This window comes from Mycobacteriales bacterium (assembly GCA_035533475.1).
GTDB lineage: Bacteria > Actinomycetota > Actinomycetes > DATLTS01 > DATLTS01 > DATLTS01.
The window spans coordinates 112784-220927 of the sequence record DATLTS010000048.1 but is presented as its reverse complement, the minus strand read 5'-3'; the positions used below and the strand labels follow the sequence as shown (position 1 = coordinate 220927).

General features: G+C 71.0%; 92 protein-coding genes and 1 pseudogene (1 of these 93 running past the window's edge). 30 read left to right on the top strand and 63 right to left on the bottom strand.

Annotated elements, in window-relative coordinates; all coding sequences use genetic code 11:
- The 6 genes from VNG13_12640 to VNG13_12615 all read left to right on the top strand — a co-directional run.
- On the top strand, positions 1–270 hold a 270-nt coding region (locus VNG13_12640), incomplete at its 5' end, for a hypothetical protein (GenBank protein HVA61364.1).
- A gap of 27 nt (positions 271–297) precedes the next feature.
- The gene (locus VNG13_12635) at positions 298–489 is read left to right on the top strand and encodes a hypothetical protein (GenBank protein HVA61363.1); all 192 of its coding nucleotides are present in this window, start codon (positions 298–300) and stop codon (positions 487–489) included.
- 14 nt (positions 490–503) lie between these two features.
- Complete coding sequence (locus tag VNG13_12630; protein HVA61362.1) at positions 504–962, top strand: TadE/TadG family type IV pilus assembly protein; 459 nt, start codon at positions 504–506, stop codon at positions 960–962.
- Positions 959–1387 carry a TadE/TadG family type IV pilus assembly protein gene (locus VNG13_12625; protein HVA61361.1) on the top strand — a complete coding sequence of 143 codons (429 nt, stop codon included), beginning with the start codon at positions 959–961 and terminating at the stop codon, positions 1385–1387. The genes VNG13_12630 and VNG13_12625 overlap by 4 nt, the downstream gene beginning before the upstream one ends.
- 1 nt (position 1388) lies before the next feature.
- Positions 1389–1826, top strand: a complete 438-nt coding sequence (locus tag VNG13_12620) for a pilus assembly protein TadG-related protein (GenBank protein ID HVA61360.1) — start codon at positions 1389–1391, stop codon at positions 1824–1826.
- 4 nt (positions 1827–1830) lie between these two features.
- Positions 1831–4644, top strand: a complete 2814-nt coding sequence (locus tag VNG13_12615) for a BTAD domain-containing putative transcriptional regulator (protein HVA61359.1) — start codon at positions 1831–1833, stop codon at positions 4642–4644.
- On the opposite strand, the gene VNG13_12610 is transcribed toward VNG13_12615, so the two are convergent.
- The 9 genes from VNG13_12610 to VNG13_12570 form a co-directional block, all read right to left on the bottom strand.
- Complete coding sequence (locus VNG13_12610; protein ID HVA61358.1) at positions 4641–5186, bottom strand: lytic transglycosylase domain-containing protein; 546 nt, start codon at positions 5184–5186, stop codon at positions 4641–4643. The two genes, VNG13_12615 and VNG13_12610, sit on opposite strands and share 4 nt — an antisense overlap.
- The gene (locus tag VNG13_12605) at positions 5183–6019 is read right to left on the bottom strand and encodes a replication-relaxation family protein (GenBank protein HVA61357.1); all 837 of its coding nucleotides are present in this window, start codon (positions 6017–6019) and stop codon (positions 5183–5185) included. Before VNG13_12605 ends, VNG13_12610 begins: the two co-directional genes overlap by 4 nt.
- Positions 6020–8587 (bottom strand): TraM recognition domain-containing protein, encoded by a 2568-nt coding sequence (locus VNG13_12600; GenBank protein HVA61356.1) that lies wholly within the window; start codon positions 8585–8587, stop codon positions 6020–6022.
- The gene (locus tag VNG13_12595; protein ID HVA61355.1) at positions 8584–10272 is read right to left on the bottom strand and encodes a DUF87 domain-containing protein; all 1689 of its coding nucleotides are present in this window, start codon (positions 10270–10272) and stop codon (positions 8584–8586) included. The genes VNG13_12600 and VNG13_12595 overlap by 4 nt, the downstream gene beginning before the upstream one ends.
- Positions 10273–10325: 53 nt before the next feature.
- Positions 10326–11249 carry a PrgI family protein gene (locus tag VNG13_12590; GenBank protein HVA61354.1) on the bottom strand — a complete coding sequence of 308 codons (924 nt, stop codon included), beginning with the start codon at positions 11247–11249 and terminating at the stop codon, positions 10326–10328.
- Positions 11246–12136 carry a hypothetical protein gene (locus tag VNG13_12585; protein HVA61353.1) on the bottom strand — a complete coding sequence of 297 codons (891 nt, stop codon included), beginning with the start codon at positions 12134–12136 and terminating at the stop codon, positions 11246–11248. The genes VNG13_12590 and VNG13_12585 overlap by 4 nt, the downstream gene beginning before the upstream one ends.
- 299 nt (positions 12137–12435) lie before the next feature.
- Positions 12436–12780 carry a pilin gene (locus tag VNG13_12580; protein ID HVA61352.1) on the bottom strand — a complete coding sequence of 115 codons (345 nt, stop codon included), beginning with the start codon at positions 12778–12780 and terminating at the stop codon, positions 12436–12438.
- A gap of 3 nt (positions 12781–12783) precedes the next feature.
- Complete coding sequence (locus tag VNG13_12575) at positions 12784–13746, bottom strand: hypothetical protein (protein HVA61351.1); 963 nt, start codon at positions 13744–13746, stop codon at positions 12784–12786.
- A 254-nt stretch (positions 13747–14000) separates the two neighbouring features.
- Entirely contained in the window at positions 14001–14510 is a 510-nt protein-coding gene (locus VNG13_12570; protein ID HVA61350.1) for a MarR family transcriptional regulator, read from the bottom strand.
- 174 nt (positions 14511–14684) lie between these two features.
- On the opposite strand from VNG13_12570, the gene VNG13_12565 reads away from it, so the two are divergent.
- The 4 genes from VNG13_12565 (at position 14685) to VNG13_12550 (ending at position 19984) form a co-directional block, all read left to right on the top strand.
- Positions 14685–15578 carry a DNA methyltransferase gene (locus tag VNG13_12565; GenBank protein ID HVA61349.1) on the top strand — a complete coding sequence of 298 codons (894 nt, stop codon included), beginning with the start codon at positions 14685–14687 and terminating at the stop codon, positions 15576–15578.
- On the top strand, positions 15575–16717 hold the full coding sequence (locus tag VNG13_12560) for a DNA methyltransferase (GenBank protein ID HVA61348.1): 1143 nt from the start codon (positions 15575–15577) through the stop codon (positions 16715–16717). The genes VNG13_12565 and VNG13_12560 overlap by 4 nt, the downstream gene beginning before the upstream one ends.
- A 482-nt stretch (positions 16718–17199) precedes the next feature.
- Positions 17200–18996 (top strand): recombinase family protein, encoded by a 1797-nt coding sequence (locus VNG13_12555; GenBank protein ID HVA61347.1) that lies wholly within the window; start codon positions 17200–17202, stop codon positions 18994–18996.
- A complete protein-coding gene (locus VNG13_12550; GenBank protein ID HVA61346.1) occupies positions 18962–19984 on the top strand; it encodes a hypothetical protein in 1023 nt (340 codons plus the stop codon). The genes VNG13_12555 and VNG13_12550 overlap by 35 nt, the downstream gene beginning before the upstream one ends.
- Here VNG13_12550 and VNG13_12545 read toward each other — a convergent pair.
- Both VNG13_12545 and VNG13_12540 read right to left on the bottom strand, forming a co-directional pair.
- Positions 19981–21555 (bottom strand): GGDEF domain-containing protein, encoded by a 1575-nt coding sequence (locus VNG13_12545; protein HVA61345.1) that lies wholly within the window; start codon positions 21553–21555, stop codon positions 19981–19983. The genes VNG13_12550 and VNG13_12545 overlap by 4 nt on opposite strands.
- Complete coding sequence (locus tag VNG13_12540; protein ID HVA61344.1) at positions 21552–30221, bottom strand: Ig-like domain-containing protein; 8670 nt, start codon at positions 30219–30221, stop codon at positions 21552–21554. The genes VNG13_12545 and VNG13_12540 overlap by 4 nt, the downstream gene beginning before the upstream one ends.
- 173 nt (positions 30222–30394) lie before the next feature.
- Between VNG13_12540 and VNG13_12535 the strand changes: the two genes are divergently transcribed.
- On the top strand, positions 30395–30748 hold the full coding sequence (locus tag VNG13_12535) for a hypothetical protein (GenBank protein ID HVA61343.1): 354 nt from the start codon (positions 30395–30397) through the stop codon (positions 30746–30748).
- A 12-nt stretch (positions 30749–30760) separates the two neighbouring features.
- On the opposite strand, the gene pruA is transcribed toward VNG13_12535, so the two are convergent.
- From pruA to VNG13_12510, 5 genes are read right to left on the bottom strand one after another with little or no spacing between them, the layout of a single operon-like run.
- On the bottom strand, positions 30761–32386 hold the full coding sequence (gene pruA / locus VNG13_12530; GenBank protein ID HVA61342.1) for an L-glutamate gamma-semialdehyde dehydrogenase: 1626 nt from the start codon (positions 32384–32386) through the stop codon (positions 30761–30763).
- Positions 32374–32877 (bottom strand): hypothetical protein, encoded by a 504-nt coding sequence (locus VNG13_12525; protein HVA61341.1) that lies wholly within the window; start codon positions 32875–32877, stop codon positions 32374–32376. Before VNG13_12525 ends, pruA begins: the two co-directional genes overlap by 13 nt.
- A gap of 17 nt (positions 32878–32894) precedes the next feature.
- Complete coding sequence (locus tag VNG13_12520; GenBank protein ID HVA61340.1) at positions 32895–33881, bottom strand: patatin-like phospholipase family protein; 987 nt, start codon at positions 33879–33881, stop codon at positions 32895–32897.
- Positions 33878–35269 (bottom strand): wax ester/triacylglycerol synthase family O-acyltransferase, encoded by a 1392-nt coding sequence (locus VNG13_12515; GenBank protein HVA61339.1) that lies wholly within the window; start codon positions 35267–35269, stop codon positions 33878–33880. The genes VNG13_12520 and VNG13_12515 overlap by 4 nt, the downstream gene beginning before the upstream one ends.
- 10 nt (positions 35270–35279) lie before the next feature.
- Entirely contained in the window at positions 35280–35999 is a 720-nt protein-coding gene (locus VNG13_12510; GenBank protein ID HVA61338.1) for an HAD family phosphatase, read from the bottom strand.
- A 71-nt stretch (positions 36000–36070) separates the two neighbouring features.
- On the opposite strand from VNG13_12510, the gene VNG13_12505 reads away from it, so the two are divergent.
- Positions 36071–37276: an acyl-CoA dehydrogenase family protein gene (locus tag VNG13_12505; GenBank protein ID HVA61337.1), complete on the top strand. Its 1206-nt coding sequence runs from the start codon at positions 36071–36073 to the stop codon at positions 37274–37276.
- Here VNG13_12505 and VNG13_12500 read toward each other — a convergent pair.
- The 3 genes from VNG13_12500 to VNG13_12490 form a co-directional block, all read right to left on the bottom strand.
- Entirely contained in the window at positions 37261–38580 is a 1320-nt protein-coding gene (locus VNG13_12500; GenBank protein ID HVA61336.1) for a hypothetical protein, read from the bottom strand. The genes VNG13_12505 and VNG13_12500 overlap by 16 nt on opposite strands.
- Positions 38577–39254, bottom strand: coding sequence for an SAF domain-containing protein (locus VNG13_12495; GenBank protein ID HVA61335.1), 678 nt, complete (start codon positions 39252–39254; stop codon positions 38577–38579). The genes VNG13_12500 and VNG13_12495 overlap by 4 nt, the downstream gene beginning before the upstream one ends.
- 89 nt (positions 39255–39343) lie before the next feature.
- Positions 39344–39898, bottom strand: a complete 555-nt coding sequence (locus VNG13_12490) for a hypothetical protein (GenBank protein ID HVA61334.1) — start codon at positions 39896–39898, stop codon at positions 39344–39346.
- Between the two features lie 100 nt (positions 39899–39998).
- Here VNG13_12490 and VNG13_12485 point away from each other — a divergent pair, with 100 nt between their 5' ends.
- Positions 39999–40880, top strand: a complete 882-nt coding sequence (locus tag VNG13_12485) for a LysM peptidoglycan-binding domain-containing protein (protein ID HVA61333.1) — start codon at positions 39999–40001, stop codon at positions 40878–40880.
- A gap of 18 nt (positions 40881–40898) precedes the next feature.
- A complete protein-coding gene (locus VNG13_12480; protein ID HVA61332.1) occupies positions 40899–41444 on the top strand; it encodes an Rv3235 family protein in 546 nt (181 codons plus the stop codon).
- A gap of 3 nt (positions 41445–41447) precedes the next feature.
- Here VNG13_12480 and VNG13_12475 read toward each other — a convergent pair whose 3' ends face one another.
- The 9 genes and pseudogenes from VNG13_12475 to mtnA all read right to left on the bottom strand — a co-directional run bounded on the left by VNG13_12475 (position 41448) and on the right by mtnA (position 52874).
- Positions 41448–41930 carry an SEC-C metal-binding domain-containing protein gene (locus VNG13_12475; protein ID HVA61331.1) on the bottom strand — a complete coding sequence of 161 codons (483 nt, stop codon included), beginning with the start codon at positions 41928–41930 and terminating at the stop codon, positions 41448–41450.
- Between the two features lie 117 nt (positions 41931–42047).
- Positions 42048–44528, bottom strand: a pseudogene (gene secA, locus VNG13_12470) (preprotein translocase subunit SecA).
- Between the two features lie 337 nt (positions 44529–44865).
- A complete protein-coding gene (locus tag VNG13_12465) occupies positions 44866–45900 on the bottom strand; it encodes a sodium:proton exchanger (protein ID HVA61330.1) in 1035 nt (344 codons plus the stop codon).
- A gap of 94 nt (positions 45901–45994) precedes the next feature.
- On the bottom strand, positions 45995–46708 hold the full coding sequence (locus VNG13_12460; protein ID HVA61329.1) for a response regulator transcription factor: 714 nt from the start codon (positions 46706–46708) through the stop codon (positions 45995–45997).
- 97 nt (positions 46709–46805) lie between these two features.
- Complete coding sequence (gene raiA / locus VNG13_12455) at positions 46806–47390, bottom strand: ribosome-associated translation inhibitor RaiA (protein ID HVA61328.1); 585 nt, start codon at positions 47388–47390, stop codon at positions 46806–46808.
- 347 nt (positions 47391–47737) lie between these two features.
- Positions 47738–49429: an LpqB family beta-propeller domain-containing protein gene (locus VNG13_12450; GenBank protein HVA61327.1), complete on the bottom strand. Its 1692-nt coding sequence runs from the start codon at positions 49427–49429 to the stop codon at positions 47738–47740.
- Positions 49422–51125, bottom strand: coding sequence for an MtrAB system histidine kinase MtrB (mtrB, locus tag VNG13_12445; GenBank protein HVA61326.1), 1704 nt, complete (start codon positions 51123–51125; stop codon positions 49422–49424). Before mtrB ends, VNG13_12450 begins: the two co-directional genes overlap by 8 nt.
- Positions 51122–51799 (bottom strand): MtrAB system response regulator MtrA, encoded by a 678-nt coding sequence (mtrA, locus tag VNG13_12440; GenBank protein ID HVA61325.1) that lies wholly within the window; start codon positions 51797–51799, stop codon positions 51122–51124. The genes mtrB and mtrA overlap by 4 nt, the downstream gene beginning before the upstream one ends.
- A 49-nt stretch (positions 51800–51848) precedes the next feature.
- Positions 51849–52874, bottom strand: a complete 1026-nt coding sequence (mtnA, locus tag VNG13_12435; GenBank protein HVA61324.1) for an S-methyl-5-thioribose-1-phosphate isomerase — start codon at positions 52872–52874, stop codon at positions 51849–51851.
- A 64-nt stretch (positions 52875–52938) separates the two neighbouring features.
- Here mtnA and VNG13_12430 point away from each other — a divergent pair, with 64 nt between their 5' ends.
- Positions 52939–53811 (top strand): hypothetical protein, encoded by an 873-nt coding sequence (locus VNG13_12430; GenBank protein HVA61323.1) that lies wholly within the window; start codon positions 52939–52941, stop codon positions 53809–53811.
- On the opposite strand, the gene ahcY is transcribed toward VNG13_12430, so the two are convergent.
- Entirely contained in the window at positions 53786–55057 is a 1272-nt protein-coding gene (gene ahcY / locus VNG13_12425; GenBank protein ID HVA61322.1) for an adenosylhomocysteinase, read from the bottom strand. The two genes, VNG13_12430 and ahcY, sit on opposite strands and share 26 nt — an antisense overlap.
- A 112-nt stretch (positions 55058–55169) precedes the next feature.
- Between ahcY and VNG13_12420 the strand changes: the two genes are divergently transcribed.
- Entirely contained in the window at positions 55170–55520 is a 351-nt protein-coding gene (locus VNG13_12420; protein HVA61321.1) for a MerR family transcriptional regulator, read from the top strand.
- On the opposite strand, the gene VNG13_12415 is transcribed toward VNG13_12420, so the two are convergent.
- The 5 genes from VNG13_12415 to VNG13_12395 all read right to left on the bottom strand — a co-directional run bounded on the left by VNG13_12415 (position 55510) and on the right by VNG13_12395 (position 58910).
- Positions 55510–56655 (bottom strand): SIS domain-containing protein, encoded by a 1146-nt coding sequence (locus tag VNG13_12415; protein HVA61320.1) that lies wholly within the window; start codon positions 56653–56655, stop codon positions 55510–55512. The genes VNG13_12420 and VNG13_12415 overlap by 11 nt on opposite strands.
- Positions 56652–56831, bottom strand: a complete 180-nt coding sequence (locus VNG13_12410) for a Trm112 family protein (GenBank protein ID HVA61319.1) — start codon at positions 56829–56831, stop codon at positions 56652–56654. Before VNG13_12410 ends, VNG13_12415 begins: the two co-directional genes overlap by 4 nt.
- Positions 56832–56853: 22 nt before the next feature.
- Positions 56854–58200, bottom strand: coding sequence for a phosphomannomutase/phosphoglucomutase (locus VNG13_12405; protein ID HVA61318.1), 1347 nt, complete (start codon positions 58198–58200; stop codon positions 56854–56856).
- A gap of 39 nt (positions 58201–58239) precedes the next feature.
- Positions 58240–58461: a hypothetical protein gene (locus VNG13_12400; GenBank protein HVA61317.1), complete on the bottom strand. Its 222-nt coding sequence runs from the start codon at positions 58459–58461 to the stop codon at positions 58240–58242.
- A 95-nt stretch (positions 58462–58556) separates the two neighbouring features.
- Positions 58557–58910, bottom strand: a complete 354-nt coding sequence (locus tag VNG13_12395; protein ID HVA61316.1) for a DUF3499 domain-containing protein — start codon at positions 58908–58910, stop codon at positions 58557–58559.
- 96 nt (positions 58911–59006) lie between these two features.
- On the opposite strand from VNG13_12395, the gene VNG13_12390 reads away from it, so the two are divergent.
- On the top strand, positions 59007–59447 hold the full coding sequence (locus VNG13_12390; protein ID HVA61315.1) for a metallopeptidase family protein: 441 nt from the start codon (positions 59007–59009) through the stop codon (positions 59445–59447).
- A 9-nt stretch (positions 59448–59456) separates the two neighbouring features.
- Here VNG13_12390 and VNG13_12385 read toward each other — a convergent pair whose 3' ends face one another.
- The 4 genes from VNG13_12385 to VNG13_12370 form a co-directional block, all read right to left on the bottom strand.
- Positions 59457–60896 carry a DUF5719 family protein gene (locus tag VNG13_12385; GenBank protein HVA61314.1) on the bottom strand — a complete coding sequence of 480 codons (1440 nt, stop codon included), beginning with the start codon at positions 60894–60896 and terminating at the stop codon, positions 59457–59459.
- The gene (locus tag VNG13_12380; protein HVA61313.1) at positions 60893–64066 is read right to left on the bottom strand and encodes a glycosyltransferase family 2 protein; all 3174 of its coding nucleotides are present in this window, start codon (positions 64064–64066) and stop codon (positions 60893–60895) included. The genes VNG13_12385 and VNG13_12380 overlap by 4 nt, the downstream gene beginning before the upstream one ends.
- Positions 64067–64213: 147 nt before the next feature.
- The gene (locus VNG13_12375) at positions 64214–64489 is read right to left on the bottom strand and encodes a WhiB family transcriptional regulator (GenBank protein ID HVA61312.1); all 276 of its coding nucleotides are present in this window, start codon (positions 64487–64489) and stop codon (positions 64214–64216) included.
- 188 nt (positions 64490–64677) lie between these two features.
- Positions 64678–66714, bottom strand: a complete 2037-nt coding sequence (locus VNG13_12370; GenBank protein HVA61311.1) for a hypothetical protein — start codon at positions 66712–66714, stop codon at positions 64678–64680.
- Between the two features lie 157 nt (positions 66715–66871).
- Between VNG13_12370 and cofD the strand changes: the two genes are divergently transcribed.
- Positions 66872–67843, top strand: coding sequence for a 2-phospho-L-lactate transferase (gene cofD / locus VNG13_12365; GenBank protein ID HVA61310.1), 972 nt, complete (start codon positions 66872–66874; stop codon positions 67841–67843).
- Positions 67840–69138 carry a coenzyme F420-0:L-glutamate ligase gene (locus VNG13_12360; GenBank protein ID HVA61309.1) on the top strand — a complete coding sequence of 433 codons (1299 nt, stop codon included), beginning with the start codon at positions 67840–67842 and terminating at the stop codon, positions 69136–69138. Before cofD ends, VNG13_12360 begins: the two co-directional genes overlap by 4 nt.
- Here VNG13_12360 and VNG13_12355 read toward each other — a convergent pair.
- The 11 genes from VNG13_12355 to VNG13_12305 form a co-directional block, all read right to left on the bottom strand.
- Positions 69072–69326 (bottom strand): hypothetical protein, encoded by a 255-nt coding sequence (locus VNG13_12355; protein ID HVA61308.1) that lies wholly within the window; start codon positions 69324–69326, stop codon positions 69072–69074. The two genes, VNG13_12360 and VNG13_12355, sit on opposite strands and share 67 nt — an antisense overlap.
- Positions 69327–69373: 47 nt before the next feature.
- Positions 69374–70276, bottom strand: a complete 903-nt coding sequence (locus tag VNG13_12350; GenBank protein HVA61307.1) for a DNA-3-methyladenine glycosylase 2 family protein — start codon at positions 70274–70276, stop codon at positions 69374–69376.
- Positions 70273–71349: an NDP-sugar synthase gene (locus VNG13_12345; GenBank protein HVA61306.1), complete on the bottom strand. Its 1077-nt coding sequence runs from the start codon at positions 71347–71349 to the stop codon at positions 70273–70275. The genes VNG13_12350 and VNG13_12345 overlap by 4 nt, the downstream gene beginning before the upstream one ends.
- Positions 71346–72242, bottom strand: coding sequence for a glycosyltransferase family 2 protein (locus tag VNG13_12340; GenBank protein ID HVA61305.1), 897 nt, complete (start codon positions 72240–72242; stop codon positions 71346–71348). Before VNG13_12340 ends, VNG13_12345 begins: the two co-directional genes overlap by 4 nt.
- Positions 72239–73363: a glycosyltransferase family 1 protein gene (locus VNG13_12335; protein HVA61304.1), complete on the bottom strand. Its 1125-nt coding sequence runs from the start codon at positions 73361–73363 to the stop codon at positions 72239–72241. The genes VNG13_12340 and VNG13_12335 overlap by 4 nt, the downstream gene beginning before the upstream one ends.
- A gap of 98 nt (positions 73364–73461) precedes the next feature.
- Positions 73462–74604 carry a glycosyltransferase family 1 protein gene (locus tag VNG13_12330; GenBank protein ID HVA61303.1) on the bottom strand — a complete coding sequence of 381 codons (1143 nt, stop codon included), beginning with the start codon at positions 74602–74604 and terminating at the stop codon, positions 73462–73464.
- Entirely contained in the window at positions 74580–76730 is a 2151-nt protein-coding gene (locus VNG13_12325; protein ID HVA61302.1) for a SpoIID/LytB domain-containing protein, read from the bottom strand. Before VNG13_12325 ends, VNG13_12330 begins: the two co-directional genes overlap by 25 nt.
- A gap of 8 nt (positions 76731–76738) precedes the next feature.
- Positions 76739–77695 carry a lysylphosphatidylglycerol synthase domain-containing protein gene (locus tag VNG13_12320; GenBank protein HVA61301.1) on the bottom strand — a complete coding sequence of 319 codons (957 nt, stop codon included), beginning with the start codon at positions 77693–77695 and terminating at the stop codon, positions 76739–76741.
- On the bottom strand, positions 77692–78201 hold the full coding sequence (locus tag VNG13_12315) for an HAD-IIIA family hydrolase (protein ID HVA61300.1): 510 nt from the start codon (positions 78199–78201) through the stop codon (positions 77692–77694). Before VNG13_12315 ends, VNG13_12320 begins: the two co-directional genes overlap by 4 nt.
- A gap of 26 nt (positions 78202–78227) precedes the next feature.
- Entirely contained in the window at positions 78228–78803 is a 576-nt protein-coding gene (locus VNG13_12310) for an SIS domain-containing protein (protein HVA61299.1), read from the bottom strand.
- Entirely contained in the window at positions 78800–79807 is a 1008-nt protein-coding gene (locus tag VNG13_12305) for a GHMP kinase (GenBank protein ID HVA61298.1), read from the bottom strand. The genes VNG13_12310 and VNG13_12305 overlap by 4 nt, the downstream gene beginning before the upstream one ends.
- A gap of 102 nt (positions 79808–79909) precedes the next feature.
- Between VNG13_12305 and VNG13_12300 the strand changes: the two genes are divergently transcribed.
- Positions 79910–80620 carry a class I SAM-dependent methyltransferase gene (locus tag VNG13_12300; protein ID HVA61297.1) on the top strand — a complete coding sequence of 237 codons (711 nt, stop codon included), beginning with the start codon at positions 79910–79912 and terminating at the stop codon, positions 80618–80620.
- Here VNG13_12300 and VNG13_12295 read toward each other — a convergent pair.
- The 3 genes from VNG13_12295 to VNG13_12285 all read right to left on the bottom strand — a co-directional run bounded on the left by VNG13_12295 (position 80617) and on the right by VNG13_12285 (position 84959).
- Entirely contained in the window at positions 80617–81714 is a 1098-nt protein-coding gene (locus VNG13_12295; protein HVA61296.1) for a glycosyltransferase family 4 protein, read from the bottom strand. The two genes, VNG13_12300 and VNG13_12295, sit on opposite strands and share 4 nt — an antisense overlap.
- A 12-nt stretch (positions 81715–81726) precedes the next feature.
- Positions 81727–82692, bottom strand: a complete 966-nt coding sequence (locus VNG13_12290; protein ID HVA61295.1) for a glycosyltransferase family 2 protein — start codon at positions 82690–82692, stop codon at positions 81727–81729.
- A 179-nt stretch (positions 82693–82871) separates the two neighbouring features.
- Positions 82872–84959 (bottom strand): hypothetical protein, encoded by a 2088-nt coding sequence (locus VNG13_12285; GenBank protein HVA61294.1) that lies wholly within the window; start codon positions 84957–84959, stop codon positions 82872–82874.
- A gap of 93 nt (positions 84960–85052) precedes the next feature.
- Here VNG13_12285 and VNG13_12280 point away from each other — a divergent pair, with 93 nt between their 5' ends.
- Genes VNG13_12280 through VNG13_12260 form a run of 5 tightly spaced genes read left to right on the top strand, consistent with a single transcriptional unit; the run spans position 85053 to position 91085 of the window.
- On the top strand, positions 85053–85943 hold the full coding sequence (locus VNG13_12280; GenBank protein ID HVA61293.1) for an ABC transporter permease: 891 nt from the start codon (positions 85053–85055) through the stop codon (positions 85941–85943).
- Positions 85944–87131, top strand: coding sequence for an ABC transporter ATP-binding protein (locus VNG13_12275; GenBank protein ID HVA61292.1), 1188 nt, complete (start codon positions 85944–85946; stop codon positions 87129–87131). It abuts the gene before it with no gap.
- Positions 87128–88462, top strand: coding sequence for a glycosyltransferase family 2 protein (locus VNG13_12270; protein HVA61291.1), 1335 nt, complete (start codon positions 87128–87130; stop codon positions 88460–88462). The genes VNG13_12275 and VNG13_12270 overlap by 4 nt, the downstream gene beginning before the upstream one ends.
- Entirely contained in the window at positions 88459–90000 is a 1542-nt protein-coding gene (locus VNG13_12265; protein HVA61290.1) for a glycosyltransferase, read from the top strand. The genes VNG13_12270 and VNG13_12265 overlap by 4 nt, the downstream gene beginning before the upstream one ends.
- Positions 89997–91085, top strand: coding sequence for a glycosyltransferase family 1 protein (locus tag VNG13_12260; protein HVA61289.1), 1089 nt, complete (start codon positions 89997–89999; stop codon positions 91083–91085). Before VNG13_12265 ends, VNG13_12260 begins: the two co-directional genes overlap by 4 nt.
- A 22-nt stretch (positions 91086–91107) precedes the next feature.
- Here VNG13_12260 and rfbD read toward each other — a convergent pair whose 3' ends face one another.
- The 3 genes from rfbD to VNG13_12245 all read right to left on the bottom strand — a co-directional run bounded on the left by rfbD (position 91108) and on the right by VNG13_12245 (position 94966).
- On the bottom strand, positions 91108–91977 hold the full coding sequence (gene rfbD / locus VNG13_12255) for a dTDP-4-dehydrorhamnose reductase (GenBank protein ID HVA61288.1): 870 nt from the start codon (positions 91975–91977) through the stop codon (positions 91108–91110).
- Complete coding sequence (rfbB, locus tag VNG13_12250; GenBank protein HVA61287.1) at positions 91974–92960, bottom strand: dTDP-glucose 4,6-dehydratase; 987 nt, start codon at positions 92958–92960, stop codon at positions 91974–91976. Before rfbB ends, rfbD begins: the two co-directional genes overlap by 4 nt.
- Positions 92961–93025: 65 nt before the next feature.
- Positions 93026–94966: a hypothetical protein gene (locus VNG13_12245; protein HVA61286.1), complete on the bottom strand. Its 1941-nt coding sequence runs from the start codon at positions 94964–94966 to the stop codon at positions 93026–93028.
- Between the two features lie 332 nt (positions 94967–95298).
- Here VNG13_12245 and VNG13_12240 point away from each other — a divergent pair, with 332 nt between their 5' ends.
- From VNG13_12240 to VNG13_12230, 3 genes are all read left to right on the top strand, one after another.
- The gene (locus VNG13_12240; GenBank protein ID HVA61285.1) at positions 95299–96282 is read left to right on the top strand and encodes a class I SAM-dependent methyltransferase; all 984 of its coding nucleotides are present in this window, start codon (positions 95299–95301) and stop codon (positions 96280–96282) included.
- Positions 96283–96430: 148 nt separating this feature from the next.
- Positions 96431–97933 (top strand): LCP family protein, encoded by a 1503-nt coding sequence (locus tag VNG13_12235; GenBank protein HVA61284.1) that lies wholly within the window; start codon positions 96431–96433, stop codon positions 97931–97933.
- Complete coding sequence (locus tag VNG13_12230; GenBank protein HVA61283.1) at positions 97930–98700, top strand: TIGR03089 family protein; 771 nt, start codon at positions 97930–97932, stop codon at positions 98698–98700. Before VNG13_12235 ends, VNG13_12230 begins: the two co-directional genes overlap by 4 nt.
- Positions 98701–98702: 2 nt before the next feature.
- Here the strand turns inward: VNG13_12230 and VNG13_12225 are convergent, their stop codons facing one another.
- A complete protein-coding gene (locus VNG13_12225) occupies positions 98703–99791 on the bottom strand; it encodes a hypothetical protein (protein ID HVA61282.1) in 1089 nt (362 codons plus the stop codon).
- Between the two features lie 111 nt (positions 99792–99902).
- Between VNG13_12225 and VNG13_12220 the strand changes: the two genes are divergently transcribed.
- On the top strand, positions 99903–101231 hold the full coding sequence (locus VNG13_12220) for a UDP-glucose/GDP-mannose dehydrogenase family protein (protein HVA61281.1): 1329 nt from the start codon (positions 99903–99905) through the stop codon (positions 101229–101231).
- Between the two features lie 14 nt (positions 101232–101245).
- Here the strand turns inward: VNG13_12220 and purE are convergent, their stop codons facing one another.
- From purE to VNG13_12205, 3 genes are read right to left on the bottom strand one after another with little or no spacing between them, the layout of a single operon-like run.
- Entirely contained in the window at positions 101246–101743 is a 498-nt protein-coding gene (gene purE / locus VNG13_12215; protein HVA61280.1) for a 5-(carboxyamino)imidazole ribonucleotide mutase, read from the bottom strand.
- Positions 101740–102876, bottom strand: a complete 1137-nt coding sequence (locus VNG13_12210) for a 5-(carboxyamino)imidazole ribonucleotide synthase (GenBank protein ID HVA61279.1) — start codon at positions 102874–102876, stop codon at positions 101740–101742. The genes purE and VNG13_12210 overlap by 4 nt, the downstream gene beginning before the upstream one ends.
- A 13-nt stretch (positions 102877–102889) precedes the next feature.
- The gene (locus tag VNG13_12205) at positions 102890–104038 is read right to left on the bottom strand and encodes an acyl-CoA dehydrogenase family protein (protein HVA61278.1); all 1149 of its coding nucleotides are present in this window, start codon (positions 104036–104038) and stop codon (positions 102890–102892) included.
- 74 nt (positions 104039–104112) lie between these two features.
- On the opposite strand from VNG13_12205, the gene VNG13_12200 reads away from it, so the two are divergent.
- The gene (locus VNG13_12200) at positions 104113–104598 is read left to right on the top strand and encodes a GtrA family protein (protein ID HVA61277.1); all 486 of its coding nucleotides are present in this window, start codon (positions 104113–104115) and stop codon (positions 104596–104598) included.
- Here the strand turns inward: VNG13_12200 and VNG13_12195 are convergent.
- The 4 genes in view from VNG13_12195 to VNG13_12180 are tightly spaced (at most 15 nt apart) and all read right to left on the bottom strand, a layout consistent with a single transcriptional unit that may run on beyond the window.
- Positions 104592–105263 carry a CoA transferase subunit B gene (locus VNG13_12195; GenBank protein HVA61276.1) on the bottom strand — a complete coding sequence of 224 codons (672 nt, stop codon included), beginning with the start codon at positions 105261–105263 and terminating at the stop codon, positions 104592–104594. The genes VNG13_12200 and VNG13_12195 overlap by 7 nt on opposite strands.
- Entirely contained in the window at positions 105260–106024 is a 765-nt protein-coding gene (locus VNG13_12190) for a CoA transferase subunit A (protein HVA61275.1), read from the bottom strand. Before VNG13_12190 ends, VNG13_12195 begins: the two co-directional genes overlap by 4 nt.
- Positions 106025–106039: 15 nt before the next feature.
- Positions 106040–107602 (bottom strand): acyl-CoA carboxylase subunit beta, encoded by a 1563-nt coding sequence (locus VNG13_12185; GenBank protein ID HVA61274.1) that lies wholly within the window; start codon positions 107600–107602, stop codon positions 106040–106042.
- Positions 107599–108144: the 3' portion of a hydroxymethylglutaryl-CoA lyase gene (locus tag VNG13_12180; GenBank protein HVA61273.1), read on the bottom strand. The gene runs 387 nt beyond the window's last position; the window shows 546 of its 933 coding nt (coding positions 388–933); the start codon falls outside the window, past its right edge; it ends in the stop codon at positions 107599–107601. The genes VNG13_12185 and VNG13_12180 overlap by 4 nt, the downstream gene beginning before the upstream one ends.

Sequence of the window (108144 nt, the reverse complement as noted above, 5' to 3'; positions counted from 1 at the left end):
TGGGTCGCCTTGGCTCAACTCGCCGATGAGCTGGGGGTCAGCGAACTCACCGATCTCGCCGACGTTGTCACCCTGGCCGGTAACGACGGTGCGGCCATCTACGACACCTTGCTGGCCAAGGCCCGATCGATCCGCGCCGCCAGCCTTTCCGCGACCGAGGCGCAAGCCAACGCGCGGTCAGAAACCATGACCCTTCCCGCTGCCCTGCTCGGGATCGGTTTCGTAATCCTCGTCGGCTACCCGGCGCTGGCCCGCATCCTCACCAGTTGATCAAACACCTATCGGAAGGAGCCTCGGATGATCCCGTTGTCCCTCATCATCGCCCTGGCCAGTGTGTTACGCGGTCGGATGCGCGAGCTGCGCGCCGATGACCGCGGCAGCTTCACCCTCGAACAGGCCGTCATCGCCGCCGCGCTGCTGGCACTTGCCATCGGCCTGAGCGTCGTGCTCATCAGCGCGGTCACCAGCCACGAAAACTCCATCAAGTAGACCAGGGCAGCACCATGCGCGCCAGAGGCCGGGCCCGCCGCCGCGAAGGTGAGCGGGGCAGCTTCACCCTGGAACTCGCCGTCCTGTTCCCCGCGTTCCTGCTGCTCGTGCTGGTCATCGTGCAAGCCGCGCTGTACTTCTTCGCCCGCTCCATCGCGCTGTCCGCCGCCCAGCAAGGCGCCGACACGGCCCGGCTTCAAGGGCACAGCCCCGCCGACGGCCTGGACGCGGCAACCACGTTCGCCACTCAGCAAGGCAACGGTGTCCTGACCGGTCTGAGCGTGTCGACGGCGGGTAGCACGCCTACCCAGGTCAGCGTCACCGTCACCGGCAACGCGCTCACGATCGTCCCGGGTCTCGGGTTCACCATCCGGCAGGTCGCCAGTGCCCCCCGCGAGACCTACACCACCGCCACCGGCACCCTCACGTCCGGCACCCTCGCGTCCCCGGCACCGGCAGGGGGAACCCGGTGAGCACCGGCCACGGTGATGAGGTCGGCAGCTTCACTCTCGAACTGGCCGTGCTCGCCCCCGCCCTGCTCCTGCTCCTCGCGTTTGTTGTCGCGGCCGGCCGGGTCGAACTCGCCGGCGGCGCGATCGATGCGGCCGCCCGTGACAGCGCCCGCGCGGCGTCCCTCGCCCGCACTGCCCCGGCTGCGCAAGCCGCCGCGCTCGCCACCGCCCAAGACTCCCTCGCGAGCCAACACTTCGACTGCCGCAGCTTGGCGGTCACCGTCGACACCGGCGGGTTCAGCGCGCCACTGGGCACCCCGGCCGCAGTCCACGTTCACCTCAGTTGCGACGTTCCGCTGACTGACGTCGCCCTACCCGGACTGCCCGGCAGCAAGACTTTGCAGGCCACGTTCAGCTCCCCACTTGACCCCTACCGGAGCCGCTGAGATGACCCGCGCAACCCGGCCGCCGGGCAGGTCCCACCCGGAGGAGTCCGAACGCGGTTCGTTGACCGTTTTCACCGCGGTGCTCGCGTTGGCCCTGCTCGTGATGGCCGGCCTCGTCATCGACGGCACCGGCAAACTCCGCGCCGCCCAACAGGCCGACGGTATCGCCGAGGAAGCAGCCCGCGCCGGAGCCGACACCCTTAACGCCGCCGGGCTGCGCGCCGGTCAACCGGTCGCGGTCGACCCGGCGGCCGCGATCACCGCCGCCCAGGCCTACCTGGCCTCGGCGGGTGTCCGCGGCACGGTCACGGCGCCCGCACCAGCCGAGATCGCGGTCTCGGTCACGATCAGCCAGCCCACCGCGGTCCTGGATCTGATCGGGATCGACTCCTGGACCGTCGTCGGGCACGCCACCGCCAGCCTCGAGTCAGGCAGGTGAGGTGATGCGCCACGCTGCTGCGCACCGCCCCCGCCGAACCGCCCGGGAGATCGCCGCCGGGCTGGCCGCCGCGGCAGCCCTCGTCGCTGCCGTCGTCGGTCTTCCCGTCCTGCTCTACCTCGTCGCCGGCATCCCCATCCCGCATCACCTTCCCTCACCGGGACAGATCACCCACGCCCTTACCAGCCGCGACAACGGGCAACTGTTCCTGGCCGCCCTGCTCCTGCTGGCCTGGGCCAGCTGGGCGGTGTTCACCGCCAGCGTCGCGGTGGAGGCCGCCGCCCAGCTACGCCGCCAGGCTGCGGTCAGGCTCCCCGGCTGCGCAATGTCGCAACAACTAGCCGGTGCCCTAGTAGCTGCTGTCGCGGTGCTCCTCATCACCGCCCCGCCACAACTTGCTCGTCCGGCACCCACCGGCCCGTCGGCGCTACTGGGCAGGCTCGGCAACTCCGCGGTGGCCACCGCGATGATGGCCGCTACGTCTGCGCCACTTGGTGATGGCAACGGTGTCGCAACGGGGATCGGTACACCGTTGCAGAGCGGACCTGCCGACCACCTGCCCAGCTATGACGTCCGCCGCGGCGACACCCTGTGGGGCATCGCCGAACGCCACCTAGGCGACCCCGAACGATGGCAAGAGATCGCCCGACTCAACTACCACCACCGCCAGCCCGACGGGCGCACATTGACCGACAGCCACTGGATCTACCCCGGATGGATCCTGCTCCTACCAGCGGGCGCGACCCACCTGCCCGTGACCCACCCCACGGCGCCGCACCCCACGGCGCAGCACCGGGCGGGGACCGCCCCTGCCATCCGCCCAGATGTATCGCTGGGCGCTGAAGCGCCCGTCACGGTGACCGGCACGCCAGCACCACCATCGCCTCTACCGTCGCCGCCACCCAGGGCGGGGCCCGCGGATCCGGCGAGCGCCGGGCCCGCGACGCCACGGCTCATGGTTACCCTGCCCGACGGCGGGCTGGTCGCCGCCGGTTTCGCGGCTGGCATCAGCGCCGCACTGGCCGCCGCCCGGCTGCACGCACGCCGCCGCCGAACCCCCGCCGACCCGGCGCCCGCAACGGGCCGCGGCGACCCGCTGCTCACCCCCACCATCAGCCAGCTGCACCGCGCCCACACTTATTGGGCGCACCGGGAGCAGCAAGATCGGGACGCCACACCGGCCGACCAGGCGCCGCCGCCGCTGATCGCAGCCGGGCCCCGGTCCCCGTTGCGGGTCGTGCTGGCCGTTGACGCCGAGGGCCGGGAACAAGACATCGATCTGAGCCAATACGGCGGCCTCGGGCTGATCGGTCCGGGGGCACCCGACACGCTGCGCGCGCTGACCGTTGCCGTGCTCGCGGCAACACCAGCGGGGGTGCGGCTGATCGTCACCGAAGCGATCGCGGCCCTGCTACCCGGCATCACCGAATTGTCCAACGTCACAACCCTGCCCGACCCCGGGCAACTGGCCCGCTCGCTGCACCGCACGGTGCTCGCCCGCGCCCGGCTGCTGGAGGCCTACCAGGAACCGACGCTGTCTCAACTGCTCGCCGACCATCCCGACGAGTGCGAGCCCTACCTCCTCGCCCTCAGCGAAGCCACCATCGGCCCCGAGCAGCAGCAGCCCTGGATGGCACTGCTCGACCACGCCGAACAGCGGGGGGTGGCTGCCATCACCCTCGGCGCCATGCCAGCCGGACCGACGATCACCGTCGATGGCGCCGGACGCGCGATCAAGACCGCCGGGGAGGGTGCCGAAGCGTTCGCGGGTGCCCGGCTGATCCGGATCAGCGAGCACAGCGCCGCCGAGACGCTGACCCTCCTCGCCGCCGCCCAAGGCAAGCACTCCGCTGCTGCTATCGACGATGCAGCCGCACCCATCGAGGTGCCCGCCCCGCCGCTGCCCGGTGGTAGCGACGACGACCGTGGCGCGCCGGTCAGCGTTGAGTTGTTCGGGCCGCTTCGGATCCTTATCGGTAGCCGCGAACTCGACAGCGGGTTGCGCAGCAAGGCCCGGGAACTGCTCGCCTACCTGGCGTTGCACCCGGCCGGTGTCACCGACGAGCAGGCCATCGAAGACCTGTGGCCCGAGGTTGACTTCGACCGGGCCCGTGCCCAGTTCCGCACCGCCCTGGGTAACCTTCGTGCCGCGTTGCGCACCGCCACCGGCCGTGGTGACGCCAAAGTCGTCTTCCATCCTGCTGATCGCTACCAGCTCGACCCGACGATGTTCAACGTCGACGTGTGGACATTCCAGCGTGCCCTGGCCCGAGTTAGGGCAGCAGCCACCTCCCCGGAGGCCCGCGCCGCGCTTGTCGACGCCGCCCGCACCTACACCGGCGAGCTGCTCGGTGGCGCCCCCTATGGGTGGGCCGAACCACTCCGCGAGGAGCTCAGGCGTCCCGCCGTGGACACCCTTGTCCGCCTCGCCGAACTGGCCACCACCGAAAGCAACATCGATCAAGCCCTGGCCTGGTATTCCCAGGCGATCACAGCCGACCCCTACCAGGAGGAGCTGTATCGACGGATCATGCGCGCCCAGGCCCGGCTCGAACACCCCGACGCCGTCCGGCGCACCTACCAGCTACTGGAGACCCGACTCGGCGAGCTGGACGTAGACCCCGACCCCGACACCCAGGCGCTACTCGGTGACCTGCTGCGCACCGGACCACCCCCGCCGCCGGTGCGCAAGCCAGCCAGCCCAGCCAACCGCAGCCCGGCCGACGCCGCTCAGCAGGTGGCACATCCCCACCGGATCGCCGCGGAGACCCCGCGGCCGGCTCGGACCGCCGCTCCAACGCCGAAGCCGGCCCGCTAGCCGGCTGCCGCGTAGCGGGCCGCCAGCGCCAACACCTCGGTGACGTAGGTATCGGAGTGGTTGTAGTTGAAGATCGCGGCCGGCAGGTTCGCGTTGTCGCGCGCACCGTTGGCGCACAGGTCACGGGCCGCCGCGTATATCGCGTCGACCGGGTCGTACGGGCTGGGCGGGCTGACGCCGCCGGGTGGTACTGGCATGTCGTATTCGGCGAAGGTGGTGGGCTCGAACTGCATGGGGCCGACGGCTCCCGCGGCGGAGGGACCCTCGTTGGCCCCGTTGCCGGACTCGATGGTGCCGATGGCGGCCAGCACACTCCAGCTCAGCCCGGGGCAGCTGGCGGCGGCCTGCTCATACAGCAGCAGGTAGTCGGCAGGAATGCCAGCGGTGGCGCCTGTGGGCGCCGCGGGGCCGCTGCCGGCACCGGCCCCGCCGAGTACCGCGGACAGGCCGGTGGCGGCGGCACCGGCCAGCACCGCGACGAGCATCACCAGCCCGACCACGACTCCAGCGGCGAGTGCGGCCGGGCCTTGCTGCATGGTCATCGGGGGTCTGCGAGTTCGCCGAGGCGTAGCCGGCGAGGCTGCGGCCCGATGGGCAGCCACACTGGCCCGGCGGGATCGAACGTTCGGGGCTGCTTGGGGTCGGTTGGGGTGGCGGTGGCGATCCGTAGCGGGCTGCCGGTCAGGACCCGGCGGGCTTCGGCTTCCCGGCGGGGGCTGGGGAGCCGGAACAGCACCCAGGTGGGGCGGGTGGCGCCAGCGGTGAGGTCGGTGTAGCCGGCGAGTTTGCCGGCGAGGCGGGCGAGCCGTTCGCTGCCGGTGTCGTATTCGAGCAGGAACGGCACCGTCGTGCCTCCTTCGATCCACACGCCGTAGCCGTCGGGGCGGACCAGTTCCCCCCACTCGGCGGCGCAGCGGCGTTCCGACCACCACGTCGCGAGTTGACAGCCGGTGGTGTGTCGGGAGGTGCGGACCAGCGCGGTGAACACGCCGTTGACACCGACCAGGTGCGCAAGGTGCTGGCTGCCGGCGAGCGCGAGGCCCTTGTCGTGACGCCAGCCCAGCTCGGTGGGCAGCACCCCGCGGTCAGCAGCCACGACTGCGGCACCGGCCGCATCGAGCAGCCAGTGCAGCGGTGCGGAGCCGGCGTACCGGCGGGGTCGGAACCGGTCAACGACCCGAAGCTGGTAAAGCTGAGCGAGCCGCGCCTCAGCGCGGCGCACACTGCCGAACGCGAGATCGCTGACCTGATCGGTGGTGAACACCCGATGCTGAGCCAGCAGTTCCACCAGCAGCCGATCCCGATCGGTGAGCCGACCGGCCAGCGCCAGCAGCGCGGCGTCATCCACCTTCGAACGCGCCAGCGAGCCACTCACCTATTCCCCCTGTAGTCCGAGGTCGGCGGCGACGACCCCGTCGGCGCGCTGACCGGCGTGTTCAACCCGGAACGGGTCGTCGTATGAGAGCGCGACGGCTGATCCGACAGCGGATTCGCCGGCTGATCCGACTTGCGGGGCGAGGCCGGGGTCTTCGGGGCGGCGCCGACCAGCCAGCTGCCTATTCGATGCGTCCGCACGGCGGGTGGCCGCGTCCTGGCCGAACGCGGCCCGCGCCTGGCCGCGTACCTGGACGGCGCGGCCGGCGATCGGCGGGTCGGTGCGACGGGTCCGCAGGGTGAACGCCGGTGTTTCCTGGCCGGCGACGACGAGGCGCGCCGCGGCCTGGTAGCCGCCGAGATGGGACAGGTCATGCTCACCGAGCTCCGGCGTGGTGTGCCGGGCCAGGATCCGCGCGTCTTCGGGGGACAGGGAGAAGAACACCTTGTTCCGGGCGTTCGCTGACACCGCTTCGCGGAGGTCCCGGGGCAGCTGCGCCAGATGCTGATGCGCCAACACCAGGGACAGGCCGTAGCCGCGGGCTTCGGCGAGCATCTCATCGAGGCTGCGCGGCAGGGTGAGGAAATTCTGCGCCTCGTCGATGTACAGCGCGGCGTCGACCCGGGCGGCTTGGCCACGCCGGGCCCGGGCGGTGGCCGCCTGCCAGACCCGGGCGACAACGAAACTGCCGATCAGCCGCGCGGTTTCCTCCCCGAGGATGCCCTTGGGAAGCCGGACCAGGCACACCCCGCCATCCAGCACGCCGGCCATGTCGAAGCTGGAGGCGCTGGTGCCGACGAGTCGGCGGGCGAAGTCGCGGAGCAGGAACGCCCGCAGCTTGTTCATCACCGGCCCGATGACCTGCGCCCGTTGCGCGTCGCTCATCTGCTCATACCAGGTCCAGAACCCACCGAGGCCGACCGGATCACGGCCGAGAATCCCTTCGGTGAACGTGCGGCGGAAGCGCTCGTCGGCGAGTAGCCGGGGGACGTCGGCCAGGGTGGCGCCGGGCCGGCGCAGCAGGGTCAGGCACGCGGCGCGCAGCACATCGTCGGTGCGCGGACCCCAGTAGGCCTCGAAGATGCGGCGGAAGATCCCGACCAGGTTGTCTACCGCCAGGTCGTGATCCGGGTCGTCGAGCAGGTTCATCGACGGGGGTGCGCTGTCCTCATCAGGGTCGATCAGCACCGGGGTGCACGCGGCGGGCAACCGGTCGAGCACGTCTGTGATCAGGTCACCTTTGGGGTCGATGACCACCACACCGCGGCCGGCGGTGACGTCACCGAGGATCAGGTTGGTCAGCAGCGTGGATTTGCCGCAGCCGGTCGCGCCGAGCACATGCAGGTGATACCGAGCGTCCAGCGGTGCCAGGGCGACGGGGCGGCGGCTGCCGGTGTCGGCGTCGCCGAGCAGTTTGCCGCCGGATGGTACGGCCGGCGGTGGGGCGATCGGGCGGGCACCGGCCCGGCTCAACCCCGCCACGGTGACGTCGGTGGGTAGGTGGGCGAGCGCGGCCAGCTCCGGCACCGACAGCAGGTCACCGCGGCCCAACGTGCGGGACGCCAACACCACGGCGGGGTGCGCAAGCCGGTGCCGGCCCAGGGAGTTCCGGGCGGTGAACAGCGCGAACGATGACGCCAGCGAGTGCGCCCGTCCCCGTAGCCGCGGCCGCGCCGACCGGCTGGTGTTGGTGGTGGTGACCGTGTAGCGGACGGCGACTTCGAAGCTTGGATGGGCAGCCTTGTCGAGGATGGATCGCACATCGGCGGTCAGGATCGGATCGGCGCTGCGCCCAGGCCGGCTCACGGGTCCGGGGGTGATCAGGTCGAGCAGCTGGCCTACCCGGGTGGTGCTCTGCCCCGACCGCAACGCGCGGGCAGCCCGGTGCGCACCGGCGAGGCGCCGCCGGGTGACTGGGCGGGCTAGCACCTGCACCGCGGCGGTTTCCCCAGTGCCGAGCTCCCCTGCCGCGGACAGCACCGCCCGCAGCGGATCGGATGGATGCTCGGTGCGCAGACCGAACCAGTCGCGGGCGGCCAGCCGCAGCACCCCGCCGGTCGCCCGACCTTCGAGCGGCACAGGTGGGGTGGGGTCGGTGACCGAAGTGCGCGCACCGGGCCACGCGCCTTCGATGGCGTGTTCGACGTAGCCGGGTGGGACACTGCCGGGAACCCAGATGCCGACGCCGACACCCCGATCGGACCAGGTGAGTTCAAACGCGACATGCGGCTGGCCGCCGCAGAGCCGACGCCAGCCGGGACGCCGCAGTCCGATCAGGTTTCCCCACAGTGCTTCCGCGCCAGCGGGGTCGACTACCGGGGGGCTTTCGATCATCACCAGCCGCGCGCCGCGGCGCAGCCGCCCGGCCACCGCCCGGCGGGCCGTGAACCGCACCAACACGACGGCCAACGCCACGGCTGCGGCGGGCAGGCCAATCGTGACCGCGAAATGCACCCCCCATGTTTCCAACTGGTGGGTGAGCAGGTGCAGGGCGCGGCCGGGGTTGAGCAGGAGCCGGCCGATCAGTCCGGGCGTCGGGTAGGGGGGAGGCGGGGTAGCGGCGGTCATCGGTCCTCACTCGGGTAGGGGTGGTCCTGTTCGGGGCTGGTGGAACACAGACGGCTTTCGGTGGCGCTGGCGACGGCGTGGAACGCCGCCCGGTCGGAGCCGGCGGCCAGCAGCCCGTCGCCGGGTGCGGCGGAGAGTAGGAAGGCGCGTTCACCGTCGGAGAGCCGGAACGCTGCGGCGACAGCGTCGATGGCTTGCGGGGATTGGCGCAGCAGGATCTGGGTGGCCGCATTGGACACAACTGCTTGCCCGAGGTCGGTGCCGAGCAGGTCGGCGGCGTCTTGGGTGATCACCGTCAGCCCGCAGTAATGCTTGCGAGCGGCTTTCGCGAGGCGGTGCAGGAACGCCGCGCCGGCCGGGTCACGCATCAGCAGCCACGCCTCATCGACGGTGACCATCCGGGGCCGGCGCTGCGCCGGGTTGGTGACCTGGCGCCATACCTGGTCGACAGCCAGCAGCGTGCCAGCGGCTTTCAACTCATCCGGCAGCCCGCGCAGCGAGAACACCACCAGGTGCCCCTCGGCGCGATGCGTGCTGGGCCCGTCGAACAGGCCGCGCCAACTGCCGGTGACGAACGGGGCGAGCCGGCGGGCCAGCGGCCGGGCCGCCGGGTCGTCGCTGGCTTCCAATGCCGCGGCCAGACCGGCCAGGGTTGGCGCTGGCCGGGTATGGCTGCGCGGGTCGGCGCTGATCCCCACCTGGGTGTAGGCGGTCAGGATCGCGTCGTCCAGCGCCGCCCGGCTGACTGGGTCAACTCGCCCGCCGAACAGAACGTCGAGCAGGGTGTGGATGAACAGGGCGCGGCGGGTTAATGCGTCGGGGCCGCTGGCCGGGTCGAGATCGAACGGGTTGATCCGCACCCCAGCTGCGCCGAGGCCAATGTGGACCCCGCCGACAGCAGCGGCCAGGGCGGCGTATTCGTCTTCGGGGTCGATCAGGAACACCTGCACGCCGCGGTAGAGCGAACGCAACGTTTCGAGTTTCGCCAGGTAGGACTTGCCGGCGCCGGAACGGGCCAGGATGACCGCGTTGTGGTTGGGCTGGGTGAACCGGTTCCAGCGCAGCAGCCCACCGCCGCGCAGCAACTGCCCGTAGAGCACCCCGTCAGTGGTGGGCAGGTCGTCGGTGGCGAACGGGAACGCCGCGGCCAACGCAGCGGTGTCGAAGGTGCGGCGCATGTCGAGTGAGTCCACGGCCAACGGCAGCGTGGTCGTCCAGCCTTGCAAGGCACGGAACGTGGCTGGGTGCGCGTCGAGCAGCATCGAAGCCAACTGCCCGCGTAGCCGGGTCGTTTCGACGTCGAGTTCGCGTTCGCTGCTCGCGTGCACGGTGAGGTAGAGCCCGACCCGGAACAGTCGCCCTTCACCGCGGGCGATCCGCTCAGCCAAGTCTTCAGCGTCTCGGGCGGCCACCGCCAAAGCGGGATCCGACAGCCGCTGCGCGGCCGCGTCGATGCGCCGGGATGATTCCAACCGGGCGCGTTGCCTGCGCAGCCGGTCCGCGGCGACGGGTTGGGGCACCGGCTGGACGTGCACGGCGACGTCCACCCGGCCGCGGTGGTTGGTCAGCGGCTCGAGCCAACCAGGGCCGACATCGCGGGGGTAGCCGGTGACCGCCAGGGTGCGCACGAAACCCGCACCGATCCGGCAATGCGAAGCGGTGACTTCCACCGAGTCCGGTGCCACCGCGCACCCCGCTGGTGCTGCGGGGGTTCTGCCGCGGTGCGGCAGCAGCCGGTTCATGCCAGCCGTCCGGTGACAATCCCAGTCCCCGCGCCGACCCCGATGGGTGGGGGGTCGGTGTTCGGGTCGGCGCAACGCGCGAGCATCCACGCCGCGGTGGGACCGTCGAGCACGCTCAGGGTCACCCCGGCCGCGGCCAGCAGGACGGCGGCGTCGGCGGCGCACCGGTGCAGCCGCACGGCGGCGTCGGCGGGCACCGGGTCGCGGAACACCACCAGCAGTTCGCGGGCCAGCACCCCTCCGCCGCCGGTCAACTCGGTGAGGAACGCGGCGTGTTCGCGGGCGGCGGCTTCCAACGCTGGGTGCGGCAACCCGGCCGCGGCGTCCAGCAGCGCGGCGATGTCGGCGGTCAGGTCGACGGGGTGGTTGCGGATCAGGAACTGCACCGGGCTGGTTGCGGCGTTGAGGTAGCGGGCGAACGCGGCGAGCAGTCCTTGCTGCTCTGCTGGGGTCCGCAGCGCGAAGGTCACCGACGACGCCCGGCAGACAAGCGCCGCCCCGTCGCCGGCCAACTCGATGGTGCCGTCACCGCTGATGGCGGTGGCCGGTAGCCGCAGCGGCCCGGGCAGCGGTCCGGCGGGTCCCACCCAGCCCGGTGCGGAGCGGATCGCTGCGGTGACGGGAACGAGCTGCCGCGGCCCGAGGTGCAGCCGCAGTGCGGCCAGGGCGAGCCGGTCGGCGCTGAGCCCATCACGGCGGCCCAACGCCAGCACCGCGGCGCTCAGCACCAGGGGGGCGGCCAGGCCGGCGAACACGGGCAGCGGCAGCACCCGTCGGGTCGCCGCGTAAGCAAGGCACAGCAGCAGACCGGTGCCGGCCAGGATCGCCAACGGTCGGGCCGCGAGGCCGGCGAGCAGCGGGTCGGGCCGGTCGATGTCGGCGGGGATCCGTACCCGATCTGATCGGCGTGGGCTGGTCATAGCGCCGCCATCCCGGCGCGGATCGCCTTGTACACCACCGCGGTCTTCACCAACCGGATCGCTGAGGAGGGTCGGTGGCCGGTGCCGGCGAACGCCAGCCGCGACGCCCACGAGGGGATCCGCAGCAGCACCCACAGCAGGCAGCAGGCGATGAGCATGTCCACCAGCCCGCCAGCAGTCGGCAAGCCGAGCAGGCTGACGCCGGTGGGGGTGAAGAACACTCGAAGGGCGGTGACCAGCACCAGCGACTGGCCGACCTGGATGCCTAGGCAGGCGGCGAGGGACCGCCACCACAATCGGGCCAGCCCCTCGGTTTGCGGCAGCGCATGGCAGGCCAGCAGCAGCGGCCCGGCGGTGACCAGCAGCAGCACCACCGCGATCCGCACGACATACACGCACAGCAACGCGACGCCGAGCACCGCGGTGAGCAGTCCGAGGAGGACCAGGAAGATCCCACCGTTGGCCAGCGGCGCCAGCACCAGTTGGCTCATCACGCTGGTCGCGTCGGCCGGGTTCACCCCGCCGGACAGGAACGCGGCGGAGAACGCGTTCGCGAAACCGATCGCGACCCCGGCGATCGCGAGGCTGGTGTTCGCCGCGATCCCGGCCACCACCAGCCGTGGTGCGATCTCTTTGAGGCTGTACCGGGTTTGCAGGGTTTCGTGGGTCATCACGGTGATCCCACCGGCGATGACCAGCAGCACGAACAGGCCGTTCGCGATGCCCGCGGAGATGTCCCACAGATCGCTGACCCGCCCGGAGCCGGTCATCGCCGGGGTGGCGAGCACGGTGCGCCCGAGCAGGCTCAGCACCGGGTCCAGGGCGGAGGTGACGAGGCCTTTGAACCAGCCGTTGATCGCCGAGGTGACGTGGCAGGTGATGTCCACCAGCCCGCAGCCGTGACTGCCTGTCCCCGGGATTGTGCCGGTCGGCGCGGGGCTGGGTGATGGGTTCGGGCCGAGGCCCGGACCGAGTTGCACACCACCCGGCGTCGGACTGGAAGTCTGGCTGGGTGTCGGGTTCGGCTGCGGACTCGCCGTGCTGGTGCTGGCCGTGACCACGGCAGCGGTTGACCCGGCGGCGGATGACACGGCGGGGGTTGCCGTCGCTGCCGCGGCCGGCCAGGCGAACGCGACGCCCGCCGCCGCTGAGAGAGCTAGCCCGGCCAGCGTCCGGAGGGGGGCGGTCATGGGCCGACGAGGGACTGCAGCGCCGCGACCAGCAGCGGGGCGAGCGCGGCCAGCGCGTACCCGATCGCGGCCGATTTCAACGCGTTCTTGGCCCGCTCGATTTGCCCAGGGTCCCCGGCGGCGGTCAGGTAACGCACCCCGCCGATGGTGAGGAAGAACGTGGCGAGGGTGGCCAGCAACCCGACCAGCCACAGCCGTAGCTCGTTGATGACCCCGGCCAGCGTCGGCGGGGCTGCGGCGAGCAGCCCCGCCGAATGGGCAAACGCGGGTGGTGCGGCCGCGAACAGCAGGCCGGCGGTTGCGGCCGCTACGGGCAGAACGAACAGCAGTTTGCGCTTCAACGGTCAGACACCTCCACGAAAGCCACGGGTGCGGAACTTCCGGGCCGGAAGCCGGGCCGGCGAGGGCGTCACCTCCTTGATCGAGTGGGGGTGTGGGTTGTCGGCGCCCGACGGCCTGCCGGCGATCGGCGTTCCGGCCCGGGAAGTCCCGCACCCCTCCAATCCACCTTTAGGGCCGATTTGTGACACGCGACTTTTCTTGGGAAGTTCCCCGGATACCAAAAACCTGGTGAGGCGGCGTTCCGCACGGCTACGCCACATGCGGACCGCGGCGTAGGTGACGCCGAGTCGGGCGGCCAGCTGTTGCAGGTCCATGCCGTCGAGGCGGGTAGCGCCGATCAGGCGGGCCTCAGCCAAGGTGATCACCCCGGCGTCGACCGCGGCCAGCAGCACCAGATCGGGATGCCCGTAGGGGCGCATCGGCGCGGTGCCCTCCACGGGTCCGGCGCGGTGGCGGGCTTCGGTGACCTCGCGGCGGCAGCGGCTGCGTCCGGCGCGGTAGCCAGCCCAACACAACCGGGCCGGCAGATGCCCGGCGGCGACGTCGATCGTGGCGAGCGCGGCCAGGAAGCCGGTGAGCACCTCGGCGTCGACGTCAACCCGGTAGTCATCGACCAGGGCAGCGTGGCTGGGGTAGTCGCGGCTGAGCCGACCGGCGGCCCGGCGCAGCCCGGGGATCGCGACGCCGGTCACCCCGACCGTCCACGCCGGCTCACCCGTGCGGGACAGCCGGACCAGTTCCGCCCAGACTGCTTCCCGGGTCGGGTAGCTGGTGGACGGGTGCAGCAGGATCGTCTTGAGTTCATCCAGGGGTATCAGCCGGCGCGGCAGGCCACGGCCCACCGTTCGCCCGTCCAAGCTCAACGGGTCGGGTCCGCTGACCAGCGCGGTGAACGCCTGATCGAGGACGTCGAGGGGACTGACGTCATAGCCGTCGGGGGGCGGACGTCGGGGTGCGGGGTGCATAGCGGCTCCTTCGAAGAGGGGAGCCGCCAGCACGCCAGCACGGGAGAACAGATGTTGAACACCCGGCCGCGCAGCCGGGAGTGTTCAACATCTGTTCAAGCCCACCAACCGGCCGCACGCCGGACCGACAACCGGGGCACCTTCGCTTCATCTGGCCGCTGACCAGCGTGTTCAAGAAGTGTTCAACCCGCTGACATCGTTTCGGGTGGCCCGCGTGGTGCCGCGAGCCGCCCGAAACGGTCAGCAAATTTGTTCTACGCGGAGATCCGGTAGCGGCGCGGACGGTCGACCGACCGTTCAACCTGACTGGCCGCGACGAGGGTTTCGGCGGCGTTGCTGATCGCACCAGCCGAACGGCCCAACGCGGCGGACAGCGCGCTCGGACTGAACGCGTCGCCGGGGTGGTCGCGTAGGTGGGTCAGCACGAGTTCACGGAGCTGACCGCGGCCGAGCCGTTCGGCACCATCGGGGCCGGCTGCTGGCTTGGTCGGTCGTAACCGCCCCGGTGATGTCGCTGACGTCTTCGCCGGTGACGGCTCCGCGGGCGGTGCCTCCCACATGTCAGGCAGCCGCTTCCCGCCGTCCCGGCCACCCGGCACGCGGTGGGCAAGCCCAGCGGCTTCCAGTCCAGTAAGGGCCTTGGTGACCGTCGATCGGCCCAAGCCGGTCTCCTCGGCGAGACCAGCCGCGGTAGCCGACGGCCGGCCAACAAGGGCCGCGTGGACCCGTTCGGTAGCACTGGGCGGGGTGGTGGTGTTGGGCATCGGTGCGCTCCTTCCGGTGAGGTGGTTGATCAACGAGGAGTCCTACCTCGACCTCGGCCAGCTCAGCAAGGTCATTGCCCGCGGTGGAAAGAAGTCGGCGGCCTGCTGTCACAAACCGGGCCGAAACGTGGATTGGAGGGGTGTCGGCGAAACCGGCGGCTGGTGGGCACGCCCATGGCCACACGCCACCCCGCACCACCCTGTGAGCAGACCGATCCGTCACGCGATCTCGTACCGCTGACGGTCTGGCCCTGCTCGCAGACCAGCGCGCAGTACCAGCGCGCCGGGCGTTACCTGCCGGCCAGTACCGCCCATCCCGGCAAGATGCTGCCCGACCTGGCCCGGCGCATCATCGCCGCCTACTCCCACCCCGGGGAGTACGTGCTGGACCCGATGTGCGGGATCGGCACCACGCTCATCGAAGCCGCCGCCCTGGGACGCCGCGCGGTCGGCGTCGAACTGGAAGACCGCTGGGCGCGGCTCGCCGTCGCCAACTGCGAGCAGGTGCTCACCGTCGAGCAGCAACACCTCGTCGAGGTGCACACCGCGGATGCGCGCCGGCTGTCCGCCGTGCTCCACGACGTCGCCGGCACCGTCGACCTGATCGTGGTCTCACCGCCCTACGGCTGCGCCGCGGGCGTCATCGACAAGCCCGGCTGGATCGCCGGCCACCGCATGTGCCCACCCGACACGCTCAACTACGGCGGGCCAGCCAACCTCGGTCACGCCCGCGGCAACGCCTACGCCCAGGCAATGACGGAGATCTACACCGGCTGCTACCAGCTGCTCAAACCCGGCGGGTTGCTCGTGACCGTCACCAAGAACACCCGCCGCAAGGGCCGGCTGTTCGACCTGGCCGGGCTCACCGTCACCCTGTGCCAGCAGGCCGGTTTCGGCTACCTGCAACACGTCGTCGCGTTGCTCGCCGCCGTCCGAGACGGAGCACTGGCAGCCCGCCCGTCGTTCTGGCAACTCACCCAGACCCGGGCCGCGATCAGCCGCGGCGAACCCGCGCACCTGACCGCGCACGAGGACGTCCTGCTCTTCGCCAAGTCGAGCAGCCGATGAGCGCGCCACGACGCCCAGCCGCGGCGGACCTGCCGCTGTCGGTGTGGCCAACCGCGCAGCGCACCGCGCGGGTACAGCGAGCCGGCCGCTACCTGCCCGAATCCACCGCACACCCCGCCCGGATGCTCCCCGAAACCGCTCGCCGCGCCATCACCACCTACACCCAACCCGGTGACCTCGTCCTCGACCCGATGTGCGGGATCGGCACCACCCTGGTCGAAGCCGTCCACCTCGGCCGGGCGGCGATCGGCGTCGAATACGAACCGCGTTGGGCCGACATTGCCCGCGCCAACCTGATGGGCGCCGACCTGTCCGGCGCCACCGGCGACGCGCACGTCATCACCGGCGACGCCCGCCGGCTCTCCAAACTCATCGACCCCGAAGTAGAAGGCCACGTCGCGCTGGTGCTCACCTCCCCGCCGTATGGTGCGTCGCTACACGGGCAGGTCAAGGCCGTGCCCGGAGCCGGGGTCGCGAAAAGCGACTTCCGCTACAGCCACGACCCGCACAACCTCGCCCACGCCAGCACTACGGCGCTGCTCGACGGGTTCCGCGACATCCTCGCCGGCTGCGTCCCGCTGCTACGCCCCGGTGGCATCGTCGCGGTCACCGCTCGTCCCTGGCGGGAACAAGGACGACTCGTCGACTTGAGCTCAGCGGTTCTCCAACTCGGCGAGGACATCGGCCTGATCCCCTACGACCGGCTCGTCGCCCTCCTCGTCGGGTTGCGCGGCGACCGGCTCGTCCCCCGGGCCAGCTTCTTCGCCCTCAACCAAGTCCGCCAAGCCCGCCGCCGTGGCAACCCGCTCCACGTCATAGCCCACGAGGACATCCTGGTGCTACGCAAGGACTCGATCAGTCTGAGGCCATCGATGGGCTGCCTCCCGGCCTCGATCAGATTCGTGGCTGCAACCGCTGCGCCGAGGCGGGCGGTGACCCGGCGGGTCCCGGAAGCGCAGGACGGCCGGGCGCCTGGGTCGCCAGGTCGAGGATCTACCTCAACCTGCGCCCAAGTCACGGCGTTCCGTCCTCCTGGTGGAGCCCCAGGGCAGCCGTCCACGATGACCGACCGCGGAGCAGCGCCGGTAAGCCCGGGCCAGCGCCCGATCGCCTCGGCCCGGGCGGAAGTATCCCCATGACCGATCAACAGCGCCCAGACGGCGTGGCCGTGGACGCCCTCGCCGGGCTACTGCGCGTGGATAACAACTTGGTCGGCTACCTGCCACGACTAGACACGGCGGCCAGTCGATGAGGGAGCGACGAATCGCCGCCAAGACCTTGACTTCACCAGGCCAATTGAGCGTCCATAGACATCGGCCCGGTGAGCCGGCAGGGCAGGAAGCGAGCACATGGATACCGCGCAGAGCTGCCCGGACACACTCGAGGAGCCCCTCAAGCACGCCCGAACGCGCGGGCCCGGCGTCAGAAGTATCAGAGCACACCGCCTCAGCCCCACCAGCCGGCGGTGTCAGCAACTACTCGAAACCACCCGAGCGCCCGGCGGCGGCCGGCGCCATCACCGTCTCCTGGGCAGCGGTCGACGACGACCAGCGCTACCGCAGGCTGCTCTATCTGATCTTCAGCCGGGCCGAGGAATCGCTACGGCGGGGCGCCAAGAGCCATGACGACGCCTCATAGCAAACGAGCGCCAACCCCGACCAACGGGGAGAAGGCTAACGGAGTCGTCGAGTCGCCCGTCGCGCCGGGTGTGGCCATCTATGCCCGGGTGAGCAGCGACGACCAGGTCAAGAACACGAGCCTCGCCGATCAGCTCGATCGGTGCCGTCAGGAAGTCGCACGGCGCGGCTGGGTGCTGGTCGCCGAATTCGTTGAGGAGGGCGTGAGCGGTACCTTGCTGAACCGCCCTGCGCTTGACCGGTTACTCGCCAGGGCCCGAGAGGGCGGCGTAGACGTCGTCTTGGTGGCGAAGCTCGACCGCTTCTCGCGCGATGAGTTGACCCGCCTGCTGATCGAGCGGGAGTTCCGCGAGTGCGGGGTGCGCCGGCTAGCACTGGATGTCCCGTTCGAAACCGAGGACACCCCGGAAAGCGAGATGTTCTCAGGATTGTTGGGCAATTTCGCCCAGTACGAACGAAAACGGATCATTGAACGCATGGCCCGTGGCGCGCACCGCTCCGCAGCGGAGCGCGGCGGCTGGCCAACCTCCCGGACCCCGTTCGGCTACCGGCATGTCGAATCAGGGAAAGACTCGCGCCTGGTCATCGACGAAGACGAAGCTCGGATCGCCCGGTTGGCGACCGAGCTACTCGTCGATCACGGGCTGACCACAGGTGAAATCTGCCGCCAGCTCAACCATCTCGGCTACCGGACGCCCTATGGCAGCGACTGGGCGCACCAGAACTTGGCCAGAAAGCTCCGCTCGCGCGGGCTTCGCGGCGAGTTCGCCTGGGGTAAGGTCGAGTGCGGGGTAGCCACCGGCAGGTACGGGGAAGCGAAAGCCGTCCAAGCTGAGCCCATCCTCAGTGAGGAACAATGGCAGGCTGTCCAAGACGCCCTCGCCCGCAGGGCTTACGGCGTCAAGAAACCCAACCACCCTTACCCGCTCTCCGGTCGGCTCATCTGCGTCTGCGGTGAGCCCTTCGGTGGTGTCTGGCGGAACGACCGGGACCTGCGGCAATACCGGTGCCGGGCCGCCCGGTGGACTGCCACGACGGCGCCACGATGCAAGGCTCACCGGATCGAAGCGGGCTGGATCGAGCAGGTCGTCTGGTCCCGCCTCGTCGCACTCCTGAGCAGGCCGGAGGAGCTACTGGCGTGCGTCGGGGACTACCTCGGTCTTCGGGCCGGGCAGGTTCAGGTCGAGCGCGAGGAGATGGCGGAACTGGAAGCGCGCATCTACCGGCTGGAGCGAGCCCTCACCAGGGCGACCAAAGCCGGTCTCCTGGCCGACAACCCGGGAGCGCTTCAGCAAGCTGCAGCCGAACTCGAGCGAGACCTAGGAGAGGCTCGCCGGCTCAAGGCCGAGCGGGAGGCCTGGCAGACGGAAGCTGCCGCGGAGGCACAGCGCATGAACGACCTCTGCGCTTTGGCCGAGGCGGCCGCTCGCGAACTGCCCCGGATGACTCTGCCCGAGATGACCGACATGCTGGCCATGCTCGACGTCCGGGTAACCATCGTTGAAGAACCACCCGCACGTCCGCCCCGAGGCGGCTCCCTCGGAGACCGCAGACCCTGGCGCCCTGCTGTACACATCGAGGGCCGCATTCCCCAGACCCAGTTACTCGACCGCCTGCTAGCCGGCGACCACCCATCCAGGCCAGAAACCGACACCAGCGCAGTGGACCCCGTCGGTAACCCAGGCGTACATGACGCTGGGCATATTGGGGTGGTTTCGAGCGTGCGCGTCGGTAACCCACAGACCCATGACGCTCCTCCTGGCGCACCTCGCCGACGATGATCCGGGAGGGCCGCATCCGCAGCGCCTCCTTGACCAGCCGGCGCAACCGGACCTCACCGGTCCCTTCCAGGTTGGGCTGCCGGGTCTGCATCGCCACCACGTCGGGCAACGGGATCTGCAGCTCGAAAACCTCTTCGCAAGTGATGACGCGCTCCGCTCCCGGGATGGCCGCCGCCAACGCGTTCAAGAGCGTCGTCTTCCCGGTCTGCGTTCCACCGGACACCAGGATGTTGAGCCCGGCGACCACCGCCGCCTCGAGGAATCGGGCACCTTGCCCGGTCAGCGTGCCGAGGGCAACGAGCTCGTCGAGGGCGTGCGCGGTCAGCACGAACTTGCGGATGTTCAGCGACCAGTGCCGCCGGGTGATATCCGGGATCACCACGTGCAACCGGGACCCGTCGGGAAGCACGGCGTCGACGAAGGGCTGCGATACATCCACCCGTCGACCCGAGGTCTTCAGCATCTTCTCGACCAGGTCGCGGACCTGCGCGTCGGTGAGGATCGTGGTGGTCAGCTCGCTGCGGCCGGACCTGGCCACGAAGATCCGTCCCGGTTCGTTGACCCAGATCTCCTCCACGGTCGGATCGTCGAGGAACGCCTGGAGTGGCCCGAACCCGGCCACGGCGTCGTAAACCACCCGGGCGACCCCACCTGGGTCGGGGAGCACCGGCAAGTCGGCGCTGAGGCTCCGCTCGTCGTAGTCGGCCACGACCTCGTCCACCAAACGGCGGATGGTCGCCGAGTCGGTGGCCGGGTCGAGGCCACGGCGGCGCACCAGCTCGCGGACTTCGTCCTCGACGACAGTCACGCCGTTCACTGGCCCCCCCAGCGGGGGAGATATCCGACTCGCCCCGGTTCGCGGTGGTCGGTGACGCTAGACCACCGAGCGGCCCGGACTCAAGGGCGGCGGCTCACCGATTGTGGACGACCTGGTACGGCTGGGACGCCGGTACACGTATGCGCGTTTTCCGGACCCGATTCCGACTAGGAGACGGCGGCGGATCGGGCATCCGTCGCCGAGGTGACCCGGTTGCGACCGGCTCGTTTCGATGCGTACAGCCCTTCGTCCGCAGCCTGGATGAGCCCGCGGGCGTCGGTGGCGTCGATCGGGAAGGTCGCCACCCCACAGCTCGCGGTCACCGGCACCTCTGTCGGAGCCTCGTCCACGGCGGCACGCAGCCGCTCCGCGACGTGCATCGCCACCGCATTGGAGCAGCCGGGCAGGACGACCGCGAACTCCTCGCCGCCGTAGCGGGCCACCGTGTCGTACTCCCGACCGTATTCGCGGAGCACCGCCGCGACCTGGCTGAGCACCCCGTCCCCGACCACGTGCCCGTAGGTGTCGTTCAGGGCCTTGAAGTTGTCGAGGTCGAGCAGCACGATCGACAGGCGCGTGTCCATCCGCTCGGCGCGGGCGATGTCCCGGGCCAACGCCTCGTCGAAACTGCGCCGGTTGGCCAGGGCGGTCAGGCCGTCCGTCGCCGCCATCTCGGCCATGCGCTGAAGCAGGACCGCGTTGCGCAACGCCAGCGCCGCGTGCGACGTGAAGCGCTCGGTCGTGGCCACGACCCGGCGCTCGATCCGGGATCCCGGCCGCAGACCGGTTTGCGCTACGACGACCGCGACGGCGCGCCCCTCCGCAACCAATGGCACGACGAGCAGGTTGCGAGCGCCGCGCATGACAGCCGTGAGCCATGCGTCGGTCGTCGGGTCCAACGCCTGGACGAGTTGGGTGCTGCGGGTCACGCAGGCCTGGGCGAGCACGGAGTTCGGGGACGCGGAGAAGTCGCCGACCACCGCGTCGTCGAGGTCGAGGCAGGACAGCAGGTGGAACTGCCGCTCCGGGGCGTCGAACAGGGCGAGCCGCTCGAAACCAAATGTCGCGCCGAGGCTCTGGAGCAGGACGTTGCTCACCGCCACGACGTCGTCCGCGTCTTCCAGCGCCCGTCCCATCGCGGCCAGCGCCTCAAGATCGACCCGGCGGCGGCGCAGCTCCCGCTCGTTCACCGCGGACAGGGTGCAGATGACCAGGGTGAGCATCCAGAAGGCGATGATGAACCCGGCCATCCGGTGGTATTCCAAGACGAGCGCCGGGTGCCCACCCCGCAGCGGGGAGAGGAACCCGGCCTGCCGGCCGTAGTAGACGACGAACGCCAGCATCGAGTGCCACAGGGCGAGCTTGAGCGCGGTCCGGTAGGAGGCCAGCAGGGCGACCGCGGACAGATGCACCAGGACCAGGTAGCGGACCGGGCTGCTCGATCCCCCGGTCTCGTAGTTGGCCCAGGCCAGGAAGACGCCGTCGAGCATGAGCAGCAGGCCGAAGATCCACAGGCCCCGCCGGTTGAGCAGGCGCCACACGGCCTCGAAACTGAAAGCGGCGGCCAGGTAGACGAGCGCCCCCACGGCGATGGCCGGTAGCGAGTTGATCAGGCTCGACCGGAGCAGCAGGGCGAACAGGATGGTCGCACCGGCGAGCAAGGTTCGGAGCACGCGGAGGTAGCGCAGCCGCTCGTCCAACGGGACGAGGTCGGCGCGTACCGGCGCGCTGCTGGGCGTCATGCTGGTGCTCCCGGTGGGGGAGGCCTGAACTCCATGTCGTCATCGGCAGAAACGGCCGCCAACGCGAGCTTCGGATCCCGTCGATCGATGCGGTTCTGCACGAGCAGGAATACGAGCACCACCCCGATCAGGGCCAGCGGGAACGTGCCGTGGTCCTGGTTGCGGCCCACCGCGCTCACCACGCCCTGAACCACCTGGCGCACGCCAGGCGGCAGGGAGGCGAACCCCGGGCTGATCACCGGCGGGGGCTTCACCGCGACGACGCGGACCGCCGGGCCGGATCCGCCGCCGGACAAGATGGCGGGGCCGCCGCCGAAGGCTGCGATCCGGTGCGCGAAACCGGCCGCGGGTGGCCCTGGCGGGGTCGGAGCCGGCCCTTGGGCGCCGCTGCCATTACCTGAGCCCGTCGGCGTCCCGCCAGGCCGGCTCGGCTGGACGGTGGGTCCGCCGAAGCGGTCGAGCTGGTAGGCGGCGCTCAACGGGCGCGACGCGTTCCCCGCGCTGTCGACCGCCACCACGAGGAGCGTGTAGGTGCCGTCCGGCCGATTGCCAAGGTTGTAGGACACCGCGCCGCGGCAGGGCTGCCAACCGGAGATCACCCCGGCGCCGCCGAGCAGCTCGCAGCGCCCGGTGGAGTTCGGCGGCAGGGCGAACCCCCAGAACGGTGTCGTCGAGCCGCTCGGCGACGGGCTGGCGTAGAGCAGGACCGGGCTCGGCGGCGCCGTGGTGTCGAGCACGTAGCTGGTAGCCGAGCTGGCGCTCTCGACCCCAGTCGGGTAGCGCGCCACGACGGTGAGCACGTAGGTGCCGTCCGGACGCCCGACCAGGTCGTATGTCCCGCCGGCCGGGCACGGTCCCGGGCCCACTTTGTACCCACCGGGGCCGGTCAGGGTGCAGATCAGGGTGGACCCGGCGGGCTGCACGAGGATCCACGACGGATGCCGGTTCGACGTCGGCGAGACCGGCACCGTCACCGTCGGTGGGATCAACGCGTTCGGATCGAGGTCGTAGGTGGAGGTCGCGGGCGGGCTCACGTTCCCCGCGACATCCGTCAGCCAGACGGTCAGCGTGTAGACCCCCGGCATGGCGTGCGTGAGGTCACCGGTGAACGGGCTGGTGCACGGCAGCGGCCCAACCAGGATCGCACCGTTCGGGCCGGTGAGCTCGCAGGTCGCCGTGGTCGCACCGGCGGTATCCGGCACGTTCACCCAACTCCACTGCGGGTTGCGCAGCGGCGACGGGCTGGTCGGCCCGATCAGGTGCGGTGGAGCGGGCGGGACAGTGTCCAGGCTGTAGACGACAGTGGTCGACGGTCCGACGTTGCCGGCCGGTGAAATCGCGTACACGGTGAGCTCGAAGTCGCCATCCTGCTGCCCGGTGAGATCGAAGACCCCGTTGACCGGGCAGGGGGCCGGGCCGGACACCGGGAGGAAGAACCGGGTGAGAGTACAGACGAACGTTGCACCGGGGACGTCGTTAAAGATGAATTGGGGGGTGAGCACGTTGGACGGGCTCACGGGCGAGATCACGGTGGGCGCAGGCGGGGGGACCGTGTCCAGCGTGTAGGTGATGCTGCTCACCGTCTGGTTACCGGCGGGGTCCACGGCGGTCACGGTGAAGGTGTACGCACCGTCGGTGGTGAGCGTCGCCGGTGCCACCGAGAGGCAGCTGGCCGGGGCGAGTAGGTACCCGCCGGGCCCGGTGAGGGAACAGGTGAGCGTGAACTCGATCGAGTCGGTCACGGTCGCGGTGAACGTGGGCGTGCGGTCGTTGGCCAACTGCCGGGGCGCGACGCTCGTGGACACCACCGGCAGGACGGTATCGAGGGTGTAGATCACGGCACTGATCGTCTGATTGCCCGCTGCGTCGACCGCGGTCACGGTGAACGTGTAGGTCCCGTCGGTGGTGAGCGACGCCGGGGTGAACGAGCCGCAGTTGTTGGGGGTTTGGGCGTAGGCGCCCGGTCCGATCAGCGTGCAGGTCACCGACGTCAGGCCCACCGGGTCCGAACTGGTCGAGCTGAAAGTCGGCGTCCGATTGTTCGAAAGGGCGCCCGGCGCCACCGCGGTCGTGACGGTGGGGGGCACCGTGTCGAGGGTGTAGGTGACGCTGCTCGTCGCCGAGTTCCCGGCGGCGTCGACCGCGGTCACCGTGAACGTGTAGGTCCCGTCGGTGGTCAGCGACGCCGGGGTGAACGAACCGCAGCTCGCCGGGGTCTGGGCGTACCCGCCCGGGCCGGCCAGCGTGCAGGTGACCGAGTTGAGGCCGACTGGGTCGGTCGCACTCGAGCTGAACGTCGGGGACCGGGTGTTAGACAGCGCGCCGGGGGTCACCGCGGTTGTGACGGTGGGGGCGACCGTGTCCAGGGTGTAGGTGACGCTGGACGTCGCCGAGTTCCCGGCGGCGTCGACCGCGGTCACCGTGAACGTGTAGGTCCCGTCGGTGGTCAGGGACGCCGGGGTGAACGAGCCGCAGTTGGTGGGGGTTTGGGCGTAGGCCCCTGGGCCGGCCAGCGTGCAAGTCAAGGTGGATCCGACCGAGTCGACCACGGTCACCGTGAACGTCGGGGTGCGGTCGTTCGACAGCGCCGCCGGGGCCACCGAGGCGGTCACGGTGGGGGCGACCGTGTCGAGGGTGTAGGTGACGCTGGACGTGGTCTGGTTCCCGGCGGTGTCCACCGCGGTAACCGTGAACGTGTACGTCCCGTCGGTGGTCAGCGACGCCGGGGTGAACGATGCGCAGCTCGCCGGGGTTTGGGTGTAACCGCCGGGGCCGGTCACCGTGCAGGTCACCGAGGTGAGCCCCACCGGGTCCGAGCTCGTGGAGCTGAACGTCGGCGTCCGGTCGTTCGACAGCGCCGCCGGCGCCACCGCGGTCGTGACGGTGGGGGGCACCGTGTCGAGGGTGTAGGTGACGCTGGACGTCGCCGAGTTCCCCGCGGTGTCCACCGCCGTGACGGTGAACGTGTAGGTCCCGTCCGTGGTCAGCGACGCCGGGGTGAACGATGCGCAGCTCGCCGGGGTTTGGGTGTAACCGCCGGGGCCGGTCACCGTGCAGGTAACGGTGGATCCGACCGGGTCGGAGATCGTCGAGCTGAACGTCGGGGTGCGGTCGTTGGACAGCGCAGCCGGCGCCACCGCGGTCGTCACGGTCGGCGGCACCGTGTCGAGGGTGTAGCCCACGCTCGAGGTGGCCGAGTTCCCGGCGGTGTCCAAAGCCGTGACGGTGAACGTGTACGTCCCGTCCGTGGTCAGCGACGCCGGGGTGAACGAACCGCACGACCCCGGGGTAACGCTGTACCCGCCCGGCCCGGTCACCGTGCAGCTCACCGACGTCACCCCGACCGGGTCCGAGGTCGTCGAGCTGAACGTCGGCGTCCGGTCGTTCGACAGCGCCGCCGGCGCCACCGCGGTTGTGACCGTCGGCGGCACCGTGTCGAGGGTGTATGTGACGCTGGACGTCGTCGAGTTCCCGGCGGTGTCCACCGCGGTCACCGTGAACGTGTAGGTCCCGTCCGTGGTCAGCGACGCCGGGGTGAACGAGCCGCACGACCCCGGGGTCACGCTGTACCCGCCGGGGCCGGTCACCGTGCAGGTCACCGAGGTGAGCCCCACCGGGTCCGAGCTCGTGGAGCTGAACGTCGGGGTCCGGTCATTCGACAGCGCAGCCGGGGCCACCGCGGTCGTAAGCGTGGGGGCGACCGTGTCAAGGACGTAGGTCACGGTCGTCGTGCTCGAGTTCCCGGCGGTGTCCACCGCGGTCACCGTGAACGTGTAGGTCCCGTCCGTGGTGAGCGACGCCGGGGTGAACGAACCGCACGACCCGGGGGTCACGCTGTACCCGCCGGGGCCGGTCACCGTGCAGGTAACCGAGGTCAGCCCCACCGGGTCCGAGCTCGTCGAGCTGAACGTCGGCGTCCGGTCGTTCGACAGCGCCGCCGGCGCCACCGCGGTCGTCACCGTGGGGGCGACCGTGTCCAAGGTGTAACCCACGCTCGAGGTCGCCGAGTTCCCCGCGGTGTCCACGGCGGTCACCGTGAACGTGTACGTCCCGTCCGTGGTGAGCGACGCCGGGGTGAACGAGCCACAGCCCGCCGGGGTTTGCGTGTAGCCGCCCGGCCCGGTCAGCGTGCAAGTCACCGAAGCCAGCCCCACCGGGTCCGAGCTCGTGGAGCTGAACGTCGGCGTCCGGTCGTTCGACAGCGCCGCCGGGGCCACCGAGGTTGTGATGGTGGGGGCGACCGTGTCCAAGGTGTAGCCCACGCTCGAGGTGGCCGAGTTCCCCGCGGTGTCCACGGCGGTCACCGTGAACGTGTAGGTCCCGTCGGTGGTGAGCGACGCCGGGGTGAAGGAGCCACAGCCCGCCGGGGTTTGCGTGTAGCCGCCCGGCCCGGTCAGCGTGCAGGTAACCGAAGCCACCCCGACCGGGTCGGAGGTCGTCGAGCTGAACGTCGGGGTGGGGTCGTTCGACAGCGCCGCCGGCGCCACCGCGGTCGTCACCGTGGGGGGGACCGTGTCCAAGGTGTAACCCACACTCGAGGTCGCCGAGTTCCCGGCGGTGTCCAAAGCCGTCACGGTGAACGTGTACGTCCCGTCCGTGGTGAGGGACGCCGGGGTGAACGAACCGCACGACCACGGGGTCACGCTGTACCCGCCGGGGCCGGTCACCGTGCAGGTCACCGAAGTCAGCCCCACCGGGTCCGAGGTCGTCGAGCTGAACGTCGGCGTCCGATCGTTCGACAGCGCCGCCGGGGCCACCGCGGTCGTCACCGTGGGGGCGACCGTGTCGAGGGTGTAGGTGACGCTGCTCGTGGTCTGGTTACCGGCGGTATCCACCGCGGTCACCGTGAACGTGTACGTCCCGTCCGTGGTCAGCGACGCCGGGGTGAACGAACCGCACGACCCCGGGGTCACGCTGTAGCCCCCCGGGCCGGTCACCGTGCAGGTCACCGAAGTCAGCCCCACCGGGTCCGAGCTCGTCGAGCTGAACGTCGGGGTCCGATCATTCGACAGCGCCGCCGGCGCCACCGCGGTCGTCACCGTGGGGGCGACCGTGTCCAAGGTGTAACCCACGCTCGAGGCCGCCGAGTTCCCCGCGGTGTCCACGGCGGTCACCGTGAACGTGTAGGTCCCGTCCGTGGTCAGCGACGCCGGGGTGAACGAGCCGCACGACCCCGGGGTCACGCTGTAGCCCCCCGGGCCGGTCAGCGTGCAGGTCACTGAAGTCAGCCCCACCGGGTCCGAGGTCGTCGAGCTGAACGTCGGCGTCCGGTCATTCGACAGCGCCGCCGGCGCCACCGCGGTCGTCACCGTGGGGGCGACCGTGTCCAAGGTGTAACCCACACTCGAGGTCGCCGAGTTCCCGGCGGTGTCCAAAGCCGTGACGGTGAACGTGTACGTCCCATCCGTGGTCAGCGACGCCGGGGTGAACGAGGCGCACGACCCCGGGGTCACGCTGTAGCCCCCCGGCCCGGTCAGCGTGCAGGTAACCGAAGTCAGCCCCACCGGGTCCGAGGTCGTCGAGCTGAACGTCGGCGTCCGGTCGTTCGACAGCGCCGCCGGCGCCACCGACGTCGTCACCGTCGGCGGGACCGTGTCGAGGGTATAGGTCACCGAGCCGCTCTGCGTGCCGACGTTTCCGGCGGCGTCGGTCTGAGTCGCGGAGAGCACATATGGCCCGTCACCCGACGACAGCAGGACCGAGAAGGGCGATCCACAGCCACCAGTGAAAACCGTCGTCCCACCCGGCGCGGTCAGCACGCAATGGAAGGTGGCCCCGGCCTCCCCGGTGATGGTGAACGTCGGGGTCTTGTCGTTGGAAGGTCCCGTGGGTGCGACGGTGACGGTCGGCGCCCCGGGCACAACGGTATCGAGGGTATAGCTCGCGCTGCTGATGCTCGAGTTTCCGGCGGCATCGACCGCGGTCACCGTGAACGTGTACGTCCCGTCGGTGGTCAGCGACGCCGGGGTGAACGAGCCGCACGACCCGGGGGTCACGCTGTACCCGCCGGGACCGGATAGCGTGCAAGTCACTGAGGTCAGCCCCACCGGGTCCGAGGTCGTCGAGCTGAACGTCGGCGTCCGATCATTCGACAGCGCCGCCGGCGCCACCGACGTCGTCACGGTGGGGGCGACCGTGTCCAAGGTGTAGCCCACGCTCGAGGTCGCCGAGTTTCCGGCGGTGTCCACCGCGGTCACCGTGAACGTGTACGTCCCGTCCGTGGTCAGCGACGCCGGGGTGAACGAACCGCACGACCCCGGGGTCACGCTGTAGCCCCCCGGCCCGGTCACCGTGCAGGTAACCGAAGTCAGCCCCACCGGGTCCGAGGTCGTCGAGCTGAACGTCGGGGTCCGATCATTCGACAGCGCAGCCGGGGCCACCGCGGTCGTAACCGTGGGGGCGACCGTGTCCAGGGCGTAGCCCACGCTCGAGGTCGCCGAGTTCCCGGCGGCGTCGACCGCGGTCACCGTGAACGTGTAGGTCCCGTCCGTGGTGAGCGACGCCGGGGTGAACGAACCGCAGCCCGCCGGGGTCACGCTGTACCCGCCGGGGCCGGTCACCGTGCAGGTCACCGAAGTCAGCCCGACCGGGTCCGAGGTCGTCGAGCTGAACGTCGGCGTCCGGTCATTCGACAGCGCAGCCGGGGCCACCGCGGTCGTCACGGTCGGCGGCACCGTGTCCAAGGTGTAGCCCACGCTCGAGGTCGCCGAGTTCCCCGCGGTATCCACCGCGGTCACCGTGAACGTGTAGGTCCCGTCGGTGGTCAGCGACGCCGGGGTGAACGAACCGCAGCCCGCCGGGGTCACGCTGTACCCGCCCGGGCCGGTCACCGTGCAGGTAACCGAAGTCAGCCCCACCGGGTCCGAGGTCGTCGAGCTGAACGTCGGCGTCCGATCATTCGACAGCGCAGCCGGCGCCACCGCGGTCGTCACCGTCGGCGGCACCGTGTCGAGGGTGTATGTGACGCTGGACGTGGTCTGGTTCCCCGCGGTGTCCAAAGCCGTGACGGTGAACGTGTAGGTCCCATCCGTGGTCAGCGACGCCGGGGTGAACGAACCGCACGACCCCGGGGTCACGCTGTAGCCCCCCGGCCCGGTCACCGTGCAGGTAACCGAAGTCAGCCCCACCGGGTCCGAGGTCGTCGAGCTGAACGTCGGCGTCCGATCATTCGACAGCGCAGCCGGGGCCACCGCGGTCGTCACGGTCGGCGGCACCGTGTCCAAGGTGTAACCCACGCTCGAGGTCGCCGAGTTCCCCGCGGTGTCCACCGCGGTCACCCTGAACGTGTACGTCCCGTCCGTGGTGAGCGACGCCGGGGTGAACGAACCACAGCCCGCCGGGGTCACGCTGTACCCGCCCGGGCCGGTCACCGTGCAAGTCACCGAAGTCAGCCCGACCGGGTCCGAGGTCGTCGAGCTGAACGTCGGCGTCCGATCGTTCGACAGCGCCGCCGGCGCCACCGCGGTCGTCACCGTCGGCGGCACCGTGGCGAGGGTGTAGGTGACGCTGGACGTGGTCTGGTTCCCCGCGGTGTCCACCGCGGTCACCTTGAACGTGTAGGTCCCGTCCGTGGTCAGCGACGCCGGGGTGAACGAACCGCAGCCCGCCGGGGTCACGCTGTACCCGCCGGGGCCGGTCACCGTGCAGGTAACCGAAGTCAGCCCCACCGGGTCGGAGCTCGTCGAGCTGAACGTCGGCGTCCGATCGTTCGACAGCGCCGCCGGCGCCACCGCGGTCGTCACCGTGGGGGCGACCGTGTCGAGGACGTAACCCACGCTCGAGGTCGCCGAGTTCCCCGCGGTGTCCACCGCGGTCACCCTGAACGTGTACGTCCCATCCGTGGTCAGCGACGCCGGGGTGAACGAACCGCACGACCCGGGGGTCACGCTGTACCCGCCCGGCCCGGTCAGCGTGCAGGTCACCGAAGCCAGCCCGACCGGGTCCGAGCTCGTCGAGCTGAACGTCGGCGTCCGGTCGTTCGACAGCGCAGCCGGGGCCACCGAGGTCGTAACCGTGGGGGCGACCGTGTCGAGGACGTAGGTCACGGTCGTCGTGCTCGAGTTCCCGGCACCGTCGGTAGCTTTCGCCGACAGCGTGTAGGTCCCGTCCACGGCGAGTGGGCTCGGCGGTGTGACCGTGGCGCAGCTGGTCGGGGTCAGGCTGTAGCCAGACGGCCCGGTGAGGGTGCAGGTGAGCGAGGTGGTCGTGGAGCCGACAGTGACCGTGAAGGTCGGGCTGCGGTTGTTCGAGGGTGAGGCTGGGGACACGCTGGCCGTGAGGCTCGGCGGCTGGGTCTCGAGCTGGTAGGTGGCGGTGGCGGTCGAGGTGACGTTCGAGGCGTTGGTCGCGTTGACGGTGAGCGTGTACACACCGTCGGTCGTCAGGGGGCTCGGCGGGGTGACTGAGGCGCAGCTGGCGGGGGTGTAGACGTAGGCGTTCGGGCCGGTGAGCGAGCAAGTGACCGTAACGGCAGTCGAATCCCAGGTCACCGTGAAGGTGGGGCTGGGATTGGTCGAGGGCGAAGGTGGGGCGGTGATCGTGATCACGGGGCCGCCGGAGGCTTGCGCCGTGCCGGCGGCGAGCGCGATTCCGACCCCGGCGGCGCCCATGACGACAAGCGCGCGCAACACCTTCCGCGCGCGTTCAGCCGGACCCCTTAGTCCCACGCCTCCACCTCATGGGTCGCATCGGTCGGTATCGGCCGTGGGTTGAGGTCCGATGGCCGCTCGATAAATGGACCAGATGGCCGACAGATCGGGCGAAACCCGGGCACGACAAGGTACGTTGACGAGCGTCAAGAAAGATTGACAGGCGAACGAAGATCGATTAGCCTGGATCCGTGGTCACCTCGTCCTGGCCCTATCCGGCCTTCCCGGATCCGGAGTGGCTCGGCGGCGCGCGTTCCGGAGACCCGGCGTTGATTACCGTGATCAGATCACTGCGCTCGCTCCTGGCCGAGACCGGCAACCCGGTCGACGACCGGCCGGAGACCCTGCTCGCCGCGCTCGGCCGGTGCGCCGAGATCTCGGAGCGGATCGACTGGGCCATGCTCTCCCTGGTCGGTGAGGCCCGGGCACACGGGCAATCCTGGTCGAGAATCGGCGGGGCCATGGGGGTTACAAAACAGGCGGTGCAACATCGCTTCAGCCGGTACGTAGCGGAGGCCCTGGACCGGGCCCGCCTCCGGAGCTGAGCAGACGGCAGGTCAGCGCATGTGCGGGTATCGGTAGTCCGTGGCCGGCACGAACGTCTCTTTGATCACCCGCGGGGACACCCAGCGCAACAGGTTGACCGCCGACCCAGCCTTGTCATTCGTCCCGCTTGCGCGGGCACCACCGAACGGCTGCTGGCCGACCACGGCACCGGTCGGCTTGTCGTTGATGTAGAAGTTCCCGGCTGCGAACCGCAGGATCTGGCCGGCCGAGGCGATCGCTGTCCGGTCGGTGGCAAAGATCGATCCGGTAAGGGCGTAGGGGCCGACCGTGGCAGCGTGCTCGACGGTCGACACGAACTGCGCATCCTCATACACGTGAATGGCGAGCAGCGGCCCGAAGTATTCGGTCGTGAAAACCTCGTTCGTCGGGTCGGTGCCGAGTACAACGGTCGGCTGGACAAACCACCCCTCCGACTCATCGGTCCCACCGCCGGCGAGAACGCTGAGCGACGGATCGGCATTGACCCGCTGAAGCACACCCGAGAGTCGCCGGAACGCCCGCTCGTCGATCACCGCACCCATGAAGTTGGAGAAATCGGTCACATCCCCCATCCGCAGTGACCGGACTTCCTCGATCAGGTCGTCCCGAAGTCGCGCCCAAATCGACGCCGGTAGATACGCCCGGGAGGCGGCCGAGCACTTCTGCCCCTGGTATTCGAACGCCCCACGTACCAGCGCGGTCCGAAGCGCCGCCCGGTCGGCGGAGGGGTGCGCGATGACGAAATCCTTGCCGCCAGTCTCGCCAACGAGCCGGGGGTAGCCGGCGTAGCCGGCGATGTGCTCGCCGACCGTGCGCCACAGCTGCTGGAAGGTCGCCGTGGAACCGGTGAAGTGGATCCCCGCTAGGTACCGGTGCGGCAGCGCGACCTCGCTCACTGCGGCCCCGCCCCCGGTGACCAGGTTGATCACCCCAGGCGGCAGCCCCGCCGCCTCGAGCAGGCGCAAGGTGAAGTGCGCCGCGAGTTGCTGGGTCGGCGCCGGCTTCCAAACGACGACATTTCCCATCAATACCGGCGCGGTCGGCAGATTTCCCGCGATCGCGGTGAAGTTGAACGGTGTGATGGCGAGCACGAAGCCCTCGAGTGGCCGGTGGTCGGTGCGATTCCAGGTCCCGGTCGCTGAACCCGGCTGCTCGGCAAGCACCTGCCGGGCAAAGGCGACGTTGAACCGCCAGAAGTCGGCCAGTTCGCAGACCGCGTCGATCTCCGCCTGATGGACGGTCTTCGACTGACCGAGCATGGTCGCGGCGTTCAAGGTGTCCCGCCACGGGCCGGTCAGCAGGTCGGCGGCCTTGAGGAAGATCGCCGCCCGGTCCGCGAAGTCGAGATCCCGCCAGGCCGGCGCGGCGGTGAGTGCCGCGTCGATCGCTGCGGTGACGTCGCCGGGGCCGGCGTCGCGCAGCCAGCCGAGAACCGCCCGATACCGGTGCGGCTGCACCACGGCGATCGGTTCCCCGGTTCCGACCCTCGTTGCGCCGTCGACCGTCATGGGTAGCTCGACGGGGGCGGCCGCGAGCTCCTTGAGCCGGGACTCCAGCCCCGCACGCTCCGCCGATCCGGCCGCGTACCCGCGCACCGGCTCGTTGATCGGCGGCGGCACCAGGGTTACTGCGTCCACCGGTCCTCCTTCGCGCCAGCGGCCAGCAGATCGGGGATCTCCTGGGTGGCGTACCAGGCCAGCTCACAGGCGTCGACGTCGTCGAGGCATCGGGCCGCGTCGGCTGCGGTTGGGTCGAGCAGCGCCCGCGCGATGACTGGCTCGGCGGCCGGGTCATCGACGTGGACGGCTGCGACCCGGTTCCACCTGATCGGGCCGCCTACGTGCACTGCGGCGCGCCCAGCTGCGACGTCCGGCGTAACCGCGGTGTCGGCCTCAACATCGGCTACAACGACAACCCTCCTCCTCGGCGCTTGCGCATCCACGGCGAGGAGGCGCAGCGAAGCCCGGGCAGCCTCGATCATGGCGGCGTACTCCAGCTCCTCGAGGTCCCCGCTCCGATACCACTCCCGCAATGCGGGGGTAACCGCAGCCCCGTGTCCCTGCGGCACCTGTCCGGCAGCCAGCCATGCGGCGAGTGCCGGGAGCGTCGCGGGCAGGTAGACGCGCACCGGGGTCTGGGCCTCGCTCAGCCGGCGGCCGGCAGTTCGTGCGCGCGGCTGTCCAGGGCGACGGCAGAGGTCCGCAGCGAGGTCTCCAGGACCGAAAGGCGCCGGGACGGGTCCATGAGATTGACGCCGATGGTCTCGAGGTCCTCGCGGCCCGGGGCGAGCACGGTGACCGAGGTGCCCCCGCGGCGGACCTTGTGTGCCTCCCGGAGCATCCGCTTGGTCACCGCGCGCCGGAAACGCCGCTCGAGCCGCCCGACCAGAGACGGGGGATCGTCGAGCTCGAACGCAGCCATCGGCGCAAGGACCACGGCCTCATCGAGCCCCCAGCCAGCCAGCAGGTCGAGCGACGTAGGCGAGCAGGTGCCACCGTCGACGTAGCGGCGCCCACCGATCATGACGGGGGCATACCAGCCCGGGATCGCGCAGGAGGCCATCACCGCGAGGTCGAGTGCCGCCGGTGCGGCTCCGGGTCGGCCGAAGGCGACTCGGCGCCCCCGGTCGTAGTCCATCGTGACGATCCAGACAGCCGGGTGCGGCGCCCATTCCCCGGGCGGGGCGACCGCGTCGATGAGGGCACCCACCGGTTCGAGAGTGCCCCGACCGTGCGGGAGGACCGCGGAGAAGGCAGCCAGCGGCGGATAGCGGAGCGGCCGGACGGCGGCCCGGGCGAGGAGGGCGGTCGAGCCGATGCCGAATCGCGGCCGCGGGGGGAGCGCGCCACCGCTGGCCCGGTCCGAGTCGAAGGAAATGGTCGGGTCGTCCGGGCCGAGCTGACCACGTTGGTGGTTGACCAGGGTGGGCACGCCGATACCGCAGCCGATCAGAGCTGCGAGCACCGAGCCGGCCGACGTTCCGATGATGACCTCGGCCTGACGGACGTCCCACCCCAGTCGGTCCTCGACGACTGACAGGGCGCCAGTCATCCAGGCCGCGCCGAGCACGCCGCCGCCGCCGAGGACCAAGCCCCGGCGTGGCGTGGATGTCCGCCCGCGGCGGGGACTCATCGAACCGTCTCGACGAGCTCGGCGAGGGACTCCCCGGTGCAACTGGCCAGGACGTCGACGTCCGGCATGGCATCGCGGTCACAGTTCATCCCGTAGTACACCCCGCCGTTGTATGAGGTCAGCCCAATGCTGACGGCCTGCCCTCGAGCGAGCGGAACCACCGGATAGCACTCGAGCATCCGCGCACCCCCCGCGTAGAGCGGGAACTGCGGGCCCGGCACGTTGGTGACGACGACGTCGAACAGCCGACGGGTGAAGCCGGCGGCCAGCCGGGCCGCGGCCGAGTGGATCGTCGGCGGCGCGAAACCGGATAGCGCGACGATCGCGTCCGCGCCCACCGACCGGCCGGTCTCCCTGTGACCCTTCATCGCGTGGCTCACCTGGTGCAACCGGACCACCGGATTCGGTTCACCGACCGGCAGGTCGACGAAATAGGCGGACACCTGGTTGCCGAGGGAGCCATCGGCCCCCTGCGGCCGAACGCTCACCGGAACCATGGCCCGGACCGACGTCTTCGGCGTCACCGGCTCGCCACGGGTGAGCAGCCAGGTCCTGAGCGCCCCGGCCACGGTGGCGAGTACAACGTCGTTCACTGTTCCGCCGTGGGATTTACGGACGCGTTTGTAGTCGTCCAGCTCGGTGACGGCCATCCCGAATCGGCGCTGCTCGCCGATGTCAGCGTTGAGCGGAGAGTCGGGGGCGACCCGGGCTGCCGTCCGAGCCGCCGCAATCAGTCCGCCCGCCGTATTCAGCACCTTTGCGGCGATGGCCCGCACGTCGGTGACCTCAGCGCGCACGGTGTCCAGCACCGCGGTCGGGCGCCGGACCAGGTCGAGAATCGCATCGGCGACCAGGTCTAGCGACGTCGGCTCCGGCGCCGGCGCCCAGGTGTCCGGCGAAACCGCACGCGGCTCCGGCTCGGTGTCGAGGATCACGGTGCCGATATCGAGCGCGCTCACCCCGTCGACCATTGCGTGGTGCGTCTTGGTGATGATGGCGAACCGCCCATCGGCAAGGCCCTCGACGAGGTACATCTCCCACAGCGGCCGGGTGCGATCGAGTTGGCGGGACTGCACGCGACCGATCAGCTCGCGGAGCTGGTCGAGGCTGCCCGGTCGGGGCAGCGCGCTGCGACGGACGTGATGGCTGATGTCGAATTCGGGGTCGTCGACCCACACCGGGTTGGCCAAGTGTCCCGGGATGCCGCGCAGCTTCTGACGGAAACGTGGGACCAGCCTGATCCGCGCGCTGATCAGATCGACCAACCGGTCGTAGTCGAAGCCTGCGCCCGGCATCGCGAAGATCGCCACACTCCCGACGTGCATCGCGGTAGTCGGCGTTTCGAGGTATAGGAACGACATGTCAAGGGGGCTCAGTCGATCAACCATGGCCCACCTTTCAGCCTCCGTCGCCTATAGGGCCCATCGTGTCACGCTCCGCGTCCGCCGCAGCGTCCGGCGCGGGGCCGAAGCGGATGCCGAATAGTTCTTCGAGTTCCGCCGAGGTCTCGGCCGCATCGTGATGCTGAATACCCACCATTCCGACAGTCACCGCACCCCGCACGTTGGGTGCGAGGTCGTCGACGAAGACACACTGCGTCGTCTGGACCCCGAGCCGGTCGGCGGTAAGTCGGTAGATGTCCGGTTCCGGCTTGCGCATGCCGACCTCACCGGAGATCACCGTGACATCGAAAAGTTCGGGCCAACCATCCCTGGGGTAGTCCAAGCCCCAGGAGTTGGACAGCAACGCTGTGCGGATCCCGGCCCGGTGGCAGCGGCGGACCACGTCGAGCATCCGTGGATCGAGCTGGAACGCCGCGAACATGCGCGTGAGCAGACCATCGGCCCGCACCGGTCTGCCCCCTCGAGCCGTCAGCCGGGTCGCAAGCTGGCGCTCGAAGTCTGGGATGGCGAGCTCGCCGCGCTCGAGGGCATGCACCGGGTTGAGCTCAGCATCTGCGCCGTAGCCAGGACCGAGCCACTCCCGCATGGCCCGCTCGAACTCCCCCGCGTCTATCCCGTCGCTGGTACACCATGCCGCCATCGTCTCGGCCAGGCCGTTGGTGAGGACTCCGCCGTAGTCGACGATCAGGGCAACGAGGTCGGGCTCGGCGGTCACCCCGGGATGCTAGCGGCGGGCTGGTCGGCGGGATGCAAGACTGCGGACTTCGGCGACCCAAGGAGACCACCATGGATTTCGCGCTGTCCGCCGTAGCGGAGGACCACCTCAAACGGCTACAGGACTTCATGGAATCCCACGTCTATCCGGCAGAGCCGGTCTACGCGGCGTGGCGGGGCACCCGCGCCCACGGCGACCACGAGTTGCCGCCGATCGTCGAGGAGCTCAAACTCGAGGCTCGCTCACGTGGGCTCTGGAACCTTTTCCTGCCCGATCTGTCGGGATTGTCCAACCTCGACTACGCCATCCTCGCGGAGCTCACCGGCCGTTCCCCGCACATCGCGCCCGAAGCACTGAACTGCGCCGCACCGGACACCGGCAACATGGAAGTGCTCCATATGTTCGGCACAGCCGAGCAGAAGGAGCGGTGGCTGCGTCCGCTGCTCGACGGCGAGATCCGTTCCGCCTTCGCCATGACCGAGCCGGACGTCGCCTCGAGCGACGCGACGAACATCGCCACATCCATCGTGCGCGACGGCGACGATTACGTGATCAACGGGCGGAAGTGGTGGATCTCCGGTGTAGCCGACCCGCGCTGCCGAATCATGATCGTAATGGGGAAGACGGACCCGGGGGCGTCACCGCACCGCCAACAGTCCATGGTCCTGGTTCCGACCGATACGCCCGGCGTGGAGGTGGTCCGGGCGCTCCCCGTCTACGGCTACCAGGACCAGGCCGGCCATTGCGAAGTGGTCTTCCGAGACGTGCGGGTCCCAGCGTCCAACCTGGTCGGCGAAGAGGGCGGCGGTTTCGGCATCGCTCAGGCCCGGCTGGGCCCCGGGCGGATCCACCACTGCATGCGCGCGCTCGGGATGGCCGAGCGGGGCCTCGAACTGGCCTGCCGGCGGGCGATCGACCGGGTTGCCTTCGGCCGACCGATCGCCGAGCAGGGTGTGGTCCAGGCCCAGATCGCCGAGTCGCGGATGGAGATCGAGCAGGCCCGGCTGCTGGTCCTCAAGACCGCGTGGCTCATCGACCGCGAGGGCTCACGGGGCGCGCGCACCGAGATCGCCGCGATCAAGGTCATCGCGCCGCGGGTTACCCTTGCCGTGCTCGACCGAGCCATCCAGATTCACGGCGGCGGTGGGGTGAGCGACGACTTTCCCCTGGCCTCGATGTGGGCTCATGCCCGGACGCTGCGGATCGCCGACGGTCCCGACGAAGTGCACGTGCGCACCGTTGCCCGCCGCGAGATCGGCCGCTACGTCGAACGCTGAGCAAGCGCCCGCGGCCAGCGGGGCAGCCGGGGCCGCCGGCTGCTCACCTGACGCCCGGTCAACTCGCCGGCAAGCTCACGCAGCGCGAGCCGAGCTGGGGATGCGGATGCGCACTCCGCGAGCAACCGGCCCTCCGCAAGCGCCCGATCGCAAGCGGCCCGGTCCGCCGGAACGAAACGGGGTTCGCCAACCTTCGCGTACCGGGTCAGTGCCGACCTGATCTGCCCGCGCGGATCGCCGCCGCCAACCGCGGCGGCCCGGACCTGGTTTACGACCGTGAGTACCGGCCGAGCCAGCTCGAGGTCCCGAAGATCGGCGAGGCCGCGCACGAGACGCTGCAAGCCGATCGGATCAGCCGCGCCGACCGCGACGACGGTGTCCGCCCGGCTGAGCACGGTGAGGGTGGCCCCGTTGCGACGCGGCGCGGCGGTGTCGAAGGCAAGCTCCTCGTCGTCTTCCAGGCAGAAACCGCAGTCGACCACCGTCAGTGCGGCCAGGCGGCGACATAGCTCAAGTACGCGTTCGAGACCGGTTGGCCGCAGCTCCGGCCAACGCTGCGCCCTGGCGATGCCGGTAAGCACACACAACCGTGAACCAACGGTCACGGCGAGTCCAGACAACCCCGGCAGGTCGAGGCCGGCGCTGTTCGCCTGCCGGATCGCCGCCGCAAGTCCGGGCGCCTCGTCGAGAAGGCCGAGCACCGGCGCCACGGTGCCCCCGTAGCAGTCGGCGTCGACGAGCACCGTGGAGACGCCGAGCCCGGCGGCTTCCGCGGCCAGGTTCACCGCCACGGTGGTCCGGCCCGGCGCGCCAGTAGGTCCCCAGACCGCGACCAGCCGACCGAGCGCGGGCTCGGGCATTCCGGGCTCGGCCGGCCGCGGATCGGCCGTCATCGCCCGCGGATCGCTCCAGCCGTGGCTGCTGGACAAAGCCGGCGGCGCGGCTACCGCCCGGCGAATCGTCGCCGCCAACTCCGATTTGGGGCCGGCCGCGGGAACCACCGCGACCACACCCAGATCAAGCAGCCGACGCTCGCCGGCAAGGTCTCCGGAGCGCACGACGCCCACGGCGGCCACACCGGAGCGGGCCAGGCGGCTCACAACATCGGCGTCTAGCCGGCGAAGATCACCGGATATCAGCGCTACCTGGGCCACCCCGGCCGCGGCCGTGGCCAGCAGGTCTGCGAGGTCCACGCAACGTCGAATCACCCGGAACCCTGACTGGGTTGCATCGAGGGTCGCGACCAGTTCGGTCTCCCAACCGGTGTCCGTCACAGCCGTGAGCACGTTGATCGGTGCGGTCACGAGCTTGCGCCAGGTAGCCGACCGATGAGGGTCGCCGGAACATCCACGAGATCGATGTCACCGATCTCGAGCGCGCGGATGAGTTGCGGCACCGCTGCCGTCGGAACCGCGAGCAGGATTGTGACCGTGCTCGTGACCGTATTGAACCCGCGAGCGCCCCCTTCGCGACCGGTGACCGTCACCCCCGGCAGCACCAGCCGGGTCGGGCCGGCGGCACTGACGGCCCCGTTATCCCGCGGGGTGACGTAGACGTCCACGACGGCCCCGGGCGCTAGCCCTTCGTCATAGTGGCCGCTGGTGACCGGCACGGCCACCACCCGGGTGTCCGGAACAGTTCCGTCGGGAGCCACGGCACCGACCGGCACCAGTTCGTGCGCGCCCACCGGCCGGAGCACCACGTACCCACCGGGGAAGGCATGGTCGGCGCTGACGTAGGAACCGGCGGCGCCAAAGAGCCGGACGCGCACCGGCGTGAGATCCGTGGCCCCCAGCAGTTCTCCCGGGGAGAGATCGTGAGCAGCAGCCCAAACCAGGGTCGAGTTGTCGGCCGCGCCGACGGTCCGCGCCCCCACCACAACGGCGACGAGAACCAGGCAGACCCCCAGAACCAGCCGCGGATCGAACCAGGCCGGCCGCGACAGCCGGTGAGCTGGTGTAGTCGGCAGGTCGGTCACAGGCCCCCCTCACTCGCAGCGGACATCGTGCCGCACTTCGTCGAGTTCCGGCAGGGACGTTGTGGACGAAATGGACCGGGGGGGCGCCATCAACCTCCCCGGACGGCGACAAGGGCGCCCAGCGGGATGGCTCGGATGGCCCAGACCGCACCTTGCCGCCGTGGCTCGGCGACCGGATGCTCCGCCAAGTCGAGGAAATCCATGCCGACCCGATCGATCGTGCCGGCCACGCTGCTGCCGTCGCTGAGCGCGATGGTAACGGCGACCCGGTCTCGTGCCAACAGCCGCAATGCGTACCGCAGATCGAGGCGGCTGGCGACCACTCCCTCGGATTCCGGGAACGCAGCCCGACCGGTCAGGCCGCGTGCCCCGAGCAGCGCGCCGAGGGGAACCAGAACTTCGGCACCGGTCGGGACGGCCAGCAGCAGCCAGTCTGGGCCGACCCGCGCCAATCGACCGTGCAACGTGCCCGCCCCTGGCAAGTCGACACTCAACTCTGCTCCGGCGTGCGCCCGCAGACGGTCCACCAAACGCAACCTGGCGGCCTCTCGGCGGCTCCGATCGGCAACCTCGGCCTGCAGCTCCGCCACTTCCGCCGCCTCGAGCTGCCCCTCGAGGTCATCGAACAATCGCACCCAGCGCACCCGAACTCCTCCCCACGTCATGCACAGGCATCGTGCCACCTTCTTGACCGGAGTCTGCCGAAGGAGTACGAAGGTAAACGAGGTTAAACGGAGGATAACTATGAGGTCAGACCGCCGGGAGTTCGTGACCCTCGCCCTCGCCGGCGCCGGTGTCGTCGGTGCACTTGCCTGGGCCGGATCTCCGGCCGCCGCTCTGCATAGCGGGCAGCCGGACGCGTTGGTCCTCGGGGCGACGCTCGCGGCTGGTTGGCTCGGGCTCGCCTGGCTGGTGCTCGGCACCGCGACAGCGGTGGCCTCGAGGCTGCCCGGCGCGGCTGGATGTCTCGCCGGGGCGGTGGCTGACCGGATCACCCCGGCGATTTTGCGTCGGGCGGTCGACCTTGCCCTGGGTGCCACGCTGACCACTGGCGCGGCCACGGGTCTGGGAGGGATCGCGTGGGCCGATGTTCCGCCTCCGGCGCCTGCGGTGGCGAGCCTGCCCAGCCTGGACTGGCCAACGGTGGATGCCGGGGGCTGGGTTCCTGAGTCCCCCTCGGCACCGTCCGTTCCGCCGGTCCGAATCAGCCATCGGACCCCGGTAGCGGCGGTTACCGGCCCGCCCGTGGTGACGACTCACGCGGCTGCACCGGTGATCCAGAGGCCGGTCCGGAACCGATCCCAAGTCTCGATGTCCCCCGCACCGAACCGCGACTCGAGTCGGGCACCCACCGCGCCGAGCCATCGGGTCGCAGAGGGGCTGGGAAAGGCGGAACCCGCCCGGCCCGAGCACGGGCGCGGGCCCACGCCGACGGCCCCCACCGATTGGGTCTTGGTCCGGCCGGGCGACAGCCTCTGGTCAATTGCGGCTCGTTGGCTCGGCCCCGGAGCGAACGCTGATTCGATCGCGAGCACCTGGCCCCGCTGGTACGCGGAGAACCGGGTCACCGTCGGTGACGACCCGGCTCTGATCTTTCCCGGACAGCGGCTCCGTGCGCCGCAATGACCTTCGAGGAGGACGACCATGACCGCACTGCTCGAACTGGCCGAACTGCCGCCGGCTCGGATCCATCGGCTGCCGCTCCCGGCCACCGAACCGCCGTTCGATGACGAGCGCCCGGAGCCGCTGCGGCCGGCGGCCCCCGGGCAGCAGTGCCTGCCTTTCGCTGCCCGCTCGGGCAGCGCGATTCTCCTCCGGACGGTTCCGGCCGCAGGTCTCGACGACGACGCGGACCTCCCGGCAGCCACCGCACGGGCTGATCTGCCTGACCCGCGTCCATGGGCCAGCCGTTTCGCCCAGGCCGTAATAGAGGTTTTCGCCGGAACCCGTGCGGCGCCCCAGTTGCTGCGCTGGACCTCGACCGCGGTCTATGACGACATCGAGGCGACCATCGGAGGGCTGAGCAGGGAACGGCGGCCCGTGGTCCGATCGGTACATGTCAGCGAGCCGGCCGACGGCGTCGCGGAAGCCTGCGCCCTTGTCGAACTCGGTCGACGGTCCCGCGCGCTGGCCTTGCGTTTCGAGGGGCTCGACGGACGATGGAGGTGCACTGCCCTCCAGATCTGCTGACGGTCAGCCCCGGTTGCGCGGGTCCCCGTGGCAGCGCTTGTACTTCTTGCCGGACCCACAGGGGCACGGGGCGTTGCGCGCCGGAGACGAGCCGACGGCCTGCCCCTGCGCAGGGCCCTCACCGACAGCCGTCCGCGACGCAGGACCGGAGGACCGGGCGACGCCAGCCTCGCCGTCCACGGTCGGCGAGCTGTACTGCAACTGGGTCGGGCGCTGCGGCGCCCCGATCACCGAGCTCACAACATCGGCGGCGTCGTGAGACGCCCCGGCGCCATTCGGCGCTACCGGGGGGGCGACAACGGGCCCGGCAGCCGCTGAAACCGGGAATGGAGACGGGGCCGGCTCAGCCGCGGGCGCTGACTCCGCCGCGGGCGCTGACTCTGACTCGGGCGCTGAATCTGACTCGGCCCCGGGCGGGAACTCGGCCCCGGGCGTGGACTCGGCCCCGGGCGTGGACTCGGCCGTAGTCGCGGGTGCAGGCTCCATCGCAGCCGACGGCTCCTCGGGGTCCGTCTCGCCCACCTCCGCCATCCCGATTTCGGCGAGCGGCACGACTGCGGTCTCGTCCGGGGACGTGGGTTCCGGGCCGCCGGCCGGCTCCTGGGCCTGGACTTCGACGTTGAACAGGAAGCCCACGGACTCCTCTTTGATCCCCTCCATCATCGCGGCGAACATGTCGAACGCCTCGCGCTGGTACTCAACGAGCGGGTCGCGCTGGCCCATGGCCCGCAGTCCGATCCCCTCCTGGAGGTAATCCATCTCGTAGAGATGCTCGCGCCAGCGACGGTCGAGGACCGAAATTACGACCCGGCGTTCGAGCTCACGCATGACCTCGCTGCCAAGGTTCTCCTCGCGTCGCGCGTAAGACGCCCGGACGTCCTCGAGCAGTTCCGCCTCGAGGTACGCGGCGGACAGTCCACCACCGGAACGCTCCTCGAGATCCTCGGCGCTGACTCCGACCGGGTAGAGGGTCTTCAGGGCGGTCCAGAGCCGGTCGAGATCCCAATCCTCGGCGTAGCCCTCGCTGGTTGCCGCCCGGACGTAGTCGGCGATCACGTCATCGACCATGTTCTGGATCTGTTCATGCAGGTCGGCGCCGAGCAAAACCTGGCGGCGCTCGTCGTAGATGACGTGCCGCTGCTTGTTCAAGACCTCGTCGTATTTCAGGACGTTCTTGCGGATCTCGAAGTTCTGCGACTCGATCTGGGTCTGCGCGGAGCGGATCGCCCGGCTCACCATCTTGGACTCGATCGGCACGTCCTCCGGGAGGTTGAACCGATCCATGATCGTCTCGACTGCGCTCGAATTGAACAGGCGCATGAGGTCGTCGCCCAGGGACAGGTAGAACCGCGACTCGCCGGGGTCGCCCTGCCTACCGGAGCGCCCACGCAACTGGTTGTCGATCCGCCTGGACTCGTGCCGCTCCGTACCGAGCACATACAACCCGCCGAGCCCGACGACGGCATCGTGCTCAGCGGCGACCGCCTCCTTGGCCTTGTCCAGCGCCGCCGGCCAGGCCGCTTCGTAATCCTCGGGAGTCTCGACGGGCGACAGTCCGCGGGCCCGCAGTTCCGCGGCCGCCATGAATTCCGGGTTCCCCCCGAGCATGATGTCCGTGCCTCGCCCCGCCATGTTCGTCGCGACGGTGACCGCGCCTCGGCGCCCGGCCTGGGCGACGATCATGGCCTCCTTCTCATGGAACTTTGCGTTCAGGACCTCGTGCGGAACGCCGCGACGCAGCAACATCCCGGACAGGCGCTCACTCTTCTCCACCGACGTCGTGCCCACGAGAACCGGCTGGCCCTTCTCATGCCGCTCGACGATGTCCTCGACCACCGCGTCGAACTTCGCGTCCTCGGTCTTATAGACCACGTCGGCCTGATCGATCCGGACCATGTCCCGGTTGGTCGGGATCGTGACGACGCCGAGCTTGTAGATCTGGTCGAACTCGGCCGCCTCGGTCATCGCCGTTCCGGTCATTCCGGACAACTTTTCGTAGAGCCGGAAATAGTTCTGAAGCGTGATCGTGGCCAGGGTCTGGTTCTCGTCCTTGATCTGGACGCCTTCCTTGGCTTCGATCGCCTGATGCATTCCCTCGTTGTAACGACGGCCGTGGAGCACACGTCCAGTGAACTCATCGACGATGAGCACCTCACCGTTGGTCACGATGTAGTCGCGGTCTAGCCGGTAGAGCTCCTTCGCCTTGAGCGAATTGTTCAGGTAACCGACCAGCGGCGTGTTCACCGCCTCGTAAAGGTTGTCGATGCCGAGCTGATCCTCGACCCGCTCCACCCCCGACTCGGTGACCGCGATCGTCCGTTTGCTCTCATCGACCTCGTAGTCGACCTCGGCGGTTAGCCGGCTGGCGATCCGAGCGAACTCCCCGTACCACTTGGCCGACTGCTCAGCCGGACCGCTGATGATCAGCGGAGTACGGGCCTCGTCGATGAGGATCGAGTCCACCTCGTCGACGACGGCGAACGGGTGGCCGCGCTGGACGAGCTCCTCCAACGACCAGGCCATGTTGTCGCGCAGGTAGTCGAAGCCGAATTCGTTGTTCGTGCCGTAGGTGATGTCGCAGGCGTAGGCCTCGCGACGCTCGGCCGGCGGCATCTGACCCAGGATCACCCCGACCGAGAGGCCCAGGAAGCGATGCACCCGCCCCATCCACTCCGAGTCCCGTCGGGCCAGATAGTCGTTGACCGTGACAACGTGCACGCCGTGGCCAACCAGCGCGTTGAGGTAGGCCGGTAACGTCGACACGAGGGTTTTGCCCTCGCCGGTGCGCATTTCCGCGATATTGCCCAGGTGAAGCGCCGCGCCGCCCATGAGTTGGACGTCGAAGTGGCGCTGGCCAAGGGTGCGCCGGGCGGCCTCGCGGACGGTCGCGAACGCCTCCGGCAACAGGTCGTCCAGCGTCTCTCCGTCGGCGAGACGGCTCTTGTACTCGTCGGTCAGCGCCCGCAGTTCAGCGTCGCTGAGCTCGAGGAAGTCCTCCTCGATGAGATTGACCTGGTCGGCGAGGCCGCGCAGGCGGCGAACCAGCCGGCCCTCGCCGGCCCTAAGGATCTTGTCGAGTACCACCCGCACATCGTAGGTGCTGAGCTCCGGCGAACGGCAGTCGATCGCCGGGAAGGATGTCGCGGAGCTGCCGACCCGACCGAATCACCGACTCCGCGCGTTCGGCCGCACCGCCTCCTCAGGGGCCGAGCGCTCCCGGGCCGGCGGCGGCGAGCTGCTTCCGTATGCCGTCCACGGCGAGTGGGCGGTTGGGTTGATCTTCCACGCTCGGCTCGTGCCGAATCACCGACCAAACCGCCCACTCGAACCATCGTCCGAACTCCTCAGCGATCCTGGGTTCCCCAGGTCACGGCGAGCCCCGGATCGATCGGGCCGCAGCCCGTCCCGGGGCTGTCCGCGCTCAGCCCCACCAGAAGCCGGCGGCGATGAGCACGTAGAGTCCGACGAGGGCCGCCCCCTCGAGCCACACCGTCTCACCGTCGAGGGTGATGAAGGTCAGGACCACGACGCTCGTCGCCACCGTCGTCACGAGCAGGGGCGAGAAGACCAGGGTGAACGGGATCCCACCGATGACGTGGCTCAGCAGCACGAGCGCGGGGGCCAGCACAAGGGCGATCTGCGCCGGGCTGTTGAGGATTACCGACAGCGCGTAGTCCGACTCGTTTCGCGCGGCGAGCCGAACGCCGACCGCGTTTTCCACCGCATTGCTCGCGATCGCCACGATGACCAACCCGGCGAAGGCCTGGCTTATATGCAGGGTCCGGATCGCCGGAGTCAGCGCGTGAACGAACCAGTCGGACACGAGTGCCGCCAAGATGGCGGTCAGCGCGAGGACGACCACCGCCAGCGCCGGCGACCAGCGCGGGGCCGCACCGGCCTTGCGGATCTCCTGTGCCGGGTCCCCCCGGCGCAGGGAGGCGGGGACGGAAGCCGCAAACACCGTGAGCAAGACCACCGCGGTAATGATCGACAGGGCGCCCTCGTGCCGGCTCGCCGGCGAGTGCACGAACGACGCGAGGCTCGGCACCAACATGCCGGCCACGGCCAGCAGCATGAGTACCGTGATCGTGCGGGCCCGCCGCGGATGGAAATGCTGCACCCCGTTACGCAGGCCGCCGACAAGCACCGACAAGCCGAAGACCAGCAGCACGTTGCCGAGGATCGACCCGATGATCGCGGTCTCGACGACCGTATGCAGCCCTGCACGCAAGGCGAAGATCCCGATGAACAACTCGGGCAGGTTTCCCAGCGCGCTCTGAAGGACTCCCGTGGCCCCCGCCCCGAACCGGTCGCCGAGCTGGTCGACCGCGCGGGCGACGAGCGTGGCCAGCACCGCGATCGCCAACCCAGCAACCACGAAGGCCAGGACATCATCGATCCGGACGTAACGGGTGATCGCGGCCAGCCCGCTGAGGCCGACCCCAGCCCCGAACATGACCCGATCCGAGCGGGACAGGACGACAGGGACCCGGCCGCTGGTGCGCCGGGCAGCTGGGGAACGCGGGGGGCGTTGTTGGGAAGGCAGGAGCTTAGGTGATCTCGAGGAGCTTCTCGCGGACCGCGTAGACCACCGCTTCCATCCGAGAGTGCAGCTGCAGCTTCTCCAAGATATTGCGAATGTGGTTCTTGACGGTGTTCTCGGAGATGAACAACTGTTTCGCGATGTCGCGGTTGTTCAGGCCCTTGGCAACCAGCCGGAGCACCTCCATCTCCCGCTCGGTGAGCCGTGGGGCCGGAAGCTGCGGTCGCTCGTCGCTGCGCTTGATCATCGAGGCGAACTCGCTGAGCAGCTTCGAAGCCATCGACGGCGAGATCAGTGACTGGCCACCATGCACGGCACGGATCGCGGTCGCAACCTCCTCGATGGAGATCTCCTTGAGCAGATAGCCCATAGCGCCAGCTTTGATCGCGTCGTAGAGATCGGCCTCCTCGTCGCTGATCGTCAGCATAATGATCTTGGCGGAAGGAACCGCATCCTTGATCGACATGCAGGCGTCGATCCCGCCGCGCCTGGGCATCCGGACGTCCATCAGCACGATGTCGGGGGTGGTGTCCATCGCCTTGGCTACCGCCTCGGCACCGTCGCTCGCCTCACCGACGACGTCGATGTCGGGCTCCTGCTCGAGCACCATCTCCAGGCCGCGCCGGAACAGCGCGTGGTCGTCCACGACGAGGACCCGGATGGGCTCACCGGTGAGGTCGCCCGGCTCCGCGGCCGGGGTGAACCCGGGCTGCTCGTTCATTGCACCTCCCCGGCCCCGCTCGGCACGATTCGGCACATGATCGCACGCGGCACGGGCAGATCGGGGAGATCGGGACAATTGCGAAGTGCCGGACCGGTTAGCCCGGCGCTGCTTGTAGCCGGATCACGCCGTAGGCATAGCCGCGGCGCCGGTAGACGACGCTCGGCGCTCTGGTCGGCTCGTCGAGGAACAGGTAGAAGTCGTGCCCGACCAGTTCCATCTCGAACAGCGCCTGCTCGAGCGTCATCGGGGTCGAGGCGTGGACCTTCTCGCGGACGATCGGATCGCCACCCTCCGGATTGTCCGGCGCATCGGCGGTCCCGTTCCCCGTGACCGAGGCGGACAGGTCGGCGGTCGCCGCGGCCACCGAAACGGGGGTCCGGCTGCCGTGATGGACCCGGCGGCGGTCGGCCACTCGACGGAGCCGATTCTCGAGTTTCGCGTAGGCGCGATCGAGCGCGGTTTGCGGATCGCCGGCCGCGGCCTCGGCCCGAATAACCGGCCCGCGGGTGGCACAGGTCAGTTCGATTCGATCGCACACGTCGGCGAGCCGTGGGTTGGCCTCGTGGCATACCTCGACGTCGATCCTGATGATCTTCGGGTCGAGCTTGGGAACCTTGGCCAGCTTCTCCGCCACATGCTTGCGGAAGCGTTCGGGGACCTCGGTATGGCGTCCCCTCACGTTGATCTCCACACAGAACCCCTTTCCGTCGGGATGGTTGACGCCCGCCCGTCCGACCTGGTCTTCGTCCCCACATCCGCCTGCCGAGGGTCTCGCAGCGCTTGCGCCACTACTCCCCTTCTCCCGGCCCGATGGGTGTCGGACCCACCGGCGGGGCAGGGCTTACTCCTAAGCCGCACCGTGATCGAGCGACGACAAGTCGCCTTACGTGGGCCGTTTTGCCTGCGGCTGGCATCGGCTAGCCGGCCGGACGGCGAGCGAGTCGACATCCCACCAGCGCAACCACGGACCCGGGCGGGCGCCATGCACCTCACGCTAGTCCCACCACCGCATTTGTGCAGACTCGGTCAACCACCCGGGTAGGCGGGATCCGACCCGCTCGCGACCCGAAGCCACCCCGACGGCTGCTCCGCCCAGACCCCGCCGCCGGCCGTGACGAGCATCGGCTGCCCGGGGGCGGCCGCGATCTGGGTCAGATCCGCAGGCAATCCCGGGGTCGCAACCGCCGTCGGCGGCTCCCCCGAGACCGGCACCAGCAGTGGTTCGATCTGCGCGGCCGGCTCCTGGCGGTCACGGGCTACCGGCACCAACGCCAGCGTGGCGACGGAGTCGGCGTCCTGCCAGCCGAGCGCGCCGAGGGCGGTGTCCTGCGGTGGCGAAAGGGCCACCAGGTTCGCCGGCGCCACGACCGGCCCGGCGACCGTGATGCTAACCGGCCCGACAAGTACCCGGCCGCCGGCCACCAGAGCAACCCGGGCGCCGTCGCGAGAGATGGCAAATGCGGAGACGTCCCCCAGCGGAGCAGGCCCGGAACTCACCACCGTCCCGGACTGCTGACCGACGGCGACCCGCACGATCCGCTGATCACCGGCCGGCGTGGTGGCCACCGTCCACAGGGCGTCACCGACGTCGAAACTTGGCGGCAGCAGTTGAGGGTCAGCGAAGACGGCGGAGAGCCTGGTGCCGATCGGACCCGCGACAAGAGTCGCGCCGGCCGGACCGGGACGCAGGCCGGCGACGAAACGGCCGTCCGGGCTCACCGCGGGATCGCGCAAACCGGCTGTTCCTGGCACGGCGGCCGGACTGTGGCCGGCCAGCCGGCGGAGGGCTCCTCCGATGACGGCGAAGCCGGCCGGAGCGCTCACCACGTCGGGGTCGAAGCTCGCATTGGCCGCGAGCGTCCCCGGAACGTCCACGGGGGTGCCATTCGCGGTCACCCGGACTTCGGTTATGCCGAACTGGCCCAACGTCCACACGAGCTCCGCGACGAAGACCCGCAAGCGAGGCAAGTCGCCCAGGTGCGCGCCGGCGAGATCAACGCGGGCGACGTTACCTCCGACGCTGACCGGCCCGGCCAGGGCGGTCCCGGCCGGCACTTCCGTAGTCACCGCGCCGGCGTATCTCGGGGTAGGGCCCGCCAACAGGGCGCGGACGGTGGCCGTGACGAGATCCGGGTCGCTCACCTGGAGCCGGATCGGGACTGGCACGAGCACCCGCCCCGTCGGATCGAGGAAGTAGACGTCGACCGGGTTGAAGGTCTGGAAGAAGTCGGACGACACCACGAGCCCGGCCGGCACCGCCGCGATTCGCCACTGCCGCTTCTCCTGGACCAGGGGCAGGTGCAGGACCATCGAGCCGCCGGCCGGCGTGTAGTCCCCACGGTCGTCGATGGTCGCCACCAAGGACGCGGTGACCGTCACAATGCCAGCTATGAGAGGGGAGATGGTCAAGGACGCCTGGTCGTAGATCCGAACCGATCCGCTGTCCTGCCACGCGGCGCTGCCGAAACTGGTGAGATAGTCGCGGGCCACCGGGTGGCCCCCTCCCGACACGGCCGAGGCGTTGAGGAAGCCCTGCACGATGTCGTGCGGATTCTCACCGGGACTCGGCGGGGCCGCGAAGACCGTCTCGGTCACCCTCGAGTCGGCAGCAGCCGAGACAATGGTGACCGGCCCATCGTTCGGGATGCTCGCGCAGCCGCCCAGAGCGGCAACAGCGAGTACGGAACAGGCCGCCCGGGCCGCCGCGTGGCTAGGCACCGGGCCACCCGGCCACCGGTGGAGCCGTGGCCCTCGGGTCCGCGGGCGCGGCACCTTCGACGTCGTCGGCAATGAGCGGCAGCGGCGAAACCCGCAGAACGTCACCGGCCCGGCGCGGGAGGCTGAGGCGGAACCGAGAGCCACGACCGGGTTCGCCCCAGGCCTGCAGCCAGCCGCCGTGCAATCGAGCATCCTCCAACGCGATCGCCAAGCCGAGTCCACTCCCGCCGGTGGTCCGGGCCCGGGAGGGATCGCCCCGCCAGAATCGGTTGAAGACCAGTGAGGATTCCCCGGGGTTGAGCCCGGCACCATGGTCAGCGACGAGGATTGCCGCGGCCGTGGCGCTGCCGGCCAATTCGATCTCGACATCACCGCCGTCGCCGTGCTCGATAGCGTTCGTCACCAGATTGCGCAGAACCCGCTCGATCCGGCGCGTGTCGATCTCGGCGATCACCGGTGAGTCGGGCAGGCGCAGCCGCAGCTTGCACCCGCGCCGCTGAGCCAGCGGATCGGCGTTCTCCGCCAACCGCTCGAGCAGCCCACGCAGGTCGACGGGCTCGGAGTCGAGGATGGCCGCCCCAGCGTCGTGCCGGCTGATCTCGAGTAGATCCGCAAGCAGGGTCTCGAACCGGTCGAGCTGCGTCTGCAGCAGTTCGGCGGCGCGGCCGGCTTCGCCAGGGAAACCGCTCCGCTCGGCGTGCAGGACGTCGGCCGCCATCCGAACAGTCGTCAACGGGGTGCGCAACTCGTGCGACACGTCCGCGACGAAACGGCGCTGAAGTCGGGACAGGTTCTCCAACCGGCGAATCTGGCTCTGCAGGTTTGCCGCCATCCGATTGAAGGATGTGGCCAGGCGGGCCAGGTCGTCCTGACCGCGGACCGCCATCCGCTCCTCGAGCCGGCCAGCCGCGAGCCGCTCGGCGGTGCGCGCCGCCAACCGGACCGGAGTGACAACCTGACGGGTGACGATCGCGGCGATCGCGACTAGGAGCAAGACCAGGGCGAGCCCGACGAAGAGCAAGGTGCTCCGGACCAGCTGCACGGTCTGTGCTTCCTGGCCGAGCGGAAAGGAGTAGTACAGCTGGTAGCCGCCGGCCGCCGGGATCGCAATCTGCGCCCCGACTACCAGGCCCGGGACCGCCGTCCCGTCCGCGTACTGCAACTCGGTGTAGGTGTACGCCTCCTGCCCTGAGCCACCGGCGACCACCCGGCGCAACCGGTTCGGGATGCCCGAATCGATACCGCCGAAGCGGAACCCGTTGCTCTCCGACGAGGACAGCTGCACGGCGAAACTGTCCGCCGCGGACTGACCGATCTGGCCGAGGTCCTGGGCGGCCTGCTGCGCAGCGGCAGTGACCGTCGCCGAGTTGGCGGACTCCGCGGCGAGCAGTTGGGACTGCACGGTCTGGGTCCCGGTCCGAAGTTCGCTGAGAGCCGATCGGGTCTTATCGGTGAGCAGGCCGTGGGTAACGACGTTGAGCAGCGTGACCCCGAGTAGCGCAACCACGACGGTGGACAAGATCAGCGTCGTGACGGCGACTCGCATCTGCAACGAACGTCGCCAGCGCAGCAGCGCCGGCGCCAGCACCCGCGCCACCAGCCCGGCCACGGACCGGGCCCAGAGCAGCAGGGCGGCCGGTAGCCTGCCGGGCCCCGGCGCGGGTAGCGCCACCGGAAGGCCCGTCGCCTCGGTCACGGGGGCCCGGCCTTGTAGCCGACTCCCCGTACGGTGACAACGGTTTCCGGATGCTCGGGATCACGCTCGATCTTCGAGCGCAACCGCTGGACGTGGACGTTGACCAGCCGGGTGTCCGCGACGTGCCGATATCCCCAGACCTGCTCGAGCAAAGCCTCACGGGTGAAGACCTGCCGCGGCTTGCGGGCCAGCGCGGTCACCAGATCGAACTCGAGCGGGGTTAGCGGAAGTGGTTGCCCGTCCCGGCTAACCACATGCCCAGCCACGTCGATCGTGACGTCCCCGATGGTGAGAAATTCCGGCGCCGGATCGGCCCGAGGGCGCAGCCGGGTTCGGACCCGCGCGACCAGTTCCTTCGGCTTGAACGGCTTTACGATGTAGTCGTCGGCGCCCGACTCCAGGCCGAGCACAACGTCGACCGTGTCGCCACGGGCGGTCAGCATGATGATCGGCGTGGATGCTTCGGCGCGGATCTGCCGGCAGACCTCGACCCCGTCGGTGCCCGGCAGCATGACGTCGAGCAGGACGAGGTCCGGCTTGAAATCGCGGAACGCCTGCAGGGCATGGTCACCGTGCGCGACGAACGCCGTCTCGTAGCCCTCGCCACGCAGAACGATGCCGAGCATTTCGGCGAGCGCGTGGTCGTCATCGACAACGAGCGTCCGGATCTTCACGGGCTCATCGTCGCATCCGGACGCGGACGCGGGCGCGCACAACAGGAAGTCAGGGCCGAGCCTCGGCCGGCCGGCAGTGTTCAGCGAGCCCAGCCGCGTCCAGCGGGGCGAGGACGCCGCGTTCGGTCACCAACGCGGTGACAAGCTCCGGAGGCGTCACGTCGAAAGCGGGGTTGTAGGCCGGGCAATCGAGCGGGGCGATCCGACAGCCACCGAGCGTAAGAACTTCGCTGCCCGGGCGCTCCTCGACCGGGATGTCCGCGCCGCAGGCGGTCTGGAGATCGACCGTGCTGGTCGGCGCCGCGACGAGAAATGGCACGCCGTGCCGGTGGGCAAGGACGGCCAACGGATAGGTACCGATCTTGTTCGCGATGCTGCCATCGGCGGCGATCCGGTCCGCACCGACCAGGACAAGGTCGACCAGGCCACGGCTGAACAGGCTGCCGGCCGCCGCATCTGGAAGGACGGAGTGGGGAATCCCGGCTCGGCCGGCCTCGTACGCCGTGAGCCGCGATCCCTGCAGCAACGGGCGGGTCTCGTCGATCCACAACATTTCCACCCCGTCGCGGCGGTGCGCCGCCGCGACAATTCCAAATGCCGTGCCCGGTCCAGCGCTAACCAGTTCGCCGGTGTTGCAATGGGTGAGGATCCGCGCGCCGGCGGGCACGAGCGGAACGCCGGCCGCCACGAGCCGCTCCGCGTCGGCGACCTCGGCCGCCTCGACCTCGACGGCCGCGAGTAGTGCTGCCCCTGGGTCGCGATCGGATCGTCGGTGCGCCTCGGCGACGACCGCCACTGCTCGAGGCAGGTTTATCGCTGTGGGACGAGCGCCCGCGAGGCAGCCGGCCGCGGCCGTCACGTCGCCGCCGGTGAGCGCCGCCAGCGCGACGCCGTAGGCGCCGACGACACCGAGCAGCGGCGCCCCGCGTACCGCAAGTCGCCGGATCGCCTCGACGAGCTGGTCGACGTCGGTGCAAACGACCTCGACCTCCTCCCCCGGGAGCCGGCTCTGGTCGAGGAGCACGACCGCCGGCGGATCGGCCTGCCACCGAACGGGTCGTCGCGGCAGGGACATGTGGACAGTCTGCTCCGGGGTGCCCGCCAGGCCGCCAGCATGGGGCGCGATGGGGGTGACGCGGATGGAATCGGACCGGTGGGGCCCACCACGGGACCCGGATCGGCGGGGGATCATCCCCCTGCGCCCGCTCACCGGCGGCGAGATTCTCGCCGCCGGACTCGCCGTGCTGCGCGAGCAGCCACGGTCCGTCTACGCCCTTTCCGCCATCGTCGCGGTCCTGGGTGTAGGCACGGATCGGCTGATCGTGACCGTGCTGCAGGCCCCGGCTTCGCCCACCCTCGCGAACCCGCTATCGCTGTGGGAGCGGTTGCTGGGCTACGCCGGGCTGGGTTTCATCGTGCAGACCGTGCTTACCACCTGGCTGATGGCGGCGGTTACCGCGATCGTGGCCGACGCGGTGGTCGGCGGTCGAACGACACCGCGCGCGGCGTGGTCCCGGATACTCCCGGACTTGCCGCGCCTCGCCGGCCTAGGCCTGACGGCCCGGGCAGTCACCGTGCTCGTCCCGGTGCTCGGCTGGCCGATTCTGTCCGGGGGTTGGGCGCTCGCCGTCCCCGCGCTGGTCTTGGAGCGCGGCGGCGTCTTCGGATCACTGGGGCGCAGCTGGCGACTCACCCGATCCGCCCTGGCCAGGGTGTGGACGATCCGGACGCTGGCGACCGGCCTCGCGGCGCTGGCAACCTACGCGGTACGGCTACCGATCGAACTGGCACTGCTCGGCAACTGGCTGCCCTCGACGATCAGACCGGCACCGCTGGTCCAGCAGATCCCGTTGGTCCTGGACGTGGTGCTCGCCACGGTCACCGCGCCGTTTCCCATGGCCGTGCAGGCGGTGCTCTACGTGGACCAACGAATCCGCCTGGAGAACCTCGCCGCCCGGTTGCCGGGCACGTCCACCGACCCGACGGTCAGGAGCCCTGCTCCCACGAGTTGAGATAGGCCTCCTGCTCGGGGGTGAGCACGTCCAGGGTGACGCCCATCGCGGCAAGCTTGAGCCGGGCGACCTCCTTGTCGATGCGCTCAGGAACCTCGTAGACCCCTGGGCTTAGCTCCTTCGCGTGCTCGATGAGCCATTCCGCCGTGAGTGCCTGGTCGGCAAAGGACATGTCCATGACCGCCGCCGGGTGACCTTCGGCCGCGCCCAGGTTGACCAATCGGCCCTCAGCCAGCAGCAGGAGCCGCCTGCCGTCGGCCATCACGTACTCGTCGGTCTGGTGACGGATCTTGTCCCGGCGCTCCACACACGCCGCCTCCAGCGCCCGGACGTCGATCTCGATGTCGAAGTGCCCGGAGTTGGCGAGGATCGCCCCATCCTTCATGACCGCGAAATGCTCAGCGCGGAGCACATCCCGGTTGCCGGTGACGGTGAGGAAGACGTCGCCGACCCTGGCCGCCTCAGCCATCGGCAGGACCTGGAATCCCTCCATCGTCGCGTCGAGCGCCTTGGTCGGGTCGATCTCGGTGACGATGACGTGCGATCCCATGCCCTTGGCACGCGAGGCGACGCCTTTGCCGCAGTATCCGTAGCCCGCCACCACGACGTTCTTGCCGGCGAGCAGCGTGTTCGTCGCCCGGAACACCGCGTCGAGGGTGGACTGCCCGGTCCCGTAACGGTTGTCGAACATGTGCTTGGTGTCGGTGTCGTTGACCGCGACCATCGGGAAGCGAAGCGCGTCGTCCTTCGCCATCTGGCGGAGCCGGATGACCCCGGTGGTGGTTTCCTCACAACCACCGAGAATGCCGTCGAGGAGCTCCCGCCGGCTCGTGTGCAGGGTGTTGACGAGGTCACAGCCGTCATCCATGACGACATGCGGCTGGCAGTCGAGCGCCGCGTTGATGTGGGCGTAATAGCCGTCCCGGTCGACCGCGTTGCGCGCGAAGACCGACACCCCGTAGTGCTCGACGAGGGCGGCAGCGGTGTCGTCCTGGGTGGACAGCGGGTTCGATGCCGACAGATGCACCTCCGCGCCGCCGGCCTGCAGCGCGCGAACGAGATTCGCGGTCTCCGTCGTCACGTGCATGCAGGCGGCGACCCGAATGCCGTCGAACGGCCGGCTCGCGGCGAACCGCTCGCTGATCTGGCGAAGTACCGGCATGGACCGCTCGGCCCATTCGATCCGCAACCGGCCCTTGTCGGCTAGGGCGGGGTCGGCGATGTCGTGCTTGGGCAGGTCGGTCATTCCGGCGGGCTCCTCGGTCTCGAGTGCGGGCAGGAGCCAGGTTCCCGGGCCGGCCGGCGGCCTGTCAAATTCTCTTGACACAGAATTGTTAAGATGGGCCATGCTCGAGTCCGTGACGATCACACAGGCGGCCCGGGTGCTGGGCAGCACCGCCCGCATGCTGCGCTACCGGGAGTCACTCGGGCTGCTCCCGGCGCCACGCCGCGGTGGCGGCCGCCGGGTCTACGGCGACCAGGAACTGGCCGCCGCGGCCCTGGCCGGGCAGCTCGAAGCTCGCTTCGACGTCACCCCGAAGGCGCTCTCGTTCGCCCTTCGGGTGCTGGCGGACTCCGATGTCGAGGCTGCGGTCCGCAGGCTCGGAGGGCTCGCGCATCGACTCGCTCCGGCTCCGATCGCCGCCCTCGACTTCGACGCGGCAAAGGCGCGTCGACTGCTCTCCGGTGAGGAGTCGGTCAGCCGCTGAGCCGGGCCTTGAGCTCGTCGATCGGGCCGACCGGGCTGGGATCGATACCGAGCAGCAGGGCCAGATAAACCGAGGCGAAGTCCACGACCGCGATCAAAGATGCGAGCCGCTCCAACGGGCCGGCTCCCTCGGCAGCGATCGCGCTCACCGGGATACCCCGCGCTTGGGCCAGGTCGCGTACAGCGTCCGCCCGTCCAGCAACTCGCGGATGCTCCTCCAGGTCGCGGAGCAGCACGAGCCGCAGCCGCAACCGCTCGTCGTCCTCGGCGCGATCACGGAAGAAGTCCGCAGAATCCCCGGCGGCGTAGGGACCGTCGAACGTGACCACCTGGTTGTGCCCGGCTTCGGGGAGCACACCCGCCAATGCGGGGTACTTCGCGTTCTCGGCGAGCTGCGCCGCCAACCGCTGGGCCGCCACCCCGCCCAGCGGAGACGTCCCCCAGACGATCGGCAGCGAACCAGCCAGATCGAGGGCTAGCGCCTTGCCCGGGTTGAGGAAGCTGTCGCTGTCGGGGCGGCAACGCTGGGCGATCAACTCGAGCCGTTCGGCCGCAGCTTCGAAAGCCGCCGCAGGCAATGCGACCAGACCGAGGTGGGTGGCGATCAGCAGCAACGGCACCGACAGCGCCCAAAGTGATGCGCGCGGCATCCGTCCCGCGACGTCGATGCCGACGTAAGGCCCCCGCGCGGCCGCGACCAGGGCGGCCAGCGGCGAGTCCGGCGCTCCGACCCCGACCAGCTGGGCCCCCCGGCGCAACGCCTCCTCGGCCGCCGAAAGCGTCTCCTCGGTGCGCCCCGAGCAGGACACGGCGGCCACCACATCGACCGGCCCCACCCAGGCCGGCAGGCCGAAGCCTCGATGGACGATGATCGGCAGCGGACTTCCCAGTCCGACGACGGCGCTGAGCACGTCCCCGGCGATGGCTGAGCCCCCCATGCCGACGACGACGACAGCCCGCGGCCTGGGGTCGGCGGCCAGCCGGCCCAACTCGGAGTCGGCCACCCGAGACTGCGCCTCGCGGATCTGCGCGGCGGAGCTGGCCACGGCAAGCAGCATCCGGCCGGGATCGGCCGCCTGGAGCGCGGTTGGATCGTCCAACCGGCGCTCGTCGACCGTACCGAGCGAGGGGGTCACCGGGGCGGATCGGGGCGACGTGCCTCGTCGACGAGGAGGACCGGGATGTCGTCGCGGACCGGGTAGGCGAGACCACAACCGGTGCACACCAGCTCGCTGGCATCGTCGTCCACCCGAAGCGGCGCATGGCAGTCCGGGCAGGCCAGGATCTCCAGCAGGCTGGGGTCGAGGTTCATCGCGGGCGTCCTTCCGGGCCGGTCACGTGCGGATCAGCGCGAGCACCTCGTCGCGCACGCGCATCATCGTCGCCTCATCGTCGGCCTCGACGTTGAGGCGCAGCAGCGGCTCAGTGTTCGAGGGGCGGACATTGAACCACCAGGTGGCGGCGGTCACTGTCAATCCGTCGAGCCGGTCGAGGGTGACCCCGGGACGCGATCCGAAGGAACGCTCGAGCGCGGCCACCGTTGCGGCCGGCTCGCCAACCTCGGTATTGATCTCGCCCGAAGCGGCATAACGGCTGTATTCGGCAAGCAGTTCCGAGAGCGGCCGGCCCTGCTCGCCGAGCGCGGCAAGCACGTGCAGGGCGGCGAGCATGCCGGTGTCGGCCCCCCAGAAGTTCCGGAAGTAGTAGTGCGCCGAATGCTCTCCGCCGAAGATCGCCCCGGTGGTCGCCATCTCGGCCTTGATGAATGAGTGGCCGACCCGGGTCCGCACCGGGACACCACCGTGCTCCCGGACGATCTCCGGCACGGCCCGCGAGGTGATGAGGTTGTAGATGACGGTCGCGCCCGGCTCGCGCTCCAACTCACGCGCCGCGACCAGTGCCGTGATCGTCGACGGCGGGACCGGCTCGCCGCGCTCGTCGACGACGAAGCACCGGTCGGCGTCGCCATCGAAGGCCAGACCGACGTCCGCTCCGGTCTCGCGGACCAGGTGCTGGAGGTCGACAAGGTTCTTCGGATCCAGGGGATTCGCCTCGTGGTTCGGGAAGTTGCCGTCCAGCTCGAAGTACAGGGGCCGCAGGTGCACCGGGAGGCCGGCGAGGACTTGCGGCACGGTCAGCCCAGCCATCCCGTTTCCGGCGTCGACCGCGACGTCGAGCCGACGGATCCCACGCAGATCGACAAGCCCCCGCAAGTAGTCCGCATACGGGCCGAGCAGGTCCTGCTCCTCGACCCCACCGCGCGGCCCGTCATGCGGCGGCGACCCCTGTTCGGCCATCCGGCGAATCTCGGCGAGCCCGCTGTCTTGCCCGACCGGCGCTGCGCCGGCCCGGCAGAGCTTGATCCCGTTGTAGCGGGCCGGGTTGTGGCTCGCCGTGAACATCGCTCCGGGGGCGTCAAGATACCCGGAGGCGAAATAGAGAAGATCGGTCGAGGCGAGCCCGGCGGCGACAACGTCGGCGCCCTGAGCGGTCGCACCCGCGGCGAACGCCGCCGCGAGCGGGGCCGAGGATGGCCGCATGTCGTGGGCTGTGATCAGCCGGGGGGCACCCGTGAAGGCGGCGAAGGCGGCGCCGACCGACCTGGCTACGTCCTCGTCGAGTTCGTCGGGCACTACGCCACGGATGTCGTATGCCTTGACGATGCCGGACAGGTCGCGCACCCGTCCGAGCCTAGTGGCCCGTCAGGGGCGGCCTGCCAGCTATCGGTTCTTACGGGTCTTCGTCAGGACCGCGTCGAATCCCATCGGATCGCCGTCCTGGGACCAGGTCCGGTGCTCACAGTTGTGGCAGGAGACGAACCGCACGGGGCTACCGTCGGTCAACGTCATCGCCAGTTCGGTTAGCCGGCTGCTGGCGCAGGAGGCGCAGGTCGCGCCCGTGCGGGCACCCTTACGGGTGAGCGAAGTGGCTGATGTGGACATCTGTTCTCCCGGTGAGCGACGGGGTGCTGTCATCCACAGTTCGGCCAAACGGGTGAGCAGCTTGAGAATCGGGCGTGTCGGTGCAAATCGCCCATTCAGGACGGCGGGCGCAGCACCCGGAGGTGACCCCTGCGCCCGACCTCGCCGCCGAGGGGTTCGGGAGACGCCGCAGGCGTCGGTCGAGCGGCCTCCCGAACCGCGATCGCTAGTGCCTCCAGATCGTCGCTGGTCGGCACAGGCAGCCCGTCGGCGAGGGGGAGCCGGACGACCTCCCAACCTCGCGGGGCGGTTAGCCGCGAAGCGTGCTCGTCGCAGAGGTCGTAGCAGTGCGGCTCGGCGTAGGCCGCCAGCGGCCCGACGACGGCGGTGGAGTCGGCGTAGACGTAGGTGAGCGTGGCCGTGGCAGCCCGGCCACAGGCGGTCCGCGAGCAGCGACGCAGAGGGCTCACGAGCGGCAACCGTAGCCACCCGGAGGCGCCACGGCCACCACCGTGGCCCCGTGTCGTCGGGGAGCCGGATTCCCGGGGGCGTCGTACCCTGCGCCGATGAGCCCTTCGGAACGTCCTGGACGGCGCCGCGACCGGCATGGCCGCGGGGTCCGCGGGCCGCTCGCCGCCGCGCGGGTGCCGCTCGCCCAGACCCGCGCCGATGCCTTCGACGAGGTCGTGGAGCACGCGATCCACCACCTGGAGGACCGGTGGGCGAGCCAGCTTGCGCAGGTCGAATTCGTGGTCGAGGACGTGCCCGTCCCGGGCGACGAAATCAGCGATGACGACATCGACTCGGGTGGGGTGCCGCTGGCCCGGATCATCCGGCGGCCGGGGTCGGCGCCGCAGATCGTGGTCTACCGGCGGCCGCTCGAGCTTCGGGCCGCGGACCTCGCCGACCTCGCCGACCTCGCGCACGAGGTGGTCGTCGAAGCGGTAGCCCGGTTCCTTGGCGTCGACCCGGACACGGTCGACCCCGGCTACGCCGACGAGAGCTGAGCCGGCCGATCAGCCGGCGGCGCCGACCTGGAGATCCAGCACGACGGCCGGGACGCTCACCGTGCGCACCGGGGTCACCAGCGGAAGCAGGGTGATCAGCGGGCCCTGGGCCCCGGCCTCGTAGATCTCCCGGGCGGCGTAGACCGGGCCGCTGCCGGGCAAGGGGGTCGCTACCAGGCCCCCGGTCCGCGCGTGGGGCCGGAGCAGGCCGGACACCTCCACCGACACGGTCCCGCCGGCCGGCACGGTGACCGTCCGAGACCGGCCACCGATGACGTCGATCGTCACCTGGGCGGCCGGCCCGGGCGCGCTGAGCACGAGGGAGCTCGACGTGACGCTCCCGGACGCGATCTCGCTCACCGGGGTCGGCCCGGAAAGCGCCGGCGCGGCCGCGGTGTAGCACACGTCGGCGTACGGCAGGCCGCGGGCAGTGAGGTTCTCGAAGCCGGCGGCCACCACCGGTTCGTCGCTGGTGACCCGGACTCCGGCCGGCTGGCCGCCGAGCGCCCGGCCAAGGTCGACCCGCACGGTGGTGCCGGCCCGGACGAGCACGTGCTCGAGGCCGGACGGGACGAAGCTGCCGTCGGCCGAGAGGACGTGCACCGTGACGGTCGCGTCGGTCGCGTCGGGGTCGAGCAGATCCAGCGAGCGCGAGCCCGCACCCCCGACGAACCCCGGCACCACACTGTCGGTCGACGGTGGCCCTGCCGGGGCCAGGTAGTCGATCCCCCGGGGATTCTGACCGGTCAACCTCTGGTCGTACAGCGCGGCGACGACCCGACCGGTTCGGGTGACGACGTGCACCGCCACCAAGGGGAGGTTCGGACCGATCGCATCGATGAGCATGATCAGGCGGCTGGTTCCATCCACCTGGATGCCCTGGGCCGCGGGGAGGTCGAGCGGGCCGTTCGGCCCCCAAGCCTGGAGATCGACCACCGCGGTGGCCGGATCCGGATTGAACAGCCCGAGCACGTCCCGGTTGCCGAGGACCCCCGAGGCGTCCACGAAGTAGGGATCGCCCCCCGGAGCCACGCAGCGGGTACCGAACCAGGCTCGCCCGGGTCCCTGCTCCACCTGGCTGGTCTCCTCGACCTCGAGTCCGGAAGCGAGCCGTCCCCGAGCCGTGACCACGGCCCCGTGCACACCGGTCGGGACGAGCGAGGCGACGGGGCCGGCGGCGCCGAGAACGCGCACCGGGCGCCCGCCGAGCTGGGCTATATCGACCTCCCCGGTTCCACGGGCACTAGCCGGCGCGGCGGTCACGGTCAACGACGCGGTCGGGCCGGCCTCGATGCCGAGCTCCGGGCAGATCTCGGTGATCCCGGCGATCGGCACCTCGGATGCCGTCCGGATATCGACCGAGCGGGTCGGACCGACCGAATCGGCCGCACCCACGCCACCGGCCAAGACCGCAACGAGCGCCGTGCCGACCAGCAGGTGACGGTTCATCCGGCCTCCCCCGGGCCGGCGTCCGGCGGGTACTGCTCGCCAAGGGCCCGCCTACCAAGGGTGTCGACGGGGAGGGCGAGGAACACGGTGATCACGGTCAGGACCAGCTCCGCGACCAGCCACGCCGAACGCGCCGGCGCGTGGAACGCGATGACCACCGCGCCGCCCGTCGCGGGCAGCGCGAACGCCTGCGCCCATCCGTAAGCGGTGGCCGGCTGGAGCGACCGGCCGCCGCTGCGCGCGGTCCAACCCGCCGCACGCGAGTCCGCCAGCACGAGTAGCCGCCCGGCCGGACCATTGGGGAACCGCACCATCCCGCCGTCGAGCCGCGCGGCTCCGACCGGGGGCGAAGGCGAGCCGTCGGCCAGGACGACCAAGGGCCCCGGAGTTGGCGTGACCGACCACACCCCGGGGCTCTGGCGGCTCAAACCCGGCGTCGCCCCGATGACCGCGACGAGGGCGGCGACCCGCGGATCACCACCGGCACCGGTGACCTCGACGAATCCGACGTCGGCGGCGGCGAGGGTCGGGAGCGCCGCCCCACCGGTGCCAGCCGCCAAAGTGGCGATCGCCGCCGCGAGCCCGGCCGGGTCCGGGTGGCGCGGCACTACCTCTGCGGCACCCAGGCTGGTCGGATCCCCCGCCGGCAGCAGCGCGTACCCGAGGCTGCCGTCCGGGCTGGGGGTCAAGACCAGGATCCGGCTCTGCCCGGCGGCAGCCTCGACGGTGACGAAGGCGGGCGTGGCCGGGGAGGGGGAAGGTCCCAACGGGCGGCCGGCTCCGCGCAGGCACCAGGCAAGGGTGGCGACCACCGGCACCACCGCGCACGCCCCCGCCAGCACGCCGGCGACCATCTGCCGCCAGCTGAAGGCACGTCCGGCCAGCCGCTGCGCGACCCCGTCGGCGGCAACCAGTGCGGCAACCAGCACCCCCGCTGCGTAGACAGCGACCGGGACGCCGGGCCAGACGCGGCTGCTCCCGGCCGGCAGGCCGGCATTCACCCGCTGGAGGAAGACAGCGGTGCCGAGTCCGGCGAGCGCGACCAGCCAGGCCGCTCCGGCAACGGCGAGTCGGCCGGCGCGCGCGAACGCGGCAATTCCGGCGAGTACGAGCGGGAGGAACCACCACCCGGAGACCGAACTGCCGGCCGGAGCGAAGAGCATCAGCTGGTGTGCGAGCACCGGGCGGGCTCCCGGATCTGGTCCACCGATGCCAGCGAGGAGAACCGCAGGGTGCCGCACGACGTATCCCGTCCACGGGGCGAGCAACCCCAGCGGGATGAGCAGGACCACGAGGCCGGCCACCCCCCGCCGCGGGCCGGCGCCCGGGGCCCCGGAGAACGCGGCCGCCACCGAGCCGATCGCCACGACCGCGGCGACCAGCAGATAACCGAGCGGCGCGAAGGCGCCAAGCACGCCGAGCCCCAGTGCGCTGGCGAAGGCGGGCCGCCAGCCGATCAACCGGGGGTCGTAGCGCAGGCACCGCACGATCCCGGCCGCCAGCGGCGGAAGCAGGATCACCGAGACTGCTACGTCGAGCCTCCCACCGGCGATCGCGCCGGTGGCCACCGGCAGCGTCGCCCATGTCAAGGCCGCCCAGATCCGCAGCGACGTCTGCCGGGTGACCTGCCGGGTCGCCCGGAAAGCGGTGATCCCACCGAGCGGGACACAGCCCAAAAGGACGAGGTCCACGGCGAGCCAAGCCTTGCCGGCGAGCAACGTCGCCACCACGGCCACCACCGCCAGATACGGCGGGGCGGGCGTCGTGGACCCGAGGCCGATGTCGTGCCAGCCACGAAGGTAACCCGCCCACAGGTCCCCGGCACCGCCGGACGCGGGCAGCAACCGACCCCCGGCCAAGGTCCCGCCGAGCAGATGGCGCTCGGCGACAAGCGCCGATGCGGTCAGGCCAAAGCCCAGCAGGACGACTGGGCGGGTGAGCAGCCGACGAAGCCATCGGGCGCCCTCTCCGGCCAGTTCCTCGACGTCCTCGCTGACCGGCCCGGTCTCGACAACCCGCGCCCTGCGCCGGCTCGGTCGGGTCCCGGACCGTCGCCCGGTCGGCTCGGGCGACCCGGCCCCGTCGGTCGATTCGGTGGGCGCGGGTTCGCCGGCGAGCGCGGCCAGCGCGTCCCGATAGGCCCGGACCCTGGCCGCCGGCCCGGGGAACAGGTGGCGGATGTCCTGGCGGCGGGTGGTGGCGGTCGCGGCGCGGGCCCGACGCGCCCGGGCGATCCCGACGGCCCGGGTCAGGATGTCGGTGAACGCGATCAGCTCGTCCAATGCGGCCTCCGGCCGGCGGGCCAGCAGGAAGCCGAGCGAGCGCAGCACGCTGCCGAGGGCGAGGCGGGGGGCGCCCGCGATCAGGCCGGTGCGGCTGGTGTTCGCCAGCACGGTGAACAGCGCCGCACGGCGGTCGAGGCGACGGATGCCCGCGTGGCCGACGGCCGGCTGGCGTTCGCCGTGAGACATGGCGGCGGCATGCCGGATCACCGCACCGGGCGCCACGACAACCCGGCCGCCGGAGCGCCACGCCCGCCAGCCGAAATCGAGGTCGTCGCGAAACAACGGCAGGGCGGGGTCGAAGCCGCCGAGCCTGGTCCAGGTTTCCTCGCGGATCAACGCCCCCGCGGACCCGACGGCGAGCACGTCCCGGACCACATCGTGCTGGCCCTGGTCGAGCTCTCGGCGCTCCAGGCCGGTGTCCCGGTGGCCGGTCCCGTCGGTCGTGATTCCGACCTCGATGAGGTGGCGACCGTCCCAGGATAGGCATTTCGGGCCGATGACGTCCGCGGATGGCGCCTGCTCGGCCATCTCGAGCAACGCCTCCAGGGCGCCGGGCTCAGGGGCGCTGTCGTCGTGGAGCAACCACAGCCATCGGACCTGCCCGCCCGGAGCGGATCGCGGCGATGCCGGAGCACCGGCGAAGGCATCCAGCCCGGCCTGAATCGCTGCGCCGAAGCCCGTGTCCCGCGGGCGGTCCACAACGGCGGACTCGCCCAACTGATCGATCAGCAGCTGGTGGGTGCCGTCTTCGCTACCGGTGTCGACGGCGACCAGGCGTTGCGGGCCGCGAGTCTGCGCCCCGATGGCGGCCAGCACGTCCGGCAGCCACCGCTGCCCGTCGTGGGCGACGAGGACGGCGGTGACGAGGTGACGCGAGTGGGCCAAGCGGGAACGAGGTGGCATGCGGTCGCAGACGGCTCGGGGGGCGCCGGGCGCTGCCACGAGACAGCGGCCGGTCCGGGGCACCGGCCCCGAAAACGCCGCCCAGACTACGCGCCCGCATCACCGGCATCCGCAACGCCGGCGGGCAAGTCAGACCGCGTGCCGCTTGAGCCGACGGCGTTCGCGCTCGGATAGGCCGCCCCAGATACCGAACCGCTCGTCGTGGGCGAGCGCGTACTCCAGGCAGGCGCCGCGCACTTCGCACCCGACGCAGACCCGCTTCGCCTCCCGGGTGGATCCGCCCTTCTCCGGGAAGAAGGCCTCTGGATCAGTCTCCGCGCACAGGGCGTCGCCCCGCCACGCAAGTTCCGCCGCGTCTTCCGGTAGGTCGCTCACGGTGTCTCCTCGAGGAACCTCGGCTGCCATCGCGGGGGCAGCGTGTTCGGGCTCGTGTCCTCGCCGTCACGGATGCGCAGCAGGGGGAATGACACGAGTGGAATTACACGCGCGTCGTAGCCGCCAGTCAAGCGGTTCGGCGTGATATGTAGCAACGGAACGTGATCTCATGATCACGCGGCCGGGCGGAATCCCGCCCGTGCGGGACCCTGAATCGGTCAGCGGCGGCCGCGGACCCGGCCCGGTCGGCTGGTTGCGGCGTCGATCGCCGGACCCGGACTGGGAACATCGGGCATCGCCTCGACGCGGGCGCGACCGCGGCGCAGGCCGGACACGCCACCGGCCGCTGCCTTCGCCGGCCCTGCCTTCGCCGGCCCTGCCTTAGCCGGCCCTGCCGTCGCTGCGCCACGCTTAGCCACCGCACGCCTCGCTGGCTCCGCCTTCGACGGCTCCGGCTTCGCTGGCTCCGCCTTCGACGGGGCAGCCTTCGACGGGGCAGCCTTCGACGGGGCAGCCTTGCCCCGTACTGCCTTCCGCGGCGCGGCCTTCGCGGGCGCGGCCTTGTCCGACCCGGTCGCGGTCCGGACCGCGGGGTCCTCAGCGGGGGGCGTCGGATCGGCGGACGGGGCGGGGCGAACCCGGCCCGGGGTGCGCTTGCGCGAGACCAGGGCCGATGCGTCCGGAGCAGCGGCAGCCGGCTCGGCGGGCGTGGATCGGGCCGAACGGGCGGAGCGTCGCCCGGTGCCGGGCAGGTAGAGCTCAAGGTCGGGTGGCTCGGGCGCCTCGGGCTGGGCCTTGGCGCCCGGGCCGGCCCGCCAGCGTTCGGCATCGCGGGCCGCCCGCCGCCGTTCCAGGGCCGCCCCCAACCGTTCGGACAGCGCGGTGCGCTCCTTCGCGGAAAGGCCGGCGGCGAACTCGTCGAGCAGCTCGTGGAGCACCCGGTACCGCTCGGCCTCGAGAATCCGGTCCCGCTCGGCCAGGTAGCCGAGCAGTCCGCTTCCGGCAGCGGCCAACCGGTCGACCCCGGAGCCGATCCCGTCGGTGACCGAGCGGACCGCCGCGGTGGACCCCTCGACGACGGCCCGCAGCGCGGCCACTTCCGCGGCGGACTCGGCCCGCAGAGCGGCGAGCGCCTCGTCGGCCGCGACGCGCATCTCGCCGACGATCTGGCTGGCCTGGGTTCGCCAATCGGCCCGCTGGGCGGCCGATTCGTCGGCGACCCGCCCGATCTGGCTGCTCACCGCCTCGAGCTGGGCGCCGGCCGCCTCGAAGGCGGCGAACCCGGTGCGAATCTCCCCGACGAGGCCCTCCAGCGACCCGCGGACCGCAGACGGGACGTCGGCCAGCGCGTCGCGCAAACCGGCGCCGGCCGCGTCGAGTCCGGCCCGGGTCTCCGTGGCCGCCGCGTCGAGCGCAGCCTTGGCGTCGGCGACCGCGGCCTCAACCGCGCCCTGGGCGTCACGCCCGGCGCCCTGAAGCGCCGCTTCCACCGACGTTGCCGCGGCGCTGATCCCCCGTCGGGTGTCGTCCGCCACCCCGACGATGTCGGTGCGAACCGACTCGACCGTCCCGGCAAGCTCCTCGAGCTGCTGCTGGGCAGCCAGCTGGGTCCGGGTCCCGGTGGTCTCCACGGTTTCGACAACCCGGTCCCGGACCTCTTCGAGGGCATCGGCAAGGTCGGTGCGCAGCGCGGACAACTCCTCGTCGACGCCCACCCGGGTCGCGTCGCCGACGGCCTCCACCCGGCGGACCTGCTCGTCGACCTCGGCGGCGAGGGCCGCCTGTAGACGCTCCAGGGTGTCGGTGGTGCCGGCCTCCAGTCCGGCCCGGGCCTCGGCGACGAGGCTGGCCAGCTCGGGACCCTGCCGCTCCAGCAGCCGGGTCAGCGAGCCACCGAGGGCCGACAGGCTGCGGTCGACGGCCGACCCGAGCTCGGAGAGCGAGCCGCTCAGCGTTTCGGACACCCCGGCGATGTCCCCGGCAAGGTCGGTCAGCCCCGCGGTGGTCGTCATGGCGCCGTCCCGGGTCAGCGCCTCCAGCCGCTCGATTAGCTCGTCGAGGGAATCCTCGAGGGCGGCCAGCCGCTCGTCGATGGGGGCGGCCCGGAGCTCGGCGAGCTCGGCGCGGACGCCCGCCAGGTCGACCCGGAGTCGGTCGATCGCGCTGGCAACGCCAGCGGCTTCGACGTCGTCCGCCGACCCGGCCATCGCGGCCAGTTCCTCGATGCGGCGCAGCAGGTCCGGCTCGGCGTTCACGAGCACTCCCCCTCCATACGGCAGACTCGCACGGACAGTAGCGCCGCGGAGGGCCCGGCGTCCGCTGCGAGCGAGGTGTTTCGCCGGTCGGCTCGCCCCGGGGCCGGCCGGGAGCGGCACCGGACCGGGCCGGTCTGCGACGATGCTCGGCATGGGCGTGCGGGCTGTGGTGCTCGCCGGCGGGGTCGGGGGGGGCCGTTTCCTGCTCGGCGCCCGGGCGGTGTTCGGGGCCGCGTCGCAGGATCCGCCGGTCACCGTGATCGGCAACGTCGGTGACGACATCAGCCTGTTCGGCCTCCGGATCAGCCCGGATCTGGACACGGTCATGTACACGCTGGGCGGCGGGATCTCGCGGGAACGCGGCTGGGGCCGGGAAGCGGAGACGTTCGCGGCCCGCGACGAGCTGACCGGCTACGGGGACGAGCGGGTGTGGTTCGGCTTGGGCGATCGCGACCTCGCGACCCACCTGCTGCGCAGCGAATGGCTGCGCGACGGGCTGCCGCTCTCGGCGGTCACCGCCCGGCTCTGCGAGCGGTGGCGGCCGGGGGTCCGGCTCATCCCCGCGACCGACGACCGGGTGGAGACCCGGGTCCAGCTCGTCAACGGCCGCGACCTGCATTTCCAGGAGTGGTGGATCCGGGAGCGGGCGGCGCCGCCGGCCGGCGGCTTCCGGTTCGCCGGCGCCGACCGCGCCCGGCCGGCACCAGGGGTCCTCGAGGCGATCGCCACCGCCCGGATCGTGCTGCTCGCCCCGTCGAACCCGATCGTGTCGATCGGTGCGATCCTGGCCGTCCCGGGGATCCGGGAGGCCCTTCAGGCCACTGCGGCACCCGTCGTCGGGCTGTCCCCGATCATCGCCGGGGCGCCGGTGCGCGGCATGGCTGACGCCTGCCTCGCGGCGGTGGGGGTGGCGACGTCGGCCGAGGCGGTCGGCCTCCGCTACGGCTCCCGCCGGGCGGGTGGCCTGCTCGACGGGTGGCTCGTCGACGAAGCGGACGCCGAGGCCGTCGACCCGCTCGCGGCGGCCGGAATCGAAACCCGGGCGGTTCCGCTGCTCATGCGGGACCTGGCGGCGACGACCGCGATGGTGCAGTCCGCGCTCGGGCTGGCGACCGCGGTCCGGCGATGACCGCGCCGCGCCTGGAGATCTGGGGGGTCGGCGGGATCCCGGAGGTCCAGCCCGGCGACGACCTCGCCGCGCTGATCGCCCGGGCCGCGCCGGAGCTCCGGGACGGCGACCTGCTGGTGGTTACCTCGAAGATCGTGAGCAAGGCCGAAGGGCGGATCTTCACCGGGGAGCGGGCTGACGCCATCGACGCCGAGACGATTCGTATCGTCGCTCAACGCGGCGACACGCGGATCGTGGTAACCAGGCACGGTTTCGTCGTCGCCGCCGCGGGTGTGGACGCGTCGAACGTCGAACCGGGACGGGTACTGCTGCTCCCCGAGGACCCGGACGCCTCGGCCCGAAGGATCCGGTCGGGCATCGCCGCCCGGCTTGGCGTGGACGTCGACGTCATCGTCTCGGACACCTTCGGGCGGCCCTGGCGGATCGGTCTCACCGACGTCGCCGTGGGCCTGTCGGGCCGGCCGGCACTCGACGATCAGCGTGGCCGACCCGACCGGTTCGGCCGGCCACTGGACGTGACGGTGACGGCGATCGCAGACGAGGCCGCTGCCGCCGCCGACCTCGTAAAAGGCAAGCTCGGCGGGATCCCGGTCGCGGTGATCCGCGGGCTACCCCGACCGGAAGTAACGGACGACGCGGACCTCGGCGCAGCCGCACTGGTCCGCCCGGAGGCGGAGGACATGTTCCGGCTCGGCACGACGGAGGCCCGGCAGGCCGCGGTGACCGCGCGCCGTTCGATTCGCGAGTTCCGGGACGCACCGGTGGACCCGGCGGCACTGGACCGGGCGATCGCGGCGGCGCTCACCGCCCCCGCGCCGCACCACACGACCCCGTGGCGGTTCGTCGTCGTCGGACCGGGAACCCGGGACCGGCTGCTCGACGCGATGGCCCGAGAGTGGCGCCGGGATCTGGCCGGTGACGGCCTGAGCGACACCGCGATCGAAGCCCGGTTGCGCCGCGGCGACCTGCTCCGCCGGGCGCCGCTCGTAGTCGTTCCCTGCCTCGTCGCGGACGGGTCACACGAGTACCCGGACGAGCGTCGGCGCGACGCCGAACGCGCGATGTTCCTGGTCGCGATGGGCGCGGCGGTGGAGAACCTGATGGTGGCCCTGGCGGCCGAGGAGCTCGGGTCCTGCTGGGTGTCGAGCACGCTGTTCTGTCCCGACTTGGTGCGGGACTCCCTCGATCTCCCGGCGGACTGGGCGCCGATCGGCGCCGTCGCCGTCGGTCAGCCGGCCGGGTCGGCGCCGGTCCGCTCGCCCCGCGATCCGACCGGGTTCCTGGTCTGGCGCTGATCGTGCCCGGCCGACACCCAGCCGACTTCCTCCAGCCGGTGCCACAGCGCCAACTTCGCCAGCGTGACCGCGTCGCCGCGCTCGACGATCGCCACCTCGTCCGATCGGGTGACGTGCGCGAAGTCGTCGATCGCCCGCAGATAGCTGCGCATGGCCGTGAGCAGCCGGGGATCGTCGAGCTGAGCCATGTCGGGATCCTGACACCCCGGCGGGACCGACCGCGCGCGGCGCGCCGTCAGATCATCCGGAAGTCGCGCGGAGCCGCCCGCGGCCCGAACGCCGGTTTGCGCCCCACCGCCTCGAGCAGCCGAACCGCGCGGTAGCGCTGCGGACGGTACGGCTCGAGCAGCTCGAGCATCCCGTCGTCGTCGACGGGCCGACCGATCAGCGTCCAGCCGACCAGTCCGGGCAGGTGCAGGTCGCCGACCGACACCGCGTCGGCATCGCCATAGGCGCGCTGGCCCACCTCGGCCGCCGTCCAGCGACCGACGCCGGGCACTACCTGCAACATGCGGGCCGCCTCGGCCGGTGGCATCCCGGCGGTGCCCTCGAGCCGCCCGGCTCGGGCCGCGACCGCACGGATCGTCGCCGCCCGCCGGGAGTCGACACCGGCCCGGTGCCACTCCCAGGACGGCAGGCGTAGCCACGCCGCCGGGGACGGGACGACCCGCATCCCGGCCGGTGCCGGCCCCGGGGCCGGGTCCCCGAAACGGGTGATGATCCGCCGCCATGCCCGGTGCGCCTCGCGGGCGGTCACCTTCTGTTCGAGCACCGCCGGCACCAGCGCCTCGAAGACCAGGCCGGTGCGGATTACCCGCCATCCGACGAGCCGGCGCAGCCCCGCCCGCACCGGGGCGTGGTGAGCGACGAACGCGCCCGGATCGTCGCGAGCGCCGAGCAGGTCCGGCACGCCGTCGAGGGCGAGGTCGGCCCCGGGGCCCCAGCCGGCGATCTCGACCTCCCCGCCGGCCGCGGACAGCCGCAGGGTCGCCGGGCCGCCGGCGGTCCGGCAGGTCCGCCACACCGCGCCCGTGGGCTCGATCCGGAAGGTCGGATCGCCCGGCCCGTGGCGTAGCACCCCCAGCGTCGCCGGAAGGTCCAGCGGGCCGTCCGGCCGGAAGCGTACGGCTGCGGTCACGGGCCGGGCGAGAACCGCAGCGACCGGTCGGCGATCACCGCGCTGGGCCACAACCGGGCCCCGCGGAGCAACTCGTTTCCGGACCCGAGGTGCGCGCCGTCGCCGAGCACGGCACCCTCGACGAGCGCGTCCGTGCCGACGACGGCGTCGCGGCCGACCGCGGAGTCACGCACCGTCGCCCCCGCGTCCACGAACGCACCGGCGAACAGGACCGATCCGTCGACCACCGCACCCGGCCCGACCCGGGCGCCGACGCCGACGCACGAGCCGCCGACGACCGCAGCGTCGGGCGCCACCGAGGCGCCGTCCAGCACGAGCGAGTCACCCGGCTCCCCGGTCAGCGCGGACGATCCGATGACCCCACGGACCATGTCGCGGCTGCCCTGGACGAACGCCTCCGGCGTGCCCAGGTCGAGCCAGTACCCGGCGTCGAGGAACCCGAGGAGCAGCGCACCCTCGGCCAGCAGCGCGGGGAACGTCTCCCGCTCCACCGAGACCGGCCGGCCGGCCGGGATCGAATCGATGACCGCGCGTCGGAACACGTAGCAGCCGGCGTTGATCCGGTTGGTGACGGGATCCGGCGTCTTCTCGAGAAAGTCGGTCACCCGCCCGGTCGGGTCGGTGGGAACGCAGCCGTAGGCCCGCGGGTCGCTCACCTCGGACAGGTGCAGGGTGACCGCCGCGCCACCGGCGACGTGGACGCGGATCTGCTCGGACAGGTCGTGGGCGGACAGGACGTCGCCGTTGAAGACCGCCACCGGATCCTCCGGCGCGGCCCGCAGCCGGTCGAGCACGTTGCGGATCCCGCCACCCGTGCCGAGCGGCTCGACCTCGGTGACGTACTCGAGCTCTAGCCCCATCGCCGATCCGTCGCCGAAAGCGGCCTCGAACAGCTCGGCCTTGTACGAGGTCGCGAGCACGACGTGGTCGATGCCGGCGTCGCGGGCCCGAGCCAGTTGATGCGCGACGAGCGGGACACCGGCCACCGGCAGCATCGGCTTCGGCGTCGTGAGGGTGAGTGGACGCAGGCGGGTGCCCTCGCCGCCGACGAGCAGGATCGCGTCGATGGTCACTCCTCGAGCAGGTCGGCCGACCGGGTCGGTCGTGCGCCCTCGCGGATCCGCCCGACCGCGAGCGCGGCGATGAAGCGTACGGCCAACCCGGCCGCGAGCAGCGGACGCAACCAGAGGTAACGCCGGCCGGAGTACTGCCGGGACAGGTAACGGTGGAGCGAGCGGTGGTGCTCGGCGAGCATCCGGGTCGAGTGCAACCGGGTCGCGTGCGCACCGATGTGCGTGACTACCGCAGCCGGGACGTACACCGACGACCAACCGGCGGTGGCGAGCCGTCGACACAGATCCATGTCCTCGCAGTACATGAAGTAGGCCGGGTCGAAGCCTCCGACCGCCTCGAAGGCATCCCGACGGAGCAGCAGGCAGGACCCGGACAGCCAACCGGCCGGCCCCTCGACCGGGCGACCGCCCTCCCGCCGGTAGGCCCGGGTCCACGGATTCCCCGGCCAGACCCATCCGAACGCCGCGTGCCCCAGTCCGCGGCCGAGCGAAGGGAAGGCGCGGGCCGACGGGTACAGGTCGCCGTCCGGGGTGCGGATCGCCGGGCCGAAAGCGCCGGCCCGCGGCCAGCGGGACGTCGCCTCGAACAACCTGTCGAGAGCGTCGGGGGTGAACACGATGTCCGGGTTGGCGACGAGCAGCCAGTCGGCGACGGTCCCGGCCGCCCCGAGGTTGGCCGCCCGGCCATACCCGAGGTTGGTCCCCGTGGCCAGGACTTCCACCCCAGAACGAGCCGCCGCCCGTTCCGCCGTTCCGTCGGTAGAGGCGTTGTCCGCGACCACCACCTCGAGTTCCGCCGGGTCCGCCGCCGACGCCAAGGAATCGAGGAACGAGTCGAGTGAGTCGCCGGAGCAGTAGGTGACGACGACGACCCGGGCGCGCGGCGCCGTCAGGACGCGACGGCCCGGGCGTAGGAGGCCTGGTGCACCTCGGCGCTGGCCGCCCAGGTGAACTCCCGGGCCCGGGACAGGCCGGCGGCACCGAGCGACTGGCGCCGGCCCGGGTCGTCGAGCAATCCGGCCAGGGCCACGCCGATCGACGTCGGATCCGGTTCGGTGTAGGCGACGGCGTCGCCACCGACCTCCGGGAGCGATAGCCGGTGGGTGGTGAGCACCGGCGCGCCGCAGGCCATCGCCTCGAGCACCGGCAGGCCGAATCCCTCGCCGTGGCTCGGATAGGCGACGACCAGCGCGCCACCGAGGAAACCCGGCAGATCGTTGAAGTGCAGATACCCCGGCCGCAGTACGCGCAGATGTGAGGGCACCTCGGCGATCGCCGCATCCACGTCGTCGTCCCATCCGGTCCCGCCGGCCAGAACGAGCGCCGGCGGGTCGTCGCGGTCGGCGACCGCCTGCACCCAGCCACGGATCAGGCTGGGAACGTTCTTCCGCGGTTCGAGCATTCCGAGGAAGGCAAGGTAGGACCCACGCACGCCGAGGCGGTTGGCGAGTCTGGCCTTGTCCGCGTCGGTGGGGACGTGGAAGGTTTCGGTGTCCACCCCGTGATAGGCGACGTCGATCTTCGTCGAGTCCGCGTCGAGCACCCGGACCAGCTCGTCGCGGGTCGCCTTCGACGGGACGATCACCCGGGTGGCACGGCGCAACGCGGTGCGGGTCGCGGACCGGAAGAACGTTCCTTTGACCGCGGTGTGCATGTCCGGCTCGGTGAAGAACGTGGCGTCGTGAATCGTGACGACCACGGGTCGGGCGACGCGCAGCGGCATCGTGTAATGCGGTGAGTGGACCACGTCGGCCTCGACCTGCTGGGCCACCAGTGGGAGCCCGGTCTGCTCCCAGGCGAGCCGGGCCGGACGGTGCGCAATCGCCGCGGGGCCGGCGACGATCCGGGCGCCCGGGGCGAGCCGGCCGTAGCGCTCCGCGTCGGCCCGCTGGCAGGCGATCGCCAGATTCGCATCGGTGCGGCCGAGAGCGGCGATCAGCCCGTCCACATAACGCCCGACGCCACCGCGGTCAGCGGGGACGGCGGTCGCGTCGACGAGCACGCGCGGCGCCACCTAACGTTCCTCTCCTGCGGGCCGCCGCGTTGCGATCCTCAGCGGTCGGCCTCTGTCAGCGTACGCCGCTCGGCGCGCTGGCGGCAGCGACCCGCGGGTCAGCCGGACGGGAGCAGTCCGGTGTAGAGCGCCCACATCCGCGCGGCGGTCGAGGCCCAGGTGAAGGTTCGGGACCGGGCCCGACCGGAGCGGGCCAGCCGATCACGCAGATCTCCGTCGTCGAGCAGACGGCGGGTCGCGTCAGCCAGGGCGAACGGATCGCCGACCGGGACGACGAGGGCGCACCCGCCGGTCACCTCGACCAGGGCCGGGATGTCGCTGACGACGACCGGGGTGGCGAGCGACATCGCCTCCACCGCCGGCAGGCCGAACCCCTCGGCCCGGGACGGCATGAGCAACGCCACCGCACCGGCGAGGACGACGGCCAGATCCGCGTCGTCGAGCCGGCCGAGGACCCGCACCCGGTCGGCGGGGAGCCGGTGCCGGGCGGCCAGCGCGGCCGGGTCCACCCCACCCCACCCGGGCTGGCCGACGACGAGCAGCGGAAGTTGCGGCGCGATCCGCTCGGCGAACGCCGCGACCGCGACGTCGAGGCCTTTGCGCGGCTCGAGGGTGGCAAGGGTCACGAAGTACCCGGTCGACGGCAGCCCTAGCCGGTTACCGCGACGAGCCGCTTCGGCCGGGTCCGGCAGCTCGAGGAACGGCGCGGAAACCCCCTCCCCGACGATCTCGACCCGGGCCGGGCCGGTCGCATGGCCGGCGAGCTCCCGGCGCACCGCCTCGGTCGGCACGATTACGACGTCGGCTTCGCGCAGCGCCCGCTCGGTCATCCGCCGGTGCCACGCCGCTCCGTGACCGGTCAGCGCCTCCGGCATCGTCCAGGCCACCGTGTCGTGAACGGTGACGACCAGGGGGGTGTCCCGGCGCGGCGGCGCGAGCACCGTCGGCGCGTGCACGACGGTGCCGCGCGGACCGGGGCCGCGACCGCTCCCCCAGGCGAGCGCCAGCGGGCGGCGCGGCAAGGGCAACCGGTGCGGGCCGTCGACTCCACGGATCGATGCGCCTTGGACATCGCGCCGCCAGGCCACCCAGCCACCGACCGCGGCACCCTCGGGGGCCATGGCGGCGAGCGCCCCGGCGAGCTCCCGGGTGTAGCGACCGGTCCCGCCCGGGACCGGGGCGAGGCACTGCTCCACGACGACCGCCACCCGCACGGTCAGGGCAGCTGGACTTCGCGCCACGGCTGCCAGCCGGGGCCGGTGAGGGTCCGCTGGAACACCGCGTTGCCCGGCCCCCAGACGAAGACGTCGGTACGGTTTCCACCGGCGGGAGCGGCGCCCGCCGGGTCGGAGCTGAGGCTGCCGCCGAGGGAGATCCACCTCCCTGGATTACCGGGGACCCCGGTCGCGGTCGACAGCGTGCCGTTCGACTGCCGGGCGAAGACGGTGACCGTACCGTCGCCGCGCGACGCCGCCCCCGGGGTACCGGTCACCGGCGCACGGAGGTCGACGTAAGGGCCCCACCCGGCCGTCGTGAAGTCCCGCTCCCAGATGACGTCGTGCGGCCCGTGCACGAAGACGCTGACCCGGTCCGGGCCGGTGGACACCGCCGCCGCCCCGGTCCCGGGCGCCAACTGGCCGGCCAGCGAGTACCAACGCGACCAGGTGGATCCGTTGCGGGTCCGCTCGTACAGCGCCCCGTCCGGGCCACGGACGAACACGGAGATCCGGTCGCCCCCCCACCCGGTGGACGCGGGCGACGAGGTGAGGTTGCCGCCGAGGGATTGCCAGCCGCCGGACATGGCGCGGGCGAACAGCGCGCCGCCCGGGCCTTCGACGCTGAACAGCGGGCCACCCTGGATGGCCCCGACCGCCGGCGAGCCGGTGACCTTTCCGCCCAGCCGGTCCGGGGTGGACCATCCGCCGGGATCGCTCCAGCCGATCGCCGTGGCACCGCCGTAGGTGTCCAGGCCGACCAGGGTGAGGGCCTGCGAGCCGGTCCAGACCGCGGCGAGGGTGGACCCGGGCTGGAGTTGGGAGGGATAGGTCGCCGAGTCCACGTTCCACCAGTTGGTCAACAGTCCGGCGGCGAACGCGAAGCTGCCCCCGTCCACGTCGAGGCTGCCCTTGCTGCCGTCGAGGCGCATGCCGAGCACCCGTCCGCCCCAGTCCCCGTTGCCGTCGCGGCTGGTCACGGTGAGGTCGCGCAGCTGCCCGATCGAGGGGTAGTCGGCCTCGATCTGCGCCACCGTCACGGTGCGCTGCCACGCGTGGTACGGCGACGCGATGGCGTCCCACGGATCCGCGTGGGCCTGCTCGTAGGGATGGTTGCCGGCGACCGACCAGCCGCCGTTCGACGACGAGTACTCGGCGAAGATGACCTTGCCCGTCTGCTCGAGGATCTGGCCATTCGTCGCCGCCGTCGCCGCATTGGTGCTGGGCTCCTCGCCGTACTGCGGGTTTCCGGCCGAGTCGTAGACCTCCTTGCCGCCGTAGACCTGGCAGGCGGTCGTGTCGCAGATGTCCCAGTCGGTGTAGTCCGGGGAGATCAGGACGTGGTAAAGCGCGTAGGAGCGGGCCGCGACGGCCTGGGCCTCGAGCGCCGCCGGGTCCCAGGACGAGATCGCCTCCCGGGGCACCACGCCGTCGACGTAGGACTCCAGCGGCAGCGTGTTCACCGTCGCGATCGTGGCCGGCGCGAATCCGGGCTGCACTGCGGTCAGGTTTCCGCGAAAGTCGTGCAGCGTGTTCGCCGGGGACCAGACCTGGCGGAGGACGCCGGTGTCGGTGTTGGTGAGCACGAACGGACCGGTGAAGTGGTTCGTCGTCGCGCCGGTCGGGGTCCAGCACGAGTTCCACTTCGAGCCGTCGAACCAGTCGAGGCACTGCTGCCTGGCCGCGTCGAGGGTGATCTCCCAGAACGGGACGTGGGTCGTCCCGATAGTCGTCGGCAGCGGGTAGCGGTTCCCGGTGTGCGCATCCGTCGCCAGCAGACCGGTCGCGGCGACAACCTCCAGTGCCGACGGGCCGGGCTCGAGGAGATGCACGCGGATTTTCGGGTCGCCCCCGTCGCCGGCGAGCGTGGTGCCGGGGTAGTAGGCAGCGAGGATCGCGTCGACGCTCACCCCACTCGATGCCGCCCCCTGCGCCCCCCACTGGTTGAGCCCGCGGCCGTGACCGAACCCGTGCCCGTCGAACGTGTACACACCGTTCGGCGGCGCGGGGAAGACCTGGTCGACGCTGACCTGAGCGGTGGCCGTCCCGGCCAGCAAGACAGTGCTGGCCAACAAGACAGTGCCGACCAGCAAGCCAGTGCCAACGCCCAGCCGGGCGAGGGGGGCGCGAAACGCGGCGACACGGAAGGGCATGACCGATTTCACCCTAGCGGCGCCTCCGGGGCCCGGGCGGCGGCACGCCGCAGCACCGCCCGTGCGGACAGCGCCGCGGAACCGGCCGCGACCGTGTCCCCGGCGGTGACGAGTAGCCGGCTGACCAACGCGACGGCGGTGGCGGCCGCTACCGGCATGGCCGTGGAGAGCACGGCGACGAGGACGGCCTCGCGAACCCCAGCCCCAGCCGGAGCGATGACGAACAGCAGTCCGGCGACCGACGCGAGCGCGTACCCGCCGACAGCCAGCGGAAGCAGTCGGGCCCCGTCCCCACCGCCGATCGAGGCGGCGAGGGCGAATGCCTGAAGGCCGTAGCAGCCGGCGGCGACCAGCGTCCAGCCGGCGGCCCGGAGCAACCCCCCGGCGGACAGCCCGCGCTCGAGCTCGCCGCGCCGGGTGAGCCGCAGCGCCAGCCGGAGCAGTCGGTTGACCACGGCCGGGTGCAGCAGCGCGACCCCGGCCGGCACCACGAGCAGCGCAAGCGCGTAACGCCCGGAACCCCGGCCGCCGAGCAGGGCGGGGACGGCAAGAATTCCGACCGCCCCCCCGGTCACGACGGTGAGCACGGTGCTGACGACGTAGCCGGTCGCCGCCCGGACCCGCGGGACACCGGCGTCGCGACCGAGCTCCATCTGGGCGAGCATCGGCCAGACGCTCCCCGGCAGGTATTTGCCGAGCTGACCGACGAAGACGATCCGGGCCGCCGGCACGATCCTCAGCGGGCTGCCGAGATCGGCGAGGATGGCTCGCCAGGCCAACCCGCTGGCCGCGAGCGCGCCGAGGACGGCAACGAAAGCCCCGAGCGCGGGCATGGCTCCCAGTCGGCCGAACCGCCGGCCGATCTGGTGGCCCTGCACCGCGAAAGTGAGGCCGAGCGCGGCTAGCACCCCGAGGACGAAGACAACCCGGGCGACCCGCCGAAGAAGGTCCCGCCGGCCGGTCATGAACCCAGGATCCAGGTCACCGCGGCATCGAGGTCGGGCATCACCCGGTCGGCACGGGTGTCGACCGGGCCGGATGCCAACCGGATCGTCGCGGTCCCGGCCGCGGCCCCCGCGGCCACGTCGCTCTCGGCATCTCCCACGATGACCGCCCGGCCGAGATCGATCCCCGGATGCTCACGGGCCGCCCGAAGCAACATGCCTGGCGCCGGCTTGCGGCAGTCGCATTCGTCGAGATCGTGCGGGCAGACGTACACCGCATCCAAGCGGGCGTGCTCGGCGGCTAGGAGCTCGGCCAGCCGGTCATGCACCGCGTCGAGGTCGGCCAGGGTCATCCGTCCCCTCGCTACCCCGCGTTGGTTACTGACGAGGATGACGAGACGACCGGCCTCGTTAAGCCGACGAACGGCAGCCATCGCGCCGGGCAACGTCACCAACTGCGCCGGGCCGGTTATGTATTCGCCCTCCGCAGCCTTGACGTTCAGCGTTCCGTCCCGGTCGAGGAACACCGTGGTGAATTCGGGCGGTTCCGTGATCAGAACAGTTCCGCTTCGACGATCTCGCAAATCGAGTGCCCCAGATGCATGCAGGCCTCCTGCACCCGCGGGGTGTCGCTGGTCGGCACCTCGAGACATATGTCCGCGGCGGCACGCACCCGACCCCCTCCGGCGCCGGTGAGCGCGATGGCGAGCATGCCGAGCTCGCGGGCCGCCGTGAGCGCCCGGACGACGTTCTCCGAGTTGCCGCTCGTCGTCAGCCCCACGGCCACGTCGCCGGCCCGGCCCAGGCCACGGAGCTGCCGGGCGAACACGTCCGCGTACGAGTAGTCGTTGCCGATCGCGGTCATCGCGGCGGTCGCGTCGGGCAGGCTAAGCGCCGGCAACGCCGGCCGGTCCCGGTAGAAACGGCCGAGCAGCTCGGCAGCCAGGTGGCCGGCGTCCATCGACGAGCCGCCGTTACCGAAGAAGATCACCTTTCCGCCGGCCCGCAGCGCGGCCACGATACGGGAGGCCGCGTCGGCGGTCTGCTCGCCGAGCCCGCCGGCGAGCATGGCGGAGGTCACGTCGGCCGCCTCCGTGAGCCGCCGGCGGACCAGGTCGGGCCCGCTCACTGCCGCCATGTGGTGAGACCCCTCAGGTCGAAAGCGAAGTCGGTCACCATGCCACCGATGTCGGTGAGTGCCTCCGCCAACCGATGCTTGCGGGCGAAGTCGCAGTAGAAGAGGATGTAGCCGCCGCCGCCGGCGCCGGTTACCTTCCCGCCCCGGGCGCCGTTGCGCATCGCGACCTCGTACACCTCTTCGATGTGTGCGGTCGAGATCATCGGGGACATCTTCTTCTTCTGCTGCCAGGCCTCACCGAGCAACTCGCCGAACTCGTTCAACTCCCCGCGGAGCAACGCGCTTTTCATGGTGAGCGCGAGCTGCTTCTGCGAGCGCAGTCCGTCCAGAGTCTGCGATTCGCCCCCGGCCAGCCGCTCGGTCTGGTCGGCGATGATGTTCGCCGACTCCCGGGTGACGCCGGTGTAGCAGAGCAGCAGGTTGAGCTCCAGCTCGTTGATGATGTCGCGGCGGACCCGCAACGGGTTCACGATGACACGCTCGCCGAACTCGATGAAGTTGAAGCCCCCGAAGGTTGCCGCGTAGTGATCCTGGTAGCCGCCCTGGATGCCCAGGTCCTCGCGTTCGATGACGTAGGCCAGTTGGGCGACCTCGTACTCGTCGAGCTGGAGCCGGTAGTGCTCGCGGAGCAGCCCGACGAGGGCCACCATCATGGTCGAGGACGAGCCGAGCCCGGATCCCGGCGGCGCGTTGGAACGCAGCACCAGGTCGTACCCGGCAAGTTCGTCGCTGCCCAGCCGGCGGATGGCGGCCTTGACGAGGTCGAGCTTGCCGTCAAGTTCCATCTGGTCGGACACCGGGATCTCGAGGGACATCCCGAAATCCACCGACTCGATCTGGATCAGCCCGTCGTCGCGCGGAGCGAGCGAGCCGTAGGCGTAGCGGTCGATGGTCGCGGACAGGACGACCCCGCCCTCGGTCTGCGGAAACGGCGCGACGTCGGTGCCGCCACCGGCGAAGGACAGCCGAAGCGGGGCCTTGGCCCGGACGACCACACGAGCCTCCTCCCAGCCCCGGTCTGCCTGCGGCAGCCGCCCGGCAGGTTACCTCCCGGGCCCCGGTCCTATGCTCCTCGCGGTGCGGGGGGACCGTCGATCGTGAGGACCGAGAGCATGGGTGTCCGGGGCAGCCGCACGCCCATGACGCTGCTCCGCACCGGCCTGATGCGGACCGGTCGCCACCTGGGCAGCCGGCACCTGGCCAACCTGCGCTCGGTGCTCAGCTACCTGGAGCTCGGCGCGTGGCTGGCCGGCCAACCGACGGTGTCGCCGACGGCGGTCCCCCGCGACTTCGACCTGTTCGATGCCGCCCTGTCCCGGGTGCACGGTACGCACCCGCTCTACCTGGAGTTCGGCGTGTTCGAGGGCCGCTCGATCCGCTGGTGGGCCGAACACCTCTCCGCCCCGGACGCGCGATTCGTCGGTTTCGACAGCTTCGAGGGGTTGCCGGAGGACTGGCGGCCGGGGACGCCGCACGGTCACTTCCGCACCGGCGGGCCGCCACGGATCGACGATCCCCGAGTCTCCTTCGTGGCCGGCTGGTTCGACGAGACGCTGCCCGGATTCGTCCCGCCCGAGCACGACCAGCTGGTCGTCAACATCGACTGTGATCTGTACTCCAGCGCCGCGACCGTGCTGGGCTGGCTCGAGCCGCACCTCGCCCCGGGCACGCTGGTCTACTTCGACGAGCTCCCCGACCGGGATCACGAGATGCGCGCCCTTTTCGAGTCGCTGCGACGGACCGGGCGATCGGTTCGACCGCTCGGCTACGCCCGGGGGGGCGTGCACTGGCTGTTCGAGTACCTCTAACGGCCGGGGGGTTCGGCGCCGTCGAGCAGGGTGGCTAGGTAGCGCTGCCAGATCGGCTCTGGATCGACCGGGCGGACCGCGGAGCGCAGCCGGAGCGCCTCACCGTCGGTGTAGAACAGGGTGATCGCCCGGGTGAGGTCGGCCACGTCATCCGCAGCGCAGACCAGCCCGTCCACGCCGTCCCGGACCGGATCGGCGAGCGCGCCGGCGCGTGTCGCGATCACCGGAACACCGAACTGGTGGGCGATCCAGGCGTTCTGCGAGGCGGTCGCCGCGCGGTAGGGGAGGACCAACGCGTCGACCTCCGCGAACCGGGTCGGCAGGTCCTCGGACGGGACGTAGCCCGGGTACAGGTCCACCCTGGCGCCAAGCCCGAGTTCGACGACCAGCGCCTCGGTTTCGGCCGTTCCGCCCCAGAACTCCCCGGCCACCCGGAGCCGGACGTCGGGCGGCCCCGCCGCGAGCGCGCGGAGCAGGACATCGAGGCCCTTGTAGGGGCGGACCAGACCGAAGAACAGCAGCCGGCGGAACGGCTCGTCGGGGATCGGCAGGGGCTGGGCCGGGACGGGTAGGTGCGGGGCCAGCGGCGCCCAACGGACCGGGCGGCGGGTCAGGGTCCGGGCCAGGGCGGCCTGCTCGGCGGAGTGCACGAACACCGACGTCACCCGGCCGAGCAGCCACCGCACCAGGGCCACGTCGACCGGCCGGCGCTCGTGCGGGAGCACGTTGTTGACGAGGGCGACCACCGGCACGCCCCGGCCCAGTCCGGCCAGGAGCCCGAGATAGGGCGGCACCTGCACCGGGGAGTAGACGGCAAGGACGACCGCATCGACCGAGCCGGCCAGCCGCCGACCGACTCGCCACCAGCCGTCCGGCCGGTACCAGGCCAGGTCGCGGCGGCTCGCGGGGAACGTCGGGAACTCCGGCACATCGACGGTCTGCCGGCCGGGGTAGAGCCGTCTCGGGTACTGGGCCCGCCAGGACTCGATGCAGACCTGGTGCCCGGCCGCCGTCAGCCGGTGGGCCAGCTCGGTGACGTGGCGGGCGGCGCCGCCCTTATACGGGAAGGTCGGCCCGACGATCGCGAGGCGCACGGTGTCCGGACGTCATTCCGACCGGGAGCGCACGATCAGGTCGGCGAGCAGCGCGATGGCCGCGAGGATGAACCCGGTCATCAGGAGCAGGAGCGTGTTGATCGCGATTCGCACCGGGTGGGCGATCAGGTCGTAGACCACCTTGACCACCCCGATGCCGAGCAGCCAAAGCGCCAGCGGCATGAGCACCTTTAGCGGATTGAAATACATGATCATCCGCAGGACCTGGAGGATGTAGCGGTAGGCGTCCCGGACGAAATGGAACTTCGACGTCCCCGACCGCTTGGCATAGTCGATCGGCACGTAGTGGACGTCGTGCTGGTTGGACAGGAAAGCCAACGTGATCGTCGTGACACAGGAGAAGCCGGGCGGCAAGAGCCGCAGGTAGGGCAGCGACACTTCCCGACGGAAGGCGCGCAGCCCCGAGTTCAGGTCGGGGATCCGGGTGTCGGACAGGAACTCGGCGAGCTTGCGGACCGCCCACTTCGCCGGCACCCGGAGCAGCTTGTAGGTGCCCTCCTCGCTCTTGCGGGCACCGACCACCTGATCGACCTCGGGGTTGTCCTCGAGGTAGCGGATGAACTCCGGGATCCGCTCGTTCGGATAGGTCATGTCCGCATCGGTCCAGACGACGATGTCGCCACGGGCCTCGGCGGTACCGATCCGCCGGGCGGTGCCGGAGCCACCGTTGCGGTGGAAGCGCCGCACGTGCAGCCGGGGATGGCTCGCGGCGGCCGTCTCGAGCAGCGCCGCCGTCGAGTCGGTCGAGGCGTCGTCGATCGCGAGCAACTCGTAGCGGTAGCCGCTGGCGTCCATGGCCGCGGTGATCCGCTCGAGCTCGGCGACGACGTGCAATTCCTCGTTGTAGCAGGGCAGCACGATGGTCGCGTCGATCCGCCCGTCCGCCGATTCCGCGTCCCAGCCCGCGCGGTTGAAAGCCCGGGTCGAGTCAGGGTCCATCGGCTCGGGAACACTCACCGGTACGCGAACTCCTCGGGCGGGCGACATCGACGCCGAAGCCTAACCCCCGCCAGGAACCCCTCGATACGGCGTGACCAGCCGCGAGTGTGCAATTTCCGACGCCTCTTGCCGGCGTCCAAGCGTGGGCCCGTGTCGGAAATTGCACACTCGGCACCCAGCCGCCTAACCGGGCTCGGTCAGGTCCCGACGACATGCCAGACGGTGAAGTCGATCAGGACGGGCGTCCGCGGTCGGCTCGGCCGGTGGATGTAGGACTCTTCCCACATCGGCAGTTCAGCGGTGATGTGCCGGACACGCACGAGCGAGACACCGTTGATCTGGCTGGGTTCGCTGGTGCCCGACCAGACCACGAACACCGGGTTGGACGGCATGCCGGACACGACCCGGCGGACCGCCGCACCGTCCGCGGCCGGGTCGGTGGGCAGCAGCGCCGCGTACTGATTGCGCTCCAGCCAGACCGCACCGCCGAACAGGTATTCGGGAGTGGCGCAGCAGCCGCGGAAGGCCGCGGGGAACTCGAAGAGGTAGACCCCGGTCCGGGTGCCCGCCGTGGCGGCGATCTCCGCGCTGACCTGGAACGACCCGGCGAACTCGTTGTGGTGGCGCAGCGGCCGGGACTGGTCGACGTAGGTCACGAGCAGGAAGCCGATCACCGCCAGGGCCGGGATCGCGAGCAAGCGGCCGCGGCGGCCGCGCCAGACGAGCGCCGCGCCGAGGGCGACCGCGATCAGCAGGATCAGCCCGGGCACGACCTCGGGGATGTAGCGGCGCCCCCACCACATCAGCCGGGAGGAGTTGCGGGAGTCGTAGACGTAGATCGGGGCGATCAGCAGGAACGGCACGATCGGCAGCCAGAGACTGGCCCGCCAGGGACGCAGGGCCACCAGGGCGAGACCGAGCCCGGCGACCGCGAACCCCGGCAGGGTGAGGAACCAGGACAGGCGGTGCAGGTTCTGCTCGTTGTAGGTCCGGACCAGCCGGGTCCCGTAGTAGCCGTAGTTGGCCCCGAACAGCGCCGGACGCAAGAAGCCGACGACCAGCAGGACCAGGGCCACGGCACACAGGGCGAAGCCGAGCCCGAACTGCCAGCTCCGCCGGCCGAGCACCACCGGCAACCGCTCGGATGCCCGGCGAAAGGCCCGAACCAGGAGGGCCAGCGCGAAGGCCGCGACCGTTCCGGCGACAACGACGCTCAGATGCGGGACGCCGTTGCCCAAGGTGTACGCCCGGGCGCCGGCATAGGCCTGCCACAGCGCGTGCGGCAGGGTGACCCCGAGGCCGGCCGCGAACCACCAGCAGCGCGAGTCCCACCGACGCAGCGCCACCAGCGCGGCCCCCACGCCGACCGCGACGGCCACCGGGAGCAGCATGTCGGCGCGTTCGAGCCACCCGATGCCCAGCAGCATCCCGGCCAGCCCGGCCGCCGGTCGCCACCCGGTGCGCACCGACACGACCAGGCAGAGCAGCAGGGACAAGAAAATCAGTTGGGCGAGGATCTCGGTGGTCGGGTACTTCGCCTGCCAGACCTCGAGCATGTTGGTGGCTAGCAGCAGCCCGCCGACCGCCGCGGTCGGCAGCGAAGCCCGCCCGGGCACGGCCCGACGGAGCAGCAGGACGAAGGTGCACGCGGCGAGGACGCCGATGAACGGCGCCACCTGCACCTCGAGGCCCAGCCCGTGGACGTCGTTCGCCATCGCGAGCAGCGCCGGCCACAGGTGGTAGAACTGCGGCACCACGAGGTTGTGCGGTTGGATGAAGATCGCTGGGAAGCGGGTACCGATCGTCTGCACGACGAGTCCCGGCACGTGCCGAGCCAACGTGTCGGGGAACGAGTACGAGGCGTGGTGGGCGAAGGCCGCGCCGATCGCCACGTAGGCGCCGGGATCCTTGTCGGTGGCCCCGTAGTCGAATCCCGGGAAGAAGAACACGCCGGCGACCAGCCCGACGAAGGCGACGACGACGAGGCCACCGGCGTCCAGCCGGATCCGCGGCCGGCGCCCGCCCAGCGCGGCGATGGCGAAGAGCAGGCCGAGCGCGCCGACCGTCGTGAGCGACACCCAGCCGAGCCGCCCCACGTGGTTGTCGAGCAGCAGCAGCGACATCCAGGCGAACACGGCCACCGCAATGGTCAAGCCGACGACGACCACCTCGGCGAGGGTCAGCTCGAGTTCGGTGCCGGCTGCCCGGTCTCCCGCCGGCGGGCGGGCCGGCTCGGGCCTCGGTGCCGGCGCGGTCCCGGTCCCGGTCCCGGAAACAGCGGTCACCCCCGGAGGATAGGACCCGGCGCGGGACGGGGAAGGGCGGGCGCGCCAGTAGACTTGGATCAACCCCTCAGACCAGTGTGGAAGGCAGTCGACGTGGCCTCGACCACCGCGCAGCTTCGCGCGTCGGCACAGAGCCGGCTGCGCTGGGAGCTGCTTGTCGGCCTGGTCCGCAAGGACTTGAAGATCAAGTACAAGGACTCGACCCTCGGCTTCGCCTGGTCGATGCTGAATCCGCTTGTGATCATGGGGGTGTACTACTTCGTCTTCGTCATCGCGCTCGGTAGCGGGATCACCGACTTCGTCGTCTACCTGATGTCCGGACTGCTGGCCTGGAACTTCTTCAACGGTGCCGTGATGACCGCCGTGGGTTCGGTGAGCGGGAACGCCAACCTGGTCAAGAAGGTCCGGTTCTCGCTTCCGGTGCTCCCGCTGTCCTCGGTCGGCTTCGCGTTCGTCCACTACGTCCTGCAAATGACCGTGTTCGTGGTCGCCCTGCTGATCGCCGGATACACCAAGTTCCTGGGGCCGCAGCTCGTCCTGGTCCTCCCGGCGTTCGCCGTGCTCATCACGTTCGCGATCGCACTGAGCCTGCTCGTATCCGCGCTCAACGTCCGCTACCGCGACGTTCAGCACATCCTCGAAGTGGCGATGCTGGCCTGGTTCTGGCTGACGCCGATCGTCTACCAGGCCGGCCAGGTAGCCAGGGCCGTTCATCACAAGTCGCTGCTGTTCCGGGCATTCTTCCTGGATCCGATGGCCACCGTGGTCGCGACCTTCCAACGGGCGATCTACGCCAACACCGGGTCAGCGACCCAGATCGCGCGCGGCGGGGCGCCGCTGACCCGCACGATGACCCTCGCCGCCCCCGGTTACCTGTGGTACCTCGAGCAGTGCGGGCTCTGCCTGCTGATTTCGATCGCGCTGCTGCTGTTCGGGATCCGGGTGTTCCACCGCCTCCAAGGCGACTTTGCCGAGGAGCTGTAGGTGAGAGGCACCGGTGAGGTCGCGATCAGCGCGCGCGGCGTCAGCAAGAAATTCGTCAGCTACCACAGCCGGGCGACGAGCCTCAAGGAGCTCGCGCTGCGCCGCAAGCACAGCTCGGAGGACTTCTGGGCCCTGCGCGACGTCTCGATCGAGGTCGACCACGGCGAGACGGTCGGGCTGATCGGCGCCAACGGTTCCGGCAAGAGCACCCTGCTCAAGGTTCTCGCCGGCATCCTCAAGCCGACCACCGGCCAGGTGCAGGTCGGCGGGCGGATCGCGTCGCTGCTCGAACTGGGGGCCGGCTTCAACGGCGAGCTGTCCGGACGGGACAACGTATACCTCAACGGGTCCCTGCTCGGCCTGTCCCGGCGCGACGTCGACAGCGTCTTCGACGACATCGTGGAGTTCAGCGAACTCGGCGACTTCATCGACAACTCGGTCAAGCACTACTCGTCCGGCATGTACGTCCGGCTCGGTTTCGCGGTCGCGGTCAACGTCGACCCCGACATCCTGCTCGTCGACGAGGTGCTCGCGGTCGGCGACGAGCATTTCCAGGAAAAGTGCCTGCGCAAGATCGAGGAGTTCCAGACCCAGGGTCGCACGATCCTGTTCGTCACCCACGGCCTGGAGCTGGTGGAGCGGATCTGCAACCGCGCGCTGGTGCTCGACCACGGCCAGCTGGTCTGCGACGGCGTCCCGATCTACGCCACCGGGGTCTTGCGCGGGCTGCTCGGCATGGGGGCGGTCGACGTGCCTACCACGACCAGTCCCTCGCTGGAGTTCGTCGACGTCACGGTGTCCCACGAGCCGGGTGGCGTCGCGGTGGAGACGTTCCGCCCGGGCGAGCCGTTCGTCCTGCGCCTCGTCCTCGACGTGGTGGACCCCGAACTCGTTCCGGCCGGCAAGCTGTGGGTCACGATCCTGGGCGCGGGCGACATCCCGATCTGTCTGATGGAGTTGCCGGCCGACCAGATGGGCCGGCTCGAGCGGGGCAAGGTGGCGATCGACTTCAGCACGCCGAGCATGCCGCCGCTGAACGGCACGTTCGGCGCCGCGGTCGGCATCTACGACGTCGAGAACAAGGCCGTCGCCGGTCACCGCTTCCCGCTGTCGTTCACCGTCAAGGGGCCGCAACCGGCCGGGATCTTCGACGTCCCGTTCGCCCATAAGACGACCCCACTGGGGTGAGCGATCCGCGTGCCACCGTCATCATCGTCAACTTCAACGGCGAGCAGCTCCTCGGTCCGTGCCTCGACGCGTTGCGGCGGCAGACCATCGCCGCCGAAGTCGCCGTGTGGGTAGTCGACAACGCATCGACCGACGGCTCGCTCGAGCTGCTCGCCCGGGACTTTCCCGAAGCCCGGGTGATCGCAAGCCAGGTGAACACCGGCTTCGCGGGTGGCAACAACCTGGCTTTGCGCGAGGTGACGACGCCGTTTGCCGTCCTGCTCAACAGCGACACGGTGGCCGACCCCGGATGGTTGGAGGCGTTGCTGGCCCCCTTCGACGCACCGGGCGCCGACCGGATCGCGGCGGTCACGTCGAAGATCGTGTTCTTGCCCCGGTTCGTGTCGCTGGCCCTGGAGACGGCCGGCTTCCGGCCGGGCGGCGCCGATCCGCGCGAGCTCGGGGTGCGGGTTCACGCGCTGTCGGTCGACGGCCGGCCGGTCCTCGACGCGGTGCTCTGGGAGCGCACCAGTTACGGGCCCGAGCACGTGGGCGACCAGCGCTTCCACTGGACCCGGCCGGCCGGGGAGCTGCTGCTCCCGGTGCCGGACGGCGAGGGGCCCTGGTTGGTGCGGGTGGACTGGGCGGCCGAGCGGGACAAGTCGGTGCGGCTCGGCGGCCGGGAGCTGGTCGTGGGACCGGAGGTCGGGACGGCGGAATTCGAGCTGCCCGCGGGCGCGCCGACGGTCGACGTCGTGAACAACGTCGGCGGCGTCGTGTTCGCCGACGGCTACGGCGCGGACCGGGGATACCAACAGATCGACGCCGGACAGTTCGACGAGCCGGCCGACGTGTTCACGGCCTGCGGGGCAGCGCTCGCCCTGCGGACCGAAGCGGGTCGCGCGGTCGGCTGGTTCGACGACGACTTCTTCCTCTACTACGAGGACACTGACCTGGCCTGGCGGCTCCGGACGGCCGGATGGGACGTCCGGTACGCGCCGAAGGCAATCGTGCGGCACCACCACTCGGCGACCAGCCGGGAGTTCTCAAGGATCTGGTTCTTTCACGTCGACCGCAACCGTCTGCTCATGCTCACCAAGAACGCGACGCTCGGACTGGCCGCTCGTGAGGTCGCCCGGTACGTGCTGACCACCGCCTCGATGATCGTCCGCTCGTTGCGGATGGCGCTGCGCGGGCGACGCCCCGACCTGGGCCGGTTGCTGCTGCGCGGGAGCGTGCTCGCCTCCTACGTCCGGCTGCTGCCGCGGATGCTGGTCCGGCGCCGCCAGATCGCCGCGACGGCGGTCGAGTCCCGTTCGGGGTTGCAGGAACGATGGTTGGTCGCTCGGTGAAGGCCGCCGTCTACAACCGCTACTGGGCGTCCATGGGCGGCGGCGAGCGGCACGGCGGCCGGCTGGCCCAGGTGCTGGCCGAGGACGGCTGGCAGGTCGACCTGCTCGGTCCGGCCGAGGTCGACCTCGACGATCTGGGGATGCACCTCGGCCTGGATCTGCGGGGGGTCCGCTTGCGGGTCGTGCCCGAGCGCGGCGACGCTGGACTGGCCGCCGTGACCGAGGACTACGACCTGCTGGTGAACGCCTCCTACATGAGCCGCCTCGCGGCGCGGGCCAAACGCAACGTCTACCTGTGCTACTTCCCGACCCCGGCCGACCACGACCTCACCCGGCTTCAGCGTTGGCTGATCCGGCGCGTGGGGACGCGGGTCAGCGGATGGCAGATGCCGTTCGAACACGGCATCGGATGGTTCCCCGCGGAGGGCGGCCGCCGCCGCACGTACACCTGGACGAGCGGGGACGGCGTCCTGGTCATCCCGGAAGGAACGGACCCGGTCATCCGCGCCGACTTCGCCCGGGTCGGCTTCCCGGCGGAGACCATCTTGCGCGTTGTCGACGAGGCCGGCGCGGAGCTGGCGTCGTTCCCGGTCGGCCCGCAGTTCAACCGGCAGGTGGTTCGGGTCGCCGACCGGGGCCCGATCACGGTTCATCTGGTCAGCGAAGCGACGGTCCCGGGACCGTCCGACAACCGGACCTTGGGCGTGGCCGTCAGCCGGATGCGGATCGGCAACCGCATCTCACCGCGGCAGTGGGTCGGCTACCGCCTCCCCTGGTTGCTGCGGGACCCGACGAACGTGTCCTTTCTGACGTCCTACGACCGGGTGCTCGCCAACTCCGAGTACACCCGAGGCTGGATCCGACGTCGCTGGGACGTCGACGCGGACGTGCTGTTTCCACCGATCGCGCTCGACCCCCTCGAGCCGGCCGAGGTGCGCGAACCGGTCATCGCCTCGGTGGGCCGGTTCTTCGGACCCCAGTTCGGCCACTCGAAGCGTCAGCTGGAGATGGTCCGGTTCTTCGGCGAGCTGGTGGGGAGCGGGCGGCTGCGGGGCTGGCGGATGCGGATCATCGGCGGCTGCGAGCCGGCGCAGCAGCCCTACCTCGACCAGGTCCAAGCCGCGGCCCGGGGGCTACCCGTGGACATCCGGGTGAACGCCCCGCGGGCCGAGGTCGAGGAGCTGCTGGCCTCCGCATCGATCTTCTGGTCCGCAACCGGGCTGGGCGAGGACGAGGAGCGCCGGCCGTGGACGTCCGAACACTTCGGCATCACCACGGTCGAGGCAATGAGCGGCGGCTGCGTCCCGATCGTCATCGACCGCGCCGGCCAGCGCGAGATCGTCCGGGACGGGGTCGAGGGCTACCGGTGGACCACGGCCGGAGAACTCGCCGCGCGCACCCTCGAGGTCGCGGGCGACCCGGTCGCCCAGCGGCGCCTGGCACGGGCCGCCCGGATCCGCGCCGAGGAGTTCTCCGAGGAAGCCTTCGCCGCCCGGTGGCGGGCGATCGCCGCGGACCTCGGGCTCACCCCACGGTGAGACTCGGCCTGGATGCGACGCCGCTGCTCGGGGCCCGGACCGGAGTGGGGCGACACGTCGCCGGTCTGCTTTCCGGGCTGGCCGAGTTGGGGGAGCCGGAGGAGCTCGTCCTCACCGCTTTCACGTGGCGGGGCGCCGGACCGCTCGCCGAGTTCAGCCGGACCGGCACCCGGCAGGGTCGACGGGCCCCGGCCCGGCCACTCCGGCTCGCGTGGCGCCACGCCCGCCGGCCCGCCGTGGAGTGGTTCACCGGTCCGGTGGATGTGTTCCATGCGACCAATTTCGTGCTGCCCCCAACCCGATCGGCGGCCGGGGTGGTCACCGTCCACGATCTCGCGTTCCTCGACCACGGTGACACCGTGGCGCGCGCCAGCCGCGCCTACCGCGTGCTCGTCCCCCGCGGTCTCGCCCGAGCGCGCGCCGTCTGCGCGCCGACCCGGACGGTGGCGACCGCCCTCACCGATCGGTTCTCCCTCGACCCGGGTCGGGTAGTCGTGACCCCCAACGGGCTGTCCCGACCGTGGCTGGACGACCCGCGCCCGGCGAGCGCGGCGTGGTTGGCCGCGCATGGCCTGCCCGAGCGGTACCTGCTGTTCGTCGGGACGCCGGAGCCGCGCAAGAACCTGCCCTGGCTCCTCTCGGCGCACCGTGAACTCGCCGATGCCCCGCCCCTGGTCCTCGTCGGGCCCGCCGGGTGGGGTCCCAGCCCGCACGGCGACCGCGTCGTCCGGGCCGGCTACCTCGACGAGGCCGATCTGGTCGGCGTCGTCGCCGCCGCCTCGGCGCTCGTGCTGCCCTCCCGCGACGAAGGCTTCGGGATCCCGCCGCTGGAGGCGCTCGCCTGCGGGGTGCCCGTCGTCGTCAGCGACCTCCCCGCGCTGCGGGAGGTGTTGGCGGGTCAAGCCCGCTACGTGCCGCTCGGCGACACCGACGCTCTGGTGAGGGCGCTCGCGGAGACGTTGGCCGCCGACCAAACCATCGGGGCACCGGCCCGGCGAGGCCATGCCCGCGGCTACACCTGGCGACGCTGCGCGGAGGCGGCGCTGCGGGCATACCGGGTGGCGACTGGCGGGGCCGACGGCTAGCGGGGGTTGCGCGCGGCCCCGGTCAGGCCTCGCCCACGCCTAGCTGCTCGCCGACAGTTGCGAAGGCCCGGGACAGGGCCGCCCGCCAGGGGGGCATCGGCGCAAGCCCGGCGGCCTGCCAGCGGGTAGCGGCGAGCACGCTGTAGGCCGGCCGCGGCGCCGGCCGCGGAAAGGCGGCCGTCGTGGTCGCATCCACCCGATCCGGATCCGCGCCCAGCTCTTCGAAGACGGCGCGGGCGAGTCCGTGCCAGCTGGTCTCGCCAGCGTTGGTGCAGTGGTAGATCCCGGGATCCGGCCGAAGTTCGCCGAGCGCGACCAGCCCTTGGGCCAGCTGCCAGGACCAGGTCGGCGAGCCGCGCTGGTCGGCGACGACACTGACCCGGGAGCGTTCCCGCTCCAACCGGACCATCGTCTTAACGAAGTTCGCGCCGCCCGCTCCGTACACCCAAGCGGTGCGGACCACGTAGGCCCGGGCCGAGGTTTCCAGAACCGCGCGCTCACCGGCCGCCTTGGTCCGGCCGTACGCGCTTCGAGGTGCGGTCGGGGCATCTTCGGGATAGGGCCGGTCGGCATCGCCGGCGAAGACGTAGTCGGTCGAGACCTGGATCAGGACCGAGCCGAGCCGCTCCGCCGACTCGGCCAACGCACGTGGCCCCACCGCGTTGACGGCGTGGGCCCGCGCTTCGTCGATCTCCGCGGCGTCCACGGCGGTGTAGGCGCCGGTGTTGAGGATGACGTCCGGCCGGAAGGCAAGCACCGCATCATGCACCGCCGCGGGATCGGCAAGATCGAGCTCCGCCCTGGTCAAGGCGACGACATCCCGGTCGCCCAGCGCAGAGACAGCGTCGCGGCCGAGTTGCCCGCCCGCCCCGGTGACCAGCCAGCGGGTCACGAGCCGAGCGCTGCCTTCTCCTTGAGTGGCCGCCACCAAGTCTCGTGCTCCCGATACCAGCCGATCGTTTCGGCCAGGCCGGTCTCGAAATCGACGGCCGGCGTGTAGCCCAGTTCCCGTAGCTTGCTGTCGTCGAGGGAGTAGCGCCGGTCGTGGCCCTTGCGATCCTCGACGTAGTCGATGAACGAGTCGTCCCGGCCGCAGGCCTCGAGAAGTCGTGCGGTCAGCTCGCGGTTGGTCAGCTCGACGCCACCGCCGATGTTGTAGTACTCGCCGGCCGCGCCCGCCTCAAGGACGATCTGGATCCCACGGCAGTGATCGTCGACATGCAACCAGTCCCGCACGTTGAGACCATCGCCGTAGAGGGGCACCCTGGCACCGTCCAGCAGGTTGGTGACGAACAACGGGATGACCTTCTCCGGGAACTGGTAAGGGCCGTAGTTGTTGGTGCACCTGGTCACCGACAGGTTGAGCCCGTGGGTCACGGCGTAGGCCCGGGCGAGCAGGTCGCCGCCGGCCTTCGCCGCGGCGTACGGCGAGTTGGGATCCAGCCGGTCCGTCTCGGTGAAGGACCCCTTCGGGATCGAGCCGTAGACCTCGTCGGTCGAGACATGGACGATCCGGGGGATCCCGGCCCGAAGGCAGGCGTCGAACAGGGTCTGCGCGCCGAGCACATTCGTCACGACGAAGTCCGCCGCGCCGACGATGGAGCGGTCGACGTGGGTCTCCGCGGCGAAATTGACGACCGCGTCGTGGCCGGGCAATAGCTCGTCGAGCAGTGGGCCGTCGACGATGTCGCCCTGGACGAACCGGTACCCCGGGCGGTCGGCAACCGGCGCCAGGTTGGCCAGATTGCCGGCGTAGGTGAGCTTGTCGTAGACCGTGACCTCGGCGTCTTCGTAGCCCGGGTACCCGCCGGTGAGCAGGGTGCGCAGGTAGCTCGATCCGATGAAGCCGGCGCCGCCGGTGACGAACAGCCGCATGCGCTCTGACCTCGATCTCCGGTCGGGTGTCTGTCCATCTTGCCATCCGGCGCCTCCGGTGGCCGTCAAGCGATGCCCTGCCAGACCGCCACGACGAGCGGCTCGGTCGTGGTGGGACGGTTGGCGAGGACGCGGGCATCCTCCGTCGTGTGCAGGTCCACGAGGAGGCGTGGTCGCAGACCGACTGCGGTGAGCAGTGCCGGGTCTTCCGCCAACACGATCAGGCGGTCGCCGTAGGCCCGCGCCAGGGCGGCGATCGCCGCAGGCGCGGCCGAGCCGTCGAGTACCGCGGCGACCGGGACGTCGCAGAGCTCGCGCAGCGCCGGCGGGAGCTCACGTGCCGCCCGTGGACCGACGGCCAGCAGCACCGCCCGCGGGGGCAGGTCCTGACACAGCCGCTCGACCGCCGCTGGCTCGCCTTGTTCGGTCCGGGCAAACGCGATCGGGGCGCTGGCCAGAACTGCCGGAACCAGCAGGGCCGCGACACCCAGCCCTACCGCAGCCAGGCGCGGACCCCGCGATCTGCTGCCGCGACAGATCCGGCTCAAGACCCAGACCGCGGCGATCACCAGGGCCGGAAGCACCACCGGCACGAACCGTCGGTCTGCCCACGGATGGTCAGGGGTGATTCCCGGCTGGTAGAGGATCTGGGCACCGACGCCGAGCGCGACGAGGACGAGCGGTTCGACCCCGGCGCACCGGCCACGGACCACCCGCGCGGCGAGGACGGCGAGCCCCAGGGTGGCGAGGACCACGGCGGGTGTCCCCACCCACCAGATCAGCCAGTAGAGGGAGTGTTCGGCGTAGGTGCGGTTCGGGTCCAGCGGAAGGCCGCTGGCCGCCTGGATCCCACCGACCACGCCCCGGACCGAGGAGTGCGGCACCCGAACGGTCTGGACCAACGGTCGGAGCGCGAACAGCCCCACCGCCAACACCACGCCGCTCCCGGCCAGCCACGACGTCCATGGCCGCTCGGTCCATCGGATCAGCCACCCGCGATGGCGCACCAGCGCCCACGTGACCGCGATCGACACCAGGCCCAGCCCCGCGGCCTCCACCAACGGGCGCACCAGCATCGCCAGATAGGGCCGGGAGAATACGACCCCGTCGAGGAGGCCCATCCCGGCGCCAACCGCCAGGCCGGCCGCGAACCTGGTGGCCGCGGCCCGGCCGTGCCGCCCGGCCAGCACGCCGATGTAGGGCAGGAGAAACACGAGATCGGCAAGGCCGTCGATCCGGACCAGCACGGTGAGGCCGGTGAGCAGCCCACCACCGATCAGCAGAGATCGCGCACCGGTGCGCTCGGCCCGGATGAGCATCCCCAGCCCGGCGAAAAGCAATAGCTGCGAGGCCGGCTCGGAGAGCAACTCCCGGGCGACATGCAATTCGGGATAACTCACCGCGAGCGCGACCGCGGCGAGCGGGGCGGCCCAGCGCCCGGCGACCTGCCCGGCGACCAGCGCGACGGCGAGGATCGCCGCCCCGGTGAGCACGGCATTGACCGCAACCACGCTGGTGACGTCGCCCAGCCAGTACGCCGGCGCCGCGAGCAGCGGAAGTCCGCTCATGAACTGCGGGACCAATCCGGTGGGGTGCCCGGTGGCGAAGAACCCCGGGCTCGCGACGGAAACCCCGGCGACCTGCCCGAAGACCGCGGCATGGGCCGGCAGCGGGAGCCGCCCGGACCTGGCGAGACCGATCGCTGCCAGCTGGTAGGTGCCCGGATCGCGACGCAGGACCAGCTGCGGGGCGGCCGCGTACCAGGAGAGGGCGGTGAATCCGAGGCCGACCGCGCCGGTAAGCAGGGCGGGCAGACGAATGGGCTCGCCGCCCGAGCCCCACGCCCACCATCCGTAGCCGCCGGCGAGGACAGCGGACGGGACACAGACCAGCAGCGCCGGAACCGGCTGGTAGTGGCCGAGGAGCAACAGCACGAGCGCGGACACGAGCCACCCGCCGACCAGCCATGCGGGTAGGACGGCCAGCCGACCGGCGGTCGGTCTCACGGCCCGCCGGCCCGCACGGCTGCGTCCACCGAGGGGATGCTAGTGCGCCCGCGCCCAGTAGGCGGCGAGCGCAGGAAGGCGAATCTCCACAGCGGATCCCGGGCGGGACCCTGTCCCGGCCCGGCCGCGGCCCCGGGATCGCGGCACCCGTCCCGGCGGAACCCAGCCGGGCGCGAGTGGGCGTTCGGCCCGGGGCGAACCGCCCACTCGGAGCGTGGCGTTCGAGCAAGACCGCCCACTCGGTCCGGCCCGTTTGCCCCGCACGGCCCGGGACGGCAGGCTGGGCACTCGGCCGGTGGGAGACCGGCGCGGAGAACGACAAGGAGGCCAGCGTGGCGGAGCGGCGGGCGCGGGCCGCCGCGCGGCGGATAGCCCGGTTGTCCGGCTTGGACGGAGCGATCCGCTCGGTTCGCCGCAGCGCGGAGATCGAGGAGCTCCAGGCGAAGCTGGCGGCGCTGGGCAACTACCACCTGGCCCACCCCGACGCGCCGTTCCTGCGCTGGGCGCCGCCGGGCCACTTCTACTCACCGATTCCCGACCTCGACGAGGTCGCTCGCGACGCCGGCCGGATCTTCGATCAGCGACAGGAGCTTCCGGGGCTCGACCTCAATGCCGACGCCCAGCTCGCGCTGTTCGCACAACTCGCCCCACTCGCCCGGCAAGCCGACTTCCCGTTCGAACGGCAGCCGACGGCCCGCTACTACCTGGACAACCCGTCCTTCGGTAGGGGCGACGCGCTCATGCTCTACGCGATGCTTCGGCATCTGCGACCTTCGCGATACCTCGAGGTGGGCAGTGGCTGGACGACCGCGCTCGCACTGGACGTCAGCGAGGAGCACCTGGGGGGCTCACTGAAGGTCACCTGCGTCGAGCCGTATCCGGAGATTCTGGACCGGTTACTCCGACCGAACGACGGCGTGCGGGTCATCGGCCATGGTGTTCAGCAGGCTCCGCTGGAGCTCTACGCCGAACTCTCCGCCGGCGACGTGCTCTTCATCGACTGCTCGCATGTGGTCAAGGTCGGCAGCGACGCACACTTCCTCATCACCCGGGTGCTCCCGAGCGTGCCGCCGGGGGTCTTCGTCCACATCCACGACATCTTCTATCCGTTCGAGTACCCGCAGATCTGGATCGAGGAAGGCCGGGCGTGGAGCGAGGCCTACCTGCTCCACGCCTTCCTGCTGTTCAACGACCAGTACGAGATCGTCCTGTTCAACGACTGGCTCTTTGTAACTCACCGCGACCTGATCCGAAACGAGCTCCCCCGGATGCTGGAAAACGGCGGCGGCTCGATCTGGCTGAGGCGCCGGGACTGATCTTTGGGAGCCGACCTCGCCCGGGTATCCTGGAGGGCAGGCCGGACTGGCCACCGAGCCGCCGAGTTCCCGGACAACCTTTCCTGCCGCGTCGACGTCCCTGGAGCGGGGAGGAACGTCGTCGCGCCAGACCGAGGAGGATCGGCCCGTGACCACGACGGCACCGCGCGGGCTGCCGCCGCACCTGGATCCCCGCGGGCCATGGCTCCGCCCCACCCGCCCGCGCAGCCGGTGGTCGCGCCGTTTCGCCTGGCTGGCGGGCATCGCCTCTGCCGCCGTCCTGGTCGTGAGCACCTCCGGTTACGTGCTCGTCCGCTACTACGACGCGAACCTGACCCGGATCTTCACGGGCATCCCGGGCTTCAAGTCCCCGCAGGCGGCCGCCGACGGGTCGGTGAACTTCCTGCTGGTCGGCTCGGACAGCCGCGGCGGCGGCAACGGGAACTTCAATGCGGCGCCGGGATCGGCTACCTACGTCAGCGGCGCGCGCTCCGACACGTCCCTGCTCGTGCACATCCCGCCCGGCTCCGGAAAGATCGTCGTGGTCTCGTTCCCGCGGGACTCCTACGTCGAGATCCCGGCCTGGCACGGGACCCCGGCGCACATGAACAAGATCAACTCTGCGTTCTCGGAGGGCAACCTGCCCGCGGGGAACGCCGGCCTGCTCGAGGCGACCATCGAGCAGATGTCCGGGCTTCGTATCGACCACTACGTGCAGATCGACTTCACCGGCTTCCAGAACATGGTCAACGCGCTCGGCGGGATCACGGTGTGCGTGAAGACCAGCCGCGCCGACCACGACAGCGGGGACTTCCTCAGCGCCGGGGTCCACCACATCGACGGCCGGCAGGCGCTCGCCTTCGTCCGGGACCGGCACACCTTCGCCAACCAGGACATCTCCCGGATCGACGACCAGAAGTACTTCCTGTCGGTGGTGCTCAAGAAGGTGGAGAGCGCCGGGACTCTGCTCAACCCGTTCAAGCTCAACGCCTTCCTCGGGGCGCTCACCAGCGCGGTCACCGTGGACAGCGCGCTCTCCTTCGACGACATACGCAACTTCGCCGAGCGGATGCGCCACCTGGATCCGGCCCATGTCACATTCGTCACGCTCCCGTTCGCCCTCTCCAACGGGTTCGTCCCGGGCATCGGGTCCGTAGTCCTGCTGGACCCGGCCAAGGACGCCGCGCTGTTCGCGGCGTTGAAGAACAGCAACTCGACATCGCCCGGCCGCTCCCGGCCGGGAGCGACGGTCCCGACGAAACTCATAGTCGCGCCCTCGTCGATCCGAGTGGAGGTCGAGAACGGCACCACGATCAACGGGCTCGCGCACCGTGCCAGCAGCGACCTGTCCCGGGTCGGCTTCAACGTGGTGTCGGTAGGCACCAACCCGTCGCAGGTCGGAGCCGCCAGCGTGGTCTACTACGGCCCGACCCGGGCCGACTCGGCCCGGACCCTGGCCGCGGCCGTCCCCGGTTCCACGCTGCGGGCCGACCCATCGCTCGGCAGCGACGTCAGACTCGTCCTCGGCAGCGGCTACAGCGGGGCGCACGCGGTCAGCATCGACACCACCGTCCCTTCCCCCGCGACGTCGAGCCCGCCCGCCACGGGGATCAACAGTGCCACCGCGGCCAGCCTGTCCTGCGCTCCATGACCCCGTACCGGATCCTCACCGCGGCGGTCGGTGAGGATCCCGGTCGGCCGCTGCTCACCTACTACCGGGCGGACACCGGCGAGCGCACCGAACTGTCCCGGGTCACCACCCACAACTGGGTGGCCAAGTCGGCGAACCTCCTCCGGGACGAGCTCGGCCTCGACGAAGGTGACCGCGCCGACCTCCTCCTGCCGCTGCACTGGCAGACCGCCGTCCTCCTGCTCGGCTGCTGGGCGGTTGGTCTGCGAACCCGGGTCTGGGCGGCCGGCACCACCCCGGATCGCCGAGGCGCACTCGTCATCGCGGCGGCCGAGCGGCTCGCGGAGGCGCGGGCCGTCCCCGGGGACGGCGCGGTTCTCGGCGTGTCGCTGCGTCCATTCGGGAAGCCGCTCACCGACCCGCCGGCCGGCGTCACGGACTACGCGGCCGAGGTCCTCGGGCAGGCCGACCAGTTCGGCGCGGAGGCCGGGCCGGAGGCCGCGGTGCTCGACCTGGGCGAGCGACTCTGGACCGCGACCGACCTGGCCGACGAGGCGAGCTCCGCCGCCACCGAGCTCGGGCTCGGTCCGGCGGACCGGGTGCTCTGCGCGCTGGACTACGCGACCCTGCCCGGGCTCCGGGCCGGTCTCCTCGGCCCACTCGCGGGCCGGTCCGGCATCGTGCTCGCCCCGGGCGCGGACCGGGCGTGGCTCGCCCGCCTGGTCCGGCCCGAGCGGATCACGGCGGCCGCAGGCGTCGACATCGACGGCCTCCGCCGGTTGGGCTGAGATCAGGGCCAGGGGTAGGCAGCCAGCGCGCGCCAACTCTGCGGCCCGCTGCTCTCGTAGTCGTAAAGACTCGCGCCGATGGCACCCATCCGCCGGGCGACGTCGAGGAAGCGCCAGGTTTCGGCCGCGGAGGGCAAACCGTGCCGGCCGCCCTCCGAGCCCATGTCGTAGGCCTGACCGATCGGAGCCACCGGCCGCAGCCGGGCCAAGGCCGTGATCGCGCCCGCGACCGCGGCGCCCGGTTCGGTGCACGACCAGTAGACCATCGGCGCAAAGACGTCCACGTACGGCGCCTCGGCGGCGTAGGGGTACGTGCGCAGCCGTTCCGCGGTCGGCCGCGGCACGGTAGCGATCACCGGGAGCGAGCCGACCTCGGCGCGGACCAGGGCCAGGTAGTAAGCCACCCGACGCGCGGTCAGATAGGTGCGCTCGGCGGTGGTCTCGATATCCGCGCTGAAGCCGTCCACCCCGAGTCGGGCCGCCGCCAGCGCGCGGCGGGCATCGGCGGCCGGGTCGGACAGATGCGGGAAGTCCCAGGCGATGACCGCGAGCCCGGCCCGGTGAGCCGCGGGGAGCAACCCGGCCAGGTCCCGGCGCCCGTAGAAGCCCTGATCGCTCCCTCCGGTGCGCACCCACAGCTGCGTCAGCCCGGCGGCACGTGCCTGGGCGACCACCCGCGCCGGGTCCAGCGTCGACCCGGGCCACAGGGTCAACCAGATGCCCTTGCCGAGGATCGGAGTCAGGTCGACGTGGCGCCGCGGTGGGAGGGCGGGCCACGGGATCGCCGACTCGGCGACCCGTGGGGGTCCCAGCGGCGGGCCGGCCGGCCCCAGCGGGATCGGCGGGGCCGGGCACGGCTCCGGTTGGACCGCCCGCGCCGGCAACGGGTAGAGCAGGCGAGCCGCCCGGGGAGCGGGGGCGGCCCGCGGGACCCGGGGCATCGGCGGGACTGGGTTGTGCGCCGCCCGGGACGCCCGGGACCGGGCCGCAACCGAAGGGCCGGGGCCCGCGGACTGTCCGTCCGCCGCGGCGGCCACGATCCCGGCGAACAGGACCGCGGCGCAGCCCGCCGCAACCAGTCGAAGGCCCATCCGGCCAGTTTGCCGGACATCGAGCCCGGCCGGAGCTGGATCGGCAGGCTCGCCGCGTATCCACCCGGCTAGCATCGGCTGTCCCCGCTGCCTGACCCGAAGGCCTCTCCCGTGACTCCCGGCCGCCCCCGTCTCACCGTCGTCGGAACGGGCTACCTCGGCGCAACCCACGCGGCGTGCATGGCCGAGCTCGGCTTCGAGGTGCTCGGCATGGACGTCGACGCGACCAAGGTCGCCCGGCTCGCCGCCGGCGAGGTGCCGTTCTTCGAGCCGGGCCTGGAGGCGGTGCTCCGGAAGAATGTGGATGCCGGCCGCCTGCGGTTCACCACTAGCTACGCCGAGGTGGCCGAGTTCGGCGACATCCACTTCGTCTGCGTCGGAACTCCGCAGCGGGACGACGGATACGGCGCCGACCTACGGCACGTGGACGCAGCGGTCGCCGGACTGGCGCCGCTCCTGAGTCGCCCGTGCCTCGTGGTCGGCAAGTCGACCGTTCCGGCGGGGACCGCCGAGCGGATGGCCGACGCGCTCCGCGCCGCCGCCCCGGCGGGGGACGAGGTGGAGCTCGCGTGGAACCCGGAGTTCCTTCGTGAAGGCTTCGCGGTAGAGGACACGCTGCATCCGGACCGGCTGGTGTTCGGTGTCCGCTCGGCGCACGCGGAGGGCGTGCTGCGGACCGCCTACGCTCCGATCATCGACGGCGGCACCCCGGTCGTCGTCTGTGACTTCGCCACCGCGCAGCTGGTCAAGGTTGCCGCGAATGCCTTCCTCGCCACCAAGATCTCCTTCATCAACGCAATGGCAGAGGTGTGTGAGGCGATCCACGCCGACGTCACGAAGCTGTCCGAGGCGCTGTCCTTCGACACCCGGATCGGCGGTCGCTTCCTGCACGCCGGCCTGGGGTTCGGGGGTGGCTGCCTGCCGAAGGACATCCGCGCATTCATGGCCCGGGCCGAGGAACTCGGGGTCGAACCCGCGGTCGCGTTCCTCCGGGAGATCGACGCGATCAACCTGCGTCGCCGGGCCCGGATGGTCGACCTGGCCGTCGAGGTGCTCGGTGGGCAGGTCGACCGGGCCCGGGTGGCCGTACTCGGCGCCGCCTTCAAGCCCAACTCCGACGACATCCGGGACTCCCCGGCACTGGACGTGGCCGCGTCCCTGCAACGGCTCGGCGCGACGGTGTCCGTCTACGATCCGGCCGCGCTCGGCAACGCGCGGCGCCAGCACCCGGAGCTGGGCTACGCCGACTCGACGATGGCCGTGGCGCAGGACGCGGACGTCGTGCTCCTGCTCACCGAATGGCGGGAATTCCGCGACATCGACCCGGACGTCCTCGGTGCGGTGGTGCGGCAACGGCGCCTCCTCGACGGCCGCAACGCCCTGGACCCGGCGCAGTGGCGCGCCGCCGGCTGGACCTATCGGGCGCTCGGGCGCCCCTGACCCGGCCGGGCGGCTCAGGCCGTCGGCCCGCGCAGCCCGGCGTCCTTCTCCCGCGCGGCGTTGGCCAGCTCCGACTGGAAGTCGAGCATCCGAGCGCTCAGGGCCGGATCGGAGACCGCGAGGATCCGAACCGCCAGCAGACCCGCGTTCCTGGCGCCGGCGATAGCCACCGTGGCCACCGGCACGCCGGCCGGCATCTGGACCATCGACAGCAGCGAATCCAGCCCGTCGAGGTGACGCAGCGGGACGGGTACGCCGACCACCGGGAGCGGCGTGACGGAGGCCAGCATCCCGGGCAGGTGCGCGGCCCCGCCGGCGCCGGCCACGAGCACCTGCAACCCGCGCCCGACCGCCGCGGATCCGTAGTCGAGCATGTCCCGTGGCGTGCGGTGCGCGGATACCACCCGCACTTCGCACGCCACGTCGAACTCGGCCAGAGCGGTCGCGGCCGGCTCCATCGTCGGCCAGTCCGAGTCGCTGCCCATGACGATCCCTACCCGCGGTGCACTCATGTCGCCTCCCCTGTCAACCGGGCCGCGCCACGGCGGGCGCGCTCCCTCACCACCGCCAGATCCGGCCCGAACGCCGTGACATGGCCGAGCTTGCGGCCCGGACGACCGAGCTTGCCGTACAGGTGCACCCGCAGTCCGGGATCGGTCCCGAGCACCACGGGGAGCGCGGCCGCGAGGTCGGTGCCATGCCCGCCCAGAACGTTGACCATCGCGATCCAGGGCGCCCGCGGGGACGGGTCGCCGAGCGGCCAGTCCAGGACGGCCCGCAGATGCTGCTCGAACTGGGAGGTGACCGCCCCGTCTATGGACCAGTGTCCGGAGTTGTGCGGCCGCATGGCGAGCTCGTTGACGAGCAGACCGGTCGAGGTCTCGAACAGCTCGACGGCCAGGACCCCCGCCACGTCGAGGTCGACGGCGATCCGCGTCGCTATCTCCAGCGCTGCCTGTGCGGTATCGGCGGGCAGATCCGGTGCGGGGGCGAGGACTTCCACACAGACACCGTCCCGCTGCACGGTCTCGACGACGGGCCACGCGGCCAGCTGCCCCGAAGGCCGACGGGCGAGGACCGCCGCCAGCTCGCGGCGCACCGCAACCAGCTCCTCCACCAGCAGGGGCCACGGGCCATCGGGGACGTCGCCCGGCCCGTGAGCGACGAAGACACCGCGGCCGTCGTAGCCGCCGCGTGGCCGTTTAACGACGACCGGCCAGCCGGTGCGTCCGGCGAACCGCGCCACCGCCGACGGCCCGTCGGCCACCGCCCAGTCCGGGACCGGAAGACCCAGCCGGGACAGCGATTCGCGCATTCGTTTCTTGTCCTGCGCGTGCACCAGGGCCGCCGCACCGGGTCGGGTCGGCGTGCCGGCCGCCTCGATCGCGCGCACCAGGTCGGCCGGCACATGCTCGTGGTCGAACGTGACGACGTCGCAGCGACCGGCGAACTCGAGGACCCGGTCAGCGTCGTCCGGTGCTCCCAGGGTGAGGTCTGGTGTGACCAGGGCGGCTCCGTCCTCGGCCCGCTCGGCAAGGACCGCGAGGGTGAGCCCCAGGGCGCCGGCCGCCTCCTGGGTCATCCGGGCGAGCTGACCGGCGCCGATCATCCCGACGACGGGCAGGCCGGTGACCGGGTGCGGCACGCCGGTCCCCGGCTCAGAGCCCGAGCTCGCGGGCGATCAGCATGCGCTGAACCTCAGAGGTGCCCTCGCCGATCTCCAGGATCTTGGCGTCACGCCAGTGCCGGGCGACCGGGAACTCGTTGATGAACCCGTAGCCGCCGAAAATCTGGGTGGCTTCGCGCGCATTGGTGACCGCGATGTCGGAACTGTAGAGCTTCGCGATGGCCGCCTCCTTCTTGAACGGCTGCCCGGCAAGCAGCCTCCCGGCAGCCTGGTAATAGGCCAGCCGGGCCACATGCGTGCGCATCTCCATGTCCGCGATCTTGAACGCGATCGCCTGGTTCGCCGCGATCGGGCGGCCGAACGCCATGCGCTCCTTGGCGTAGCGCACCGACTCGTCGACGCAGGCCTGGGCGAGGCCGACAGCGAGCGCCGAGATCGCGATCCGCCCCTCGTCGAGGGTCTGCAGGAAGTTCGCGTAGCCACGGCCGCGCGCACCGAGCAGGTTCGCCTCCGGCACCCGGCAGTCCTCGAAGACCAGCTCCCGGGTGTCCGACGCATGCCAGCCGACCTTGGAGTACTTCGGTCCCGCGGTGAAGCCTGGCCGCGGCACCGGAACGATCAAGCTGGACAGTTCGGGGCGCCCGTCGGCGCGCAAGCCGGTCGCCGCCAGCACGGTGACGAGGCGGGTGAGGGAGGTTCCGGCGTTGGTGATGAAGGCTTTCGACCCGTCGATCGACCACTCGCCATCACGCAGCTCCGCCCGGGTGCGGATCGCTCCCGCGTCGGATCCACCGCCGGGCTCGGTGAGGCCGAACGCGCCGAGCCCCTGCCCGCTGGTGAGCTGTGGCAGCCACTCCCGCCTCTGCTCCTCGGTCCCGAACCGGTAGATCGGCATCGCCCCGAGCCCGACCCCCGCCTCGAGGGTGATGGCGACGCTGGAGTCCGCCCGGGCAAGCTCCTCGATGGCGAGGCAGAGCGCAAAGTAGTCGCCGCCCATGCCGCCGTACTCCTCCGGGAAGGGAAGCCCGAACAGCCCCATCTCCCCCATCTGCCGAACGGCGTCGTAGGGGAACTCCCCGGACTCGTCATGGACCGCCGCCGTGGGCGCCACCACCTCGCGGGCGAACTCCGCCACGGTCTTGCGCAGTGCCTCATGCTCGTCGGAGAGCCCGAAGTCCATCCATCCTCCTCGACCGGCGACGGCACCCCCTCCGGCGGTCCCGAGTCTTTCACGGCGCCCGTTATCCTCAGTCAGTGCCAACTCCGGGTGGGATTCGCCGCCTCTACGCCAGCTTCCAGACCCTCATCCACGAGATGGCGAAGTTCGGCGTGGTCGGGATCCTCACCCTGGTCATCGACGTCACGCTGTTCAACGTCTGCCTCCACGAGGGCATCGGGCCGCTGACCAGCAAGGCCCTGTCGGTAATCGCCGCGGCCACGACTTCGTACTTCCTCAACCGGCACTGGACGTTCTCGCACCGAGCGCGGCTCGGCCTGGCCCGCGAGTTCTGGGTCTTCTTCCTGCTCAGCGGGATCGGGCTGCTCATCACCGAGGCCTGCCTCGGGTTCTCGCACTACGTGCTCGGGCTGCACAGCCGACTTGCCGACAACGTCGCCGCCAATGTCGTCGGGTTGGTCCTGGGCACCATGTTCCGGTTCTGGTCGTTCAAGCGGTACGTGTTCCTGGACTCGGCAGATCGCGAGCGGGTCCCGGAGGCGGCCGAGGCCGCGCTTCAGTAGCCGTACGCGCCCACGGGCATGACCGACGGCTCCGCCGGAACCGTGAGGGTCGGCTCCGTGACGGCCCGCACCTCCTCGACGCTCACCTGCGGGGCAAGTTCGCGCAACACCAATCCGTCGGGCGTGACATCGAGGACCGCCAGGTCGGTGATGATCCGCTGGACGACGCGGCGTCCGGTGTAGGGCAACGTGCACTCGTCGAGGATCTTCGGCGATCCGTCCCGCGCGACGTGCTCCATCAGCACGATGACCCGGCGGGCGCCGTGCACCAGGTCCATCGCCCCGCCCATCCCTTTGATCATCTTGCCGGGAATGGTCCAGTTCGCCAGGTCGCCGTCCTTCGAGACCTGCATGGCACCGAGAACCGCGGCATCGATGTGGCCACCGCGGATCATGCCGAAGGACAGGGCCGAGTCGAAGAACGACGCCCCGGGCAGGACCGTCACGGTCTCCTTGCCGGCGTTGATCAGATCGGGGTCCTCCTCGCCCGCGACGGGGTAGGGGCCGACCCCGAGGATCCCGTTCTCGCTCTGAAGCACGACGGTGACGCCAGGTGGCAGGTAGTTCGGCACCAGCGTCGGCAGCCCGATGCCGAGGTTGACGTAGGAGCCGTCGGCGAGCTCCAGCGCGGCCCGCGCGGCCATCTGCTCCCGGGTCAGGCTCATCGGGCCGTTGCCGCCGGTCGGGTGGTGCGGCGCTCGATCCGCTTCTCGGCCGCGGTCACCGCCACGAGACGCTGGACGAAAATGCCGGGCAGGTGCACCCGGTCAGCATCGAGTTCGCCCGGCTCGACCAGCCGTTCGACCTCGGCGATCGTCACCCGGCCGGCCATCGCGCACAACGGGTTGAAGTTGCGGGCACTCTCATGGAAGACCAGGTTGCCGTGCCGATCACCGACAGCCGCCCGAACCAGTGCGAAGTCGGTGGTGATCGCGTGCTCGAGGACGTAGTCCCGATCGGCGAACCGCCGGATCTCCTTCGGCGGACTGGCCTTCGCGACGGCGCCGTCTGGGGCGTAGCGCCACGGCAGGCCGCCCTCGGCGACCTGGGTGCCGACCCCGGTCGCGGTGAAAAAAGCCGGGATGCCGGTTCCGCCCGCCCGCATCCGCTCGGCCAGGGTCCCCTGCGGGGTGAGTTCGACCTCGATCTCACCGCAGAGGTACTGCCTGGCGAACTCCTTGTTCTCCCCGACGTAGGAGCTGGTCATCCGGGCGATGCGTTTGGCGTGCAGAAGGATCCCGAGACCCCACTCGTCGACCCCGCAATTGTTCGATACGACGCTCAGGTCCGCCACACCGGAGGCGTACAGCGCCTCGATCAGCTCCTCGGGAACACCGCACAAACCGAACCCGCCAACGGCCAGTGAGGCGCCGTCGGAAACGTCCGCGACCGCGTCCGCCGCGGAGCCAACCACCTTGTCGATCAATGCCGGGCCCCTTCCTCAGACCGGACGGATGCCGTGCCGGCGCCGGGAGAACGAGCGATCCTTGCCCTGACCGGCGGCGAACCGACGGATCAGTTCGGCGCGGAGCGCCTCGGGCTCGACGATGGCGTCAACAACCAGCTCGGCCGCCAACCGGACGATATCGATGTCCTCGTTGTATTCGGCACGGAGCTTTTCGACGTACGCCTGGCGCTCCGCCGCGTCCTCGATGGCCGCGATCTTGTTTGCGTACACCGCATTGACCGCCGCCTCGGCGCCCATGACCGCGATCATCGCGGTAGGCAGCGCTATGGTCGCGTCCGGCTCGAATCCGGGGCCGCTCATCGCGTAGAGACCCGCCCCGTACGCCTTGCGCACCACGACACAGATGCGGGGCACCGTCGCTTCGGACACGGCCGAAATCAGCTTCGCGCCGTGGCGGATGATTCCCTGGCGCTCCACCGCGGTTCCGACCATGAAGCCCGGTACATCCGACAGGAACAGCAGCGGCACGTTGAACGCGTCACACAGGTCGATGAAGCGGGTCGCCTTGTCGGCGGAATCGACGAAGAGCACGCCGCCCTTGTGCAGCGGGTTGTTCGCCACGATGCCGAGGACCTGGCCGTCCAGCCGGGCGAAGCCGACGACGACCTCCCGGGCCCACAACGGGTGGATCTCGAAGAACGTCCGGTCGTCGACCAGGCCGGCGACGAAACGCCGCATGTCGTAGGCCTGCCGCTCGTTGAGCGGGACGAGCGCGCGGAGGTCGACCGATCGCGGCGCGACCGGATCCGCGGCCGGGGGCATCCCGAGGTAGTTCGAGGGGAGGTAGGACAGAAATCGCCGGACCGCGTCCAGCGCGGCCGGCTCGTCAGCGACCAGCAGGTGACCGACGCCGGAGACGGAACAGTGCATCCGGGCGCCACCCATCTCCTCCAGCGTGGTCTTCTCCCCGATGACCATCTCGACCATGCGATCCGAACCGAGGTACATCGACGCATTGCCCTCGACCATGACGAGCAGATCGCAGAACGCCGGGATGTAGGCGCCGCCAGCCGCCGACGGACCGAACAGCGCGCACACCTGCGGGATCGAACCGGACGCCCGCACCTGGCTGTGAAAGATCCGCCCCGCGCCGCGCCGGCCGGGGAACATCGCCACCTGGTCAGTGATCCGGGCCCCGGCTGAGTCGACTAGATAGACCATCGGGAGGCCGCGCTGATAGGCGGCTTCGATAATCCGGATGATCTTCTCGACCGTCCGGGCCCCCCACGAGCCGGCCTTGACCGTCGAATCGTTGGCCATCAGGGCTACAGACCGGCCGGCCACCCTGGCCGTGCCGGTAACCACGCCGTCCGCCGGCAGATCGCCGGCGAGGACGTTCGCGAACAGCCCATCCTCGACGAACGTACCGTCGTCCACGAGCAGCCGGATCCGCTCGCGGGCGAACAACTTGCCCTTCTCGCTGTTCGCCCGGTGATATTTCGACGCGCCGCCGCCTTCCACCTCGGCCCGCAGATCCGGCAGGTGCGGATGCCCAGGCGCGTCGTCGGTCCGCGCCGGCGGCGGGGAGTCAGTCACCCGTCCACTCCGATGTCGACCGGGGTGAGTCGCGTACGAGGCCCGGCCCGGAGCACCTGGCTGGGCAATCGGTGGCCGACCAGCCGCTCGGCGTCGGCCGCCGCCTCGATCATCGCGTCAAGGTCGACGCCGGTGGCCACCCCCATGTCCTCGACCATGTTGACGAGCTCCTCGGTCGCGATGTTTCCGCTGGCTCCCGGGGCGTAAGGACATCCGCCGAGGCCGCCGACGGAGGCGTCGAAGTCGTCTACCCCCAACTCCAGCGCGGCCAGGACGTTGGCCAGTCCGGTCCCCCGCGTGTTGTGGAAGTGCAGGTTCACCGGAACCTGCGGGTGCGAGCTGCGGAACTCGCCCACCACCCGGGACACCCGGCCCGGTGTCCCCATCCCGGTGGTGTCGCCGAAGGAGACGCTGTCCGCCCCGTCCGCGACGGCCCGGCCGGCGGTCGCGACGACCCGATCGACCGGCACGTCACCTTCGTAGGGGGATCCGAATGCGGTAGCGACGATGACCTGGCAGGTCACGCCGCTCGCGTGGGCCAG

Coding starts and splice junctions, on each gene's coding strand:
- VNG13_12635 (HVA61363.1), top strand. CDS start 298: ATGATCCCGTTGTCCCTCATCATCGCCCTGGCCAGTGTGTTACGCGGT.
- VNG13_12630 (HVA61362.1), top strand. CDS start 504: ATGCGCGCCAGAGGCCGGGCCCGCCGCCGCGAAGGTGAGCGGGGCAGC.
- VNG13_12620 (HVA61360.1), top strand. CDS start 1,389: ATGACCCGCGCAACCCGGCCGCCGGGCAGGTCCCACCCGGAGGAGTCC.
- VNG13_12615 (HVA61359.1), top strand. CDS start 1,831: ATGCGCCACGCTGCTGCGCACCGCCCCCGCCGAACCGCCCGGGAGATC.
- VNG13_12610 (HVA61358.1), bottom strand. CDS start 5,186: ATGACCATGCAGCAAGGCCCGGCCGCACTCGCCGCTGGAGTCGTGGTC.
- VNG13_12600 (HVA61356.1), bottom strand. CDS start 8,587: ATGACCGCCGCTACCCCGCCTCCCCCCTACCCGACGCCCGGACTGATC.
- VNG13_12590 (HVA61354.1), bottom strand. CDS start 11,249: ATGACCAGCCCACGCCGATCAGATCGGGTACGGATCCCCGCCGACATC.
- VNG13_12575 (HVA61351.1), bottom strand. CDS start 13,746: ATGCACCCCGCACCCCGACGTCCGCCCCCCGACGGCTATGACGTCAGT.
- VNG13_12570 (HVA61350.1), bottom strand. CDS start 14,510: ATGCCCAACACCACCACCCCGCCCAGTGCTACCGAACGGGTCCACGCG.
- VNG13_12565 (HVA61349.1), top strand. CDS start 14,685: ATGGCCACACGCCACCCCGCACCACCCTGTGAGCAGACCGATCCGTCA.
- VNG13_12560 (HVA61348.1), top strand. CDS start 15,575: ATGAGCGCGCCACGACGCCCAGCCGCGGCGGACCTGCCGCTGTCGGTG.
- VNG13_12555 (HVA61347.1), top strand. CDS start 17,200: ATGACGACGCCTCATAGCAAACGAGCGCCAACCCCGACCAACGGGGAG.
- VNG13_12550 (HVA61346.1), top strand. CDS start 18,962: ATGACGCTCCTCCTGGCGCACCTCGCCGACGATGATCCGGGAGGGCCG.
- VNG13_12545 (HVA61345.1), bottom strand. CDS start 21,555: ATGACGCCCAGCAGCGCGCCGGTACGCGCCGACCTCGTCCCGTTGGAC.
- VNG13_12520 (HVA61340.1), bottom strand. CDS start 33,881: ATGAGTCCCCGCCGCGGGCGGACATCCACGCCACGCCGGGGCTTGGTC.
- VNG13_12515 (HVA61339.1), bottom strand. CDS start 35,269: ATGGTTGATCGACTGAGCCCCCTTGACATGTCGTTCCTATACCTCGAA.
- VNG13_12505 (HVA61337.1), top strand. CDS start 36,071: ATGGATTTCGCGCTGTCCGCCGTAGCGGAGGACCACCTCAAACGGCTA.
- VNG13_12485 (HVA61333.1), top strand. CDS start 39,999: ATGAGGTCAGACCGCCGGGAGTTCGTGACCCTCGCCCTCGCCGGCGCC.
- VNG13_12480 (HVA61332.1), top strand. CDS start 40,899: ATGACCGCACTGCTCGAACTGGCCGAACTGCCGCCGGCTCGGATCCAT.
- VNG13_12475 (HVA61331.1), bottom strand. CDS start 41,930: ATGGAGCCTGCACCCGCGACTACGGCCGAGTCCACGCCCGGGGCCGAG.
- VNG13_12465 (HVA61330.1), bottom strand. CDS start 45,900: ATGTTCGGGGCTGGGGTCGGCCTCAGCGGGCTGGCCGCGATCACCCGT.
- VNG13_12460 (HVA61329.1), bottom strand. CDS start 46,708: ATGAACGAGCAGCCCGGGTTCACCCCGGCCGCGGAGCCGGGCGACCTC.
- mtnA (HVA61324.1), bottom strand. CDS start 52,874: ATGTCCCTGCCGCGACGACCCGTTCGGTGGCAGGCCGATCCGCCGGCG.
- VNG13_12430 (HVA61323.1), top strand. CDS start 52,939: ATGGAATCGGACCGGTGGGGCCCACCACGGGACCCGGATCGGCGGGGG.
- ahcY (HVA61322.1), bottom strand. CDS start 55,057: ATGACCGACCTGCCCAAGCACGACATCGCCGACCCCGCCCTAGCCGAC.
- VNG13_12410 (HVA61319.1), bottom strand. CDS start 56,831: ATGAACCTCGACCCCAGCCTGCTGGAGATCCTGGCCTGCCCGGACTGC.
- VNG13_12400 (HVA61317.1), bottom strand. CDS start 58,461: ATGTCCACATCAGCCACTTCGCTCACCCGTAAGGGTGCCCGCACGGGC.
- VNG13_12390 (HVA61315.1), top strand. CDS start 59,007: ATGAGCCCTTCGGAACGTCCTGGACGGCGCCGCGACCGGCATGGCCGC.
- VNG13_12385 (HVA61314.1), bottom strand. CDS start 60,896: ATGAACCGTCACCTGCTGGTCGGCACGGCGCTCGTTGCGGTCTTGGCC.
- VNG13_12375 (HVA61312.1), bottom strand. CDS start 64,489: ATGGCAGCCGAGGTTCCTCGAGGAGACACCGTGAGCGACCTACCGGAA.
- VNG13_12360 (HVA61309.1), top strand. CDS start 67,840: ATGACCGCGCCGCGCCTGGAGATCTGGGGGGTCGGCGGGATCCCGGAG.
- VNG13_12355 (HVA61308.1), bottom strand. CDS start 69,326: ATGGCTCAGCTCGACGATCCCCGGCTGCTCACGGCCATGCGCAGCTAT.
- VNG13_12325 (HVA61302.1), bottom strand. CDS start 76,730: ATGCCCTTCCGTGTCGCCGCGTTTCGCGCCCCCCTCGCCCGGCTGGGC.
- VNG13_12320 (HVA61301.1), bottom strand. CDS start 77,695: ATGACCGGCCGGCGGGACCTTCTTCGGCGGGTCGCCCGGGTTGTCTTC.
- rfbB (HVA61287.1), bottom strand. CDS start 92,960: ATGCGGCTGTTCGTCACCGGCGGCGCCGGCTTCATCGGATCGAGCTAC.
- VNG13_12230 (HVA61283.1), top strand. CDS start 97,930: ATGACCCCGTACCGGATCCTCACCGCGGCGGTCGGTGAGGATCCCGGT.
- VNG13_12225 (HVA61282.1), bottom strand. CDS start 99,791: ATGGGCCTTCGACTGGTTGCGGCGGGCTGCGCCGCGGTCCTGTTCGCC.
- purE (HVA61280.1), bottom strand. CDS start 101,743: ATGAGTGCACCGCGGGTAGGGATCGTCATGGGCAGCGACTCGGACTGG.
- VNG13_12205 (HVA61278.1), bottom strand. CDS start 104,038: ATGGACTTCGGGCTCTCCGACGAGCATGAGGCACTGCGCAAGACCGTG.
- VNG13_12195 (HVA61276.1), bottom strand. CDS start 105,263: ATGAGCCTGACCCGGGAGCAGATGGCCGCGCGGGCCGCGCTGGAGCTC.